We start from the raw sequence: 115343 nt of genomic DNA on the forward strand, positions 1-115343 counted from the left end.
GCGATATGAAGAGCTTTATTTTTTGACTCCTTTTTATAAAGCAAGTGAAATGAAAAGACTCGGCTGATTCATTTGGCCAAGCCCTGTTCGCCTGTCGATGGCGAGCAGGGCTTTTAATTTGGTTATCTGTTGAAATTTCCCTTACCATAAGAAAGAGAAGGTGTAAAAAGGAGGCGGGATGATGGAATACGCAATTGGTGTAGATATTGGCGGAACGAAAATAGCGGTTGCAGTGGTTGGCCAGTCTGGTGAAATTGCGAGTAAAATAGCTTTTCCAATGGACCATGCGAAATCGCCTGATCAAGTGATTGACGAAATTATCCAAGCCATTAAGCATGTTGTCGAAGGACAAATTAGGAAGGAACAAAATATTTTAGGGATTGGTGTAGGTGCGCCTGGACCTCTTGATGCGTGGACGGGTGTTATCCACCGCCCTCCGAATTTGCCGTCTTGGATCGATGTACCGATTAAGGGGAAGTTAGCGGCGGCTTTTGCTGTTCCGGTCTTGATCGAAAACGATGCGAATGCAGCTGCTCTTGCTGAAAAATGGATCGGAGCTGGAAAAGGAAGTGAGAATTTCACTTATTTGACGATAAGCACTGGAATAGGGGCCGGCATCATTGCCAACGGCCAATTACTTAGCGGAAGCCGCGGCAATGCCGGTGAAATCGGCCATACGGTGATCGACCCCGGCTACGGACGCTGTTCTTGCGGTCAGATTGGCTGTTTGGATTTGATTGCCTCCGGCCGTGCGATTGCAAAAAACGGCTCGGAAATCATGGGAGAAGAGCTGTCGACAAAAGCAGTATTCGATTTATACGGCAAAGGACATAAAGGATTGGATGAATACATAGATCATGTCTTTTGGGCATTAGGGGCCAGCAGTGTTTCCTTAGTGAATATTCTCGATACAGAAAAGATCATTGTCGGAGGAGGCGTTTCCCAAATTGGGGAGCCTTTGTTTCAACGGATGGAAGCTTATATAAGAATTCATGCGCTGAATCCGGCTGGGAGAAGCACAAAAGTAGTGCCTGCAGAGCTAAATGAACATGCAGGTGTTATCGGAGCAGCAGCGCTCTGCTTTTCTTCTCTTGTATTGGAAACGAATAAGTAAGCGGGATTTGCCAGTTTTGTTTTAGAAGAAAAAGAATAGGCAATAGAAAAATAGAAGCTTAAGTTAATGGAAAGGAGGCCTGCGATATGGAGATCCGCATTGAATGGAGCTATAAAACGGCAAAAGGCACAGAAGCTTTCTTTCGATCTGAAGAATTCCCAGCTGCCCATGCGCTGTTAATTGCGGAAGATATCCAAAAGACCGGACGGGTAAAAAGTTTGGAATTTGTGGATCGGTTTGACTCCAGTTGGACATTAAAAGAATTGAAAGCCTATTTAAAAGGAATCGAAACAGAACCCCATAATGTCAATGTGTATTTTGATGGCGGATTCGATAAAGAAACCGGGCGAGCAGGGCTTGGCTGTGTAATTTACTATGAACAGAGTGGCAAAGCCTATCGTCTCCGGAAAAATGTCGAAGTGGCAGAGCTTTCTTCCAATAACGAAGCGGAATATGCAGCTCTCCACATGAGTGTACAGGAACTTGAACGGTTAGAGGTCCATCACCTACCCGTTGTTTTCCGGGGAGATTCCAATGTAGTGGCCAATCAGATGAGCGGAGAATGGCCGGTGTATGAAAATGATTTATCCCGTTGGGCAGACCGGATTGAACAGAGCTTGAATAGATTAGGTATCCAAGCACAATACGAACTGATCCCTAGAAAAGCGAATGCAGAAGCGGACCGCTTAGCTGCGCAAGCTTTAAGAGGAATCGAAATCAGTGGGACGATGGAATTGGAAAAATCATAATAACAGAACCGTAGAGGAGCGATTGGATGAAGTTTTCAGTATTGCAAAAAACGGATATGCAAATTTCTGCACTGGGATTAGGAACAAATGCGGTAGGAGGACACAATCTTTATAAGAATTTAAATGAAGAAACAGGTAAAGATTTTGTCCGTGCGGCATTGGATAATGGCATCACCTTCATTGACACTGCTGATGTCTACGGCAAAGGGCGTTCTGAAGAATTGGTGGGGGAAGTATTGAAAGAATACGACCGCAGCCGCTTTATCATCGCTACGAAAGGCGGCAGCGACTGGCGGAATGGCACAAAGAACAATGCACCTGCTTATTTGCGCCGTGCATTGGAAGAAAGTTTAGAACGGCTTCAGCTCGATTACGTGGATCTTTACTATATCCACTGGCCGGACGGTGAAACGCCAATAAGCGAAGCGGTCGCTGAGTTGTCCCAATTGAAAAAAGAAGGCAAGATAAAAGCGATCGGGGTATCGAATGTTTCCTTGGAGCAGTTGAAGGAAGCCAATTCAACAGATGAAATCTCTGCTGTCCAATTGGCTTATAATATGCTCAACCGCGAAATTGAACAAGAGATATTGCCTTATTGCGTAGAAAATAAGATTTCGGTCGTTGCTTATGGTCCGCTTGCTTTCGGGATTCTAGGGGGTACGTATACAGAAGACTTTGTGCTGGAAGACGGCGATTGGCGCAATAGTGTGCCGCTTTTCCAGGAAGGGAACTTCGAAAAAAACATCAGGATTGTAGAACAGCTTAAAAGAGTGGCGGATACAAAAGGCACGGATGTATCAAATCTGGCTTTAGCGTGGCTTCTTGAACAGCCCGGAGTCGATGCGGTGATTCCAGGCGGCAAAAAGCCGGAACAAGTTCTTTCCAATATCGCAGCTTCGGACATCCGTCTGGAGGCGGAAGTTTTGAATGAAATCGATCAGATTCTCAAAGGGCAATAAAATAGTGAAAACCGGTCCAATGCAGATAACGTGCAATGGACCGGTTTTATTTATTTCTTCGCTAATTCAAGCGCGATATCCGCTTTTTTCAGATCGTGCTCGACTTGTTCCTCAATGTCATATGCATGATACATTTCTTTTTTTATCATGTATTGGGCGATTTTATCGTGCGTATCGATAGCGATATCCAACTCCCGGCGCAATAGCTTTTTCACTTCCGGAGTGGCCGTTTCAGTAATTGCAACAGCCAGGTTCCGGACAGCAGCTTTAGCCGTTACAAGAAAATCGGTAGCAATTGCCAAGTCGTCGAGCATGGAAGCAGGGAGTGCCAAAGCATCTTTGCTGATAGCTCCGCTTTCCTGCGTTTCTGTGATCGCTGCTGTTTCGGTTTTAGCGATTTTCTTTTTATCGTCTTTCTTAGCCGTCTTTTTCACATCTTTTTTAGTGGTGTTTTTTTCATCTTTTTTTGCCATAGCCAAATTCCTCCTTTAGTCCGTATAGGGATTATTTGCTTGAATCTGCTAACACTTTGCGTAGATCTTTGATCGCTTTCGTCGATAATTTAATGTCTTCTTCTAATAATTGCCTCAATTCATCGTCTTTGACAAGACCGCTGAATACCTTGCTTTTAGCGACACAGCTAGTCTTGAAAATTAATACTTCATGGACTTCCAGCTTTTCATGCATTGCCAATTTTTTTGCCATTACGAATCCCTCCAATGAAATAAATAATCAATCTTAACACTAGTTAGGGTTTACCCAGAGTACTGCTTTTTAATCCTGGTTCTCTCTTTTAAAAGGATATAATAGTGGTTCAAGAAAATTAAAGAATTTTCAAATTTCCAGTAGCTGCTATTAGACTTCTCAGGAAAAAACGTGTTTTATTTAAAGAGACATTGATGAAAAGGGGCTGCACTCATGAAAATTACTGAAACGGCTTTTCCGATAACTGAAGTGCGGGCAATTTCCAGCGCTGAAAAGAACATATAAAGATCGGCCGGTTGCATACTTTGACGGACCGGGCGGATCGCAAGTGGTGAAATCCGCAATCGAAGCCATTACTGAATACATGGAAAAAGGCGGGGCCAACCTCCATGGAACGTTTCCTAGCAGTTGGGAAACAGAAGAGGTGATTGCAGGTGCGAGGGGTGCAATTGCTGATTTTCTGAATGTAAAAGCGAGTGAAGTAGCATTCGGCGCGAATATGACCACATTGACGTTTGCCATTGCGGCAGCACTGGGCAAACAATTCCAAGCGGGCGATGAAATCGTCGTAACCGAAATGGACCACCGGGCAAATGTCGACCCTTGGATTATGATGGCCAAAGACCACGGACTGACCGTGAAATGGATTCCGGTCGATACGAACACGATGGAACTTGATTTAAGCAATTTAACAGAAATCATTAATGAAAAGACAAAGCTTGTAGCTGTCGGCCTGGCATCCAATGCGATTGGCACCATTGTCGATATTGCGCCGATCGTGGAACGGACAAAAGAAGTCGGGGCATTATTTGCAGCGGATGCGGTCCATGCGGCTCCGCATATCGTGATTGACCGTGACCGCTACGGCATCGATATCCTCTTGTGCTCAGCTTATAAATTCTTTGGGCCGCATATCGGCATCGCTGCCATTAAAGAATCCGTTTTTGAAAGCCTTGAGTTGTATAAATTGACTACATCTCCAAGCTATTATCCGGATAAATTGGAGACCGGTACGCAAAACCATGAAGGGATTGCCGGAATCAAGCCTGCTATCGAATTTTTTGAGCAGTTTGGTGAAGGCGAATCGAGACGGGAGCGGCTCGTTTCGGGAATGGAAAAACTGGAGCATTATGAAAATCATCTTGCGGGTCGATTGCGCCAAGGGCTGGCCAAAATAGAGAAAGTCCGCCTATGGCAAGCGTCGGAAGATGTTCCGAAAACCCCGACAATCGCTTTCCAAGTGGAGGGCATTGAACCGTTGGAAGTCTGTAAATTATTAGCTGAGCAGCACAGCATCTTTACCGCATCCGGACATTTTTATGCCTCTACCTTAGGCGACCGTTTGGACGTCAATGGAAGCGGCGGTTGGATTCGTGCAGGTCTTGCTCCATATAATACAGAAGAGGAAGTAGACAGGCTGGTTGAGGCAGTTGCTTCTCTCTAAGAAATTTGCTAAAAAAAGGTAAATGTGTTATGATTAGCATCAATTCAATTTATGGATTCTATCAGACTTTATTTAGTCAATTTCCATCAGGAAATGGGGAATTCTTAATGACGTACGATGCGATTCAAGATTTATTGAAAACAGTCAGTTTTTACAACACGGTAAATATCACTCAAACTTTTGCAAGAGACGGGGAACCGTATATCACGGTGAAAGCGGGCAAGGATAAAAATATATTTGAGCTGACTTTTTTGGAAAGTGGAGAAATTGTCCATTACCAAGACATCCCAACAGCAGCAAAAGCGATTGAAGAAATGTTGAATGCCGATCCAGTTCTGTAAGCTCCCGTAACGGGGAGCTTTTTCTTTTTGGGCCGGATGATGGTACAATACAGAAACAAGCCTATCATAGGCATACTTTCGTTTTCCGTACAGGAAAATGATCAAAGGAGAATGAATTTTTTGAGTCAAGAAAAAAACACGAATAACTTGCCGCCAAATTACGACGAATTGAAGAAAGCTGCGAACCGGACAGCGAATTGGAAAGAACGGTTAGCTGCGGTTGAAGAACTGGGCAAATGGAAAAACAACCAGACAATTGATATTTTAACTCACCGGATGAACCATGATCCCGTTTATAAAGTGCAGCAGGCTGCGTACAATCAACTTGTGGATTTGGGTGAAGATGTAGAAATGCCTGAACAAAAGCAAACTGATTTGATCAAAGACACGAGCAAAGTATTGGTTCGCATCAAGAAAAGTTTGCCGAAAGACCATAGCTATGAAGACTTCAAAGTGAAGTTGCAGAAAATGCGCGTCGACATCTACGATACGTATAAAGGCGAAAAAGGCGAAGAGTTTGACCAGTGGTTGGAAAGCCAATGGAAATCCATGCCGACAAGAAGATAGAACAAAAAAGCGATGCCCGTATAGAAATGCGGGCATCGCTTTTTTTGCATTCAAGTGGGCAATTGCAATTGCCCGGTTCCGACATTTGCTACATTTCCACTGATTTTAATGGAAGAAATGGCCCCTTTGGATTTGTCGACAATGATATCGATAAAGCTGGGGCGTTCCATTTCAAAACCTTGTTCACTGCGGATATAGTAGAACTGGTTTTTGGATGGAGCAATAACTCCATTTTCGACAAGATAAGCACCGAGCGGCCCGGAAGCTGCACCTGTCGCCGGGTCTTCCGGAATTCCCATAAGCGGGTGCGAACATCCGACTATGGACAGTGGATGATTTTTGGACAGTTTCAAAAGTGAAGACGAATATATGCTGGGTATGCGGATTTGTACTGAAATGCTTTTCCCAAATATCCGAACGGAATTTGATTTTCTTCATTGCCGACAAGGTACGGACGGGAACATATAAGAAAGGGACGCCAGAAGAAACGGATTGAAGCGGCAAGCGCTGGTCAAAATCCTTTACTGACAGGGACAGCAAATCGGCAACAAGGCCCGGTTTACTATAGACGCTGCCGAAAGCAGGCAACGGCTGGGTCATTTCGACTTTCTCGATTTGTCCGTCTTTTTCATATACGCTGATTGGAATTTCACCGACATGCTCTTCGAACACCCAATCGTTTTTGCCAGCTGTCACTGGGATTTTCTTTGCAGCTGCCAGAACATAAGCAGCGCCAATTGTGGGATGTCCAGCCATCGGCAACTCGACTTTCGGTGTGAAAATACGCAAGCTTTTTTGATTGTTGGAATCCGCAGGGGGCTGGATGAAGACCGTTTCTGACAAATTAAGTTCACGTGCGATTTTTTGCATGGTTTCCGATGGCAAAGGCCGTTCGTCATGAAAAACAGCCAATTGGTTGCCGCCGAAAGCCGTAGAAGTGAATACGTCGACTAAGGAATAATTTAAGTTGGTCATAGCGTCCCTCCATTAGTTGTCTTCTGTCATTCGATTTATGTATTCAGTATATATAATTTATCTTCAGATTGTTAATTAATTGTTCGAGTTTTCTGGAAATAAAGGAATTTAGAGGGAACGGAGCGAATTAGGCTGGGGAGAAGATCTTATCAAGCTTAAAAAGTTTCGGAGGAGGCGCATATGAAGTATCGGAATCTCGGAAAAACAGGTTTGCGGGTATCGAATTTAAGCCTTGGCACTATGGCTTTTGGAAGATGGATAGATGAAAAGGCTTCTGCTGAAATTTTAGCCCAATCTTTTGACGCAGGCATCAATTTAATCGATACCGCTAATTTTTATGGAAAAGGACAAGATGAATCCTTCAAGTATGGAACAGGTGAAGCGGAAGAAATCATTGGCAAGCATTTAAAAGGCAAGCGGGACAAAGTGGTGCTGGCGACTAAAGTCGGGCTTCCGATGGGGCAGTATGTCAATGACGCAGGGTTGTCAAAATTCCATATCATGCGGGAAGTGGAAGGGTCTCTGGAACGGCTTCAAACGGATTACATCGATTTGTATCAAGTCCACCGTTTCGATAAACGCACTCCTTTGGAAGAAACCTTGTCGGCTTTGACGGATTTGGTGAGGCAAGGAAAAGTACGTTATATCGGCTGTTCAAATTTTGCAGCATGGCAGATGGCGAAAGCAAATGGCCTCAGTGCATTCTATAATTTAGAGCATTTTGTCAGCTCACAATCCCAATACAATCTCTTATCCAGGGAACTCGAAAATGAAGTTATTCCTTTTTGCCAATCTGAAAAAATGGGATTGTTGGTGTACAGCCCGATGGCCCGGGGGATGTTATCCGGAAAATATGCATCGAAAGAAAGCGTGCCGGAAGACAGCCGGGCAGCTAAAGGAGAGGAATTGATCCAGCCCTATTTTACAGAAGAGAATTTCAAGCGGATCGATCACTACAAAGATATTGCAAAAGAACAGGAAGTGAGTTTGTCGCAGCTTTCGCTTGCTTGGCTATTGAATCAACCTGCAGTTACTTCCGCCATATTGGGTGCGAGTAAACCAGAACATGTGTTAGAAGCTGTCCGGATCAGTGATTGGAAATGGCGGGAAGAGTTAAAAGAACAACTGTCGCTCGTTCCGTAATGACTCCTCAGCATTGGAGGCTAAATTGATGAAGCAAAAATGGTGGAAAGAAGCAGTCGTCTATCAAGTTTATCCAAGAAGCTTCAAAGACTCGAATGGAGACGGCGTCGGTGATTTGAATGGCATGATTGAGAAGCTGGATTATTTGCAAGAACTCGGAATTGATGTGATCTGGATTTGTCCAATGTATAAATCTCCGAACATCGACAATGGATACGACATCAGTGATTATCATGAAATCATGGAAGAGATGGGCACGATGGAGGATTTCGATCGCTTGCTTGAAAACATACACGAACGGGGCATGAAGATGGTGTTGGATCTGGTCCTTAACCATACAAGCGATGAGCATCCATGGTTTATTGAATCACGCTCGTCAAAAGACAATCCTAAGAGGGATTGGTATGTTTGGCGAGATGAACCGACCAACTGGGAAAGTATTTTTAGCGGTCCCGCTTGGACATTTGATGAAAAAAACCCGCCAATACTATCTTCATCTATACGCAGAAAAACAGCCGGATCTGGAATGGGAAAACCCCGAAGTCCGGAAAGAACTGTACCGGATGGTTAACTGGTGGCTAGAAAAAGGAATTGACGGTTTTCGCTTGGATGCCATCAGCCATATCAAAAAAGACTACTCCGATATGCCGAATCCTGATCATGCACCGTATGTACCGGCTTGGGAGAAAATGACCGACGTCGAGGGAATCCAAGATTTCTTAGCTGAATTATACAAGGAAACCTTCTCCAACTACGACATCATGACAGTCGGTGAAGCCAATGGAGTGACTGTTGAAGAAATCGATGAATGGATCAGTGAAGAAAACGGCAAAATGGATATGGTCTTTCAGTTTGAGACTTGGTATTTAAGGAAACCGAATGAAGATTGCGGTGTGAATTTGACCTCACTCAAACAAATTTTAACGAATTGGCAGAAAGGAGCCGAAGGCATTGGATGGAATGCCCTCTACGTAGAAAATCATGATCGGTCGCGCATCGTTTCGACATGGGGAGACGACCGGAACTATTGGCGTGAAAGCGCAACTTCCATTGCCTGCATGTATTTTCTGATGCAAGGCACGCCTTTTATCTATCAAGGGCAAGAACTCGGTATGACCAATGCGCCGTTTGATGGAATCGATCTATATGACGATGTGAAAACATTGAATTTTTATCGCTACAAGCGGGCAGAAGGAATGCCGCCTGAAGAAATCATGAAAACCATTAAAATGAGCAGCCGGGATCATGCCCGTACTCCGATGCAATGGACTAGTGGATGCTATAGCGGGTTTTCAACAAATGAGCCATGGATTCAAGTCAATCCGAATTATCGGTGGCTGAATGCAGAAGCCCAACAGAAAGATCCGCTGTCTGTGTATCATTTTTATAAGAAGATGATTTCACTGAGAAAAAAGTCAGCCGTTTTGATTTATGGAATCTATAATTTATTTGAAACCGGCAACCCTTGTATCTATGCTTACACACGTGAAAACGAAGACGAAAAAATGTTGATCCTGGCCAACTTAAAAGGCCAGTCTTGCCGCTGGAAAGTGCCGGAAGGAGCAGAATTGCTTCTTGGGAATTACAGCATGGAAGACCAGGAAAAAGTCCATCCATTTGAAGCGAGAGTCTATCGCTTAGCCGAATGAAACCATGCTTTTGTGCATGGTTTTTTTTTTGAACAAATAATTACATGAAAAAGAAAAATATATAAAGTAAAATATTTCCAAAGAATACAAAGACCTAATACTAATGTCGTGTATTCCTAATTTTATACAGATACGCCTGATTTTTTTCCCAATTACGCTTTCCTAAGAGTTCTGTTAACTTTAAGTTGTGGCAGGCAAGCAGCCTAAGCGGGACGCCGTAAAAGCTCAAATGCCCAACAAATTGAATGGTAAAGGGGATTGGACGATGAAGAAATCAGGTAAGTTATTGACGAGTATCATGTTATCAGCAACATTGCTTGTACCCGCAATGGGCGTAAGCGCGAACGGAGATGCAGTGGATCAAAAAGGCAATGATACATTCCGTGTCTTAATTGATTCGCAAAACAACAAGGACCTTCAAAATGCAAAATCGAAATACGGTGTTAAGTGGGATTTTGCAAGTGAAGGATTCACCGTCGACATGAACCAAAAACAATATGAAGCGCTGCAAAAGAACAAAAACATAGAAATTGAAAAGGTGCCGGAATTTACGATTGAGAAAAGCTCCTCTAAACCAGAAGCGGTTTATCAAGCAATGGCTGCTTCGCAATCAACGCCTTGGGGCATAAAAGCCATCTATAATGACAGTTCATTGACCCGTTCTTCGGGCGGTGCCGGGATTAATGTAGCGGTCTTGGATACAGGCGTAAACGTTAATCACCCGGACCTGAAAAACAACGTGGAGCAATGCAAAGACTTTACGACAAGCGCAAGCATTGTCAATGGTTCATGCACCGATCGCCAAGGTCATGGTACACATGTAGCAGGTTCAGCACTTGCTGATGGCGGTACTGGTTCAGGCGTATACGGAGTTGCACCGGATGCGGACCTGTGGGCTTATAAAGTATTAGGCGATAACGGTTCTGGCTCGTCTGATGACATTGCAGCAGCTATCCGCCACGCAGCTGACCAAGCATCTTCATTGAAAACGAAAGTGGTCATCAATATGTCACTGGGATCTTCAGGTGAAAGCAGCCTGATCACAAATGCAGTGAACTATGCATACAGTAAAGGTGTATTGATCATAGCAGCTGCAGGAAATTCTGGTCCGTCTCAAGGTTCAATCGGCTACCCAGGTGCATTGCCAAATGCGGTAGCAGTAGCAGCGTTAGAAAATGTCATCCAAAACGGTTCTTACCGGGTAGCTGATTTTTCTTCTAGAGGCTACAGCTCGACTGATGGCGACTACGTCATCCAAAAAGGCGATGTTGAAGTATCAGCTCCCGGAGCTTCGATTTACTCGACTTGGTATAACGGCGGCTACTCAACTATTTCTGGAACGTCAATGGCTTCACCGCATGTAGCAGGACTGGCAGCGAAAATTTGGGCAAGCAATCCTTCTGCAAGCAATGCAACGATTCGCAAAGATCTTCAGAACCGTGCAAGAAATTATGACATCCTTTCTGGTTCAGGGGCTGGCTACGGAGACGACTATGCATCCGGCTTCGGATTTGCACGCGTTCGCTAAAGGCTAAAAAGAATAACAAGGGGTTCCAGTTTATGCTGGAGCCCCTTTTTTATGTTACTATTTTATTATTCTGACAAAAAAGGGTGGAATTATGAACATTGGATCTGTCATCAAATATTACCGGACAAAATATCAATTAACACAAGCCCAATTGGCTGATGGCATTTGCTCAATTTCGCATTTAAGCAAAATAGAATCAAATACATACGTCCCTCATGAATCGACGATTGAAGCGCTGATGGCAAAGATGGGCGTTCAATGGGAAAAAGAAATGCACCGGCATAAGCGCTTGGAGCGCCAAATTGGGGAATTCATCGATTGTTCCCTATTTTATGATCTGGAGCATATGCGGAAACAGTATAAACAGCTTGAAAAGGAGAATGATTACATTCAGTCTTCTGAACTCGTGAACCAATATGAATTGTATAAATTCCGTTTTTATATTTATGAAAATGACCATGTACAAGCTGAACAGCAAAAAGAATTGATTGACCGCATGAAAGGGTCCTTTACTGCGCCTGAAAAATGGCTGCATCAATTTTTCCTTTCTATCTATTACACCATGCTCAATAAAACAGAGAAAGCGCTCGGGTTTCTTGAACAGCTGGAACAGGGGATCCAGAGCATTCCGCAGAAATTTGAAGGCGAGTACTATTACCAGAAAGCGCGTCTTCTAATTTTGTTCGACCGGTTTGAACTGTCGGCATATTATGCGGAAATGGCGGTCCAATATTATCAGCTTCACCACAACTATATTCGGCTGCTGCATGCACAGCTCTTGCTGGCTATCAATTACACACGCAGAAATTTGCTCGTTCAGGCGAGCGGATTGTACGAAGTGTTAAAACGCAATGCCCATTTAATGGGGCAAAAAGATCTTTATTACCAAACCCTTTATAATTTAGCCGAGTTATTTAAGCAGAAAAAAGACTATGACCAAGCATTTGAATTGCTGGCAGAATTGAAAGTGAGTTTGCCGGATGATTCCTATATTTATAAAGCTGTGTTGATCAGCATGATTGAGGCGACAGTAGAGATGAATCAAAAAGACGAAAGCCTTTTAAGGGAATTAAAATTGCTTACGCGTGAAACAGAAGATGAATACTTCCTTATTTACGAAAACTATTTCGAGAAGCGAATGTTTTCCCAACCAGACCTTATTGCCTATTGTGAAGAAAAAATGTTCCCATTTTTCAGAAAAAATGGTTATATAAAAGAAGGTAAAAAAGTAGCAACTGAATTGAAAATTTTCTACGAGCAAAAGAAAGATTGGGAAAAAGCCAATTTCTACCGCTCCTATGAAGAACGAAAGGCTGGTGAAGTTTAATGAAGTTTACAAAAAAACTTATAACGGCAATTGCAGTTGCGGGATTTATCGGTGCCTTGGCCGTGTCGCCTGCATTTGGAGAAGCTCTCACGGCAGCTCCACAAGCCGATGTACAAGTTAATCCGCTTTCGGCGCCGCATATCTTGCCGCCGCTTTAAAAAGAAAAATAAGGCTCCCGCCAATTATGGTGGGAGCCTTATTTTTTTGTAGAAGTTTTAAAAGCCTAATTACCTAATTTAATGGGTATAGCATTAATATCTATAATTTTTAAGGTATAATTATCAAGATTCATAAGAAACATGTAGGAGCTGGGAAATTTTAATGGCATCGTTTAGTCCGTTTTTGATTATATTATCTGTATTTATAGCAATTTTTTCTTCCTATATTTTGCTTGTTTTAATTGGGAAACTGGCCGATGTTGCGAAAGGAAAGCGCCAAATTTTTGTTTCCGCTGCCAGTGTATTTATGGGCCTCGGCATCTTCACCATGCATTTAATCGGGATGTCGGCTTTCCATTTCTACGGAGAAGCGGGCATCTCTTACCATGCGCTGTTATTATTGGCGTCATTAGCAATATCCATTTTGGCGTCGTTCATCGCTTTTCAAGTTTTGTATAACGGCAAGACTACAAAAGTTAATATGATTTTCAGTGGCTTAATGTTAGGGATCGGCATCATTTTAGGCCATTACATCGCAATGGCTGCCGTACAAGGTGACGAAACCAGCCGGTTGAATTTGGGATTTTTCGTCTTATCCGTTGCCGTCGCCTTTCTTTTTTCAACAGCGGCGATTAAAATTTTCATGAATTTCAAGCGGCTGAATAAATCGCTCAGCCGAAAAGTGATGAGCGCGGTTTTACTTGGCTTGGCTATTTCCTTCATGCATTACACAGCGATGAATGCCAATATCGTTGGTGTGCATTTTTCTGCAGCGGGGCCTTTCTGGATTTCAGAAATGGAGATAATGAACTCGATTTTTGCTCTATCCGCTGCGCTGGTTGTGCTGGCGATGCTGTTTGCGTATGCCGATTACCGGAAGATCGTGGTAGAGAACCGTTTGATCGAGGAAAATAAGGAAAGCGAAAACCGGTTCCGGAAACTGGTTGAATTGTCTCCAGAACCTATTATTGTGCATAGCCAAGGGAAATTGATTTTTGTGAATGAAGCTTGCTTGAAGATGGTCGGTGTGGAAAACAAAGAGCTTGTTTTAGGGAAGTCGATTTTAGATTTTGTACCGGCTTCTTTTCAACCGATTGTCAAAGAACGGATCCATCATATGATGCAGGGAGGCAATGCTGCACCCATCGAGCAGCAATTCATTAAGCCTGATGGCTCGTTGATCGATGTCGAAGTGACAGGCGCCCAAATGAAATTCGAAGGTAAGCCGGCCATCCAATTGATTCTCCGAGATATTACGTTGGAAAAGAAAATCCGTTTGGAGCTTGAAGCAAGTGAACAGCGCTATCAATCGTTGTTTGCATACAATCCTGACGGCGTTTTTTCAATGGATCCTGAGGGCCGAATGTTGAATGTCAATAACGCCATAATGGATCTTACCGGCTATACAAAAGAAGAGTTTATCGGCGCTACTTTTCATCCGATTGTAGCTCCGCCTTATCTAGAGGAAACCAAAATGCATTTTGAACAAGCTTTGCTGGGGATACCGCAGAATTACGAATTGCAATGCATCCGGAAAAATGGGGAATGGGTATATCTCCACATTACAAATTTACCTATTAAAATTGACGGCGAAATTATTGGCGTCTACGGCATTGCCAAAAATATCACGAAAGAAAAAGAAGCGCTGCGATTGATGGAGGAGAACGAAGAGAAATACCGCTCTCTATTTGAAAATAATTTAGATGCAGTTTTTGAAATCGCTCTCGACGGTTCGTTTAAAAATGTCAACAAGCGAGGGGAAGAGCTTACCGGTTTTACCCAGAAAGAATTACGGGATATGCCTTTCACCGAGTTGATCGTCGAAAAGACTGCACGTGTAAAAGAAGTTTTTGAATTAGCCAAACAAGGCAAAGCCCTTCAAGCTGAACAAAAATTGATAGATAAAGAAAAAAATGAACTGCAAGTGGATTTAAATGTTGTGCCGATCCGTAAACAAGGACAGGTGGACGGAATGTTTTCAATTACCCGAAACGTTTCCGAAAAAAAGCAGCTTGAAATGAGAATGAATGACTTGGCTTTTACCGATCAATTAACCGGTTTGCCGAATCGCCATTGGTTTTATGAAAATCTGTCGGCCATCGCTGCAAGAGCCAGACAGTACGATCGTTCTCTGGCGGTTATGCTGATCGACTTTGATGACTTTAAAGGCGTGAATGACCTTTTGGGGCACCAGGGGGGCGATCTTTTCCTGAAAAAAGTGTCTGAGCGGATTAAATCCTGCTTGCGTCCGACTGACCGCTTATCGCGCCACGGCGGGGATGAGTTTATCATCGCTTTTGAAAATGTGACAGAAGCCTACATGATCCGCTTGGCGAAGAAAATCTTTCAAGTCATGGAACAGCCGGTAGAATTGTTAGACCATGAAATGATCGTGACGATCAGTGTTGGCATCAGCATGCAGGACAAATGCACGAACAATGAAGAAACCCTAATCCGTGAAGCGGATTTTGCGTTGTATTCAGCAAAAGAAAAAGGCAAGAACAATTATCAGTTTTTCACGGAAGATCTAAACCAAAAGGTCAGCCGGAAATTCGAGGTGGAAAATGCGCTGCGAAAAGCCATTGAAAAAAATGAATTCCAGCTTTATTATCAGCCGCAAGTCGATTTGCGGACGGAGAAGATGGTGGGGCTTGAGGCCTTGCTGCGCTGGAATCCATCCATTGGTACGGTGTCTCCTGCTGAGTTCATCCCCATTGCGGAAGAAACAGGGCTGATTCTGCCGATTGGGGAGTGGGTTTTAGAAGAGGCCTGCCGTCAAATCTGCGAATGGGAAAAGAGCGGAAAACCAAAAGTGAAAGTGTCTGTGAATGTCTCTGCACGCCAATTCCGGGACTCTCAATTTAATCGGAAAGTGGAAGCGATTTTAGCAGCCTACCAAATCGATCCAGCGTATTTGGAAATTGAAATCACCGAAAGTGTCATGATGAATATCGAAGAATCATCCAAAGTTATTAGAGGGCTGCGGGGATTGGGCATAAAAATCGCAATTGATGATTTTGGCGCCGGCTATTCTTCTTTGACAGTCATCAAAAATATTGAAATCGATACTTTAAAGATCGATAAATCATTGATTGATGATATACTCGTCAATCCAAGAAACCTTTCAATTCTTAAAGCTATTATTGAGGTAGGAAAAGGGCTCCATACGCTTGTGGTTGTGGAAGGAATCGAAAAAGAAGATCAAGTGGAGTTGCTGCGGAATTTTGATGTAATCGGGCAAGGCTACTACTATAGCCGTCCGTGCCCGCCGCTCGCACTAGAAAATATGTGGGAAAACGTGGCCCACTAAAGAAAGTCCCAGCATTTGCTGGGGCTTTTTTTACTGACGAAAGTTTGAATATTCTATGACAAAATATTCATTTAACTGAATAAAAATTTTTAATTCATTGAATTGTTTAAAAATTGATCTATAATGAGTAAAAAGAAAGGATAGATGTTCTATGAAAAAAGATTTGCGCATCAAGAGTAAAGTATTCAGCGAGGGCGCTATGAAAGCGCCAAACCGGGCCATGCTTCGTTCTGTCGGAGTGACCGATGAAGATTTCCAAAAACCGATGATCGGGATTGCAAGTACGTGGAGTGAAGTGACTCCGTGCAATATACATATTCATGATTTAGCAGTGAGTGCGAAAAAAGGGGCGAGAGAAGCAGGCGGTGTTCCGTTTATCTTTAATACCATCACCGTTTCAGATGGCATTTCCATGGGAACAGATGGGATGCGCTATTCATTGCCAAGCCGCGACGTTATCGCGGATTCGATTGAAACAGTGGTTGGAGCAGAAAACTTGGATGGCTTAGTGGCAATCGGCGGATGCGATAAAAACATTCCCGGCTGCTTGATTGCCATTGCCAATTCTGAAGTGCCGGCCGTATTTGTCTACGGAGGCACCATTGCACCAGGCAAACATAACGGTGGAGACATTGATATCGTATCTGTGTTCGAAGGCGTCGGCCAGCATAATAATGGCGACATTTCGGATGATACTTTGCGCGGCATCGAATGTGCGGCGTGCCCAGGCGCTGGTTCATGCGGCGGCATGTATACGGCCAACACGATGGCATCGGCTGCGGAAGCAATGGGGATGAGCTTGCCAGGAAGCTCTTCGAATCCAGCTGAAAATGATTTGAAAGCAGCAGACTGTGAAGCGGCAGGAAAAGCCGTCTACAATTTGCTGGAACTTGGTGTTTATCCGAAAGACATCATGACAAAAGAAGCATTTGAAAATGCGATTACCGTTGTTATGGCCCTTGGGGGATCGACCAATGCCATCCTTCATTTATTGGCGATTGCCCATGCGATTGAAGTGGATCTGACGATTGATGACTTCAACCGATTGCAAAAGCAAGTGCCGCATATTGCAGATTTGAAGCCGAGCGGACGATTTGTCATGGAAGATCTGCATAAAGTCGGCGGGGTCCAAGCGGTTATGAAACTATTGCTGGAAAAAGGTTATTTGCACGGAGATTGTATGACAGTGACTGGAAAGACCTTGGCAGAAAACTTAGCTGAAGCTCCGGGCTTGATCGAGGGGCAGGAAGTCATTGTACCGTTTGAGAAGCCGAAGCGTGCTGACGGTCCATTGGTCGTATTAAAAGGAAATCTTTCCCCAAGAGGCGCAGTTGCTAAACTGTCTGGCGTTAAAGTGAAAGTGCATACCGGTCCTGCTCGCGTTTTTGATACAGAAAAAGAAGCGACGGCTGCCGTAATGGCAAACGAAATCAATGAAGGAGATGTACTCGTTATCCGTTATGTAGGGCCAAAAGGCGGTCCGGGGATGCCGGAAATGTTATCAATATCCGCTATTCTTGTCGGAAAAGGCATGGATGAATCGGTTGCTTTATTGACGGACGGACGCTTTTCTGGAGGAACGCACGGATTGGTCGTTGGGCATATTGCGCCAGAAGCCCAAGTGGGTGGACCGATTGCGTTGTTGAAAGAAGGAGATATCGTGACAGTCGACTCCATCAAGCAGGAGATTACCATGGCTGTGTCAGACGAAGAGCTGGAAGCGCGCCGCAAAGCATGGGTAGCACCGCCGCTCTATAAAAAAGGCGTTCTTGGAAAATATGCGCACAATGTTTCGTGTTCTTCACGAGGCGCAGTGACGGATTATTTAAACCGCCAGGAAGATTCGTATGTACTGGAGTCAGCCGGCAAAAACAAGTAAATGCAAGCATTGGAAAAGGGATGTCCTCGTTAGAGGACATCCCTTTGATTTTTAAAGGTAACATTAACTAATATTTGATTTCAATTTTTCAACCCGATAAACGGGGAATCATTTCCATTGAAAGGATTAACTTTCTGTGCCGCGGTCATTGTTCCACTGGTGGCTTTCTAACTTAAGCAACGTAAACCCTACCTTCTTTTACGTCCTTGCGATCCTTAAATCGCGCCAGTGTGAATAAGTATTATCAAAAACATTACTGTAGAATGCCAGATTATCAAAATTTTTCAGTTACCTCGCTGTTAACTGATTAAGTATCTCATAAGCTATGACTAATGTCAATTAAATCGATTATTTATGTTTTTCTTATTTGAAATGAGTCTATTAGGGTATAATTATAGAAATTAACTTGAAACTAATGACTTGCGGAAGAAGGAGATTCAAATGGAAAGAAAATATTCAGATGACAGTTTAACGCTACATACAGATTTATACCAGATCAATATGTCCGAAGCTTATTGGGCAGATGGCATGCATGAACGGAAAGCGGTATTTGAATTGTTTTTCCGGAAGCTGCCTTTTGGCAATGGCTACGCGATCTTTGCTGGGTTAGAGCGTATTCTTGATTATTTGAAAGAATTCCGTTTTACAGACAGCGACCTTGCCTATTTAAAAGAAGAGGTTGGCTATGGAGACGATTTCTTGGCTTATTTGAAGACAGTCCGGTTTACAGGAGACATCTATTCCGTAGTAGAAGGGGAATTGGTCTTCCAAAACGAACCGCTTCTTCGCATCGAAGCGCCTTTAGTTGAAGCTCAACTGATTGAAACGGCTCTGTTAAATATTGTGAACTATCAAACTTTGATTGCGACAAAAGCGAGCCGCATTAAGCAAATTGTCAAAGATGAGCGGTCATGGAGTTTGGAACAAGACGTGCACAAGAGATGGATGCGGCTGTATGGGGAACACGGGCTGCCTATATCGGCGGCCTTGAAGCCACAAGCAATGTCCGTGCTGGGAAAATGTTCGGCATCCCTGTAGCCGGCACGCATGCGCACTCTCTTGTTCAAGCTTATAAAGATGAATATGAAGCTTTCCATTCTTACGCGAAACGGCACAAAGACTGTGTTTTCCTAGTCGACACATACGATACATTGAAATCGGGTCTTCCGACAGCTATCCGCGTAGCAAAAGAATTGGGCGATAAGATTAATTTCCAAGGAATCCGACTGGACAGTGGAGATATTGCTTTCTTGTCGAAAGAAGCCCGGAAAATGCTGGATGAAGCAGGTTTCACGGATGCCCAAATTGTCGTGTCTAATGACCTGGATGAATACACGATCCTTAACTTAAAAGCGCAAGGCGCGCGTAGATGCATGGGGAATCGGGACCAAGCTGATTACGGCATACGACCAGCCGGCTCTTGGAGCTGTCTACAAATTGGTCGCAATTGAAAACGACCATGGCGAGATGGAAGACACCATTAAAATTTCCGGGAACGCTGAAAAAGTGACAACTCCAGGCCTCAAAAACGTTTACCGCATCATCGATAGGGAAAATGGTAAATCAGAAGGGGATTACATCACGATGCAGGATGAAAATCCGGCTGCTGAAGATCATTTGAAAATGTTCCATCCTGTCCATACGTATGTATCCAAATTTGTCAGCAATTTTGATGCCATCAATATCCATCAACAAGTCATCAAAGACGGAGAACTTATTTACAAAAATCCTCCATTAGAAGAAATCCAGGCGTATGCAATCCGCAATATGGATTTATTATGGGATGAATACAAGCGTTCATTGAATCCGGAAGAATATCCGGTCGATCTCAGCCAGAAGTGTTGGGACAATAAAATACGCAATATCCAAGAAGTAAAAGACTCTATCCAACAAATGACCAGCAAATAAGGGGGATTTCAAATGTCGACATTACAGCAAACGATAATTGAAGAACTTAAAGTTCAGCCAAGCATTGATCCGAAAGAAGAAATTAGCCGGACCATTGCTTTTCTGAAAGAATACTTGGTGAAGCATCCATTTTTGAAGGGATATGTACTCGGTATTTCTGGAGGGCAAGACTCGACGTTAGCCGGCAAATTGGCCCAAATGGCTGTAGATGAATTGAACGCTGAAAGCGGAGAAGAAAAATATGGCTTTTATGCGGTCCGTCTTCCGTACGGCGAACAATTTGATGAACACGATGCAAAAGATGCAATCGATTTTATCAAACCGACAAAAGTATACACAGTGAATATTAAAGCAGCAGTAGATGCCAGTAGAAAAGCGTTGGAGGATGCCGGCATCCTCCTGACGGATTTTGCTAAAGGCAATGAAAAAGCCCGCGAGCGAATGAAAGTGCAATTTTCAGTGGCAGCTATGCAAAATGCGGTTGTTCTTGGAACCGATCATGCAGCAGAAGCGATAACTGGGTTCTATACGAAGTTCGGGGACGGGGCGGCGGACGTGACGCCATTATTCCGTTTGAATAAGCGCCAAGGCCGTGCGTTATTAAAAGAGCTGGATGCTCCTGAGCATTTGTACACGAAAATTCCGACTGCCGATTTGGAAGAAGACAAACCGGCTATACCGGATGAAGTGGCTCTTGGCCTCACTTATGAGATGATTGATGATTATTTGGAAGGCAAAAAGATTCCGGAAGATGCGCGTGAAAAACTGGAAGGCTACTACCTTCGCACGCAACATAAGCGCCATTTGCCGATTACAGTATTCGACGATTTCTGGAAATAAACCGAAATGAACAGAGCCTGTTAAAAGGCTCTGTTTTTATTTGCGGAAAAAGACCTGAGTGAGAGGAAGCAGAGTTGAGAATTTCCTATAAATTCGTTATGCTTATGATAAGTTTTAGATAATTTTAAATTTTATTTATTATACATTGGGGGCAATGAGCATGGATGCTAAGGATCGATTAAATGCAGTGATTGATAACATAGAAAAAGTAATAATCGGTAAACGGAATATTGCCGAACTCAGCATCGTTGCTATGCTTTCACACGGACATGTCCTGTTAGAAGATGTCCCAGGAGTCGGAAAAACCATGTTGGTAAGAGCGCTTGCTAAATCAGTCGGCGCAGATTTTAAACGAATTCAATTTACACCGGACCTTCTGCCGTCAGATGTAATCGGTGTTTCCATTTATAATCCGAAAGATATGGAGTTCCATTTCCGGCCAGGGCCGATTATGGGCAATATTGTTCTTGCGGATGAGATTAACCGAACTTCCCCGAAGACACAATCCTCTTTGCTGGAAGCGATGGAAGAAGCTTCTGTCACAATTGATGGTGTTACGATGACAATTCCCAAACCCTTTTTCGTCATGGCGACTCAAAACCCGATTGAATACGAAGGAACCTATCCGTTGCCGGAAGCTCAGCTTGACCGCTTTTTGCTGAAAGTGAAAATGGGCTACCCAAGTTCGAAAGAAGAAGTGGAAGTGTTGAGCCGCTCGCAATTATCGGTGCCGATAGACGAACTTGAAGCTGTCATTTCATTGGAAGAATTATTGCAACTTCAAGAAGAAGCGAAAAAAATCAAAGTGGAAGATTCGATTAAAAGCTATATTGTGGATCTTTCGCGCCAGACCCGCATTGATCCTTATGTCTATTTAGGGGTAAGCCCGCGAGGGTCGATTGCGTTGATGAAAGCTTCCCAAGCTTATGCCATGCTGAAGGGGAGAAATTACGTGACTCCGGACGATGTGCAATATTTAGCGAAATCTGTTTTTGGCCATCGCATCATGCTCCGCTCTGAAGCACGGTACGACGGCATTACTGCCGAAGAAATTACCGACCGGATATTAGCGAAAACCAGAGTGCCTGTGCAAAGGCTTGTTGGCCAATGAAGCGCTTGCCGAGCTTCGTGAATTTATGGGGAAGACTGCTTTTCATTATTCTGATCCTGATTTTCACTTTTTCGTTTGCGATGTTCCAAGGCGGTTTTGTCAGCTGGTTCATTTTTTATATGACATTGCCGTTCTTATTGTATTCCTTATTGATGAGCTTTTATCCGATCCAGGATATCCAGCTTTCGAGAGAAATCCATACGGCTCAAATCAGGAAAGGCGGAAACTTCTCAGCGACGATCCATGTCCAAAGAAAATTCCGCTTTCCTTTACTCTATATGGTCATGTCTGAGAAGACCGATTCACCTTTATTGAAAGATCGGGCAGATGGAAGCTATCAGAAAATGCTTGTGCCTGGTTTTAGGAAATCGTATTCATGGTCGTATGAAATTTCAGATATGCCGCGTGGTGAACACGTATTGGAAGGCATTCAAGTCGAGATCGCCGATTTTTTTGGCTGGGTCAGGAAAACCCGGCTCCTGCCGTTGCAGCAGAAAGTGCTTGTGTATCCAAATACTGTGGAACTCGCTTACCGGCCAATGGAGGCTAAATACGATCACGGAAGCATGGCAGCTCCTTTTACGCTAGTGAAGGATACGACGATGGCGACCGGGATCAGGGATTATCATCCGGGGGACCGGGTCTCCTGGATTCATTGGAAATCTTTTGCCCGGACGCAGACGATGCGGACGAAAGAGTTTGAAGACCGCCAGTCGCAGGACCTGTTTTTAATGGATGACCGTGCGCCTTCAGATAAATTTGAAATCCAAGTAGAATTGATCGCTTCTATCATCAAATCAATTATTGGAGCCAATTCAAGTTTGGCTTACCTATCTATAGGAGAAACGAAAAACTATTTCCCGGTTATCCAAACCGAAGAGCAGCTGCAGCGGGTGATGTATCATTTGGCAAAAGTTCAGCCGGATCTTGAAATTCCTGTTGAACAAGCGGTGAACCGGGAATTGCAGGAAATCCATGCATCCAGTCTGCTGTACGTAACAAGCCAGTTAACGATGGAAATGGTAAAAACAATTCAGCGCAATGTCAAACAGCTGAATACCTGCATGTTTTTGGTGGTGGCTGTAAAAGGCGAGAAGTTCACATCAGAAGATGAAATGACTTATCAATATGCGAGATCAAAAGGATTTCTCGTCAAACGGTTAAGTCCAGAAAACTTTACTTCCGTATTTACAGGAGGGAGCGAAAAATGAGCGCCATTCGTAAAAACACTTGGTTTATGGCTTGTTTATATGTGCTGGTCTTTTTTCTTCTTGCAGAATGGCTGACTCCGGTAATGACATTGACATCGACGGGACATAAAACGCTGTTTCTGGTGTTTATTGTGTTAGGTCTGTTAATGGCATTGTTTAAAGTGCCGTGGATAATATCCGGGCCTGTTAAATTGCTTTATATTCTTTGGTTTATTGTCCATGTCTACACGGATTCGTTCTTCTTTTCGAAAGATGCAATGGTTTTTGTCTGGGCGGACCTGCAAGTGAATATGGAAGCCTTATTTTCACAGAACTGGGCACAGACTACAGATATCTTTAGGACCGTCCTGTTTTTCGCGTTGCTGTGGATGGCTGTCTATTTGATTCATTATTGGGTCAGCTTCCGTCTAAGCATTTTCTTGTTTTATTTTTTGACGGTTCTGTTCATCGCAGTATTGGATACGTTCAGCCCTTATACAGGGAATACCGCCATTATCCGCATTATGGTGATCGGCTTGCTTCTTGCGGGCTTGCTGCATTTAGCAAGATGGACTGAACGCCATCATATTGAGTTGAGCGGCGATAAGATTGCCGCTTCTGTCATTCCGTTATTTTTAGCGATTGCTGGAACGACAGCTGTTGCCTTGTACTTGCCGAAATCCGGTCCGGTTTGGCCGGATCCCGTTCCGTATATTACGTCATTTTCAAATCAGGCCGGCAGTGGGACTGGCGGTAATTCTGTTGGCCGGATCGGCTATGGAGTAGACGATTCCCAGTTAGGTGGATCATTCATCGGCGACAGCTCACCTGTATTTACAGCAGAGGTGGATGACGGCCAATATTGGAAAGTCGAATCCAAAGACATTTATACGTCGAAAGGATGGGAATTGACTGAAAATGTTGGAGAGGTCGCAGTTTATGAAAATGGGGAATTTATTAAAACGGATTTTATCCCAGGCGAATCGGAAGAAGAGGATAATGCTTTAATATCAATGGACCAAGATTTTCCTTTCGTTTTATATCCATATGGAACTGAATCGATTTTAATGGACGCTGCACCGAATTATCAATACGATGCAGCTGATCAGCGAATCGAAACATTTCAACAGGGCAATGTCTTTGAACCTCAAGTTTATGAAATCAGCTATAGCGAGCCTACCTTCAGTTTAACGGCGCTCCGGGCCACGGCACCAGAGAAACTGGCGGAATTGCCAGCTGCATTTGATCGCTTTTTGCAATTGCCGGATGAATTGCCGCAGCGAGTCCGGGATTTGGCTCTTGAAATCACTTCAACTTCAACGACTGTGTACGATAAAACAAGAGCAGTTGAGCGGTATTTTTCCAATGGAAGCTTTGAATACAGCCAACAGGATATCCCGGTCCCTGAAGATGGCCAGGACTATGTAGACCAATTCCTATTTGAGACACAGAGAGGTTATTGCGATAACTTTTCAACTTCCATGGTAGTGCTTTTACGCTCTCTTGATATTCCTGCAAGATGGGTAAAAGGATTTAACGAAGGTGAATTGCTGGAAACGGAAGGGACGCGAGACATCTATCAAATCACTAATAATAATGCCCATTCCTGGGTGGAAGCTTATATGCCGGGAGTAGGCTGGATGCTCTTTGAACCGACTATCGGATTTACAGGTTCTTCTGAAGTTGAATTCGATGTTGAGGTGGATGCTTCGGATCCAGTTGAACGCGAACAGCCTGAACGTCCAAATCCGATTGAAGAAGAGGATGACAGCACTGCAGGAGCAGGAGAAGAAGCTAATGGTCCGGACTTTTGGGATCGCGCTTCTGATATCTGGGATGAAAATAAGGCGAAAATTTTATGGGCTCTTGGCGGACTTCTAGTTTTAGCGGGTATCCTCTATAAGATTCGCCAAAAATGGCTCCCGAAAGTGTTGATCCCTTATTACCGCAATCGCGGTGAAAGCGCATCAACGTTTGAAAAAGCATATTTGCGTTTGTTGAAACAATTGGAATTATATGGAATTAAGAGAAGGGAAGGCCAGACCTTAAAATCCTATGCTTCCTATATCGATTCATTTTTCGGTACAAGTGATATGACGCGTTTAACGCGTGCTTATGAGCAAGCTGTTTACGGCGGAAATCCAGAATCCGTTGACTGGAACGAGCTAAAAGAAAGTTGGGAAAATTTAATCAATCGCACAAGCGGTTGATTTTGGGGGCGCTAGCTTGTACAATTGAGAAAATTATAATTTACAAGTGCCCTCATATATGTCCGGTGATATGGATCGGATGTCTCTACCAAGTCTCCGGAAATGACTTGACTATGAAGGTGGATGACGCATGCTTTCAGACATGTGCATTCGCCTTTTTGATGTAGAGCAAAAGAACGCGAGGAGTCCATTTTCGCGTTCTTTTGTCATTTTGAGGCCCTGAAAAGAATAGAAGAGGTGAAGAGTGTGCCAGCAAGTCCGATGTTGAAAGAGCAAAAGAAAATAGTGGTTTTGGATTTTGGAAGCCAGTACAACCAATTGATTACACGGCGTATTCGTGAAATTGGCGTTTACAGCGAGTTGCATCCGCATACAATTACAGCTGAAGAAATCAAAGAAATGAATGCTACAGGCATCATTTTCTCAGGTGGACCGAATTCAGTTTACGATAAGAATGCTTTTTCAATTGATGAAGCGATTTTTGAAATGGGTCTTCCGATTTTAGGAATTTGCTATGGTATGCAATTAATGGCATTGAAATTGGACGGAAAAGTCGAGAAAGCGCAAAACCGTGAATATGGCAAAGCCGAACTTAAATTGATCAAGGAAAGCAAAGTCTTCGAAGGTTTGCCGGAAGAGCAAATTGTATGGATGAGCCATGGCGACTTGGTAACTGCTGCGCCTCCAGGGTTTGAAGTTATCGGTACTAGTGCAAGCTGCCCAATCGCTTCGATGGCAGACGAATCACGTAAATTCTACGGCGTACAATTCCACCCGGAAGTTCGCCACTCTGTATATGGCAATGAATTGCTGCGTCAATTCGTCTTCGGTGTTTGCGGATGGCAGCTGACTGGTCGATGGAAAACTACATCGAATTGGAAATCGAAAAAATCCGCGAAGAAGTAGGGGACAAAAAAGTTCTTTGTGCACTGAGCGGCGGCGTCGATTCATCTGTAGTAGCAGTTCTGATCCATAAAGCGATTGGCGATCAGTTGACTTGTATGTTTGTTGACCATGGTTTGCTGCGCAAAGGCGAAGCAGAAAGCGTCATGAAAACTTTCGCAGACGGCTTTAATATGAATGTCATCAAAATCGATGCGCGCGAACGCTTCATGAAAAAGCTCGAAGGCGTTTCAGATCCAGAGAAAAAACGCAAAATCATCGGCAATGAATTCATCTATGTATTCGATGACGAAGCTTCAAAACTTGAAGGCATGGATTTCCTAGCTCAAGGCACACTCTATACCGATATTATCGAAAGCGGCACAACAACTGCCCAGACGATCAAATCCCATCACAATGTGGGCGGTCTGCCAGAAGATATGCAGTTTAAATTGATCGAACCATTGAACACATTGTTCAAAGACGAAGTCCGTGTTCTAGGGACGGAACTTGGCATGCCTGACGAAATCGTATGGCGCCAACCTTTCCCAGGACCTGGTCTTGGAATTCGGATCATGGGAGCAGTCACTGAAGAAAAGCTGGAAATTGTCCGTGAATCTGATTGGATTTTACGCGATGAAATCAGCAAGGCTGGCCTTGACCGCGACGTTTGGCAATACTTTACGGTGCTTCCGGATATCCGCAGCGTAGGCGTTATGGGTGATGCCCGTACGTATGATTACGCAATCGGCATCCGTGCGGTAACATCAATTGACGGCATGACTTCAGACTGGGCACGCATCCCTTGGGATGTACTTGAGAAAATCAGTGTCCGCCTAGTCAACGAAGTTTCGCATATCAACCGCGTTCTCTATGACATTACCTCTAAGCCACCAGCAACTATTGAGTGGGAATAAAAACAAAAACCGGAGTGCCAGTAGGCATTTCGGTTTTTTTACGAACTATACTTATCTATTCTTATTAAATGTTCGTGTTTGGTATTGTTTTGAACGTTCAATCATGATATATTACAAAAGTAATTAAATAACGTTGTCGTATAATGTCGGGGATATGGCCCGAAAGTTTCTACCGAGTTACCGTAAATGACTCGACTACGATTTTGTCCTTTAAATGGTAAGGGACCTTTTTAAGGAAGTTTTACGCTTAAAAAGATAAATCGAACACATACGGCAAGTTGCTGTATGTGTTTTTTTGCATTATCGCGGCGACAAGCGGAGGAAAAATGATGAAGAGTTATTTTCAATTTGATGAACTGGGGACAAATTACCGTAAAGAAATAATTGGCGGATTGACCACTTTCTTGGCAATGGCATATATTTTGGTGGTCAACCCATTAACGCTCACATTAAGTTCGGTACCTGATCTTCCTGAAGAAATGTATATGGATTATGGGTCTGTATTTATGGCGACCGCTCTGGCTGCGGCAGTTGGCTGCTTTATGATGGGAATTTTAGCACGTTACCCAATCGCTCTAGCACCGGGTATGGGCTTAAATGCATTTTTTGCCTATACAGTTATTCTGACTTATGGAATTCCGTGGCAAACAGCTTTAACCGGTGTTTTATTTTCTGGACTCATCTTTATTGTTCTATCCCTTTCCGGTTTGCGTGAAATGATTATCAATGCAATACCTGCTGAATTGAAATATGCAGTGGGCGCAGGAATCGGGCTTTACATTACATTTATCGGGTTTCAAAATGCCGGAATTATTGTCGGCAATCCGGATACTTTGGTCGGATTAGGCGATTTAACACAGCCTTCAACTTTGTTGGCCATCTTCGGTCTAGTAATCACAGTCATCTTCATGGTACGCGGCATTAACGGCGGAATATTTTTCGGAATGTTAATTGCAGCTGTAATCGGGATGATTTTCAGCATCGTGGAATTGCCAAGTGCGATTATTGGAGAAATTCCAAGTATGGCGCCGACGTTCGGAGTCGCATTGGAACCGATTTTCAATGATCCAGGTTCATTGATGACAGTTCAATTCCTGGTAATTGTTCTTACTTTCTTGTTTGTCGACTTTTTCGATACAGCCGGAACGCTAGTGGCAGTTGCCAACCAAGCAGGATTAATGAAAGATAATAAATTGCCTCGTGCAGGTAAAGCTTTAATGGCAGATGCGGTAGCGACAGTAAGCGGCGCTATTTTTGGAACTTCCACGACCACTTCATATATCGAATCGACTTCCGGTGTTGCTGCAGGAGGCCGTTCAGGATTTTCTGCTGTAGTGACAGGGGTATTGTTTTTAATTTCGATTTTATTCTATCCCCTCTTAGAAGTTATTACGAGTGCTGTCACGGCTCCTGCTTTAATTATCGTAGGGGTTTTAATGGTTTCAGCTTTAGGTAAAATCGATTGGACAAGATTTGAAATTGCGGTGCCGGCATTTTTGACGATGATTTCCATGCCTCTCGGCTATAGCATTGCCACAGGAATTGCAATTGGATTTATCTTCTACCCGATCACAATGATTTTTGCAGGAAAAGCCAAACAGATCCATCCGATTATGTATGGGTTGTTCGTTATCTTTATTCTTTACTTCATTTTCCTAGCTTAAACTCAACCCGCCGAATTCAATCGGCGGGTTTTTATTATTATAGAAGGAAGTTGTTCAAGAGAAGTAGAAAAGCAGAATTAGTTATTACTATAGAAGAGATTCATTTCAATAGGAGCCGGGTCAACTACAATTGAACGTCTCTTCGCACTGAAGATTTATAAGATGAAGGCGGGAATGGAAGTGAAGGTACATAAAGAGAATAAAGCGCAGGAAGATAAGCATAAGGATACGTTAAAAGATTCTATGTAAAGGGGAATATCCCATTCATTTTTGTAACAGTTTTGTAATTTTTATTTATAGAATTTTCTGTTATAATAAGAAGTGTAATCGGTTTATTATTTTTTTGTCGGTTACCCAAAGTTTGTTGACAAAGACAATCAGCCTTGGTATATTAATAAGCGTCCTCAAAACAACTTGATTGAAACGGAATTATAAAATTTATAAAACTGTTGACATCGAAATTGAATTGAGCTATACTAATAAAGTTGCTGAGAAAAAGCAGTGACAACATGAACCTTGAAAACTGAACAGCAAAACGTCAACAATATCGGCAACGGACCTTCGGGTCCCGCGCCACAACTTACTGATCAGGCTTAGCCAGATCAAAGCGAATCGCGCGTCTTTTCGGAGACGGCGATGCGCCAGCATTGAGCAATCAATACTACTCTATAATGGAGAGTTTGATCCTGGCTCAGGACGAACGCTGGCGGCGTGCCTAATACATGCAAGTCGAGCGGAACACTTGGAGCTTGCTCCAAGCGTTTAGCGGCGGACGGGTGAGTAACACGTGGGCAACCTGCCCTGCAGATCGGGATAACTCCGGGAAACCGGTGCTAATACCGAATAGTTTGAAGACTCACCTGAGGCTTCACGGAAAGACGGTTTCGGCTGTCACTGCAGGATGGCCGCGGCGCATTAGCTAGTTGGTGGGGTAACGGCCCACCAAGGCCACGATGCGTAGCCGACCTGAGAGGGTGACCGGCCACACTGGGACTGAGACACGGCCCAGACTCCTACGGGAGGCAGCAGTAGGGAATCTTCCGCAATGGACGCAAGTCTGACGGAGCAACGCCGCGTGAGTGACGAAGGTTTTCGGATCGTAAAACTCTGTTGTGAGGGAAGAACACGTACCAACTAACTATTGGTACCTTGACGGTACCTCACCAGAAAGCCACGGCTAACTACGTGCCAGCAGCCGCGGTAATACGTAGGTGGCAAGCGTTGTCCGGAATTATTGGGCGTAAAGCGCGCGCAGGCGGTTCCTTAAGTCTGATGTGAAAGCCCACGGCTCAACCGTGGAGGGTCATTGGAAACTGGGGAACTTGAGTGCAGAAGAGGAAAGTGGAATTCCACGTGTAGCGGTGAAATGCGTAGAGATGTGGAGGAACACCAGTGGCGAAGGCGACTTTCTGGTCTGTAACTGACGCTGAGGCGCGAAAGCGTGGGGAGCAAACAGGATTAGATACCCTGGTAGTCCACGCCGTAAACGATGAGTGCTAAGTGTTAGGGGGTTTCCGCCCCTTAGTGCTGCAGCTAACGCATTAAGCACTCCGCCTGGGGAGTACGGCCGCAAGGCTGAAACTCAAAGGAATTGACGGGGGCCGCACAAGCGGTGGAGCATGTGGTTTAATTCGAAGCAACGCGAAGAACCTTACCAGGTCTTGACATCCCGCTGCCCGCCTTGGAGACAAGGCTTTCCCTTCGGGGACAGCGGTGACAGGTGGTGCATGGTTGTCGTCAGCTCGTGTCGTGAGATGTTGGGTTAAGTCCCGCAACGAGCGCAACCCTTGATCTTAGTTGCCAGCATTCAGTTGGGCACTCTAAGGTGACTGCCGGTGACAAACCGGAGGAAGGTGGGGATGACGTCAAATCATCATGCCCCTTATGACCTGGGCTACACACGTGCTACAATGGACGGTACAAAGGGCAGCCAACCCGCGAGGGGGAGCCAATCCCAGAAAACCGTTCTCAGTTCGGATTGCAGGCTGCAACTCGCCTGCATGAAGCCGGAATCGCTAGTAATCGTGGATCAGCATGCCACGGTGAATACGTTCCCGGGCCTTGTACACACCGCCCGTCACACCACGAGAGTTTGTAACACCCGAAGTCGGTGGGGTAACCCTTACGGGAGCCAGCCGCCGAAGGTGGGACAGATGATTGGGGTGAAGTCGTAACAAGGTAGCCGTATCGGAAGGTGCGGCTGGATCACCTCCTTTCTAAGGATTTATTCGGAAACAAGATCTTAGATCTTGTGTTGACGTTTTGCGTTCAGTTTTGAAGGTTCACCCTTCAGGCGTGAGCCTGTTTTGTGACTTCAAACTTGTTCTTTGAAAACTGGATAAAACGACATTGAAACAAATGAAAACAAGCAATTCATGTAAGCACGATCCCAATTGGGATCCACTTTTTAACAAACCACTTGGTTAAGTTAGAAAGGGCGCACGGTGAATGCCTTGGCACTAGGAGCCGAAGAAGGACGGCACTAACACCGATATGCTTCGGGGAGCTGTAAGTGAGCGATGATCCGGAGATTTCCGAATGGGGGAACCCACCGCCTTTAATGGGGCGGTATCCATGTGTGAATACATAGCACATGAGAAGGCAGACCCAGGGAACTGAAACATCTAAGTACCTGGAGGAAGAGAAAGCAAATGCGATTCCCTGAGTAGCGGCGAGCGAAACGGGAACAGCCCAAACCAAGAGGCTTGCCTCTTGGGGTTGTAGGACACTCATTGCGGAGTTACAAAATCCGAATTTAAGCGAAGCGACCTGGAACGGTCCGCGAGACAAGGTAACAGCCCTGTAGCTGAAAGGTTCGGATCTCCCGAGTGGATCCTGAGTACGGCGGAACACGTGAAATTCCGTCGGAATCCGGGAGGACCATCTCCCAAGGCTAAATACTCCCTAGTGACCGATAGTGAACCAGTACCGTGAGGGAAAGGTGAAAAGCACCCCGGAAGGGGAGTGAAACAGATCCTGAAACCGTGTGCCTACAAGTAGTCAAAGCCCGTTAATGGGTGATGGCGTGCCTTTTGTAGAATGAACCGGCGAGTTACGATTGCATGCAAGGTTAAGCTGAGAAGGCGGAGCCGCAGCGAAAGCGAGTCTGAATAGGGCGAATGAGTATGCAGTTGTAGACCCGAAACCAGGTGATCTACCCATGTCCAGGGTGAAGGTAAGGTAACACTTACTGGAGGCCCGAACCCACGCACGTTGAAAAGTGCGGGGATGAGGTGTGGGTAGCGGAGAAATTCCAATCGAACCTGGAGATAGCTGGTTCTCTCCGAAATAGCTTTAGGGCTAGCCTCAATCGTTTAGAATCCTGGAGGTAGAGCACTGTTTGGACTAGGGGCCCATCCCGGGTTACCGAATTCAGACAAACTCCGAATGCCAGTGATTTATGATTGGGAGTCAGACTGCGAGTGATAAGATCCGTAGTCAAGAGGGAAACAGCCCAGACCACCAGCTAAGGTCCCCAAATATCCGTTAAGTGGAAAAGGATGTGGCGTTGCTTAGACAACCAGGATGTTGGCTTAGAAGCAGCCATCATTTAAAGAGTGCGTAATAGCTCACTGGTCGAGTGACACTGCGCCGAAAATGTACCGGGGCTAAACGGATTACCGAAGCTGTGGATGGACCTCGTCTGAGGTCCGTGGTAGGAGAGCGTTCTAAGGGCGTTGAAGTCAGACCGGAAGGACTGGTGGAGCGCTTAGAAGTGAGAATGCCGGTATGAGTAACGAAAGACGGGTGAGAATCCCGTCCACCGAATGCCTAAGGTTTCCTGAGGAAGGCTCGTCCGCTCAGGGTCAGTCGGGACCTAAGTCGAGGCCGATAGGCGTAGACGATGGACAACAGGTTGATATTCCTGTACCACCTCCCCGCCGTTTGAGCAATGGGGGGACGCAGAAGGATAAGGTGAGCGCGCCGTTGGTTGTGCGCGTCCAAGCAGTGAGGCGTGGAATGAGGCAAATCCCATTCCTGATACGTTAAGCTGTGACGGCAAGAGGATTCATCCTCGAGTCCCTGATTTCACACTGCCAAGAAAAGCCTCTAGCGAGGCGGGGAGGTGCCCGTACCGCAAACCGACACAGGTAGGCGAGAAGAGAATTCTAAGGTGAGCGAGTGAACTCTCGTTAAGGAACTCGGCAAAATGACCCCGTAACTTCGGGAGAAGGGGTGCTCTGGTAGGGTGTTACAGCCCGAGAGAGCCGCAGTGAATAGGCCCAGGCGACTGTTTAGCAAAAACACAGGTCTCTGCAAAACCGTAAGGTGACGTATAGGGGCTGACGCCTGCCCGGTGCTGGAAGGTTAAGGGGAGTGCTTAGCGCAAGCGAAGGTGCGAACTGAAGCCCCAGTAAACGGCGGCCGTAACTATAACGGTCCTAAGGTAGCGAAATTCCTTGTCGGGTAAGTTCCGACCCGCACGAAAGGCGTAACGATCTGGGCACTGTCTCAACGAGAGACTCGGTGAAATTATAGTACCTGTGAAGATGCAGGTTACCCGCGACAGGACGGAAAGACCCCGTGGAGCTTTACTGTAGCCTGATATTGAATTTTGGTGCAACTTGTACAGGATAGGTAGGAGCCTTTGAGCCCGGAGCGCCAGCTTCGGAGGAGGCGTCGGTGGGATACTACCCTGGTTGTATTGAAATTCTAACCCACACCCCTGATCGGGGTGGGAGACAGTGTCAGGCGGGCAGTTTGACTGGGGCGGTCGCCTCCTAAAGAGTAACGGAGGCGCCCAAAGGTTCCCTCAGAATGGTTGGAAATCATTCGCAGAGTGTAAAGGCACAAGGGAGCTTGACTGCGAGACGTACAGGTCGAGCAGGGTCGAAAGACGGGCTTAGTGATCCGGTGGTTCCGCATGGAAGGGCCATCGCTCAACGGATAAAAGCTACCCCGGGGATAACAGGCTTATCTCCCCCAAGAGTCCACATCGACGGGGAGGTTTGGCACCTCGATGTCGGCTCATCGCATCCTGGGGCTGTAGTCGGTCCCAAGGGTTGGGCTGTTCGCCCATTAAAGCGGTACGCGAGCTGGGTTCAGAACGTCGTGAGACAGTTCGGTCCCTATCCGTCGCGGGCGCAGGAAATTTGAGAGGAGCTGTCCTTAGTACGAGAGGACCGGGATGGACACACCGCTGGTGTACCAGTTGTTCTGCCAAGGGCATCGCTGGGTAGCTATGTGTGGCCGGGATAAGTGCTGAAAGCATCTAAGCACGAAGCCCCCCTCAAGATGAGATTTCCCATTGCGCAAGCAAGTAAGATCCCTCAAAGACGATGAGGTAGATAGGTTCGAGGTGGAAGCGTGGCGACACGTGCAGCTGACGAATACTAATCGATCGAGGACTTAACCAAAATGCTTTCTGAAGAGCGCGTTTCCTGTATTCAATGTCGAATATCCAGTTTTGAGTGAACAAGTCACTCTGAAAAAAATAGTCCAGTGATGATGGCAAAGAGGCCACACCCGTTCCCATCCCGAACACGGAAGTTAAGCTCTTTTGCGCCGATGGTAGTTGGGGGTCTCCCCCTGTGAGAGTAGGACGTCGCTGGGCACGTGGAAAGTCGTTACCGTAGCCGGTAACGGCTTTTTTTTGTGATTTTTCTTGTATGTATCTATTTTAAAAATATAGTTGAATTTCAATCGTTGCCTCAGGCGTACATCATTAGATTTATCCAATTTCAAAATGATTCGAGCTAGCTGTTAAATATTCAGTATGCGCAAATTTTCTGCTAAAAGGAACAATCCAATTTCGGGATATTGATTTTCATGAGAATTTTTTGTTCATCATAGTAAATTTATCTAATGTTCCTTGCAATTGCTTACTAACTCTACTAGTATGAAACATGAATCTTTATAGGAAAGAAAGGGTGCAAAAAGTGGATATTAATCCGTGGTTAATGGTCTTGATTATTTTTTCCATCAATATCGTCTATGTTTCGTTCTTTACCATCCGAATGATTATGACGCTAAAGGGGTACCGGTATTTAGCGGCAGCTGTAAGCATGGTGGAGACGGTTATTTATATAGTAGGTTTAGGATTAGTATTGGATAATTTAGATCAAATTCAAAATTTGATAGCCTATGCGATTGGTTATGGTTCGGGTGTCATTGTCGGATCCAAAATTGAAGAGAAAATGGCATTGGGTTATATTACTGTAAATGTTATTACAAGTGATGAAGATCCACTTCTTCCTAAGAAATTGCGGGAGAAAGGCTATGGAGTAACGGATTGGGTAGCAAATGGCATGGAAGGTGGACGCCACTCTATGCAAATCCTGACACCACGGAAAATGGAACTCCAGTTATACGCTACTATTAAAGAATTGGATCCAAAAGCATTTATCATTGCGTATGAGCCTAAAACGATCCATGGCGGATTCTGGGTGAAACAAGTAAAGAGAGGAAAATTATTTAAATGAGTAAGAAAAACAGTCTGGTTTGAAGTGGGCGAAAACGAAACAATGGATGCCTGCTTAGAACGAATGAAGCGAGAAGGCTATGCGGCCGTTGGTCGAAAAGATGAGCCGTTGTTTGAAGAAATTGATGGTAAGCCTGTTCCTATACGCCAAATAGTGAAGTTTAAAGGCATGAAATTAAATGAATAAGTAAATATTTGTTATAAAGACGAACGATTAAGAAGTAAGGTGTTTAATTGTTCGACTTTATCGTTGACTCCTCAGTTGTCTCTTGTTATGATGATTGTGGATACCCCATATATGCAGAAGGATTGGCTTCTGCGTTTCTACCAAGACACCGGAATGTCTGGACTATGCGGGAAAGCAACTTATGGATACTTGGCGAAAATGTGCTTATTTACGGCATTATTTATAAATCGTCTAATGAGAAAGTCCTTAAGTAAACTGCTTTTCACGTTATGTGAGCAGTTTATTTAAGGGCTTTTATTTGTTTTAAAGGAGAGGTATTGTGATGAATCCACGGATTGGCGTCATTATGGGAAGTTCAAGCGATTGGGAAACAATGAAACATACATGTGATATTTTGGATGAACTCAACATAAGCTATGAAAAAAAGTGATTTCGGCTCACCGTACTCCTGATTTAATGTTTAGCTATGCAGAACAGGCAAGAGAAAGAGGGCTGCATGTAATTATCGCTGGAGCTGGCGGAGCGGCTCACTTGCCGGGAATGGTTGCAGCAAAAACGACTTTACCGGTTATTGGCGTTCCTGTTCAATCGAAAGCTTTAAATGGTTTGGATTCTCTTCTATCCATTGTACAAATGCCAGGGGGCGTTCCGGTAGCAACAGTAGCAATCGGAAAAGCAGGAGCTGTAAATGCAGGCTTACTAGCTGCACAAATCCTTGGAACTACTGATACAGCAGCGGCAGAAGCGTTAGAAGATAGAAGAAAACGGACCCATGAAGAAGTCTTAAAAAGCACAGGTGATTTAAAATGACTAAAATTATTCTTCCAGGGCAAACAATCGGCATCATCGGCGGTGGACAGCTTGGACGTATGATGGCCATGGCTGCCAAAGAAGCAGGGTTTAAAATTGCGGTCTTAGATCCGGCCATGGATTCTCCGACTGGGCAAATTGCGGATATTCAAATCGTAGCTCCTTATAATGATTTGCACGCGCTTGAAGAATTAGCCGAAGCAAGTGACGTGATCACCTACGAGTTCGAAAATATAGATGTGGCGGGCTTGGAAAAGTTGAGTGAAATCGCTTATGTTCCCCAAGGATCGGAACTGATCCGGATAACGCAAAATCGCATATTTGAAAAACAAGCGATTTCTGAGGCTGGTGTTCCGATTGCTGATTATATCACTGCCTCCACATACAGCGAATTAGAAGAGAAAAGTGCTGGCCTCACTTTTCCGTTTGTGGTTAAAACGGCGAAGGGCGGATATGACGGCAAAGGGCAGCAAACCATCCATTCAAAAGAGGAATTGCCATTGGCTGAGCCGTTGTTCCAGAACGGGGATTGTGTGGCCGAATCCTTTATCGATTTTACGAAAGAGATTTCCGTGATTATTCAGCGGAATGTCCATGGGGCAATGGAAATTTTGCCAATCGGGGAGAATATCCATAAAGACCATATTCTTCACCAAACGATTGTGCCAGCTCCTGTCGCGGATGCAACGATCGAACAGGCCAAAGATGCTGCGAATAAAATCGCGAGCCATCTGGAGATGATTGGCACTCTCGCGGTTGAAATGTTTGTTTTGGAGAATGGAGACATTCTTGTGAACGAGCTGGCGCCGCGCCCTCATAATTCTGGCCATTACTCCATTGAAGGCACGAATATCTCACAGTTCCATCAGCATATCCGGGCCATTTGTGGTTGGCCGCTCAGAGAACCGAAATTATGGGCAGATACCATTATGGTGAATATTCTTGGCGAGCATGTCGCACCTTTGACTTCTAAGATTTCGCAGTATCCCAACTGGTCAGTACATCTATACGGCAAAGATGAAGCGAAGTATAAGCGCAAAATGGGCCATGTTACAATATTAACGGAAGACCTGAAAGGGACTTTAAAAGAAATCAACGAATCCGGTATTTGGCCGGAATAATTGGAGGAAATTGTTTATGATCGCACGTTACACAAGACCCGAAATGGGCGCAATTTGGACAGACGAAAACCGCTACAACGCTTGGCTGGAAGTGGAGATTTTAGCTTGTGAAGCATGGGCTGAAATTGGTGATATTCCAAAAGAAGATGTTGTGAAAATCCGCCAGAACGCTTCGTTTTCAGTAGACCGGATTTTGGAGATCGAAGAAGAGACGCGCCATGATGTTGTCGCATTTACGCGTGCCGTGTCTGAAACTTTGGGCGAAGAGCGCAAATGGGTGCATTACGGACTGACTTCTACAGATGTAGTTGATACAGCCCTATCTTATTTGATCAAACAGGCAAATACGATCATCCGTAAAGATTTGACAAATTTCATTGAGGTTTTAGCAAATAAAGCCAAAGAACATAAAATGACCGTTATGATGGGCCGTACGCACGGTGTGCATGCAGAACCGACAACTTTCGGTTTGAAACTGGCATTGTGGCATGAGGAAATGAAACGCAATTTAGAACGCTTTGAAGCGGCAGCGAAGACGATCGAAACAGGGAAAATGTCAGGTGCAGTCGGAACTTATGCCAATATTGATCCGTTCGTTGAAGAGTATGTCTGCAAACAATTAGGCTTAGCCGCTTCTCCGATTTCAACACAGACTTTGCAGCGCGACCGCCATGCGCAGTATATGAGCACACTGGCTTTAATTGCAACGTCTATTGAGAAGTTCGCGACAGAAATTCGCGGCCTTCAAAAATCGGAAACGCGTGAAGTGGAAGAATTTTTCGCGAAAGGGCAAAAAGGATCTTCAGCGATGCCGCATAAACGCAATCCGATCGGTTCAGAAAACATGACGGGCCTTGCGCGCTTAATCCGCGGCTATATGGTCACTTCTTACGAAAACGTCTCACTTTGGCATGAACGCGATATTTCCCATTCGTCAGCAGAGCGTGTGATTTTACCGGATGCAACGATTGCGCTGAACTATATGTTGAACCGCTTCTCGAATATCGTGAAGAATTTGACGGTATTCCCTGAGAATATGAAGCGCAATATGGATTCAACGCTTGGCTTAATTTATTCGCAGCGGTGCTGTTGGCGTTGATCGATAAAGGCATGGCTCGCGAAGCGGCTTATGACACGGTTCAGCCTTGTGCGATGGAAGCGTGGGAAAACCAGACGCATTTCCGCAAAATCGTGGAAGCGAATGAAACGATTACATCTCAATTGTCTAAAGAAGAATTGGACGATTGCTTTGACTATAACCATCACTTACAGCAAGTGGACATGATTTTCAACCGGCTTGGATTAAACTAAACGGAGGCTTCTCACATGGAAAAAGGTCAGCTATTGTACGAAGGCAAGGCAAAACGCTTATATGCAACGGACGAACAAGCTATTTTATGGGTGGAATACAAAGATTCAGCAACAGCTTTTAATGGGGAAAAGAAAGCGGAAATTGCCGGTAAAGGCATGTTGAACAATAAAATCACATCATTGATTTTCGAAAGATTGCAGAAGGCGGGCATTGCTTCGCATTTTGTTAAACAATTGTCTGACCATGAGCAGCTCGTGCGGCAAGTGGCGATCATTCCGGTCGAAGTGGTGACACGGAATATCGTTGCCGGCAGCATGGCGAAGCGCTTCGGTTTAGAAGAAGGAACCGTTTTGAAAAAGCCGATCGTCGAATTTTATTACAAAGATGATGAGCTTGGCGATCCGATTATGACAGAAGACCATATTGAAATGCTGGAACTCGCAACAACTGATGAAGTTCAGGAATTGCGGGAAAAAGCGCTAGCGGTCAATGAAATCTTAATCGGCTTCTTTAAAGAAGTCGGTGTGGATTTAGTGGACTTTAAAATCGAATTTGGCCGTGGCCAAGACGGCCGTATTTTATTGGCAGATGAAATTTCACCGGATACATGCCGTTTGTGGGATGCCAAAACGAAACAAAAACTTGATAAAGATGTATTTCGCCGGGATCTGGGCAATTTAACGGAAGCGTATGAACTCATTTTAGCTAAACTGGGAGGACAACATTCATGAAAAAGGTAAAAATCTACGTCACTTTGCGCGAAAGCGTATTGGATCCACAAGGGTCTGCAGTAATGGGATCTCTTCATAAAATGGGCTACGCGGAAGTTGAAGACGTCCGGATCGGCAAATACTTGGAATTGATGATCTCGGATGACGCACAGGATGTTGATGCGTTAGTAAATGAAATGTGCCAGAAGTTATTGACGAATACGGTAATTGAAGATTACCGTTTCGAAATTGAGGAGGCTGTCTCGCAATGAAATTCGCAGTAATCGTATTTCCTGGGTCCAATTGTGATTTGGACATGTACCATGCGGTCAAGGATGAACTGGGTGAAGAAGCAGAGTATGTATGGCATGATTCAACAGATTTAAACGGTTATGACGGGATTTTATTGCCAGGCGGGTTTTCGTATGGCGATTACTTGCGCTGCGGTGCCATTGCACAGTCATCAGCAGTGATGGATGAAGTGAAAAAAGCGGTTGAAGCCGGCAAGCCGGTTCTCGGCATTTGCAACGGATTCCAGATTTTGACGGAGGCGGGCTTGCTTCCAGGCGTTTTGCTCCGCAATAAAAACTTGAAATTCATGTGCAAGACAGTCGGTTTGAAAGTGGAGAATGCCAATACGCTGTTCACGAACGAATACGCAGAAGGCCAGGAAATCCAAATTCCGATCGCTCACGGCGAAGGAAATTATTATTGCGACGATGCAACATACGAGCAGTTGAAAAAGAACAATCAAATCGTCTTTTCCTATGCAGACGATTTTAACGGCAGCCGGAACAACATCGCAGGGATTGTCAATGAACGCGGGAATGTCCTTGGCATGATGCCGCATCCGGAACGTGCTGTATCCGATTTGATCGGCGGCAGCGACGGCTTGGCCCTATTTAAATCAATTGTGAAACAGTGGAGGGAAGCAAATGTCAGTCATGCTTGAGCCAAATACTGAGCAGATCAAAGAACAGAAAATCTATCAGCAAATGGGATTATCCGATTCAGAATTTGCCATGGTGGAGAAGATTTTAGGAAGAACGCCGAATTACACAGAAACCGGTTTGTTTTCGGTCATGTGGTCAGAACATTGTTCGTATAAAAATTCAAAACCGGTTTTGGCAAAATTTCCGACAAAAGCGCCGCGTGTACTTCAAGGGCCGGGCGAAGGCGCCGGGATTGTGGATATCGGAGACGGCCAGGCAGTGGTCTTTAAAATGGAATCCCATAACCACCCTTCAGCAATTGAACCGTATCAAGGAGCGGCAACCGGAGTGGGCGGCATCATCCGTGACGTCTTCTCAATGGGAGCGCGCCCGATTGCAATGTTGAATTCGCTTCGTTTCGGTGAATTGACAACGCCGCGCGTTAAATACCTGTTTGAAGAAGTAGTCGCTGGAATCGCAGGATATGGCAATTGCATCGGCATTCCGACTGTCGGCGGAGAAGTCCAGTTCGATGATTCTTATGACGGCAATCCGCTTGTGAACGCGATGTGTGTAGGCTTGATCAATCATGAAGACATCCAAAAAGGCGTAGCATCAGGCGTCGGAAACCCGGTGATGTATGTGGGAGCAAAAACTGGGCGCGACGGGATCCACGGTGCAACTTTTGCTTCGGAAGAATTGACGGAATCATCGGGCGATAACCGCCCAGCTGTGCAAGTGGGGGATCCATTTATGGAAAAACTCTTGCTTGAAGCATGCCTGGAACTCGTGAAATCCGATGCACTTGTCGGCATTCAAGACATGGGCGCAGCTGGCCTTACTTCTTCGTCGGCTGAAATGGCTTCAAAAGCGGGATCCGGCATTGAAATGGATCTTGACCATGTGCCGCAGCGCGAAACAGGAATGACGGCTTATGAAATGATGCTGTCGGAATCGCAGGAACGCATGCTGATTGTCGTGAAAAAAGGTCGTGAACCTGAGATTGTGGAATTGTTTGAGAAATACGGATTGGATGCAGTTACAGTTGGTACCGTAACGGACGATTCGACTTTGCGTTTAGTGCATAAAGGGGAAGTTGTAGCAGAAGTGCCGGTTGATGCCTTGGCGGAAGATGCGCCCGTTTACCATAAACCATCAAGTGTGCCTACTTACTTTAAAGAGTATCAGCAAATGGACAACGCAGAACCGAAAGTGGAAAACTACAGCGAAACATTGAAGGCGCTATTGCAGCAGCCGACAATCGCTTCAAAAGAATGGGTCTACGATCAATACGATCATCAAGTCCGGACAAGTACAGTCGTCAGCCCAGGATCGGATGCAGCGGTTATCCGTGTTCGCGGGACGAACAAAGGCTTAGCGATGACAACAGATTGCAACTCCGCTATATCTATTTGGATCCGGAAACCGGCGGCAAAATTGCGGTCGCGGAAGCTGCACGGAACGTAGTCGTTTCAGGTGCAAAACCGCTGGCTATCACGGACTGCCTGAACTTCGGGAATCCTGAAAAGCCGGAAATCTTCTGGCAGCTGGAAAAAGCGGCAGATGGCATGTCTGAAGCTTGCACCATTCTTGATGCACCGGTTATTGGCGGGAACGTTTCTTTATACAATGAAACAAACGGCACGGCAATTTATCCGACGCCGACCATCGGTTTGGTCGGTTTAGTGGAAGACCTGTCGCATGTTACGACTCAAGATGCGAAGCGTGCAGGAGACTTCGTTTACTTGATTGGCGAAAGCTTGACGGAATTCGGCGGCAGTGAACTTCAAAAAATGGTAGAAGGCCGGATTTTCGGCAAAGCGCCGGCAATCGATTTGAAGGTTGAAGCACAGCGGCAACAGCAGATTTTAGAAGCTATCAAAGGCGGCTTCGTTGCATCTGCTCATGACGTAGCAGAAGGCGGCGTTGCGGTCGCACTGGCAGAAAAAGCGTTCGGCAAGGGACTTGGAATTGAAGCTTCGCTTTCAGGTTCAGCCACTACGGCTTTATTCAGCGAATCGCAATCGCGCTTTGTTTTGACCGTTTCTCCGGACAAGGCACAAGCGTTCGAACAAGTTGTTGCAGATGCCAAGCGAATCGGAACAGTCACAGATACCGGGACATTGACGATCAAAAGCGAAGACGGCACCATTTGGATCCAAGATTCAGTCGAAGCCCTTCGCACAGCTTGGAAAGGAGCTATCCCATGCTTGCTGAAATCAGAAGCTTAAATGAAGAATGCGGCGTCTTTGGAATATGGGGCCATACGAATGCAGCGCAGCTATCGTATTACGGGCTGCATGCTTTGCAGCATCGCGGCCAAGAAGGCGCAGGGATTGTCTCAACAGATAAAAACTATTTAAAAGCGCTAAAAGGCGAAGGCATGGTCAGTGAAGTGTTTACGCCAGAGAAGATTGAAGGCATTGCCGGGACAGGGGCGATTGCCCATGTCCGCTATGCAACAGCTGGGGGCAGCGGGATTGAAAACGTCCAGCCGCTGCTCTTCAACTCGACTACCGGCAGCTTAGCTATTTCCCATAACGGCAACTTAGTCAATGCGACAGAACTAAAAAGCCATTTGGAACGCCAAGGCAGCATCTTCCAAACCACTTCTGATACCGAAGTGCTGGCGCATCTCATTAAACGCAGCGGCTATGCGACATTTGAAGAGCAAGCTAAAAATGCATTATCTCTATTAAAAGGAGCATTTGCCTGTGTGATTTTAAAGGAAGAGGCGATGTATGTCGCACTTGATCCGAACGGTTTGCGTCCGCTTTCTCTTGGGAAGCTGGGCAACGCTTGGGTAGTGGCTTCTGAAACTTGTGCTTTTGATATCATCGGTGCGGAATTTGTCCGTTCGGTGGAGCCGGGGGAATTTTTGGTCATTACAGATGACGGCTTGCGGGCTGAACGTTTTGCTTATCCCCAGGAACGGTCTATTTGTACGATGGAATATGTTTATTTCTCACGACCGGATTCAGATATCGATGGCATCAATGTGCATGCAGCGAGAAAGCGCCTCGGCAAACAGTTGGCAAAAGAAGTTCAGATCGATGCAGATGTCGTAACCGGTGTTCCGGATTCGAGCATTTCCGCTGCCATCGGATTCTCGGAAGAAAGCGGCATTCCATATGAGCTTGGTTTGATCAAGAACCGCTATGTCGGCCGGACATTTATCCAGCCTTCTCAAGACTTGCGCGAGCAAGGGGTCAAAATGAAGCTGTCGCCAGTGCGCCAAGTCGTAAAAGGCAAACGCGTCATCATGGTGGATGATTCGATCGTGCGCGGAACGACTTCGCGGAGAATTGTGAACTTGCTGAAAGATGCGGGAGCGACGGAAGTGCATGTGGTCATCAGTTCACCGCCGATCAAAAGCCCTTGTTTTTACGGCATCGACATTTCCACTTCGGGTGAGTTGATCGCAGCAAATAATACGATAGAAGAAATGCGGGAAATCATTGGCGCAGACTCACTCACATTCTTGTCAGTGGACGGAATGGTGCAAAATATTGGACGTACCGACCCTGGAGCAAAATGCGGCCATTGCTTAGCGTGCTTTACAGGGGAGTATCCGACAAACATTTTCCCGGATACAGTGCTTCCGCATGAAAAAGAGAAAGTGAAATAAGGGGGAACCGGCATGTCAAAAGCATATGAACAGGCAGGCGTAAATATCGAAGCAGGCTATGAAGCAGTCAATCGAATGAAATCCCATGTGGAGCGTACAGCGCGTAAAGGGATGCTTGGTGCATTCGGCGGTTTTGGCGGCATGTTCGATTTGTCTGAGCTGAATTTGAAAGAACCGGTTCTTGTTTCTGGAACGGATGGAGTCGGCACAAAATTGAAGCTGGCATTCATGGCAGACCGCCACGATACGATCGGCATCGACTGTGTGGCGATGTGTGTCAATGACATCGTTGCACAAGGGGCGGAACCGTTATTTTTCCTCGACTATATTGCCGTTGGAAAAGCGGTTCCTGAAAAGATTGAGCAAATTGTCAAAGGGGTAGCGGATGGCTGTGTACAGGCAGGCGCTGCATTGATTGGCGGCGAAACAGCCGAGATGCCGGGACTTTATGAAGCAGATGAATACGACATCGCCGGATTTGCAGTAGGGGCAGCGGAGAAATCCAAGATCGTTACAGGCGAAAAAATCCAGCAGGGAGATGTGTTGATCGGGTTAGCTTCGAGCGGGATCCATTCAAACGGCTATTCGCTCGTACGCAATATCGTCTTTGATCAGCATCATTATCAGCTGGATCAAATTATCGAGGGTTTTGAAGATTTAGGGCCGCTTGGCAATGAATTGCTGACACCGACAAAAATTTATGCGAAAACGGTCGCAGCCATCGCGAACGATGTTGAAATTCATGGGATGGCGCACGTAACTGGCGGAGGGTTTATTGAAAACTTGCCGCGCATGATGCCTGAAAGCTTAGGTGCTGAGATTGAACTCGGCAGTTGGCCGGTTCTCCGCATTTTCGACATGCTTCAGGAAAAAGGTTCACTGACTGACCGCGATTTGTTCTCTGTTTTCAATGCAGGCATCGGTTTTGTACTGGCTGTTGCAGCAAAAGATGCTGATCAGGTAGTGGCATCAGCCCTAGCAAGCGGTGAACAGGCATATATCATTGGCCAGGTTTCCGGCAAGTCCGGCGTGCAATTTATAGGGGAACAGGATGGAACCCTCGATGAACAATAAACCAAAGATTGCCGTTTTCGCTTCTGGAAACGGCTCTAATTTTCAAGCGATTGCCGATGCGATTCAAAAAGGCGAGCTGCAGGCGGAATTGGCATTGGTTGTGACTGACCGCCCAACTGCTTTTGTCTTAGAACGCGCCGAAAAGCTTGGAGTGGCATCTTTTGCATTTATCCCGTCTCAATACGATTCAAAACAGTTATATGAAGAGATGTTAAAGGAAAAGCTCCAGAGTTTAAGTGTAGAATGGATTGTATTGGCAGGATATATGAGATTGATTGGACCGGTTCTGCTTGCGGCTTATGAAAATCGCATCATCAATATTCATCCTTCAGTGCTGCCCGCTTTTCCCGGGAAAGATGCCATCGGCCAAACGCTTGCATCAGGTGCTGAATTCGCTGGTGTGACTGTCCACTACGTCGATGCGGGAATGGACACCGGCAAAATCATTGCCCAGCAATCGTTTTCTGTTGACGGACGTACACGCGAAGCGATCGAAAAAGAAATCCATGAAATTGAACACCAGTTATATCCTGCAACATTGCAGCAATTATTCAATCAGTAACACCCATCTGCAGTATTTATAGGAGGACGTATCGTGAAAAAAAGAGCTTTGCTAAGTGTATCGGATAAATCAGGAATCCTGGAGTTTGCGCAGGAACTGGAAAAAATGGATTATGAAATCCTGTCAACAGGCGGAACAAAACGCTTTTTAGAAGAAAACGGCGTGGCGATTACAGCAGTTGATGAAATCACTAAATTCCCCGAAATTCTGGGCGGACGCGTCAAAACCTTGCATCCATTAATCCACGGCGGTCTTTTGGCTAAACATGACGATGCCACGCATCAACATGAAATGGCTGAAAACGGCATATCCCCAATTGATATTGTATGCGTTAATTTATACCCATTCCGTGAAACTATTTCAAAGCCAGGCGTAGCGGTTGATGATGCGATTGAAAATATCGATATCGGCGGCCCGACAATGCTCCGTTCTGCAGCGAAAAACCATGCCTATTTGACGGTTATTGTTGATTCCGAAGACTACGCGATTGTGGCTAGCGAGTTGCAAAACGGAAATGAGACAACTTCAGAAACGAGACGGCGCTTAGCTGCTAAAGTTTTCCGCCACACAGCTGCATATGATTCGTATATCTCCAATTATTTAACAGAATTGACAGGTGAGGAATATCCGGATCAGCTGACGCTTACATATGAATTGCAGCAGCCGCTCCGCTATGGAGAAAATCCGCATCAAAAAGCGGCATTTTACCGCAGCCCGCTAGGCTCGGATTTTTCAATTGCCCATGCCGATCAATTGCATGGCAAGGAATTATCTTACAACAATATCCAAGATGCCAATGCGGCACTTCAAATCATCAAGGAATTCACGAAACCCGCTGCCGTAGCAGTCAAACATATGAACCCTTGCGGTGTTGGAACAGGTGAAACGATTTCCGAGGCGTTCAATAAAGCTTATGAAGCCGATTCAACTTCCATTTTTGGTGGCATCGTTGCGTTGAACCAGGAAGTGGATGCGGAAACGGCTCAACAATTAGCCGGAATTTTCCTAGAAATCATCATAGCGCCATCTTTCTCGGAAGAGGCGATTGAATTATTGACGCAGAAGAAAAACATCCGTTTGTTGACGATTCCTTTTAGCCGTACAAAACAAGACAAATGGAATACTGTGACAGTGGAGGGTGGACTTTTGGTCCAGCAACCGGATGCTTTCGGCTATGATGAGGCGGAAATTTCAGTGGCGACGGACCGGGAACCAACTGCTGAAGAATTAGAAGCGCTGAAGCTTGGCTGGAGCGTTGTCAAACATGTAAAATCCAATGCGATTGTCGTCTGCAACTCCGCTATGACTTTAGGCATTGGAGCCGGCCAAATGAACCGGGTAGGCTCTGCGAAAATCGCTTTGGAACAGGCAGGAGAAAAAGCGCAAGGGGCAGTTATGGCTTCGGATGCCTTCTTCCCGATGGCCGATACGGTAGAAGCTGCTGCAAAAGCAGGCATTAAAGCAATTATTCAACCAGGCGGTTCGAAAAAAGACCAGGATTCAATTGATAAAGCGAATGAATATGGCATTGCGATGATCTTTACCGGCGTTCGCCATTTCAAACACTAAGCCAGGGGGTGATCAGATGAACGTTTTAGTCATCGGAAGAGGCGGAAGAGAACACGCCATTGTTCGCCAGTTTTCTCGTTCGGCATCTGTCGAACAAGTTTATGCCGCACCCGGAAATGATGGGATGCGCACGGATGCAGAATTAGTAGGAATTGACGAAATGGACTTCGCAGCATTGGCAGATTTTGCGGCAGCGAAGAACATCGATTTTACGTTTGTCGGACCGGAACAGCCGTTAGCTGCTGGAATCGTCGACTTTTTCAAAGACCGCGGGCTGCGTATTTTCGGACCGTCAAAAGAAGCTGCGAAAATCGAAGGCAGCAAAGCGTTTGCCAAGGAATTAATGAAAAAATACGGCATTCCGACAGCTGCATATGAAACGTTCACGGAAGTTCAGCCTGCAATTGAATTCATTCGAACGACAGGAGCTCCGATTGTCATTAAAGCGGACGGGCTTGCGGCAGGGAAAGGCGTCGTCGTAGCCACTTCTGAAGAAGAAGCCATCGCTGCCGTGAAAGATATGCTCGAAGGCCAAAAGTTCGGCGAATCGGGTTCCGCGTCGTAATCGAAGAGTTTCTTGCTGGCGAAGAGTTTTCGTTCATGTCGTTTGTCCAGGATGGCGAAATCTATCCGATGCCGATTTCCCAAGACCATAAACGTGCTTTTGACGGCGATAGAGGTCCGAATACGGGCGGAATGGGTGCCTACTCACCGGTACCCCAAATTTCTGAAACTGTTATAGAAGAGACATTCGGCACCATTGTCGATCCGGCGATCGGTGCAATGGCAGCAGAAGGAACATCGTTCAACGGCATTTTATATGCTGGCGTCATCTTGACGGAAGAAGGTCCGAAAGTCATCGAATTCAATGCGCGTTTTGGAGATCCTGAAACGCAAGTGGTCCTTCCGAAGATGAAATCCGATTTCGGCGCCTTCATGGATGCAATTTTAGACGGTCGGAAATTTGATCTGGAATGGGACGGCCAGGCCATGCTTGGCGTTGTCATTGCTGCTGACGGATACCCTGGTGAAATCGAAAAAGGCATCTTATTGCCAAGTTTTGAGGAGCTTCAAGGGGTTGAAGTGGTGCATGCCGGGACACGGGAAACCGATAAAGGTTTTGTCGGCAACGGAGGGCGTGTCCTGCTAGTGTCAGCTAAAGGCGAGTCGCTATTAGCTGCACAGGAAAAAGTCTATAAGGAGTTGGACAAGCTCGAATGGCTTGGCTACTTCTACCGGACAGACATCGGATGGCGTGCAATGCAAAATTGAATATGTTAAACTTATAAATGACACAAATTCGTATCGGAGATGTGTCATTTTTTGTTTAATTCCCCGCCCTTGGGGTATTAAAAATTGAGTTGAGGATTTTCAACTGCCCACTTTTACCTCTTAATTACACTCCATAACGACTAGTTAGCAAGACTCCAGAAACAAAATCAGCAGGGCACCCAAATTTGAAAGGAGCACAAACTATGAATTGGTATGAAAAACTAAATCAGTATTTCCCAGTAGAAGAAATGAAATCAAAAGAGCATATGGATACGTTGCTGAAAGAAAAAGGCAGTGTCTATTATAAAGACGAAGGACCATACCATGTCTTGATGTACGCAGAGTTCCCGACTTTCTCGTTTGTCGATTATTTATTCGTTTCTAAAGAATCGCGCGGCATGGGCTTAGGGAAGAAAACTTTGCAAATGCTGAAAGACAAGAACAAGCCGATCATCCTTGAAGTGGAACCTGTAAACTACGAAGACACGGATACTGAAAAACGCTTGCGCTTTTATGCTAGAGAAGGTTTTCAACACGCTGCATCCATCGGCTATTGCCGCCGTTCGCTAGCGACTGGTGAAGAGAATTCGATGGAAATCCTTTACTGGGCGCCGAACAACGAATCGGAAGAAGAAATTTTCGAGGCGATGAAGAAAATGTATGAGGACATCCATACGTATAAAGACGAGCATTTTTACGGCGAATCGTACGAACCGACTTCAAAGGTCCTGTCATTCAAGAAAGATGAAAAAGAGAATGTCTTGGATCCCTTCAATTCAACAACTGCAAAATAAGTGAAATCCACGCTCCCGGCGTGGATTTTTTGTGTCTGATTATGGTCAGAATGTTCTAGTATTATCCAGTCCTCTCTGTATTTTCATGCATTATTATGCTACGATATTATGCATAGAGATAGAGGAAGAAGGTGCCGGATATGGGAAACCCATTATGGAGAAATACTGAAATCAGACAACAACTTAAGATTATCGATAAAGAATTAGCACCGGATCTCTTATTGGTCAATGCTACTTATTTGCATGGCATTTTCAAAAAATGGATGACCGGAAATATATGGATAAAAGGGGATCGCATCGTTTATGCAGGACCGGATATGGCGAAAGTCGATGCATCCACAGAAGTGATTGAGATGGAAGGGAAATATATCGTGCCGGGTTATATTGAACCCCATGTCCACCCTTATCAGCTCTATAACCCCCAAACATTTGCGAATTATGCAGCTCAAGGCGGAACTACCACGTTCCTATCCGACAACTTGACTTTGTTTTTATCATTGGAAAATGAGAAAGCGTTTTCATTATTGGATGAAATGGCAGAGCTGCCTTTTAACTTTTATTGGTGGACGAGATTTGACTCGCAGACGGAGCTGAGCGAAGAAGACCGGTTGTTCACTTCAAAATCAGTCGGAGAGTGGCTGGAGCGGACCGACGTCTGGCTAGGCGGCGAATTGACCGGATGGCCGAAGCTTTTGGCTGGCGACGATCAAATGCTTTACTGGATTCAAAAAGCGAAAATGAGCTTGAAAAAAATTGAAGGGCATTTCCCAGGTGCTTCCGAGAAAACCCTTGCGCGCATGCGTTTGCTAGGGGCAGACGGAGACCATGAAGCGATGACTGTGGAAGAAGTGGAAATGCGCCTCCTCCACGGTTATGGCGTCACGCTTCGCCATTCCTCCATCCGGCCGGATTTGCCGGAATTGTTGAAAGGCATTGTGGAAAAAGAGCTGAATGTCTTTGATAAATTAATGATGACGACGGATGGTTCAACTCCCGGCTTCCACTTGGACGGCGTGATGGACCTTTGCATCAAAATCGCTTTAGAAGCGGGAGTGCCGGCAATTGATGCGTACATGATGGCGTCTTATAATGTAGCCCGGTATTACAATGTGACAAGTTTGCACGGTTTGATTGCGACTGGGCGTTTTGCCAACTTGAACATTTTGGATTCGCTGGAGAACCCTGTGCCATCCGGTGTTATTTCAAAAGGGGTTTGGCTAAAACGGGACGGCAAGAAAGTCTTTGACTTGCCGAAAATCGATTGGTCCGTGATGCCGGACTTGGAACTCGACTTTGACTTAACAGAAGATGACTTCCAATTTTCGATGCCATTCGGGATTGAAATGATCAATGATGTGATTACAAAACCTTATTCAGTGAGTGTCGATACGCATGATGGAACGCTTTCGCAAGATCATGAAGAAAGCTTTCTGATGCTTCTCGATAAACATGGAAAATGGCGCGTAAACACATTGATTAAAGGTTTTGCAGCCGGCGTGAGTGGATTTGCTTCGTCCTATTCCAATACAGGAGATATCATTCTGATCGGCAAGAGCCGAAAAGACATGTGGCGCGCTTTCGATGAACTGAAGCGTTTGAAAGGCGGGATTGTTCTTGTTGAAGAAGGAGAAACCGTTTGTTCGCTTCCGCTACCGATCGGCGGGGTGATGTCAGAGCTGCCGATGGAAGAATTGATTCCGCAGGAAATGGTATTGAAAAAAGCGCTGAAAGACCGCGGCTATACAAAAGGAGATGCCGTCTACACGCTACTATTCCTACAGGCGACCCATTTGCCTTACGTCCGCATCACCCAAAGAGGGATTTACGATGTGATGAATAAAAAAATCTTATTTCCAGCGTTTATGAGGTAAACAGACAATGAAAAAAAGTCATGGCTTATATGGATCATCTTGCTTTGGGCGGCAGCGGCAGCTGCTGTCTTTTGGATGATGAGCGAGAAAAAAGAAGAGCCGGCTGAGCCGGAAGCAATACTAGAACCAGAAATGCCTGACGAAGAACCAGGAGAGACTACCGCTCCGTTTACAGGGATGGAAAGGGAACAGGAATTGAACCAGCGGCCTGTCATGGCAGTTATTAACAACCATCCGCATGCACGGCCACAAACAGGGCTGACACAAGCGGATATGGTTTTTGAATTGTTGGCGGAAGGAAATGTTACGAGATTTCTCGCGCTCTATCAAAGTGACATCCCGAACCAAATCGGGCCGATTCGCAGTGCGCGAGATTATTTTGTTCAGTTAGCAGCAAATTACGATGCTTTTTTCGTAGCGCATGGCTACAGCCCGGATGCGAAAATGCTGTTGGACAGAAGAGTTGTCGAACACATCAATGGCATGGCTTATGACGGCAGCTTGTTTCAGCGTTCAACTGACCGGATAGCTCCGCATAATTCCTATATCAGTTTTGATAATATAAAAACAGGAATGGAGATGGTGGATGCCGAACCTTCTTTTGGCGGGGAGTCAGCATATCATTTCTATGAAAACTCTGAAAGTGCTAAACTGATGGAACAGGCTTCTTTAATAGAAGTCGCGTACGGTTCAGATCCCATGTTTCAAAATGTCTATACATATGATGAAACGACCCACAAATACAGCCGATCTTCTGGCGGGGTTTTGACAGGCGATAAAGAGTCGCTTGAAATCATGGAGATCGCCAATGTTGTATTTTTTGAAACTGCTCATGACGTGATTGACGAAAAGGGACGGTTGGCGATTGATCTGGAAAGCGGTGGAGATGCGCTTGTGTTCCACGGAGGCGGCCGGCTTGAAGCCGAGTGGACCGTTGAAAATGGAATGCTGGTCCCGGTTCAGAATGGCGAACCTGTAAAATTGGCGCCAGGCAAAACATGGATCCATCTCATTCCGGAAAATCCAGGACTGGATGGAATGGTCAGTGCCACGCCATAATACTTTGAAATGAAAGGACGGTGAAACTGTATGCAGGTAGATAAAATCCGAGGCGCACAGACAGACCAATTAATTGAAGCGATTCTTGCGCTGAAAGACAAAGAAGAAGCTTATCGCTTTTTTGATGATTTGTGCACCATCAGTGAAATTCAATCACTTTCGCAGCGCCTAGAAGTTGCTCATATGCTGCGGATGAAAAAGACCTACGAAAAGATCAAAAACGAAACAGGTGCCAGCACTGCTACGATTTCGCGAGTCCGTCGATGCTTGAATTATGGCAATGATGGCTATGATGAAATGCTGGGCAGATTGTATCCAGACGAAAAGCCATTTGAGCTGCCGAAAGGCTGAAAAATGGGAAGGCATAAAGTCGTCTGAATGGGCTCGGTTTAAGCGGAGTTTTCCGCTTGGCCTGCTAGAAGCACTGTTCCTATCGGGCTTTGGCATGAGAAAAAGAAGAGGGTTGTCCAGTGAGTCTGCTATTCGGCTTAATGGACAGCCCTTTTTTTGCTATAATGAAAGAGCGAATAGAGAAGCGAAGTTAGGTGGACGATGATGGACTTTCAAACATGGCGGCATGTATTTAAATTAGACCCGGCAAAGTCAATTTCAGATGGACAGTTGGAACGAATTTGCGAATCTGGGACTGATGCCATCTTGATTGGCGGCAGTGATAATGTCACACTCGACAATGTCTTGGATTTAATGGCGCGAGTCCGCCGGTTTACAGTTCCGGTCGTACTCGAAGTTTCGACAATTGAATCGGTGACTCCGGGATTCGATTATTATTTTATTCCCACAGTGTTGAATAGCGACAATCCGCTTTGGATTAAAGGGCTTCATCATGAAGCAATCCGGGAATACGGAGAAATTATGGATTGGGAAGAACTCATTCCGGAAGCGTATTGCATTTTGAATCCAGCTTGCAAAGCTGCGGAATTGACTGGGGCAAAAACGGATTTATCGGCGGAAGATGTACTCGCTTATGCGAGAATGGCGGAGCATTTTTTCCGGCTGCCGATTTTTTATATGGAATACAGTGGAGCCTACGGCGACCGTGAATTGGTAGGGCAAGTTAAGAACGTCCTTGACCAGACGCGGTTATTTTACGGAGGCGGCATCGATTCGGTGCAGAAAGCGCAGGAAATGGCGCATATTGCGGACACAGTGGTGGTCGGCAACATCCTCTATGAAGACTTGGAACAGGCATTAGCGACTGTCCAGGCAGTTGCGGAACTAGACAACAACTCGCTATAATAGAAAGAACAGATGTTCGAGGTGGTGCGAAATGGAAATCATTACAAAGAATTTACTTAGAGGAATGAACCCGGAACAAGAACAAGCAGTAAAAACGACAGAAGGGCCGCTCTTGATCATGGCAGGTGCCGGATCCGGGAAGACACGCGTGCTCACTCACCGTATCGCTTATTTGGTATTGGAAAAAGAGGTTTATCCTTCCAATATTTTAGCGATCACTTTTACAAACAAGGCAGCGCGTGAAATGCGCAGCCGGATCGATGGACTCCTTGGCCACGGAACAGGGGAGCGGATGTGGGTTTCTACATTCCACTCGATGTGCGTGCGGATTTTACGCCGGAACATCGACCAGCTTGGATTTTCGAAAAAACTTTTCGATCTTGGATACGACAGACCAACTGACGGTTATTAAAAACGTATTGAAGCAGCAAAACCTGGATCCGAAAAAGTATGAGCCGCGGACGATGCTGAATGCCATTTCTTCGGCGAAAAACGAATGCATCGATGCCAGTGAATTTGCAGCGAATATGAATGCGCATAATCCATATGAAAAAACCGTGTCGGAAGTTTATGTGGCTTATGAAAAACGTTTGAAGAAAAACCAATCACTCGATTTCGATGATTTGATCATGACGACATTGAAATTGTTCAATACCGTACCGGACGTATTGGAATTCTACCAGAACAAATTCCAGTACATCCATGTGGATGAATACCAGGATACAAATAATGCCCAATACCAGTTGGTGCAGAAACTGGCAAGCAAATTCAAGAATATCTGCGTAGTAGGGGATTCTGACCAGTCGATATACCGCTGGCCGCGGCGGATATCACGAATATCCTTTCGTTTGAAAAAGATTATCCGAATGCCAAAGTCATCATGCTTGAGCAGAATTACCGTTCGACGAAACGGATTTTACAGGCAGCGAATGATGTCATTAAAAAGAATACAAGCCGCTACCCGAAAGAACTGCGCACAGATAACGATGAAGGCCCTTCAATCATTCTCCATAAAGCGGGAGATGAACGGCAGGAAGCGCAATTTGTCGTACAGACTATCCAGAAATTGATGGAAGAAGAAGGCTATAAAACATCTGACTTTGCCATTCTTTACCGGACGAATGCCCAGTCGCGTGTCATGGAGGAAATGTTCGTCAAATCGAATATGTCCTACAGCATCGTCGGCGGCACCAAGTTCTATGACCGCAAAGAAATCAAGGATTTACTCGCTTATTTAAGGTTGATTGCGAATAACGACGATGATTTATCGCTTGCTCGGATCATCAATGAGCCGAAGCGCGGCATCGGGGCAACGTCTTTTGAACGCATGGCCCGTTTCGCGATCGACCAAGACCGCACCATCATGGATGCCTTGCAAGAAGCTGATTTTATGGGACTGACAGCGAAAACGGCACAGACAGTCCTTGAATTCCGTTCCATGATTGATGGCTTCACCCAAATGCAGGAATTTTTATCTGTAACGGAATTGGTCGAAGAAGTGCTGAAGAAATCAGGCTACCGCCAAATGCTGCAAAACGATAAAACCATTGAAGGCGAAAGCCGCCTGGAAAACTTGGAAGAGTTCTTATCGGTGACAAAAGCATTTGAGAAGCAAAGCGATGATAAATCCTTAGTGGCGTTTTTGACGGACTTGGCGTTGATTTCCGACATCGATTCGTTGGATGACGAGGAAGATGCCGATGGACCGATCATCTTAATGACGATGCACGCGGCAAAAGGGCTTGAATTCCCGGTTGTTTTCATCATCGGCTTAGAAGAAAACGTCTTTCCGCATTCCCGTTCAAATCTGGATGATGATGAATTGGAAGAAGAACGGCGCTTGGCCTATGTCGGAATTACGCGGGCAGAGCATCGCCTTTATTTAACGCATGCGACTTCGCGTACCCTCTTCGGCAAAAGCAATTACAATATGCCTTCCCGGTTTATCAGCGAGATTTCAGAAGAGTTGATTGAACAGACGATGGCGAATTACCGGGCAGGCGCTCCGACGAGCTACAGACAAGCTCCGAAACGCGCCGCAGTGACCCCGCCCGGCTTACCAGCAATCGGGTGGAGATAAACTTGGATGGCAGCCTGGAAACCGCGCCAAACATAAAAAATGGGGTACGGGTACAGTTGTCAGTGTGAAAGGCGAAGGGGAGCAGATGGAGCTCGATATCGCTTTCCCAAGCCCGGTAGGCATCAAACGCCTGCTGGCAAAATTCGCACCAATTGAAAAAGAATAGCCGGGAGGAACCTTTATGGACCGTTTAAAAGCAGAGCAGCGCGTTATTGAATTGAACGAACAGCTTCGTGGGTATGGCCACGCTTATTATGTATTGGATAAGCCGGCAGTCCCGGACTCTGTTTATGATCAATTGCTGCATGAATTGATTGAACTTGAAACGCTTTATCCTGATTTGATCTTCCCGGATTCGCCAACGCAGCGCGTCGGCGGGACACCGATTTCAGGATTCGAAAAAGTGACGCATGACCAGCCGATGCTCAGCCTGTCAAACGTCTTTAACGAGCAGGACATCCGGGATTTCGATAAGCGTGTCAGAAATGGTGCAGGCGAGAACATTCAGTATGTCTGTGAGTTGAAAATTGATGGATTGGCCGTTTCGCTTATTTATGAAAACGGACAATTTCTTAGAGGTGCCACCGCGGAGACGGACGGATTGGAGAAGACATTACTGCCAACCTTCGGACGGTGCGGACGATTCCATTGAAGATCAAAGAATCGGTTTCCCTTGAAGTGCGCGGCGAAGTATTCATGCCGAAGAAATCTTTCCATAATTTAAACGGGGAACGCGGCGAGCGTGGGGAAGAACTTTTTGCCAATCCTCGAAACGCAGCAGCCGGATCGCTTCGTCAGCTTGACCCGAAAATTGCGGCTAGCCGCAATTTGGATGTTTTCATTTATGCACTTGGAGGCGACGGGCAAAACTACGGTTTGAGTGAACACGAAGAAACGCTTCAATACATCGAGGCGCTTGGTTTTAAAACGAATAATGAACGGGAAGTCTGCAATAGCGTAGAAGAGGTGCTGGCTTATATAGAGAAATGGAGTGCGGAGCGTTCAAGCTTGGCGTATGAAATTGATGGGATTGTCATCAAAGTGAACAGCTATCTTCATCAGCAGGAACTTGGATTTACTGCCAAAAGTCCGAAATGGGCAACGGCCTATAAGTTCCCGGCAGAAGAAGTGATGACGACTGTCCGTGATATTGAATTGAGTGTTGGCCGTACCGGCGTTGTGACACCGACCGCCATCCTGGATCCCGTTTCCGTAGCAGGAACAACTGTACAGCGGGCTTCGCTTCACAATGAAGATTTGATTAAAGAAAAAGATATCCGCATCGGTGACCGCGTGATTATCCGCAAAGCGGGCGATATCATTCCTGAAGTGGTGTCTGCTTTGATCGAGCAGCGCACTGGTGAGGAAGAGCCTTTCAGCATGCCTGAAAATTGTCCGGCTTGCGACAGTGAACTGATCCGCATTGAAGGGGAAGTGGCGCTTCGCTGCGTCAATCCGCAATGCCCTGCACAGATCACAGAAGGCATCATCCATTTCGTTTCGCGCAATGCAATGAATATCGATGGCTTAGGCGAAAAAGTGGTGGAGCAATTATACCGCGAAGGCCTGATTGCCGATATTTCCGATTTGTACAAATTGACGAAAGAGCAATTGCTGACGCTTGACCGCATGGGCGAAAAATCGGCCGGCAATTTGATTGCGGCGATCGACGCTTCCCGCAGCAACTCGATGGAAAAGCTATTATTCGGCCTTGGAATCCGCCATGTCGGCGAAAGGGGCGCACGCATCTTATCCGAGCATTACGGTTCAATGGAAAAATTGATGAAAGCTTCGAAAGAAGAATTGATCGAAATACACGAGATCGGCGAAAAAATGGCGGATTCGATTGTTTCCTATTTTGAAACAGAAGAAGTTCAGCAATTGATGGAACGTTTAGCTGCAGCTGACGTCAATTTAACGTATACCGGAACACGTATCCGCGTCGAAGCGGTGCGAACAGCTTCGCCGGCAAGAAAATTGTATTGACGGGGAAATTGGAACAATTGACGCGCGGAGAGGCGCAAGCCCGTATTGAAGCGCTGGGTGGAACCGTTTCAGGCTCTGTCAGCAAGAAGACGGACCTGGTTATCGCTGGAGAAGAGGCCGGTTCAAAACTGGCGAAAGCGATGGAACTCAAAGTCGATGTTTGGGACGAGGAACGTCTTCTGGAAGAATTGAATAAATGAGGAGATTTAACATGAAACGCATTTGGTGGATCCCGGTCAGTTTATTGTTGCTTACGGGATGTGTGCCTTCTGTGTCAGATGATACAGAAGTGCTTAATACAGAGGAAGAAGTGGAAACGGCAATCATTCCGAGCATCCAGCTGGATGCAGCGTATTATCGGACGCTGCTGCCTTATAAAGAAAGTGCCACGCGCGGAAAAATCATTAACCGGATTTATTCACGCTATGATATCAAAGAAGCGGAAAGCGGGCTTCTCCGCATATCGCAGCACCAATTTTCTCCGGATGATTATTATTTCCAAGAAGGCCAGAAAATAACAGAAGAAGACGCGACAAACTGGTTAGGACGCAAGACGGAAGAGAATCCGCTTGGGTTAAATCCGGCTGATGGACGGACAGCGGCACAAAAAGAAGCGGGGGAACATCCTTCTGCGGAAATTTTAGCGCATATCATTGAACAGAATTACTTAGTCAAAACGGACAATGAAACGATTCGGCTCGGCGGTGTGTCGATCGGACTTGCACTGAATTCGGTTTACTATAACACTTCTGACGGTGCTACCTACGAAGAGTCAGTGCCGCAAGCTCAATTGGATAAAGAAGGAAAGCGGATGGCGGATGAAATCGTGAAGCGCCTCCGTGAAAAGGAAGGCATGAAAGACGTGCCGATCATGGTTGGCTTGTTTAAGCAGAATACCCGTGGCGCGATTGCCCCTGGAACTTATTTTTCTTATGGTGTAGCTCCGGGTGGACAAGGCGCAGTCGCAAATTGGAATTCAGTCAATGAAGAATACGTCATTTTCCCTTCTTCGAATACAGAAGAAAAGTACCGGGCCATTGATACGAAATTCCGCAATTTCAAGCAAGATGTGGAAGAGTATTTTTCAAACTTCACAAGTGTAATCGGCACTGGATTTTATCAGGAAGACCAGATCCGCAAAATGCAGATTGACATTCCCATCCAGTTCTACGGATCCGCTGAAGTCATTGGGTTTACCCAATACTTGACCGGATTGGTATTAGAGCATTTTCCGGAGAACATCCAAGTTGAAATCAGTGTAACTTCAACGAATGGGCCAGAAGCGCTGATTCTACGGAAAATCGATCAAACAGAACCAGTTGTTCATATTTATGACTAATCTGTGAGAGAAACAGGGGCAGCCATCCGGCTGTCCCTGTTCATTTTTTCTGGCCGGGCTTCAGCGCCTAGCTATCCGGCCAAAGCCTCTTATGCCTGTCGAATCTACCCGGGCGCTTCCGCTTTTCGGATTGTCCAGACTCCAGCGGCTAGCTCTTCGGGTCATAAGCCAGCCCAGCTATGCGGCAAAGAGCGCCGCTTCGCTGTTCCGTCTTATGCCCGTCAGAGCTGGATAGCCGCTTTCGCTTTTCGGATTGTCCAGACTCCAGCGCCCAGATTCTCGGGGTCATAAGCCACTCCGGCTGTGCGGCTGAAGAACGCCGCTTCGCCAAAGCGTCTTATGCCTGTCGAATCTACCCGGGCGCTTCCGCTTTTCGTAAAAAAATGATATGATAGAGCGTATGTTTACTGAATCCGGAGGTGTAGAGAAATGGCGAAAATGACAAAAGAAGAAGTAATTGAAGTAGCACATTTGGCGCGCTTGGCCATTACTGATGAGGAAGCAGTACATTTTGCGGATCAATTGGAAGCAATTACGAATGCAATGGAATTGCTTAATGAATTGGATACGGAAAATGTAGAGCCGACAACGCATGTATTGCAAATGGTCAATGTATTGCGTGAAGACAAATCCGTCCCTGGATTAGACCGGGAACTGGTTTTGAAAAACGTGAAAGAACACGAAGCGGGACAAGTAAAAGTTCCAACGATTTTAGAATAATTGTGAGGAGGGAAATAAATGAACTTAGTTGATAAGACAGCAGCAGAATTGCAGGACTTGATACATAAAAAAGAAGTCAGCATTGCTGAAATCACGAAACAGGCATTTGACCGTATTGAAAAACTGGATCCAAAAGTGGATGCATTTTTGGCGATGAATAAAGAACAGGCAACAAAGCAGGCAGAAGAAATGGATAAAACGCCTTTAGCTGAACGTGGGCCATTATTCGGGCTGCCAATCGGAGTAAAAGACAATATCGTAACCGAAGGCATTGAAACTACAGCTTCTAGCCGAATCCTTCAAGGATTCAATCCAATCTACAACGCAACTGTTGTAGAAAAACTAAAAGCTGCTGGAATGATCACAGTCGGTAAATTGAATATGGACGAGTTTGCGATGGGTTCTTCCAATGAAAACTCGTACTATAAAAATACGAAAAATCCGTGGAACTTAGAAACGGTTCCGGGCGGATCTTCAGGCGGTTCGGCAGCAGCGGTTGCTGCAGGGGAAGTGCCTTTTACATTAGGTTCTGATACAGGCGGTTCGATCCGCCAGCCGGCAGCATTCTGCGGCGTTGTCGGAATGAAGCCGACATACGGACGGGTTTCCCGTTTCGGTTTGATCGCTTATGCGTCTTCTTTAGACCAAATCGGACCGATTACAAGAACCGTAAAAGACAACGCGTTATTGCTTGAAGCGATTTCCGGGCACGACGAACGCGATTCGACTTCTGCAAATATCGAAGTGCCGAATTTCGCGGCAGCATTGACTGGCGATATTAAAGGGCTGCGCATTGGCGTTCCTACAGAATATTTTGCTGAAGGCGTTGGCGAAGCTGCGAAACAAGCGGTTCGTGAAGCCCTTGCAGTTCTTGAAGAAAAAGGGGCGACGTGGGAAGAGATTTCGTTGCCGCATTCAAAATATGCGCTTGCCACTTATTATTTGCTCGCTTCTTCAGAAGCTTCCTCCAACTTGTCCCGCTTCGACGGAATCCGCTACGGATACCGCACAGAAAAAGCAGGCAATTTGCTGGAGTTCTATATGAATACACGTTCTGAAGGCTTCGGTGATGAAGTAAAACGCCGCATCATGCTTGGAACCTATGCATTAAGTTCAGGCTACTACGACGCTTATTACAAAAAAGCGCAAAAAGTCCGGACTTTGATCAAAAAAGATTTCGACGATGCTTTCGAAAAATTCGATGTCATCATCGGACCAACAACGCCAACACCGGCATTTAAAATCGGTGAAAAGATTGATGATCCATTAACGATGTATGCCAATGATATTTTGACGATTCCAGTCAACTTGGCAGGCGTACCGGCAATTTCGATTCCATGTGGATTTGAAAACGGGTTGCCGCTTGGCTTACAAATCATCGGCAAGTATTTTGATGAGGAAACGATTTATCGTGTTGCGGATGTTTTTGAAAAAGCAACCGATTTCCATAAACAAACTCCTCAGATTTGGGAGGGAGCAGCACAATGAACTTTGAAACGATCATTGGACTTGAAGTCCACGTAGAACTTAAAACAGAATCGAAAATGTTCTCTCCTGCACCGGCCCATTTTGGTGCGGAACCGAACACGAACACAAACGTCATCGATCTTGGCTATCCAGGTGTTTTACCGGTCGTCAACAAAACGGCAGTGGACTGGGCAATGAAAGCGGCGCTAGCATTAAACTGTGAAATTACCCGCCACACGAAATTCGACCGCAAAAACTATTTCTATCCGGATAACCCGAAAGCTTACCAAATCTCTCAATTTGATCAGCCAATCGGCGAACACGGCTGGGTAGAAATTGAAGTCAATGGTGAGAAAAAACGCATCGGCATTACCCGCCTTCATATGGAAGAAGATGCTGGGAAACTGACGCATACAGGCAACGGCCACTCGCTAGTCGACTTTAACCGCCAAGGCACACCGTTGATCGAAATCGTTTCTGAGCCGGACATCCGGACTGCAGACGAAGCGTATGCGTATCTTGAAAAAATCAAAGCCATCATCCAATATACAGGCGTATCGGATGTGCGGATGGAAGAAGGCTCACTTCGCTGTGATGCCAATATTTCGCTTCGTCCATACGGCCAAGAGCAATTTGGTACAAAAACGGAATTGAAGAACTTGAACTCATTCAACTATGTCCGCAAAGGCATTGAACATGAACAAGTTCGCCAAGAACAAGTGCTTTTGTCAGGCGGCATCATCGAGCAGGAAACAAGACGCTACGATGAAACAACAGGCAAAACACTATTGATGCGCGTAAAAGAAGGATCGGATGATTACCGCTACTTCCCAGAGCCGGACCTTGTGGACATTGTCATCGATGACGCTTGGCTTGAACGTGTCCGCGCGGAAATTCCTGAACTTCCGGATGCTCGCAAAGCTCGCTATGTAGCTGAACTTGGCTTGTCTTCCTACGATGCTATGGTATTGACACTTGCAAAGCCAATCTCTGATTTCTTCGAGGCAACAGTTGAAGCTGGCGCTGATGCGAAACTCGCATCGAACTGGTTGATGGGTGAAGTTTCGGCTTATATGAATGCTGAACAAAAAGAATTAAGTGAAACGGCACTGACTCCAGAAGGACTCGCTGGTATGATCAAATTGATTTCCGACGGCACGATTTCTTCGAAAATCGCGAAGAAAGTCTTCAAGGAATTGATTGAAAAAGGCGGCGACGCAAACGACATCGTCAAAGCAAAAGGGCTTGTCCAAATCTCGGATGAAAATACATTGCGTGAATTTGTTACTGCAGCACTCGACAATAACCCGCAATCGATTGAAGACTTTAAAAACGGCAAAGACCGCGCAATCGGTTTCTTAGTCGGCCAAATTATGAAGCAGACGAAAGGGCAGGCAAACCCGCCATTGCTCAATAAAATCTTGCTTGAAGAAATTGCTAAACGTTAATTGAGGTCTATAAAAGGTGGAACGGGAATCGCTCATTGCGATTCCGGTTCCTTTTTTTGTCTTATTTTGCTTCAAGAACCCGCTAAAACGGATAAAACATTTGAAGCTTTATCTTTCAACAAGTAAACTAGGGATGAAGAAGAATAATTTATTTCAGATTTGAGGTCCTAAAAGGATCTACTGCTTGCCAGGAAAAGGAGAAGTGATGACCAAATGACAACGGAGCAACAATACTTTGAGAATGCCATCACCTTAGAAAAATACATGACATTGATGGAGTCGAACCAGGAGAAATCCTATTCGATTTATGAAAAGTTCAATCTTCCGGAAGACACGGAATTTATGGAGCTATTGAAAGAGAAGCAGCCTCACGTTTTAGTAATTACCGAGGATTGGTGCGGCGATGCCATGATGAATAATGCGATCCTGCGTAAGATTGCAGAAGCTTCGGGTATTGAAGTCCACTGTGTCTACCGCGACGAAAATCTGGAATTGATGGATCGCTATTTAACAAACGGCGGACGTTCGATTCCAAAGTATATTTTCTTGTCCAAAGAAGGCGAAGTTTTAGGAGATTGGGGTCCACGTGCACCAAAAGTCCAAGAATTCGTCATGGAGAAAAAATCCCGTTTGCCTGAAAAAGACGATCCGCAATTCGAGTTGCACCAAAAGACTGTGCACGGCGAAATTTCGGACGGCTTTGTATGGAATGAAGAATTTTGGAGTGCGGTCTACCAAGATATCCGCAAAACTTTCTTCGAAATTTTGAAGTAATAAGGGAAAGAAGAAAAAGCCGGCGTGACGTCGGTTTTTTTCTTGGAATTTATCTTCTATCTTAATGGGAACTTCTTTTGTCTGAAACAGGTCTTATTTTATATTGAACGCAGAACGTCGAGAAAGGCTGAATCGTATGAAACGTGCACGAATTATTTATAATCCAACTTCCGGGAGAGAATTATTCCGCAAACATTTGCCTGAAGTGCTGGAGAAAATGGAACAGGCAGGGTATGAAACGTCTTGCCATGCTACAACGGGAGAAGGGGATGCCATCCATGCAGCTTCTTTGGCAGTTGAACGGAATTACGATCTGATTGTCGCAGTAGGCGGTGATGGCACTTTAAACGAAGTGGTTTCCGGCGTCTCTAAATTTGAGGACCGGCCGAAAATCGGCTTGATCCCGATGGGGACGACGAATGATTTTGCCCGTGCCGTCCATATCCCGAGAGATATCAATAAAGCAGTGGATATCATTTTGCAGGGAGACTCGATCCCAGTGGATGTCGGGCTGATGGGAGATCGCCATTTTATCAATATTGCCGGGGGCGGAAGGCTGACCGAATTAACCTACGAAGTTCCAAGTAAATTGAAAACGGTTCTTGGCCAGATGGCGTATTATTTAAAAGGGATTGAAATGCTGCCATCTATCCGTTCATCACGTGTCCGCATCGAATACGATGGCAACGTTTTTGAAGACCAAGCGATGATGTTCTTGATCGGTTTAACCAACTCGGTAGGCGGTTTTGAAAAATTGGCGCCGGATGCCAGCATCAACGACGGCAAGTTCACCTTATTGATTTTAAAAGAAGTCAATATGGCGGAATTCATTCGCTTAGCGACGTTGGCGCTGCGGGGAGAGCATTTATCCGATCCGCATGTCATTTATGCAAAGGCAAGCAAGATTGCTGTCACTTCCGACGAACGGGTGTTGTTGAATCTGGACGGAGAATACGGCGGCTTATTGCCAGCCACTTTTGAAAACCTGGCCCGGCACATTGAAGTCATGGTGCCGATCGATTCAATCAGTGAAAAAGACCGTAAATAAGAAAAGCGGAAACGGCCGTTCAGCTCCGGCAGACTTAAGCTGAGCTTCCGAAGCGGCATGTTTGCCGCACAGGAGGAGCAGCTTAAGACCGAGGAGTTGGCCGTTGAAGTCTGGACAAAGAAAAGCGGAAGCGCCTATCCAGCTCCGACGGGCATAAGAAGGAACAGCGAAGTGGCGTTCCTTGCCACACAGCTGGGTCGGCTTATGACCTGAGGAGCTAGGCGCTGAAGTCTGGACAAAGAAAAGCGGAAACCTGGACAATAAAAAAAGCAAAAGCGCATGGATGAAAATCCATGCGCTTTTTAAAATGATCATCTAAAAAAATAGCTAATGCGTTTACAGCAATTCAATCGCTTTATCTTGTTCTGCAGCCAGTTTCGGCAAATGGTCGACGGGTTCCCAATGGAATTGGAAAGTCCGGCCGTTGTCTTGTCCATCGCTGATAACGACATGTTCCCACGAATCGACGGGTTCTCCTGTATATTCAAAATGGAAGATGTTGCGTTCATACACTTTATCTTTATGGTTTGGGTAATAATTATATTTATGCACTTTCCCGACAAACTCTAAAACGACACGCGGCAAGCCGGTTTCTTCAAGCACTTCCCGGTAAAGGGCATCGATCAACATTTCGTCGTCTTCAATGGTGCCGCCCGGAACTTGAAGTCCTGCTTCTGGCTCACCTTTATGTTCAAATACTAATAATTCCCGATTCTCTTCTGGCCCTCTTGTAATGTAAGCAAATACTTTTCGTCTAGTTTCCATGATGTTTCACCCTTTTTTTTATTCTAATTAGAATACTAAATATTTAGATATTTTACAATCTATATATACCCCCTTTTGTCACAAGTTATTCATAGCTGAGGGAAAAAGTCGAGATTTTGGATGGTTTAAGAAAGAGAAGAGAAGGAGAGATAAGGTACAATAGGGGTATATAAGGGGCACGGGGGTACAGGGTTATTTTGAAAGGAGAAAACGTAAATGGTATTTGAAGATACTGCTTTACTGAGTCGAATCTTAACTTTATTGACGCTTTCTTTCCACATTATTTATGCGACGATCGGGGTCGGCGTTCCACTCATGATCATGATTGCGCAATGGGTCGGCATTAAAAAGAATGACGACCATTATATCTTAATGGCTCGCCGCTGGGCGCGTGGATTTGTCATCACCGTAGCGGTCGGAGTCGTGACAGGTACGGCCATCGGTCTGCAATTATCGCTTCTTTGGCCGAATTTTATGCAAGTGGCAGGGAACGTCATTGCACTGCCGCTGTTCATGGAAGTTTTCGCTTTCTTCTTTGAAGCCATCTTCCTAGGAATCTATCTTTATACATGGGACCGCTTTGAAGACCAGCGCAAACATTTGCTATTGCTGATTCCAGTAGCACTTGGAGCAGCAGCGTCCTCTGTTTTCATCACGATCGTCAATGCGTTCATGAATTCACCGCAAGGTTTTGAAGTGTTGAATGGCGAACTGGTCAATGTCAGTCCGTTCTTAGCTATTTTCAACCCGGCCATGCCGACGAAAGTAGCGCACGTTGTGGCAACAGCTTTCTTAACATGTGCATTCTTGCTTGCATCGATTGCTGCACTGCGCATGATCAGAGGCTCAAACCATATCTATCATAAAAAAGCCTTGCATTTAACGATGAAGCTCGGATTGGTTTTTGCGATTGCAACTGCCATTATCGGAGATTTCTCGGGTAAATATTTGGCTGAATACCAGCCGGAGAAATTAGCGGCTGCAGAGTGGCATTTTGAAACCGAAGAAGGGGCAGATCTCGTCTTATTCGGTGTATTGGATGGAGAAGAACCGAAATATGCGATTCGAATTCCTTATGCGTTGAGCATCTTGGCGCACGGTTTGCCGGATTCAGAAGTTACCGGGCTCAATGAATTTCCGAAAGATGAAGTTCCGCCGCTATGGATCCATTATCTATTTGATACCATGGTTTCCATCGGCATGTGGCTCGCTTTCATCTCTTTTGTGTATTTCGTCGCTTCTTGGCGAGGCTGGAAATTCATCAAGCAGAAATGGTTCCTATGGCTGACCTTGATCAGCGGGCCGCTCGCATTAGTCGCGATTGAAGCGGGCTGGTGGTTTACAGAAGTCGGACGGCAGCCATGGATTTTACGGGGCTATATGACCGTTGAAGAAGCCGCGACGACAAGTGGTCAAGTCGATTTGATGATCATCTTGTTTGCTGGCTTGTACTTTATTCTCGGAATCGGAACAATTGTCGTTCTGCTGCGCATGTACAAACGCAATCCGATCGAAAAAGAATTGGCTGACCGCGAAGCTCAAAGGGACGGTGGAAAAGAATGACTTTAACTTTAGAAATCATCGGGATTTCAGTTCTCTGGCTGTTTCTATTTTTGTACGTCATTGTGGCGTCGATTGATTTCGGCGCCGGTTTCTTCAACGCCTATAGTGCCTTTACAAACAAACAGCATATTTTGACGAATATTATCCAGCGTTATTTATCGCCGGTATGGGAAGTGACGAACGTTTTCTTCGTTTTCTTCTTTGTCGGCATTATCGGGTTCTTCCCGCAAACCGCCTTTTATTATGGAACCACTTTACTGGTGCCGGCGAGCATCGCACTTGTCTTGCTCGCGATCCGCGGCTCGTATTACGCATTTGCGACATACGGTGCGAAGATCAACCATAGAGGCTATATCTACATGTATGGCCTTTCCGGACTTTTGCTGCCGGCAGCGTTATCGCCGGTGCTCGCCATATCAGAAGGCGGCTTCATCAATATGGTTGATGGAAATCCGCAGCTCGATTATTGGGCCCTGTTTACAAGTCCGCTCATGTGGAGCATTGTTGTATTGAGTTTGACGGCTGTGCTCTACATCTCAGCTGTATTCCTGACGTGGTACGCCAATAAAGCCGGTGATGTGAAAGCGACGGATCTCATGCGCAAATACGCGTTGATCTGGGCAGGGCCTGCTATTATTACAGCAACCGGCATCATTTACGAACTGCGCGGCCACAGCCCTGAACATTACGAAAACTTAATCGGTCTTTGGTGGGTATTCGCAATTTCATTCCTGTTATTCGCTGGAACGGTCTACTTGATCTGGAAGAGAAGAAATTACGGCCTGGCCTTTATTCTATTGGTCGGACAGTTCTTCACCGCATTTTTCGCTTACGGATTCTCGCATTTCCCGTATTTGCTGTATCCGTATTTAACGATTTATGACAGCTTCACGAATGAGACCATGGCGATTGCTTTGATCGTGGCGTTTATTGCAGGGCTAGGGCTATTGCTGCCTTCCTTGTATCTCTTGTTCCGCCTATTCCTATTCGATAAAGAATATGTTAAAGGAAAATCGGATTATCATGCATAAAGGAGGAAACTGATATGCAGGATTTCTTAATATTTTATGCACCATTCATCGTACTGATTGCGTCCATCGTCGTAGGTTTCTGGATTTCCCTGAAAGACGGAGCGGTGACGAAAGACGAACAAAAATAAACCTTCTGTTGAAGAAGGCAGAAGAGCTGCTGATGGTTTGGCAGCGTGAAGCGCGCGCAGGTTTTGCCTGCCGCGTTTTTTTATTGTATGATAAAGCAATGTGAAATGGAGTGAACACTTTGAAACCAGTACAAAAAAATGATCGGCTGTCTGTCCATGTCGAAGATTTGACCCATGATGGAGCAGGCGTTGCCAAAGTGGAAGGCTATCCGCTTTTCATCCAAGGCGCGCTGCCCGGAGAAGACGTCCAAGTCCATGTTTTGAAAACTTTAAAATCCTATGGTTTTGCCAAATTGATCCAAATAGAACAAGCTTCACCATTCCGCGTAACGGCGCCTTGCCCGGTATTTGATACGTGCGGCGGCTGCCAAATCCAGCATCTTTCCTATGAAGGGCAGATGACTTTCAAACGAAAATTGGTGCGCGATGCCATTACCCGCATCGGGAAATTGCCGGATGTACCCGTGCATCCAGTCAAAGGCATGGAACATCCGTGGCGCTACCGAAACAAATCACAGATTCCGTTCGGCACCGATAACGGACGGGTAGTAGCTGGTTTTTACCAGACGCGGTCGCATAATATTGCAGATACGGATATCTGCCTGATCCAGACGCCTGAAGCGGACGCCATCATGACAGGCTTGAAAAAAAGCCTGCATGAACTGGGCATTGAACCTTACGAGGAAGCGACGCACCGCGGCATGCTGCGCCACGTCGTGGTCCGTAAAGCGCGGCAACCGGAGAAATCATGGTCGTCCTCGTGACGAAGAAAAAGAAATTCAAGCAAGCGGAGCAGGCAATTGAAAAAATTCGTTCGCTGGTTCCGGAAGTGACATCGATCATCCAAAACGTCAATCCTGAAAAAACAAATGTCATTTTCGGCGATGAAACCTTGACGCTTTGGGGCAAAGATGCGATTGAAGACCGGATTGGCGACGTCCGTTTTGAAATTTCCGCGCGTTCGTTCTATCAGATCAATCCGGAACAAACAGAAGTTCTTTACGGCCAAGCACTTGAATACGCCAATTTAACGGGAAGTGAAACCGTCATCGATGCGTATTGCGGCATCGGGACGATTTCATTGTTCCTCGCTAAACAGGCAAAATTCGTCATGGGTGTAGAAATTGTTCCCCAAGCCATTGAAGACGCCAAGCGAAACGCCGAACTGAACGGCTTTTCCAATACATTATTTGAAGCGGGTCCAGCTGAACAAGTGATCCCCCGCTGGTATAAAGAAGGGCGAACGGCAGATGTTTTAATGGTCGACCCGCCGAGAAAAGGCTGCGACGAGCAATTGCTTCGTACGATTTTGAAGCAACGGCCGAATCGCGTCGTATACGTTTCGTGTAACCCAGCGACACTAGCGCGCGACTTGCGCATACTCGAAGACGGCGGCTATCGCACAAAAGAAGTGCAGCCGGTCGATATGTTCCCGCAATCCACGCACTGTGAAGCTGTTGCGTGGCTCGAACTTGCCGAGTAAGCAAGCTGGAGATAAATGAAAAGCAGACGGTCTAGTCAGGATATCCTGCGCTTTCGATGGCCGTCTGCTTTCCTTCTGAATTAGTAAGAGAATGAAAGGAATGAAATTCAACATGACAACTAATTTTTGGCGCGACTTGCCGCGTCCATTTTTTGTGCTAGCGCCAATGGAAGATGTGACGGATGTCGTATTCCGCCACGTCGTCAGCCATGCCGGCAGACCCGATGTGTTTTTCACGGAATTTACGAACACAGAAAGCTATTGCCATCCGGAAGGGATGAAAAGCGTGCGGGGCCGATTGCTGTTTACGGAAGACGAGCAGCCGATGGTCGCGCATATCTGGGGCGATAAGCCGGAATTCTTCCGCCAGATGAGCATCGGCATGGCAGAAATGGGATTCAAAGGAATTGATATTAACATGGGGTGCCCGGTGCCGAATGTTGCCTCTAGAGGTAAAGGCAGCGGCTTGATCCTTCGCTCGGAAGCGGCTGCAGAAATTATCCAGGCAGCTAAAGCGGGCGGATTGCCAGTCAGCGTGAAAACTCGCCTTGGCTATTCCGAGCTTGAAGAATGGCGCGACTGGCTGACACATGTCTTCGAGCAAGACATTGCCAACTTGTCCATCCATTTGCGGACGCGAAAAGAAATGAGCCAAGCGGATGCGCATTGGGAACTAATTCCGGAAATTAAGAAATTGCGGGATGAAATTGCACCCAATACGTTATTGACCATCAACGGAGACATTCCCGATCGCGAAACCGGCTTGAAACTTGTCGAGCAGTACGGAGTGGACGGCGTCATGATCGGCCGCGGGATTTTCAAAAATCCATTCGCTTTTGAAAAAGAGCCAAGAGAGCATGGCAGTGAAGAATTGCTCGATCTATTAAAACTGCATTTGGACCTTCATGATAAATACCTGGAAGAATTGCCGCGTTCGATGTCAGGACTTCACCGTTTCTTCAAGATTTACGTCAAAGGGTTCCGCGGAGCGGAGAACTGAGAAACCAACTGATGAACACAAAATCGACAGCTGAAGTGCGCGAATTGCTAAAACAAGCGGAGTTGGCTCCGGTTGAGTGATCGCAGTTAAATCATAAGAGAGAAGCTATCCATTTGCCGAGCGGCAAGGATAGCTTTTCTTTTTGAAAATAGGGATAAGGCTGAATAAACATAGATGGCGACATTGTAAAAGTTGTCACAAATTCTCTTGCTTATAGGTTTTAAATCTCTTTTAGGAAGGGTAAAGAAAAGGGAAGACTTAACAAGGAGAGAATGGACAACATGGAACAAATACCTGAATCAAAATTTGAAGATAAACGTTCGAATGTGATTGAAGAGTTGGTGGCTCAAAACGTGTTCAAGATCAACGGCAGACAGCTTTATGAATTATCTCTTTATGAACTGATGAAAACATATACAGAAAAAGACCAAGTCGGTTAATCCCGGCTTTTTTCATTTGCCAAACGGGTGGACAATGCGGGTGAAGATGGGAGGAAATAAGATGCATGATAAAAAATTGGAAGCCTACCGGAACGAGCGGCTGGATGAAATGACGCTCGCTGAAATGCAGAAAGAGCTAAAAGAAGGAAAAGTCACTTCCGAAGAGCTCGTTTTAATGTATAAAGAAAATATTTCAATCCGCGATTCTCAAACCAACGCCATATTGGAAATAAACCCGGATGCCTTGCAGATTGCCCAGGCGCTGGATTTCGAAAGACAGACTAAAGGCGAGCGCTCGCCTTTGCATGGCATTCCGATTCTGATCAAAGACAATATGGATACGGCCGATAAAATGCATACGAGTGCAGGATCGCTGGCCATGAAAAATCATTATGCCCTTGAAGACGCATTCGTCGTTAAAAAATTACGGGAAGCGGGGGGCGGTCATCTTAGGAAAAACGAATATGACCGAATGGGCCAATTTCATGTCGGATAAAATGCCCAATGGCTACAGTTCCGCGGCGGCCAAGTGGAAAATCCATATGGCCCTTTTGATGTGGGGGGATCCAGTTCCGGTTCGGCGGCTGCGGTAGCGCTCAATCTGGCAGCAGCTGCTATCGGCACAGAAACATCTGGATCTATTATCAACCCTGCAGCCCAGAACAGTTTAGTCGGCATTAAACCGAGCATTGGCCTGATTAGCCGGAGCGGTGTTATTCCTCTCTCCCACACACAGGATATCCCGGGCACATTCGGCCGGACAGTAGAGGATGCGGTGTCGGTGTTTGCTGCGTTAATAGGCAAAGACGCAGAAGATTCCATTACAGCATTTGCTGAAAAGTTTGCTGGCTATGACTGGTCGGCTCATTATAAAGAAGATGGATTAAAAGGAGTGAAACTGGCCGTGCCGCGAGCGCTTTTCGAAGAAGCGATTCCGGATGGCCAAACAAAGCTTTTTGAAAAAGCGATGGACGCGCTGCGAACGTGCGGAGCGGAAATCATCGACCCGATTGATTTGGGCGCTGACCAGGACGATCTTGGGTTTGCAGTTCTTCTGCATGAATTTAAAGCGGATTTAAATGCCTATTTGGCAAAATCCAATCCAGAGAATCCGATTCGTTCGATGGATGATGTAATTGCTTATAACAATAAGCATGCTGAAACGATGCTGAAATTCGGGCAGAACCTGCTGGAACAGGCGAATGGCATGAGCGGAGAACTGACTGAGCGCGAGTACGTGGAAGCGTTGGAGCGAAATCGGTATTTAGCGGCTGAAAACGGAATCAGTGCCACTTTGAAAAGAGCTGGTGCTGATGCCCTCCTATTGCCGCAAGATTTCGGCTGTAATGTAGGGGCGGCTGCAGGTGCGCCTTCTATAACGGTTCCTTTCATTTTCACGGAAGACAACGAACCTTTCGGGATCACCTTTACAGGAAATGCGTTTTCCGAACCGGCATTGATCGAGTATGCCTATGCGTTCGAAAAAGCCGTAAATGGAAGGAAGAAACCATAAAAAAGAGGCAAAGCTGCTATCGCTTTGCCTCTTTTTTATGTTCTTGAAGAATAGTCCATATTTTTTCAAGGGCCACCACCAAGTCATGTTCATAAGAATGGCTGTTGGAAAGTGTAGCTAGTACGCTTTCCATTAAGGCATGTCTCGGCTCGTCTGCTACGAGTTCATCGGCAAGGAAAAGGACCAGCTCTTTTGCATCCGGCTCGTCTTCTTGCTGAATGAGAGTTTTTAAATTCTCGCTCAGTTCAGGGATCGTCATTTCTGGCACCGGGGTAGAAAGCGGCAAGCTCGTTTGTTGGATAAAGCGATCATTTTCTTTCACTTGATCGGCAATGGAGGTCTTCAATCTTCTCAAAACAAAAGAAGACAGTTCCTGGGTCGGCAATTCATCCCCCGAGGTGATTTTCCAAAGATTGATCAGCTGCTGAATGGAACCGTGAACCGCTGCCGCATTATCCAAGGCATAAGGCTTAGCCTCCTCGCCGAAGACATCGATGATCCGTGTGGCAATCCAATTCAATTCGGTGATATAAACTTCACGCGCAAATTTCTTTAACTCCTCGTCTTGTGAGTAGAAAATGCTTTCATATAAAGCGAAAAGATTTTTTTCGCGGTTCATTTGGATGCGGATATACAATTGCTCAGCGAGAACATTCAAGTCGTCAAGCGGCCTTCCAACCGATGCCGCTATCCGTTTCTGGCGAATTTCACTGCCGACAGATTCCATGATGGCAATCAGGCATTCCGTTTTGGAAGTAAAGTAATTATAGAAAGTGCCTTTCGAAACGCCCGCTTCGTCCAAAATATCCTGGATCGAAGAGGAATTATAGCCTTGATTGATGAAAAGCTTGTAAGCCGCGTTTGTGATTTTCTGTTTTTTTGAATTCATTTTATTCACCTTTATACTCTTAGTCTAGTATCATCATAGCCTGTAAACACTTACAAATCAATGTTTTTGGACTATCGGTATATTTTTCTTGATTATATTGGACGAGCGGTATAGAATGGTGCAATGGAGAAATAAAGAACTATAATCACGCAAGAAATTACGGAGGAATAAAAGAATGAAAGAACAGAAAAAACCGCCTTATGGCATTATTGCCATCCTCTTTACCGGAGCATTTGTGGCAATTTTTAACCAGACTTTATTGAACGTAGCTTTGCCGTCGATCATGGCAGATTTTGAAATCGATGCTTCGACCGCGCAATGGCTCGTGACCGCTTATATGCTGGTCAACGGGATTTTAATCCCTGCCAGTGCTTATTTGATCCAACGCTATTCAAACCGCTCGATTTTCATCGTAGCGATGTCGTTATTTGCAGCAGGTACTTTATTGGCAGCAATAGCACCAGCATTTAGCATCCTTTTAATAGGGCGCATGATCCAAGCGTCAGGTGCAGCCTTGATGATGCCGTTATTGATGAACGTTATGCTTGCAGCGTTTCCAGTTGAAAAGCGCGGACAGGCGATGGGTGTCTTTGGGCTTGTTATGGTCGTAGCTCCGGCTATCGGGCCAACACTTTCCGGATTTATCGTTGAACATTATTCATGGCGCGTATTGTTCTGGATCGTCTTACCTGTGGCAGTCATTCCACTCGCATTAGGTATCTTTAAACTGAAGAACTTGACGTTCCAAGACCGCAATATCTCGCTTGACACCGGATCCTTGATTCTTTCTACATTAGGCTTCGGCGGCATTCTTTACGGATTCAGTTCTGCCGGAACGCTTGGCTGGACCGATCCAGTCGTCATGACGACGATTGCCGTAGGGATTGTATCGTTAGTCATTTTCATATTCCGCCAATTGAAATTGGATGAACCTTTATTGCAAATCCGCATATACAAATATCCGATGTTTGCCTTGTCTTCAGCGATTTCCGTCGTGGTATCGATGTCGATGTTCTCGGCGATGATTTTGATGCCAATCTACATCCAAAGCATCAAAGGGATCTCTCCGATCAATTCCGGCTTGCTGATGTTGCCGGGTGCTTTAGTCATGGGCATCATGTCGCCGGTAACGGGCCGATTATTTGATCGTTTCGGCGCAAAAGTCCTTGCTGTTCCTGGTCTGTTGATTGTCGTTTTGACGACTTATATGTTCAGTCAGCTGAGCATCGACTCCAGCTTTGTGAATATCATGCTCATCTATACGCTGCGGATGTTCGGGATTTCAATGGTCATGATGCCGGTTATGACAAACGGTTTGAATACTTTGCCGATGAAATCGTATCCGCACGGTACAGCAATCAACAATACGCTGCAGCAAGTCGCTGGAGCTGTCGGTTCTGCATTCTTGATCTCCATTATGAATGCGCGCACAGAATCCGCAGCAAAAGATTTAGCTTTAAGCGGGACGCCGCCGGAAGAAATTTTGAATATGGCGATGCTTGAAGGCATCAACTTCTCCTTCTTTGTTTCCACATTCATTGCATTAGTGGCATTGCTGTTGGCCTTGTTTATTAAAAAGCCGACGCGCCCAGCAACGGAAGCGGAAAAAGAAATTGTCTACAAGCAAAAGCAAGTAACCGAATAATCTTTGCCAGCCTGAAAAATGGGCTGGCTTTTTTAATGGCTATGAAACACTCGCGAGCGTTCTTCAAAATGTCCAGCTAGGGCGCCAAATATGGTACACTATTAGCATCGAAAAGAAGGTGGAATAAGAGATGAATTTTATAAACGAACTGGATCCAATTTGGCAAGAAAAATGGAAAAATGCAGGATTTGAACAAGCAATGCCGATACAAGAGCAGATGATTCCTGAAATGCTTGCGGGCAATGACATCGTAGCCGAGTCTCCGACAGGTTCCGGAAAAACTTTGGCTTACGTACTGCCGATTTTACAACGCATCAATCCGGAGAAAAAATCGATCCAGGCGATGATTGTCGCCCCATCCCAAGAGTTGTCGATGCAAATCGTCAACGTATTGCGCGAATGGACTGAAGGGACGGACGTCACCGTCACCCAATTAATCGGCGGTGCGAACATGCAGCGGCAGCTGGAAAAGCTCAAGAAAAAACCGGCAATTGTCGTCGGAACTCCGGGCCGTTTGAGCGAATTGGTGAAAACAAAAAAACTGAAAATGCATGAAATCCGGATATTGGTGCTGGATGAAGGCGACCAGTTGATGGCACGCGAACATCGCAACTTGATGAAGGACTTGATTGAAAAAACACAGCACGACCGCCAACTTGTATTGGTTTCAGCGACGATTACGGAAGAAGTCGAATTAGTGGCCGACCGTTTGATGAACCACCCGACACGCCTTCGCGTTACAGCGGAAGACATGCCGATGCAAGGGAAAGTCACTCATTCATTCATCAAAGTGGACGAACGCGATAAAACGGATCTGCTACGCAGAATTTCGCATATTGAAGGAATGAAAGGCCTAGCTTTCGTCAATAACTTGGATCAATTGCTGATGAAAGAAAATAAATTGAAATTCCGCGATGCTAAAATTGTGACTTTGCATTCTGAAATGAACAAAGACCAACGGAAAAAAGCGCTGGATTCGTTCCGCAAAGGAGAAGTTTCCATTTTGATCGCAACGGAAGTGGCGGCAAGAGGTTTGGATATTGACGCCGTAACGCATGTTATCCATGTCGATGTGCCGCAATCGGTTGAACAATACATGCACCGTTCAGGCCGGACAGGCCGTGCAGGTGCAGATGGTGAAGTCTTGACGCTGCTCGCTTATGCAGATGAACGGCATTACAAGAAATTCACCAAGGAATTGCCGTCAAAACCGGTCCAAAAAATTCTTCATGGCGGTCAATTGGTAGCAGGCAACAGCAAAACAATTTCTGAAAAGGGGAAAAAATAATGACTTTTCAAGAGAAAATGGAACAATACGCAGAACTGACAGTCCATGTCGGTTTAAACGTTCAAAAAGGGCAAATCATTTTGATCAATACAACGACGGATACGGTCGAGTTTACTCGCTTAGTTGTTAAAAAGGCGTATGAAGCTGGAGCTAAACGCGTCCACGTCAATTACGCTGATCCTGTCCACACGCGCGACCATTACGAATTGGCGCCGGACGAAGCGTTTAACGAATATCCGGAATGGTCAGTCGTCCAGCGGGATGAAATCATTAAAACCGGCGGTTCGTTCTTATGGATTGATGCAGAAGATCCGGATTTATTGACCGGGATTCCAACAAAACGGTTGTCGGATTCACAGAAATCAGCAGGCAAGGCGCTTGAGAATTACCGCCAGGCTGTCGGATCGGATAAAATTGCATGGTCAATCATTGCCATTCCTTCAAAGAAATGGGCTGAAAAAGTATTTCCGAATCTTGAAGGCGATCAGCAAATTGAAGCTCTTTGGGATGCCATCTTTAAAACAGTGCGCATTGGCGAAGGCGATGCCGTCCAAAAATGGACAGGCCATGTAGAACATTTAGAAACCCGTGCTGCACAATTGAATGAAAAACGTTTCGCGAAATTGCATTACACAGCACCAGGCACGGATTTGACGATTTCACTTCCAGAAAAGCATTTATGGCTGACAGGTGCAGCGAAAACGCCGCAAGGCAATTCGTTCATCGCCAATATGCCGACTGAAGAAGTCTATACAGTCCCGACTAAATACGGGGTGGAAGGTTTTGTCCGCAATACAAAACCGCTTGTATACCAAGGGAATATCATTGATGATTTCACGCTGACTTTTGAAAAAGGGAAAATTGTAAAAGCAGTAGCTGGTGTCGGCCAAGAACTGTTGGACGAGATGATCCAGTCGGATGAAGGGGCAGCTTATTTAGGGGAAGTGGCATTAGTGCCGCATGAATCACCGATTTCAGACGCCAATATTCTTTTCTATAATACTTTGTTCGATGAAAATGCTTCGAACCATTTGGCAATCGGCGATTCGTATCCGACTTGCTACGAAGGAGCGCGTGATTTGGAACGTACGCAATTGGAATCGATCGGATTAAATACATCGATTGTCCACGAAGACTTCATGATCGGCAGCGGCGAAATGTCGATTGACGGAATTCATGAAGATGGTTCAAGCGAACCGGTTTTCCGGAATGGAAACTGGGCATTTTAAGAGGTGAGCAAATTGAAGAAAATAGGAATTGCGTTGATGCTGATTTTGATGTTTTTCGGTTCTTCGGTGCAAGCACAAGCAGCTATTAAAATACCAGCGGTCTATGTGGCGTTGGGGGATTCCTTGGCTGCCGGGCAAACACCCAATTCCCAAATTGATGCGGGGTATGCCGACATGATTGCCGGGGAGCTCGCTCGCCATCAGCCGGTTGCTTTATTCACAAAAGACCTGGCATTTCCGGGATTTACAACAGAAGATGTTTTGGAAAGAATCAAGTCTCCGGAAGCAAAAGAAGTATTGGCTTCGGCCAATGTCATCACATTATCTGCCGGGGCAAATGACTTACTGCGCTTAGTGCAAGTAAACCCAACAGAGGGGTCGCTGACTTTCCAGCAAATCCAGGCGGACTTTGCATTGAACCAAGCGCGGCAGAACATGGAATCTATTTTAGCCGAATTGAAAACAAGAGCTCCGAAAGCGGATGTCTATGTCATGGGCTATTATTTTGCTTATCCGCATGTCCGGGATTCGCAAAAAGAAGGCACTGGCAAGCAATTGGACCGCTTGAATGCGATTTTAAAACAATCTGCTGCGAAAGCAGGCGCCCAGTTTATTTCGGTTGACGCCGCTTTTGGCGCATCGCCAACCGATAAAGTGCCGAACCCTGCAGATGTTCATCCGAATTTCACAGGTTATCAAGCGATGGCCAATGCTTTTTTAGATCGTTACCAAAAAGGGTGGAAAGTTGAAAAAAACGAACTGCCTGCACCGAATCCGTTAAGCTTTGAACAAATCCTTCAAGCGCAGGAACAAGATGGCGCACAAGAAGCAGAAGAGTCCGCGCTTGAAAATACATCCGCTATGCGTCCGTCTGAAGACATGGATGTGGATTATTTAGCTTTGCGTGAAGCCCTTCCTTATATTTGATCCAAAAGCAAAGCCGCAGCGATTCTAATCGCTGCGGCTTTCTTTTTATCGTTTGGAGTTTGGTGTCTTATAAGGTGTCGTATTTCCAGCTTTTCTGCTGTTCATTACTTTTTTAATAATTGGATAGGCAATAGGTGCAATTTTAATTGCCGTCTTCACGATACGTCCGATTCCCATATTCATCGCTCCCATCATAGATTCGCTAGTAAATGATTTCCCTTATTTCGTGAAACGCAAACCTCTTTCATTTTGTTAAGGCATGGGCTAAGAGAATATCTTTGTATTCATGGACGCTGGAAATTAAAACATATTCGGCATTGCCGTGCCAATCATCGCCGCTCGGACCAAATTCAATCGCGCCTTCACCTCCGGTAACCGCCGCATAGTAGCGGGTATCCGCAGCCCCGTGCTGGCCGAACAGGATCGCTTCCTGATCTGTCACCGTTTTAATCGCCTGCTGTAAAGTTTGGATATAAGGATTTGCTTGAGTGGTCGTTAAAGCTGGTGTAGAGCCGCTTGCTTTATACTCCATATCCACGTTTAACGTATCAGCGAGATCAGCCATCTGCCGGATGATTTCTTCTTTGTCTTGGCCCGGCATAAAGCGGATATCATAAGACATCTGGCAAATTTCCGGAACCACATTATAGCGGTCGCCAGCGTTGATGATCGGCAAGTTGACGGAAGGCTGCTCGTAGTATTCAGTAGATTCTTTTCGGAAAGGCAATTCGCCCATAGCCATATGGTATTTCATCGCAGACTCGATGGCGTTGACACCTTCCCATGGACGGCTGCCGTGCGCCGGCTTTCCTTTAAAGGTCAAATCCATTCGTAAGATGCCTTTAGATTGAAGCCCGACTTTTAAGCCGGTCGGTTCACCGCAAATGACGAAATCGCCATGGTAGCCTTGATCAACCAACCATTTCGATGTGTTGCGGCCGCCAATTTCTTCGTCAGTGACAATATGTAGTTGAACCGTTTTCTCCAAGGATGCAGCATCGAGTTCGACAAATGCCTGCATCATCGCCGCTACGCCTGCTTTCATATCAGCGGCTCCGCGGCCGTATAAACGTCCAAGTTCTTCAAACGGCGTAAATTGTTCATTGTGGCCAGGTACGACATCCACATGGCCATTCCATATCAAAGTCTCATCGCCAGAGCCCTTGATTGCGGTAAGCATCATGAAGCCGTTGTTTTCGTGGACTGTGACGGTTTCCCCTTTTTCTTTCAACCAATTGGCACAAAATACTAATGCTTCATTGGCACCTTCTTGGTCATCGCTTTTGATTTTAATCAAATCCTTTAGTAAATCGATCATGTCCTGAGCAGCAAAATGGATTCTTGCTGCTTTCACCACCCTTCAAAATGATTCATCATTAAAAGTGTACCCTAAGAACAGCGCTTAAAACGAATTGCTTTCACTTTCGACCTTGTGTACAATGAAAGTTGAAAGAATAGTTATTGTATACACCACAAGGGGAGCTTTTGCTGAGAGTGAACACTTTTGTTCTTACCCTTCGAACCTGTAAGTTAACGCTTGCGCAGGGATGTGGATAGAAACCTGCCCTTTATGCGGCGTCAGGATCTGTCCTGGCGCCGCTTTTTATGGTTTTTTTCTGCGGCCCTTCTGGTGATGTGCACAACACAAGGAGGAAGTCATGAGAAATTTACGTGTTTTGTTAATGGTGGAAATTGCGATATTCGGAGCACTCGGGTACGTGCTGGATTTTGTCGCTTTTAAAATGCCGCAAGGCGGATCAGTCAGCTTGGTCATGATCCCTATTGTATTGATGGCGTTTAGAAGAGGCATGGCAGCTGGAATTTTAACAGGGCTGTTAGTCGGGCTGCTGCAAATAGTAACCGGCGTCATTTCTGTTACGCCTTTGTCATTCGGTTTTGTCGTGATGCAAGTGATTTTAGATTACCTGGTGGCTTACGGAGTAGTCGGTTTTGCAGGGCTTCTGCGCGGTAATTATTTGAAAGCCCATCAGCAAGGAAAATCAGGCGGCATGATTGCCGCTGTAGTAATCGGCGTATTGATTGCTTCTCTCTTGCGCTATCTGATGCATGTAGTCACGGGTGTATTATTCTTCGGAATGTTTGCTGAAGGGAATGTGTTTGTTTATTCGGCTGTCTACAATGCCACGTATATGATTCCCGTGTTCTTATTGGCCGCTGCAGTTTGCTCAGCACTTTTCACCGCTGCACCGAAACTGGTGGATGCGGAAGTCCAATGAAATAGTTAAAAGGATAAAAAAGAACAGCCGCTGGAGGCAAAATTTCTCCAGCGGCTGTTTTCGTTGTCGGAGGCCCGCAGGATGCGGTCATGTAAGCGTTGCGACACGATGTCGCGCTTTTAGCTTATCCTCTCGAAATGGGCGTTTGCGCTTTTCGTATTGTTCGGTCTTCAGTGCCCAGTGCCTCGAGGTCGCTTCAACTTTTCCCGCCATGGCCAAGAACGCCATGACCGGAAAAGCTTCCAGCGCTTGTTGGCACTAAACGGGCGCTTGCGCTTTTCGTATGCTATAATTTTCAGTAGACAATTTGAAAGAAGGGTATTAAATGATTGCAACGAATGAAAAAGATATCGAAATGCTGAAGAAAGCGGGGCGCATGGTAGCTGAGATTCGCGAAGCGATGAAAGCAGCGACGAAACCAGGCGTTACGACAAAAGAATTAGATGAATTGGGCGGCAAAATGTTCAAGGAACTTGGCGGCGTGTCCGGCCCGAAAGCGGAATATGATTTCCCGGGCTTTACATGCATCAGCGTAAATGAAGAAGTGGCCCATGGCATGCCAGGCAAACGCGTTATCAATGATGGCGACATCGTGAATATTGATGTTTCGGGTTCTTATGAAGGCTATTTTGCAGATACGGGCATTTCTTTTGTGGTTGGCGAAGGCCATCCGGAAAAAGAAAAATTATGCCAAGTAGCAGAATCTGCATTTGACCGGGCAATGAGCAAAGTCAAAGCAGGCGCAAAGCTGAACCAAATCGGGAAAGCGGTAGAGCGTGAAGCGAAGCAGCAAGGCCTTTTCGTCATCAAGAATTTGACAGGGCATGGCATTGGAAAATCATTGCACGAAGCACCGCAGCATGTCTTGAATTATTATGATGCGTGGGAAACGACGATCTTAAAAGAAGGCATGGTTTTGGCTGTTGAGCCATTCATTTCCCAAAAAGCAGAGCATATTGTGGAATCTGGCGACGGCTGGACATTCATTACACCTGACCAATCGTTGGTCGCACAGATTGAGCATACGGTCCTTGTCACTAAAGGGGAACCGATCTTGCTGACAAAACTAAATTAACGCAAAAAAAAGATCCTGTCTCTCAGGATCTTTTTTTGATGAGCAAAATGCCTGTTAAGATAACGCCGCTTAAAAATAAGGAAGCGGTTGTGACCAGCAGTTCGTTGGTTCCATGTTTCACGGCAATGCCGATAAATGCCCAAACGAAAACGAGCGCGTACGGAATGTCAGAATGATGGAAGCGAATATGAAGTGCTAACGCAGTTGCTACCGTAAGCATGATGACTGTCCATAACTGATCGCTTAATCCCCAGCCGCTCCAGTTGTAAGAAGTTAAAACAAAGCTCGTGTTGGCAATCGCGGCGACGCTGAGCCACCCCATATTAATAGAAATCGGGAGGCGTTCTGTCAGTTTGCGCTCAGAATTGCTGTATTGCAAATACAAGGCGATCAAGGAAACCAAGTAGGCAAAGATCGCTAAAACGGACCAAGCAAAAAACTCATAATGCCATAGGTACAGCCAGGCAATATTAAATACAGCGCTTAAGGTGAAGAATAACGTGATTTTGAGTGACGGGACTTCTCCTTTTTTATAACGGAGCCAAAACCCGACAATCCAGATAGCCAATAATATGTAAATAACGGACCAAATTGAAAATACATAGCCAGCTGGAGTAAAGAGAACCGGAAGACGATTGGAAATCTCACCAGTGGTCTGTCCATTAAGCGGCAAAATATTCGCTAGTGAATTTATTACGATGATGCCGATATATGCGATTGTCATCAGCAGTATCCTAGCCATAAGAGATCCCTCCTCATATTTTAGTATACCTGTCAGGAAGCGCTTCAACAAACATCACTTCCAAGAATATTCATAAAAAGGAAGGTTTGTGAATATCGTGTGAGAGTTTCTTCAAAAAGCCCTCCACTCGAAAGTTCGAGTTGTTCCGACATTTTGCAGGAAATGGTATACTTATAAGTGTTTTTAGAAAATTAAGTTTACCAGGGGGTAAAACAATGACGGTTAAATTTCCGGAAGTATGGGATTTGGATGTGTTGTTCCAGGGGGGCAGCGATTCAAAAGAATTGCGGTTACATATGGACGAGGCAACACCAAAGTTAAATGAATTTGAAAAAACAGCTCAGCGTTTTAAAGCGCCGACATCAAGCGGCGATGCTGAAATGGTGGCAAACCTTTTAGAAGAAGTAAATGCATTGATGCAGCATCTCAGCCAATCGGGTTCATTCATCGGTTGTTTGATGGCACAAAATACGGAAGATAAGAAAGCGGCAATTCTGCAAAGTGAATCTTCTTCGCTGCATGCGCGTTTTGATGCTTCTCTCCAGAAAATCCAACAGGATTTGACGAAAACGGATGATGCGGTATGGAAAGAATTGCTTTCGCACGATTTATTGAAAGAATTCAGTTTCTTCTTGAACGAATGGCGGGAAGAAGCGAAAATGCAGCTTTCCGAAAAAGAGGAGAATTTGATCACAGCCCTCAGTATGGATGGCTATCATGGCTGGAGCCAGCTCTATGATATGTTAGTGGGCGAAATTAAAATCAAAATGACCATTGATGGCGAAGAAAAGACGATGTCTGTCGGACAAGCCAATAACTTGAGCTCCCATAAAGATGCTGAAATTCGGAAAGAATCTTATGAGAAGTTAGAAGAAGCTTGGACAGATAAAGAGGACTTTTTCGCCAAGACCTTAAACTCGATTGCGGGATTCCGTTTGGAAGTGTATAAAAAGCGTGGTTGGGACAATGTCTTGCAAGAGCCTTTGCATATGAACCGGATGAAACAGGAAACATTGGATGCGATGTGGGGCGCAATCAGCAAGAATAAACAGCCATTTGTAGCATATTTAAATCAAAAAGCAGAAATTCTCGGGAAAGATGGCTTGGATTGGTACGATGTGGATGCGCCTGTAACGGAAAGCACGCAGCAATTTACCTACCAAGAAGGCGCTGATTTCATATTGGAGCATTTCGGCAAGTTCGGTCCGGAGCTGCAAAAATTTGCACTTCAAGCATTTGAAAAGGGCTGGATTGAGGCGGAAGACCGTCCGAACAAACGACCGGGCGGTTTCTGCACTGAATTGCCGATGGCAGAAGAATCCCGGATCTTCATGACGTATAAGCGGGTCCATGTCGAACGTGGCCACTTTAGCACATGAATTGGGCCATGCTTTCCATTCGTACGCGATGCACCCAGTCCATGGACTTAACCGTTCCTATGCGATGAACGTAGCAGAAACAGCTTCGACTTTCGCTGAAATGATTGTCGCAGATGCAGCTGTAAAAAATGCCCAATCGAAGGAAGAGAAAATTGCTTTATTAGAAGATAAAGTACAGCGAAGTGTCGCGTTCTTTATGAATATTCATTCACGCTTCTTATTTGAAACCCGTTTTTATGAAGAACGCAAAAATGGAGTCGTGCCAGCAGCCCGTCTGAACGAGTTGATGGAACAGGCGCAAACTGAAGGATTTGCAGGCGGATTGAAATCAACGCACCCGCATTTCTGGGCGTCAAAACTGCATTTCTATATTACGGATGTACCATTTTACAATTTCCCGTACACTTTCGGCTATTTGTTCTCGCTGAGCATCTACGCAAAGGCATTGGAAGAAGGCGCCGATTTCGAAGGCAAGTATATGGCATTGTTGAGAGATACCGCTATTATGACAGCCGAAGATTTGGCGCTTAAGCATCTAGGGGAAGATATCACAAAAGAAGCCTTCTGGGAAAAAGGCATCGTCCTTTGTGTGAAAGATGCAGAAGAGTTTAATGCGCTAACATCTTCTATCGAATGATATGAATCTATTATTCAACGGAAAGACTTGCTACCTTCGGACGCTTACTGTAGATGATGCGGAAGAGATGGTCCAATTATTAGTGCGAAACCGTGATTACTGGGCCATCTATGAACCGCGCCATCAAGACAGTTATTTTACGGCATTGGTGCAGCGTGAAAAAATACGGGAATCGATTTACCAGGCACGTGAAAATCGGGAATACAGTTTTGGAATTTTTGAACACGGAACGGATAAAATGATCGGCCACATCTCCATGTACAGCATCAAACGTTTGCCGTTCCTCAGTGCGTTGGTCGGCTATTCAATCGATGAGGCTTATATCGGCAAAGGCATTGCGACAGAAGCGGTTCGGCTGGTCAATACGTTCGGCTTCGAGCAATTGCGGCTGCACCGGATCGAGGCATATGTGTCGCCGAGGAATATGGGATCAATCCGAGTTCTGCAAAAGACCGGCTTCCTGAATGAAGGCTTATTGCGCGAATTCTTGTACATCAACGGTGTCTGGGAAGACCATTACCAATTTGCTTTGCTTGAAAGCGAATTTTGAAAGGGCAAGGCCGCCTATAAAAGATGGTGGAAAGATGTTGTCCGATGGTTTTCAGAATAACGGCATCAGTGAAAGGAAGAGGAGAGATGGATAGAAAAGATTTGTTTTCTTATCATCAATGGGCGACTTTGGCATGTCTTCGGCATGTCCAGTCAATAGGGGAGGACCTCTATACCAAAATTGGCGATAACTCTTTTGAGTCGATCGAAAAAACCGTAGAGCATGTGATTGGTGTGGAAAAACTATGGCTGTTGCGGATGAATGGCATAGAAAGTCCGGCATTTGAACGTTACGAGGTCTCAACGACGGAAAAAGCGATTGAGGCGTTTATGCTCTTGCATGCTGAAATGGAATTGTATTTCGCATCTCTTGGAGAAGAACAATGGCAGGAAATGCTTTTCTTTAAAAACTTGCGCGGCGATGAATTTCACAATACGAGAGAAGAAATGCTCTTTACGGTCATCAATCATGCTTCCTATCATCGAGGGCAAATCACTTCTTTTCTTCGCCAGTTTGGCAAAGCGGGCATTCCATTGGATTATCTCTATTACAAAAAGCAAAACAAAAACCGCTGAGAAAGTCTCAGCGGTTTTCATTTCCATCAACCACAACATCGAGTTTGCCGGTTGTAGGATCTATTACAAGGCCGTGTACAGGAACCTTGCTATCAAGCAACGGATGGTTTCTCACCATCTGAACACTATGTGTAACGCTTTCTGTTACGTCTTCAAAGCCGCGAAGCCATCCTTCCAAGTCGACCCCGGAATATTGCATCATTTCAATGGTTTTGCGTTCAATTCCTCTTGCTTCCATTTTGGATAGAATGGATTGAGGATCGATTGCTGACATTCCGCAATCATGATGGCCGATAATATAAATTTCGTCTGCTTTCAGTTCATAAACAGCTACGATCAAACTGCGCATTATGCCGCCAAACGGATGATTGATCACCGCACCGGCACTTTTCACAATTTTAACGTCGCCGTTTTTTAAATTCATCGCTTTCGGCAGCATTTCAATAAGGCAGGTATCCATACACGTCAAGATGACTACTTTCTTGTCTGGAAACTTCGTCGTTATGTATTGCTCGTATTTCTTCTCTTTCACAAACTCATCGTTATAAGCTAAGATATCTTCCAACATCGACATAGTGAATCCTCCTTAAAGTTACTTCCTTTATTTTAAAACAAATTTTCCGATAACACGACTGTAAACCTTCAATATTCAAAAAAACAGTTTGGAAGCGCCGGCTTCCAAACTGTTTGTTCAAACAAATTAGCGAGAGATTTTTTCAATTTTGTTCAGCATAACAAGCGAGCGGCCAGTACCGATTGCGACGGATTCAAGCGGTTGGGGAGCAGTATGGACAGGTACGGAAATTTCTTCCGATAGCCATTGCTGCATGCCTTTCAACAAAGCGCCTCCTCCGGAAATCACAACGCCTTGGTCGACGATATCACCGGATAGTTCAGCGGGACAGTTTTCAAGAGTAGCCCGGATGCATTCCAAAATAGAAAGCAAGGATTCTTTTAAGGTTTCCTGAATTTCCGTAGATGTTAACGTGACGGTTTTTGGCAGGCCAGTCATGATATCGCGGCCGCGGATTTCCATTGATTCGGATTTATGCGGAATTAGCGCATAGCCGATTTCTTTTTTGATATTTTCAGCCGTCCGTTCGCCGATCAATACATTATAATGTTTGCGGACATATTGGACAATGTCTTCATCCATACGGTCTCCGGCAACTTTTACCGTATTTGCAGAAACGACCCCACCGAATGAAATAATGCCGACTTCGGTAGTGCCGCCCCCGATATCAACAATTACGCTCGCGATAGGTTCGCTGACAGGCAAGTCAGCACCGATTGCAGCGGCAACAGGTTCTTCGATCAAGTGTACACTTTTAGCTCCACTTTGTTTGACAGCATCATGAATGGCACGGCGTTCAACAGATGTAGCGCCACAAGGGGTGCATACCATGACGTTGGGTTTGCGTAGAGATCCGCCCATTTGCTTGGCTGCTTTTTGCATAACCATTTTCAGCAACTCGGTTGTTACTTCAAAGTCAGCGATGACGCCTTCTTTTAATGGACGTACAACCCGGATCGATCCGGGGTTTTTCCAATCATTGCTTTTGCGTCTTCGCCGATTGCGATGACTTTATTCGTCTTCGTGTCTAATGCAACAACTGAAGGTTCATTTAAAATAATACCTTTTGCTTTTGTGTATACTAAAATATTTGCTGTTCCTAAGTCGATTCCGATATCCGTTGAAGAAAACATGCCTAAACTCCTCCTATTATAAAACAATTACCATTCTGCATTTTACCATGTATAAGAGGGGTTCAAAAGCACGCAAAAATAAAATGATACATAAGAAAGGTCTATTGTTGCGGAAAATTACAAAAAGGCAGGTCTATAGATAGAGAATGTAATGCGTATGTAAAATAAATGATTTAAGAATGTAAAGAGAAAGTCTTACAGAATTGAAAAAAGCCGCTTTCTCCGAGGAGAGCGGCTTTTTCTTAAAATCTCTTTTTAGGCATCGGGTCTACTTTTTCTGCATCATGAGAGTGAAGTTCTTTCCCAAGGAAATGCAAAAGGGTGAAGAAAAACAAGAAAATAACGACCATAAAACCAAGTGTGATTGTTACACCTTCTAACATAATGATAACTCCTCTCTGAACTGTAATCATCATTACTCAGTATACATGATATAACGGAAAAAATTAAGTGTCCAATTATTGATGATTAAAAGGCCCAGTTGCCGTTGCGGAAAACGGGTTCGCGAGTGCCATCTTCCAAGATGCCATCGATATCCATTTCTTCTGAACCGACCATGAAGTCAACATGGGTAATGCTTTGGTTCAATCCATGAGTCAGCAATTCTTCTTGGGACATGGTTTTGCCGCCTTCTAAGCAGAATGCATAAGCACTGCCGATCGCGAAGTGATTTGAAGCATTTTCATCGAATAGCGTGTTGTAGAACAAAATATTCGAATTTGAAATTGGCGAGTGATGCGGCACGAGTGCAACTTCTCCTAAGAAATGCGATCCTTCATCCGTAGCGATCAAATTCTTTAATACATCTTCGCCTTGTGCTGCAGATGCATCAACAATTTTACCGCTTTCAAAAGTGATTTTAAAATCATCGATGATATTGCCGCCGTAGCTTAATGGTTTTGTGCTGGAGACAAAACCGTTGACGCCTGTTTTATCCGGCACCGTGAAGACTTCTTCAGTCGGCATATTCGCCATGAAAGTTTTTCCTTTTTCATTGACTGATCCAGCTCCACACCATAAATGGCCTTTTGGAAGTGCTACTTCCAAATCGGTTTTTGGTGAAGTGTAATGAAGCTTCGCATATTTTTTGTTATTCAAATAATCCACTTTTGTGTGAAGGGTGTCATTATGCTTTTCCCATTCTTCAATCGGTTCAGGCAAATCGGCCCGGACTGCTTTGAAAATGGCATCCCATAATGCATCCACTTGCTGGTCTTCCGGCAAGTCTGCAAATACTTTTGCCGCCCAAGCTTTTGAAGGCGCTGCCAAAACAGTCCAACTGATTTTATCGGACTGGACGTATTGGCGGTATTTCTTCAATCCGGTTCCCACTGCCTTTTGATTGGCTGCAATCTTCTTCGGATCAATGCCGTTTAATAGATCAGGGCTTTGCGAAATGATGCTGATAAATGCAGCACCTTGTTCTGCAAGCTGTTCGCGTTCTTGAATTTTCCACTCTGGGTATTCAGAGAATGAATCTTCAGGAGCCAGTTCATAACGAAGGCGAGAGATTTCATCGTCGTTCCAATCTACATGGACTTGCTTAGCGCCAGCCTCATAAGCTTGTTTTGTGATAAGTCGGACTAGCGGTGCGGCATCAAGGGAGGCAGCGATATACAATTGTTGTCCAGATTGAATATTTACCCCCACTTTTACAGCCAATTCTGCGTACTTTACTAATTTTTCATTAAAAGATGTCACGTAAATCTCTCCTTTCATCATTATTATATTAGCAATCTTCAGTCATACACTGCAAGGTTTAACGTCACTTTGCCTTTTTAAGCTTGCAATTTTAAAAACAAAAGTTTATGATATAAACAAATGTTTAAAAAGGAGGCGAGGAATTGAATCAAAAAGAAGCAGAACTCTTAGCTTTGATTCGCCGGGATCCTTATTTATCACAGCAGGAAATGGCTGATGCGATGAAACTTTCCAGGCCGTCCATCGCGAATTTAATATCGGGATTGATCCGGGAAGGGAAGATTCTAGGACGAGCCTATGTACTGCCTGAAGAAGGAACGGTCATTTGCATCGGTGGAGCAAATGTCGACCGTAAATTCAAGATGAAGAAAAAGGCGCTCATGGGGACTTCGAATCCGGCTTCAGCTACGGGAAGTGTCGGAGGTGTGGCCCGCAATATTGCTGAAAACCTGGGCAGGCTTGGCCACGAGGTGAAATTATTATCGATTGCTGGAAATGATTCCGAGTGGAAATTGATCGAAGAAGTCTCATCGCCCTTCATGTCAACGGATTTGACCAAGTCTTTTGATGAATTTTCGACAGGCACGTATACAGCTGTTTTAGAGCCGGACGGGGAAATGCTGCTAGCCATGGCGAATATGGACATATATGAAAAAATGACGCCAGCTTATGTTGCGCGCAATGAAAATGCTTTGCTTGCAGCTTCATGCATCATCATCGATTTGAACTGTCCAAAAGAGACGATCGAGTATGTTCGCAAGCTCGCAAAATCACGAGATATCCCACTTGCAGTCATTCCGGTTTCCGGACCGAAAATGGATCGCCTTTCCGAAGATTTGACGGGAATCACCTGGCTTGTTTTGAACCGAGATGAAGCGGAACAATACTTGGGGAAATCGATTGAGACGTCAGCAGATTGGCAAGACAGCGCAAAGAAACTGCGTGAATTGGGAGCAGAAAATGTCTTGATTACCGGAGGCAAGAGAGGCGTCATTGCCGCAAACCATTCGTCAGTCCAGCATTTTGATGCCTTTCAGGCAGAAACGCTGCAAGATGTAACCGGTGCGGGCGATGCATTTTCAAGTGGCGTTATCCACAGTTTCCTGAATGGCAGGGAATTTGATGCGACGATCCGTTCCGGCTTAATGAATGCGACAAAAACTTTGCAAAGTGAAACAACTGTTAGAACAGAACTTACTGCTGAGCAGTTAAAAAAAGAATTGGAGGAATTACAATGACAACAATGATTTCATATTCAAAAGAAGTACAAGAAGCAATGGAACAAAAAAACCGGTGGTAGCACTTGAGTCGACGATTATTTCACATGGTATGCCTTATCCGCAAAATGTGGAAACTGCGCGCATCGTTGAACAGATTATCCGCGACAACGGAGCAGTTCCGGCTACAATCGCTATCATGGACGGCCAGATTAAAATCGGTTTGTCTGATGAAGAACTTGAACTTCTAGGAAATAGCCCGGATGTTGCAAAAGTTTCGCGCCGCGATCTTGGCCAATTGATTGCAACGAAAAAGATTGGCGCAACAACGGTTGCTGCTACAATGATTTGTGCGGAATTGGCAGGCATCCGCGTCTTCGCTACTGGCGGCATCGGCGGTGTGCACCGCGGAGCTGAAACGACGATGGATATTTCGGCAGACTTGGAAGAATTGGCGACAACTGGAGTAGCGGTCGTTTGTGCCGGTGCGAAATCGATTCTTGATATCGGCCTGACGTTGGAGTACCTAGAAACTAAGGGCGTACCGGTCATCGGCTATCAAACAGATGAAATGCCTGCTTTCTATACACGTTCAAGCGGCTTCGGCTTGACGTTCAGTGCAGAAAACCCGGAAATCTTGGCACAAGTCTTGAAAGCGAAATGGGATCTTGGCTTGAAAGGCGGCGCAGTTGTTGCGAATCCGATTCCTGCAGAGCACGCGCTCGAAGATGAATTCATCAATGGCATTATCGACCGCGCAATGGTTGAAGCTGAAGAGAACGGCATCAAAGGAAAAGACACGACGCCATTCTTGCTTGGCAAAGTAAAAGAATTGACTGAAGGAACAAGCCTTGTTGCCAATATTGAATTGGTAAAACACAATGCAGAAGTTGGCGCTAAACTGGCTGTTGCATACAACCAACTATAAGAAAAAAGAAACGTTCAATGACGAAAGCCCGGGAGGAAAAGCAATGCTTTTCCTCCCGGGCTTTTTTATTTTGGAGATGTTTTCAAGTGACGAGGAAAAGGGTAGTTAAAAATAAGGAGCTGAAGAAGATGAAAACGGATGTATTCATTAGCGGAGGCGGCATCGGCGGATTGACATTAGCCTTGAAGTTGGTACAGCGCGGAGTCGATGTTGTGCTGGCTGAAAGGCTTTCGAAAAAACCTCCTACCTATAAAGGGGAATTGCTGCAGCCTAAAAGCATGCAAATATTCGATAGTATCGGAATTTATGAGGAAATTTGCGATCGATCTAATGAAATAAAAGTACTGGATATGCTTGAATTGTCCAGTGCCTTAAAAGTCCAGGACCAATCGTTCATGGATTATAGTGTACTGCCTGGGAAATACGATGCCGCTTATATGGTCCACCATGAAGAACTGAAATCCATCATCTTAGAAGCGGCTTTAATGTTTTCAAACTTCCATTACTTTAATGGGACAACCTGTAAAAGCTTAACCGAAAATACAGCCCTTCTGCAAAAGGGCAAAGAAACATTTGAAGTGGAAGCCCGCTTTTTCTTTGGAGCGGAAGGACGGGCATCTGTTACTCGGAAGTCAATGGGAATCGAAGTAAAGCAAACGACTTATAACCATCATTTCCTGACTGTAACTTTTCCAAGGGCCGAAAATTTCAAAGACGGAAAAATCATCTCTACATACAATCGATTCCTTGGGCTATTCCCATTGCCGGATAATATGGTGAGAAGTGTTTATTTGATTCCGGAAGGGGACTATAAAGAGCTGAAAGAAAAACCGATCAGTCATTTCCATAAATTGTATACAGATTTGGCGCCAGTAGTAGACGGATATGTGCAGCAACTGACCGATTGGAAGAAAATACAGTTGATGATTCCCATCATGTATCACGTCTCTTCTTATGTTAAAGACAATAAAGCGATTATTGGAGATGCTGCCCATGCCGTTCATCCGATGGCCGGGGAAGGAATGAACATGGCCATTCAAGATGCTGACATTCTAGGTGAATTGGTAGCGGATATGAAAGAGACCGGTAAATTAGATCCTTCCAATCTGAGTTGGTATGAAAAGGTCCGCTATAAGCGGGCAGACCATGTAATCCAATTGAGCCATTTGGCGGCCTTAGCTTACTCATTTCCTTTTAAACCCGTCAGTTATTTACGGAAAAGAACGTTTGAGCGCATGGAAGAAGACCCCATCCTTCACTTTAAGCAAATGTTGAACGTTTCTGGCCTTGGCATGTGGAAAGAAAATGTCCGTGACCGTTTTATCCAAGGCGGCATCATGCCGATCCGCATAAGAGACTTGCCGCCAAGCACAAAAGAATTAAAGTATTTCACCCGAGAAGACGATTACCCATGGAAAGTGGAGGGACTCCTATGATAGACGTAATGAACATGTTCAAAGCAAGAATGTATATGAAGCGGAATGAGCCATTTCTCTATAGCTGGCATGCGTATGTCGGCTACGAATTGGATTTATTTAAAGCCTTCGAACGGCCAATGTCAAAATTCGATGTCGCGGACGCCTATCAATTAGATGAAAACTTATTGGACCAATGGGTCAGCGTAGGCTTATCGATCGGCCATCTGAAAGAGGCAGGCAGAGGACGCTATAAGATCAGCAATGTTTGGAAGCTGCCAAAGCCGAAAGGGAATTATTCTTCGGGCGTTTTGTTGAAAGAAATGATGGAACTTCATATTCCCACTCTTTTAAGCTATCCCGAAATGATGCGCAAGCAAAGCCGCAACCATTTTGACGAAGAAAAGCATGCACCGACAGTTGCAGAAACAAGCCGTCTCCTTGAAGTGTTAGCCTTGCCTAAAATGTCCAAGAAAATCAGGGAGAATGATTGCAAGACGGTATTGGATATCGGATGCGGAGAAGCAGGCTATATCCAAAAGCTCGCGGAACGCTTTCCGAATACCGAATTTACCGGAATCGAAATCAGCCCGGCAGTAACTGAAAAAGCTCAAGAAAACACGAAAGAAAATGAAAACATCACCATTGAAAATGCGGATTTATGGAATTACCATCCAAAAAAGCAGCAGGATATGGTCATGATGAACAATGTCATCCACTATATCGATTTGGAAAAACGGCAAGAGCTCTTTGCCGAACTCGCTCGCTGGCTAAATGACGGCGGCATCCTTTCAGTCGTGACACCGATTGCTGGAAGTGTAGAAGATCCCCCTTTCGCAAATGTCTTCAATAGTTTCTTTTCCTCCTTCGACAATCTCTACCGTTTGCCGACAAGAGAAGAACTGGCAGAATGGGGAGAACAAGCTGGCCTTCAGATGCTCGGCATCAAAACCGTCATCAAAGAAGGCAGCTGGTATATTGCACAATACAAAAAGCGGAGCTGAGAGACCTGTTAGATTCGCTAAGGAACAGCGCCATAATAAAAACAAACCCCCGAACCTTGGCAGATGCCTAGTTCGGGGGTTTTGAAATTATTTGCGCAAAGAGCCAAGTTCTTTAGCGATGGCTTGCATTTCATTTGGGGTAATATTGTCGCGGCTTTTGACCATTTCATATAAATCGAGCAGATCTTCGTACTGGGAATCATTGAAATGCTCAGATTTCATCGCATCCACATTGACCATGCGCAATTTAGTTTTGATCTCTTCGATCATAAAAGTAATATTTTCATTTGAAGGTTTTGATAGATCCATGATGGGTTCCTGCCTTTCGAAGGGTATAACCCATCATTTCACTGTTCAAAAAAAAGTCAATTGCCAGCCCGGGCTTCTGCTTTTTCTTCTTTTACTTTTTTGACAATGCGTCTTGTTTCGAAAGCGATGACTCCGGATAATCCAAGCAATCCGATCAAGTTCGGGATCGCCATAAGTCCGTTCATGATATCCGAGAACATCCAGATCAAATCAAGTGAAACCGTAGCTCCTACAAATACCATTGCAATGAAAGCAATGCGGTAGACAATAAGAAGAGCAGGGTTCTTGAATAAATATTGGAAACATTTCTCGCCGTAATACGACCATCCAATGATGGTAGAAGAAGCAAAGAAAATTAATCCGATGGCCACAACAATCGGTCCAATCGGTCCTAAGAATTGTTCGAAAGCAGCAGTTGTCAATGCCGAACCTTCCAGGGATTTATCCGTGTACATCCCTGACATAACAATCGTAATACCTGTGATTGAACAGATGATCAATGTATCGATAAATACTTGTGTCATGGAAACGAGTGCCTGGCGTCCAGGCATATCCGTTTTGGCAGCAGCAGCTGCGATAGGCGCAGATCCGAGACCTGCTTCGTTCGAGAATACTCCGCGAGCAACACCGTAGCGGATCGCTGCACCGATCGCACCGCCGACAGCCGCTTCGCCCGTAAAGGCAGAACTGAAGATAGTCGTGATGGCTGGCCAAATGAGCTCAAGATTCGTAAGCATGATGGCAGCTCCTGCAATGATATAGAACAATGCCATGACTGGAACAAAATAAGATGTAACTTTCCCGATCATCTTAACGCCGCCCAAAATAACTGCTCCAGCAAATAATGTTAGAATAATGCCTGTGACCCAAGTCGGCACGCTGAACGTGTCGCGTACGATGGCAGCTACTGAGTTTGATTGGGTGCCGTTTCCGATGCCGAAAGCTGCAATCGCTCCGAAAATCGCGAATAACACACCAAGCCATTTTTGTTTCAACCCATGTTCAAGATAATACATCGGTCCGCCGGCCATTTGCCCGTTAGCATCTGTGATCCGATACTTAACGGCCAAAACCGCTTCACCGTATTTCGTCGCCATACCGAAGAATGCAGAGAACCACATCCAAAATACAGCCCCTGGTCCACCTAGTACAACAGCTGTTGCCACTCCGACAATATTACCGGTACCAACAGTGGCTGCAAGAGCAGTGGATAAAGCTTGAAAGTGGCTGATATCCCCTTCAGAAGTCTTATCCTGATTTTTAGTGAAGACCAGCTTTAATGCATATGGCAGCATCCGAAGCTGAAGGAGGCCTAAGCGGACTGTCAAGTAAATACCTGTCCCGACAATCAGGACCAGTAAAGCTGGGCCCCATATAAATCCACTTATCTCGCCCAAAATATTTTCCAATTGCGTCATGCTCTCATCCCCTTTAGGTATCTAATCTAATTTGGCAGTTAAAATATTACCTCCTAAGATTTAATATTCCGAAAAATTAAACCGAGAGTCAAGACTTTTTTTAAAAAATAAAAACGGATGAAAGTTTAAAATTATGAAATAGAGGGAATTTCCATAAGAGATGTAAGTATCATATTCGATTGGGAGGAATTTAGGATGAGCCAAAACAAATTATTAACAGGATTATTAGTAGGGGCAGCAATGGGGATTATTGTATCCCTCTTCGACAAAAATACACGAAACGATGTAATGGACAAATCTAAGAAATTATCAAGCAATGCAAAATACTATGCATCAAACAGAGATGAACTAGTGTCAGCTGTCCAACAGCAGACGGAAAGAGTTCAAAATCTATATGCCCGCATTTCCGATGACGCCTCTTATGTGGGAGAAAAAGTTAACGAACTTAAAGAATTGACACCGCATGTGAAAGATATGGCTTTAGAAACAAAAGAAGCATTTGTTGATACGAAAGATGCAGTTCTTGATTCAAAAGATGATGTCTTAACTGCTTTGAAAGAAGATAACCCTTCTGCTTCTTCGTCATTAACAGATGACAGCAGTTCATCCTCTAACTCAAGCTCTGCAAAAAACGGGTAATTCCAATTAATAAGGAATCCCGGCAATCCGAAGAGCGTTCGAACAATTTGCAAGTAAGCCATGACGTAACTACGGTCAAAGGCTTCTTGAAAGAACTTGGCAAACGGATTAAAGTTATAGATGTTCAAGGACTGGGAGCGCAATTAGCGTTCTTTTTCCTGTTGTCTATTTTTCCTTTGCTTATTTTCTTAGTTACATTACTGCCGTATCTAAATCTTTCGTCAGACCAAATCTATGGCTTTTTGCAGGAAGTAGCTCCAGCTGAAGTCTACGCCATCATTGAAGAAACATTGCAGGATATTATGACCAATCAAAATGGCGGCCTGTTGTCATTTGGAATCATCGCAACGATCTGGTCAGCCAGTTTAGGGATGGATGCACTCATCAAATCTTTGAACTATTCTTACGGAGTAGAAGAGAACCGGCCATTTGTTATTGCTCGCGCTATGTCGATCCTTTCGACGATCCTCATGATTTTTATCATGATTGTGGCACTTGTCTTGCCGATTTTCGGCCAGCAAACCGGGCTCTTCCTTTCCTCGTTTTTAGGTTTGGAAGATAGTTTTCTGGAAGTATGGAGCCAATTGCGCTTCACGATACCGCCTTTGATCATCTTTGCAGTGTGTTCGGTCATCTATTGGGTAGCGCCGAATATCCGGCTGGATGTGCGAAGCGTGATGGTGGGAGCTGCTTTTACATCCATTGGGTGGATCACAGTTTCCTATATTTTTTCCCTTTACATCAATAATTTTGCTACTTTCTCTGCCACTTACGGCAGTATCGGGGGCATTATCATGCTGATGATCTGGCTTTACTTATCGGCGATGCTGTTGCTGGTCGGCGGCCAGATCAATGCCGTGATGCAGGGCAGGCGAAACAGCCTGGATCAGAAGCAAAAAGAAAAGCATTCATAAAAACGGTACCGATTAAAAAAGCTTCTCCGCCATCAAGATGTGATGGCGGAGAAGCTTTTTTACGGGATGTTCTTATTTTTCATCTTCTGGACGTGATTTAAATTGCTGCATTTTCTCATCAAGATCATCAACCATAGCAATTAAGCGATCGATATCTTCGAGTTCAGTGTTTTCTGGTTCAATGGCATCAAGGACTTCTAAAAACATATTCAATCGCTGTTTCATATAAGATACTTGCTGCTCTTTATTCGTAATGGATTTCCCCATTGGATACACCTCGTTTCGCTTGTTAATAGTAGCTGAAAAAGAGCGGAATTTCAACAATATATAGGCAAAATTAATTATTTATCAATTTTATCTATTTAGAATATTTACTTAATTTATTTTTTGTGTTAAGCTCATGTTAATTAAATGAGAGGGGAGGCCGAAGTGAATCGTCGAAACCAATCATTGTAGAGGGCAAAGGAGGGGGTTCGAACATTTCACCGGCAGCTTAGCCGAAGAAATTAATTATGGGTATAACAAAATTGGATATTATGAAAACATAAAGGTTCAGCCGCATTCTGTCATGCAGATACGGACTGAACCTTTTGTGGTTTAATATTCAAGTGGAGGGAACCAATTCATACGTTTCAATGATTTCGATTGAATCTTTTACACTTTGAACCATCGAGCAATTCTTCCGGGTCAATTCCATGACTCGCTCCATCTTGTTTTCATCGATATTTCCTTTTAAGGTAAAGTGAATATGCACTTTTGAAACCCGATCGGCTTCTTCCTCGACGCGTACCACTTCTTTCACTTCAATTTGAATATCTTCTGCCGGCATCCGCATTTTCTCCAACACTTTCCGCATCACCCCACCGCTGCACACAGCGAGCGACGAAACCAGCAATTGATATGGGCGGAAGCCATATTGTTCGTTGCCGGATATCGCCATTTCTCCAAAAGGCAATTTTCCAGTAAATCCATTTTCGTTCATTGAATAATTCATTTAGTTAACGCCTCCTTATGGTAAAATTGTAACTGAATTCTTACCGAAGTTAAACGAACCCGCTTTATCAAGGAGGCATCCATGAAAACATTTGTAAAAAGCGACCGCGCCAGGTTCTGGATATTGGTCGCCATTGTATCGATTTCAGGTTTTTCCCAGGGCATGCTCTTGCCGCTGATTGCGGTTATTTTTGAGCAGGACGGCATATCGTCAACCCTGAATGGCCTCAGTGCTACAGGCTTGTACATAGGAACATTGATCATCGCGCCTTTCATGGAACCGCAATTGCGGCGCTTCGGCTATAAGCCGTTGATTCTCCTTGGCGGAGGCCTGGTTATTGCCTCGCTGCTCTTATTTCCTTTATGGAAAAGCGTATTGTTCTGGTTTATTTTGCGTGTATTGATTGGAATTGGAGACCAAGCTTTGCATTTCTCTACACAAACGTGGATTACGAGTTTTTCGCCTCAGCACCGTTTGGGAAGAAATATTGCCATTTACGGCATGTCCTTTAGCGTAGGGTTTGGAGCAGGGCCATTGTTTGTTCCTTTAGTGAATATTTTTGAAGCGCTGCCCTTTATCATTTCAGGCATCCTTTGTCTGGTTGCCTGGTCATTAGTGTTCTTTTTAAGAAATGATTTTCCGGAAGTTTCAGGCGGCAGCATGGCAAGTACTGGAACTTTAGGCCGTTTTAAAGCGGCAATCATTATCGCTTGGGTCGCATTTTTGCCGCCGCTCGGATACGGTTTTTTGGAAGCATCTTTAAATTCCATCTACCCCGTGTATGCGTTGAGGCAGTCGATTGATGTTGGAATGGTTTCGATTATGCTTGCTGCGTTTTCATTGGGGGCTATTGCCACTCAATTGCCGCTCGGAAATTTAAGCGACCGGTATGGCAGAAGAAACGTTTTGATTGTCGCTTTATCCGGTGGAGCAATCGTATTTGGAATCGGCAGCTTTTTTGAAGAATATGCCTGGATCACTGTCGGATTTTTCGCCTTGGCAGGAATGTTTGTCGGCTCCACTTTTTCGTTGGGCATTTCTTTCATGGCCGATCTGATGCCAAAAGACTTGCTTCCGACAGGAAATTTGCTTTGCGGCATCGCTTTCAGCATCGGCAGCTTGACCGGGCCGTTTTTAGGCGGACTTTTCGTCCAACATTCGGGTGGGCTCAGTTTCTTATTGCTGATCGCAGCCATGCTGCTCGTCATTTTCTTGGTTATCTTCCTTTTCGGCGGAAAGAAAAAGAAGCGGCAGCGGAATACAGTTAAATGGAAAAAGGCACGGAAGCTTGGATGGCTTCCGTGCCTTTTCTTATTGTTTAGACTCCGGCAGCCAGATTCTTGGGTCATAAGCCGCCTCGCCTGTGCGGCAAATAGCGCCGCTTCGGCAATTCGTCTAATGTCCGGCGAATCTACACGGCTGCCTCCGCTTTTCTTATTTCAATACCAGTTTTGTCACCGATTCCACTTGCGCGGTTTGCGGGAACATGTCGACCGGTTGAATGTATTCAATCTTGTAGATCTTCGTCAATTGCTGCAAATCCTTCGCTAATGTAGAAGGGTTGCAGGAGGTGTAGACGAAACGCTTCGGCTTCACTTTCAAGATAGTCTGGATCAACGAGTCACCAAGGCCGGTACGCGGTGGATCTACCGTCAATACGTCAGGCGTGTAGCCATCCGTACGCCAGATTTCCAGCCATTTTTCGGCACTGCCGGTAACGTATTTCGCCGTATAGCCCAACTTTTTCGCATTGGCTTTCGCATCCACAACACTTTCATGGATCAAGTCCATGCCGCGTATTTCCTTCGCACGATCAGCGAGCCACATACCGATAGTCCCTACACCGCAATAAGCGTCAACGACGGATTCTGTACCTGTCAAATCTGCTGCACGTTTAATTTCATTGTAGAGGGTCACGGTCTGTGTCGGATTCAACTGGAAGAAAGCCCGGGCAGATAAATCGAAAGACAGTTCGCCAAGTTTTTCGTGAATCGTATCTTTCCCGTAAAGGGTGAAAGTCTCTTCGCCAAAAATTAAAGATGTTTTTTCTTTATTGACATTTTGGACGATGGACACGATTTTCGGATCCAAGTTTTTTAGAAGTTCCACCAGGAATTCTTTTTGTGGAATTTTAGCGCGCGTCGTAATCAGGACAATTTGGATTTCTCCTGTTTCCACTCCCGTACGGACAACAATTGTGCGGATGATGCCTTTCATCGTTTTGCCGTCGTAGATCGGAATCTTTAAATCTTCCAATACGCGTTTTACGTCATTCGTAATGCGGGTCGTGTTCGGATGTTGGACGATGCATTGTTCAATGTCCAATAATTGATGGGATCCTTCTGCAAACAGCCCGGCAATTACGCGATTTCCTTTCAAGCGTGTTTGGAACTGGCTTTTGTTGCGGTAATACCACGGGTCTTCCATGCCAATCGTTTTTTCGACTTGGACATTGACCCCTTTCAAATAGCGCTCCAACGCTTGAACAACCAAATCTCTTTTTTCAACCAATTGCTGGCCATACGTCATATGCTGCAACTGGCAGCCGCCGCATGAATCATAGATCGGACAAGGCGGCGTCTGGCGGTGTGGAGAAGGTTTGCGCAATTTTAAAATGCGGGCTTCGGCAAAATTCCGTTTGATGTTCGTGACTTGGGCAGTGATTTCTTCGCCAGGCAATGCGCCTTGAACAAAAATGACATTGCGTTTAAAGAAACCGATGCCTTCACCGTTGATTCCTAGCCGTTTAATCGTTAAAGGGAACTTTTGGCCTTCCTCGATTATGGGTTTATCGTTCATTTTTTCACGTCCTTTTTGTAATCATCCCTCCATTATAGTCTTATTTATAGATATCAGCCAGTGCCGATTGCAGACTGGGATAGTCGAATTGAAATCCGTGCCGCTCGAGTGCTTTCGGAAGAACACGCTGGCCTTCAAGGACGAGCCTGCTCTTATCCCCGAGTACCGCCTTTAGTGCAAATCCCGGAACTGGAATCCAATGGGGTTTATTCAGCGTTTTGCCAATCTGCTTGCCGAAATCTTTCATCGTTTTCGGGTTCGGGGCGGCGACATTAAAGGGACCGGAAAGCCCGGGAGTTTCGATAGCGAATTGGATGGCCCTTGCCGCGTCTTTGACATGGACCCATGACAGCCACTGCCTGCCGCTGCCCACAGTGCCGCCAACAAATAATTTATAAGGCAAAGCCATTAAAGGGAGGGCCCCATCTTTTTCACCAAGAATGATGCCAAACCTTGCAAATGCTACTCTTACGCCATAAACGGAAGCGTGGTCCGCGAGTTTTTCCCAATCGATTACGGTTTTTGCCAAGAAATCATTTCCTCTGTCGCCTGAAGCTTCTGTGTAGGTGACAGTCGTGGAAGCAGGGTAAATTCCAATCGCGCTTGCATTGATCAATACTTGCGGCTTTTTCTTCAGCTGATCGATGATGCGGATTAGCTCATGCGTCGATTCAATGCGGCTGCTGTAAATCTCTTTTTTCTGTTCGTCGCTCCACCGGCCGTCATTGATCGAACTGCCGGCAAGGTTAATGATGGCATCGATTCCTTCAAGTTCCCGTTCAGGCGCACTTCCGGCTTTTAGCCATTCCACATACTTCGTATTTGGTGTAGAAGGTTTCGGGTTTCGGGTCAAAATGTAGACGATGTGTCCGCCCACATGGAAAAGCCTTGTCAATTCTTTGCCGACAAAGCCCGAACCGCCTGTAATTGCTATCTTCATCATCATCCCTCCTGTTTCTACTATAGTACCCACAATCCATGCAATTAAGCTCTCAAAAGGGTATAATAATGGAGGAAGAGAGGTGCCGGTAAATGCCGATTATTTCGAAAATCACACAAGGCAAAAAGAATCCTGAAAGGTACAATATTTTCTTTGAGGATAAGTTTGCATTCAGTGTCGATGAAGCGGTACTTGTTAGGTATCAGCTCACCAAAGGAAAAGAACTGGACCAATGGACAATTGAAGAAATGGCTTTCGAAGACCAAATTCGCAAAGCCTACAATAAAGCCCTTCATTACCTTGGCTTTCGGATGCGAAGCGAAGGGGAAGTGCGGACGAAACTGAAAGAAAAAGAGTTTGGGGAAGCTGTCATCGATGAAGCCATCAAAAAGCTCTATGAGCACAAGTTTCTCGACGATCGGGCTTTTTCAGAAGCATTGATGCGGACCCAAATGAATTCAGGCAAAAAGGGACCGCGAGCCATCCAGCAGGATATGCAAAAGAAGGGGATTGATAAACAGATGCAAAAAGAAGTTTTAGATTCCTATACCGAAGAAGAGCAGCTGGAGATTGCCAGAGGACTCGCCGAAAAGATTGCCGCTAAAGAAAAAATGAAAACCCCGAGCCAGGTAAAACAGAAAATCAGTGATTTCCTGATGAGAAAAGGGTATTCCTATACTTTAATCAGCCAAGCTATCGAGGGGTTGGAACTTGAAAAAGACGAAGACCAGTGGACCGATATTGTCACTGAACAAGGCGATAAATTGTGGCGGAAGCACAGCCATAAATTGACGGGCTACGATTTGAAATCAAAAGTTAAGCAAGGCCTTTATCAAAAAGGCTTTCCTGCAGAAGTGATCAATGACTACTTGGATAAAAAGGAGCAAGAAAATGACGGATGACAAACGCTATAGCCAAATGGATGAAAATGAATTGCGCAATGAAATTGCCAGACTGAAAGAAAAAGCAAGAAAAGCGGAGCAATTGGGCATCATTAATGAATTTGCCGTACTTGAGCGAAAAGCTGTAATGGCTGCTGCTTATTTGATGGATCCGAAAGACTTCAAAAAAGGCGAAGTCTATCGCATCGAAGGAGATCCGAATGTCTATTTCCAAATCGACTATTTAAAAGGCCGATTTGCATGGGGATACCGGATGGGTGGAGAAAAGCATACAGAAGCGCTGCCAATTTCCATGCTGCGGCCGTTAAAGGAAGGGAAGTAAACCGATGAATGAAACGATTGATCAGCTAGTAACGGAATTGCTTGAAAAAAACGCGAATCTCTCAGAAGAAAAGGCACGGACTTGGATTGAACTGCTCGTCTCAGATTTTGAAGCCTCTTATGCCAAAGCAGGCTACGATTACCAAGGCACAGCTGTTGTAGAAAAAGTCATTCGCCAATGGATTTCAAGCTACGGCGATAAAATCCATGAATTTGCCGGGACCAATCCCAAATACGCACATCTTCTAGAAGAGTAAAAAAACGCACACAATGCTGTGTGCGTTTTTCTATGGTTCACTAGTTGTGGCTAAAGTCGAGTTTTTTTCTTAACTTATCTTCGCTGAAGATCCAGCCCGTATAGGAATTGAGGACTTTGCATTTTTCATCTAGATGGGCAACTGCCACAAATGGATAGTAATCGTTGCTCCGGTAGCGAAGGTCGATCAGGCGCACTTCATAGATGGCATCGTATTTTGTGATTTCCCAGCGGTAGAGCGGAGAAAAAGAGACGAAAGCCGCCAGATTCTTGTCTTTCATCGCTGCCTGGAATAAATTCGAATCAGGCAGCGGCTTTTTCATGAACTTGTCGTAAATATTGATCGAACGTCCGTAAGCACGGCCGACGTAATGGTGGGTGGCCGTATCAGCAGCGATGCGCCATTGGAAAAAGCGCATCGTCGGTGCGACAATGATATTTGTCGTACCCGGAATGGTATGCTGTACCGCTTTTTTAACCGCATGTTGGACCGCAAATCGGGCTACATAATAGAAAAACAGGATGATGTATAAAATCGCCATGGTCCATACAGGATTTGCACCAAAGGCCCAACACATCAAAGCGAGTAAATGCGCACCGAATATGATGGGATCAAAAGTATTGATTACGCCTAAAGCAACCCATTTATTGGAAATCGGCCGCAATGCCTGCGTTCCATATGAATTGAAAATGTCGACAAATACATGCAAAAATACCGCTAAAAATGTCCAAAGCCATAAATGGAGAAGATTGGCTTCCGGGAAAATCAGCCATAAAGCGCCCGAAATTAAAATCGGCCACAGCAAAACGGCCGGTATGGAATGAGTCACTCCACGGTGATGGCGGATATAGACCGCGTTGTCTCTAAGTTTAAGAACCGTATCGATGTCCGGCGCCTGTGAACCGATGATGGTTCCAGCAATGACTGCTGTTGTGGTAATTGTGCTTCCGGCGACTGCCGAGTCTGCCATGGCAAGGCCGCCAAGGGCTATTCCCATGACGATATGCGTTCCAGTGTCCATAGGCGCGCCCCCTCTCTAATCATATAAAAGCGTCGTCTTAATTTTGTTTCTGACTTACACTCGTTAACGCACTTTATTACAATATATACCCGCTATGAAAGGCGGATAATCAAAACGAACGGAGGCAATCCCCATAGAATTCAATAAAAGTTTATTTCAACAGGATTTAATTCAATGGTTTTCAGCAGAGAAGCGAGATTTGCCATGGCGTCGAACAGCCGATCCCTACCAAATTTGGATTTCTGAAATTATGCTGCAGCAAACACGGGTCGATACCGTCATCCCATACTATAAACGCTTTGTCGAAAAATTTCCCACGTTATATGATTTGGCAGCAGCAGATGAAGAAATTCTGCTGAAACAATGGGAAGGGCTCGGCTATTATTCACGCGCCCGGAATCTCCAGGCTGGAGTAAAAGAAGTGGCGGAGAAATATGGCGGAATTGTTCCGTCAAACCGGCAGGACATTTCTGCCTTAAAAGGTGTCGGCCCTTATACGGCTGGAGCCGTTCTGAGCATTGCTTACGGTATCCCGGAGCATGCAGTGGACGGGAACGTGATGCGTGTCTTGTCAAGGATCCTCTTGATCGAAGAAGATATCGCTAAACCGAAAACCCGGAAAATTTTCGAAGAGTCGGTAACTGACATCATCAGCCATGAAGACCCTTCTTCTTTTAACCAGGGGCTAATGGAATTGGGTGCGCTGATTTGTACACCGACTACCCCGAAATGTTTGCTTTGCCCGGTGCGGGAACATTGCGCAGCTTTTCATGAAGGAAAACAGCAAGAGCTGCCGATCAAGACAAAAGCGAAAAAGACGAAAGCGTATCAATTCGCTATGCTCGCCATCGAAAAAGACGATAAAGTTTTAATGGAGAAACGCCCATCAACAGGATTGCTTGCAAATATGTGGCAATTCCCGATGTTGGAAGTGACTGCAGAAACACTTCCGCTTGAAATTGAAGAGCAGCTTTCTGAAAGTTTCGCGGGTGAAATACAGTCGGCAGAAAAATTTACTTCTTTTAAACATGTGTTTTCTCATTTAACATGGAATGTGGATGCTTACACAGCAAAAGCAGGGGATTTAACATTGCCTGCCCATATGAGATGGGTGACAGCTGAAGAATTGGAATTGCTGCCGATTGCAGGCCCAGCCCAGAAAATGAAAACAGCTTTATTACAAAAAGGAGATGTTTGAACATGGCAGAACAAAAAGTGGCATTAGTAACAGGGAGCAGCCGAGGTCTAGGAAAAGCTTTGGCGATTGCACTCGCTGAACAAGGCTATGATATTGTGGTCAACTACGCGCGAAGCAAAAGTGCAGCGCTTGATACGGTGAAAGAAATTGAAGCAAGAGGACAAAAAGCATTATTAGTCCGTGCGAATGTCGGAGATGTCGATAAATTGCGTGCCATGTTCGAAACCATCAAAGAAGAATTTGGCCGCTTGGATGTATTCGTATCGAATGCAGCATCCGGCGTTTTGCGCCCAATTATGGAACTCGAAGAAACTCATTGGGACTGGACGATGAACATTAATGCAAAAGCAATGCTATTCGGTGCGCAGGAAGCAGCGAAATTAATGGACAAAGGCGGAAAAATCGTTGGTGTCAGTTCTCTTGGGTCGATCCGCTATTTGGAAAATTATACGACAATCGGCGTGTCAAAAGCTGCCGTGGAATCGATTACGCGTTATTTGGCCGTAGAACTTGCACCAAAAGGAATTTCGGTCAATACAGTTTCTGGCGGCGCATTGGATACGGAAGCATTAAAACATTTTCCGAACCGCGAAGAATTGTTGAATGATGCGCGCGTCAACACGCCTGCTGGCCGCATGGTGGAAATTGATGACATGGTGAAAACCGCTTTATTCTTGATTTCGGACCAGGCCGATATGATCCGCGGACAGACGATTATTGTCGATGGCGGACGCTCAGTCATGTTGTAAGCCTTTAGCTTAGCCGGCTTTTTACTGTATGTTTTCAGAATTGATTGATATAATGATGAAATAGCAGAAAATATATAAACGGCTTAGACGAAAAGGTGTGATAGACATGGCGGTTCCCACTGAGGGAGAAACGATACAGATCCACAGCTACAAACACAACGGCCGAATCCACCGTGTCTGGCAAGAAACAACGGTATTGAAAGGAACGAACAACATCGTAATTGGTGCAAATGAGCGGACGATGGTAACCGAATCCGATGGAAGAACATGGATTACGCGGGAACCTTCCATCTGCTATTTCCATGCGGAGCATTGGTTCAATATCATTTGCATGCTTCGTGACGACGGCGTTTATTATTATTGCAATGTCAGTTCTCCATTTGTTTATAATAACGGATCATTGAAGTATATCGACTATGATTTGGATGTTAAAGTGTTTCCTGATATGTCGTACACCTTGCTGGACGAAGATGAATATGAAGATCATAAAAGGCAGATGGGCTATCCAGAAGTGATCGACCAAATCCTCCACCGGAACGTGGAGAAATTGATCGGCTGGATTAAACAGCGAAGAGGCCCCTTTGCCCCTGACTTCATTGAAGTTTGGACGAGCCGCTATGAATTCCATAGGCAGTACCGGCTCACTGAGTGAAATGAAAACCTGTTGCCAGCCAACAGGTTTTTCATTTTGAAGAGATTGGAGTGAACAGATTGAGCCCGACAAAACGCTATATGCAATTTGTAAAACCGTATTATTGGCAAATTGCATTAACCATCGTGATTGGGATTTTTAAATTCGCGATTCCCTTATTCATTCCGCTGCTGATCAAAATCGTGATTGACGACATTATTGGGGCAGAAGGATTATCAAGTGATGAAAAACTGACCCAGCTGTATTTATGGCTGGGGGGAACGGCGATTTTATTCTTTCTATTGCGTCCGCCGATTGAATATTACCGGCAGTATTATGCCCAATATGTCAGCAATAAAATCCTGTACGACATCCGGCAGCATCTTTACGGACATCTGCAGCGCTTAAGTCTGCGCTACTACGCCAACACACGTGCAGGTGAAATCATCTCACGCGTCATCAATGATGTAGAGCAAACGAAGAACTTTGTGATGATCGGCTTAATGAATTTATGGCTGGACCTTGCTACGATTTTAATCGCAATCGGCATCATGCTGACAATGGATGTGCCGCTGACACTCGTGGCGCTCTTGGCATTCCCGTTCTATGCATTCAGCGTCAAATACTTCTTTGGAAGATTAAGAGATCTTACCCGGGAACGTTCGCAGGCACTTGCCAATGTGCAGAGTTATTTGCATGAACGGGTCCAAGGGATGAGTATCATTAAAAGCTTTGCCTTAGAAAAGCATGAACAAAAGATTTTTGATGAAACGAACGACGGATTTTTAGAAAAAGCGATCGACCATACAAAATGGAACGCGAAAGCATTTGCGGTCGTTAATACGATTACCGATATCGCCCCATTATTGGTCATCGGTTATGCAGGATACCAAGTCATCCAAGGAAACCTGACCCTAGGTACGATGGTTGCCTTTATCGCCTATATCGAACGCCTTTACAATCCGCTTCGCCGTCTCGTCAACTCATCGACGACATTGACGCAATCTTTTGCTTCGATGGACCGCGTCTTTGAACTGGTCGACGAAGAATACGAAGTGACGGATAAGGAAGGGGCGAAGGATTTAGGGATTGTGGATGGAAAGCTTGAGTTCAGAGGGGTTTCCTTCCATTACAATAATGGAGAGACCGAAGTGCTCTCGAATTTGAATTTCACGGTGAAACCTGGTGAAACCGTAGCCTTTGTCGGAATGAGCGGCGGCGGAAAGTCGACGATTGTTTCGCTTATCCCGCTTTTACGATGTGACGGAAGGCGCCATTTTAATGGATGACCATGACTTGAAAGATGTCACCATCCATACGCTGCGCGACCAGATCGGTTTGGTTTTGCAAGATTCCATCCTTTTCAGCGATTCGGTTAAATCCAATATTTTAATGGGGAAACCAGGAGCCAGTGATGAAGAAGTGGTTGCAGCTGCTAGGGCAGCGAATGCGCATGACTTTATCGAAATGCTTCCAAACGGCTACGGTACAAAAGTCGGTGAACGCGGCGTGAAATTATCAGGCGGCCAAAAGCAGCGTATCGCGATTGCACGCGTCTTCCTAAAAAATCCGCCGATTTTAATTTTGGATGAAGCAACTTCTGCCTTGGATTTAGAAAGTGAAGCGCTGATCCAGGATTCCTTGGAGCGCCTAGCCCACGACCGGACGACATTGATTGTCGCCCACCGTTTATCAACGATTACCCATGCAGACCAAATTCTCGTGATTGACCACGGGAAATTAGAAGAGAGAGGCACTCACGATGAACTGATGAAAAAACAGGGAGTGTACTATAATTTATTCCAAGTTCAACATTTTAATTGATAGTTCTTTAGACCCTCGGACATTTCGAGGGTCTTTTTTTGATATGTATCATAAAAAGAGCTTTATATCTAAAAAAGCTATTGCAATAATACTAATCTTACGTATAATAAAAACACATAGAATTTTCTGATTTAATCAGCGATTATAAGGGGTGACACCATGAGAGAACGGAAAACCATACTGGACGTTAAAGGATTGAAGACATCTTTTTTCACAGATGATGGAGAGATTCCAGCTGTAGACAATATTGATTTTCATATACGTGAAGGCGAAGTTCTAGGCATCGTCGGCGAGTCAGGGTGCGGGAAGAGTGTTACATCTTTATCAATTATGGGCCTTGTGCCAAGCCCTCCTGGAAAAATTACAGGGGGAGAAATTTTATTTCAAGATAAAGATTTGACGAAATTGAGCGAGAAAAAAATGCGTGCAATCCGTGGGAATGATATCGCAATGATTTTCCAGGAGCCGATGACATCGCTTAATCCTTTGTTTACCATCGGTGATCAGTTACGCGAAGCGATTAAAATCCACAAACGCGACTGGTCAAAGAAACAGATTCAGGAACGGGCAGTCGAAATGATGAAATTAGTCGGCCTTCCCCGTGCGGAAGACTTGATGAAAGAATATCCTCACCAATTGTCTGGCGGCATGAGGCAGCGTGTCATGATTGCCATGGCTTTGCTGTGTGATCCGAAAGTCTTGATTGCCGATGAACCGACAACTGCACTTGACGTAACCATCCAAGCCCAAATTTTAAAATTGATCAAAAACTTGAACGAAACCTTAAATACGGCCGTGTTGTTGATCACCCATGATTTAGGGGTTGTGGCAGAGACTTGCGAACGGGTCATTGTCATGTACGCAGGAAAAGTAGTGGAAGAAGGGCCAGTACATACCATTTTCAAAGATCCGCAGCATCCATATACAAGAGGGCTGTTAGAGTCTGTTCCGGATATGCGTTTTAAAAAGGAACGCTTGTATTCTATTCCAGGAAATGTGCCGAAGCCGGGATCGATTCGGACCGGCTGCAAGTTTGCTGCCAGATGTGAATTTGCATTTGACCGCTGCATAAACGAAAATCCTGACCTCTATCAGACAGCGGATGACCATCAAACCCGCTGCTTCCTATTTGATCCGAAGGAGGTTCAGGCTCATGACCGAACCGTTGTTAAAAGTTGAAGGCTTAAAAAAATATTTTCCGATTAAATCAGGGATCCTTGGGCAAGTGAAAAATCACGTTAAAGCTGTCGATGATGTTTCCTTCGTGGTCCATGAAGGCGAAACGCTTGGGATCGTTGGAGAATCGGGCTGTGGGAAATCTACTACTGGCCGCATGTTGATGCGTTTGCTTGAGCCGACAGAAGGCAAAGTGTTTTTCGATGGCCAAGAGCTGACGAATCTTTCAAACCATGAAATGCGAAAAGCGCGAAGAGACATCCAAATGGTTTTCCAGGATCCGTACGCGTCATTAAATCCGCGTCATACGATTGAGAAAATCTTGATGGAGCCGTTGAATGTCCACGAAATCGGCGATCCGAAAGAACGCAAAAAGAAAGTCCATGAATTTTTGGAGATTGTTGGTTTGAGCAGTTACCATGCAAAACGCTATCCACACCAATTTAGTGGAGGGCAGCGCCAACGCATCGGAATTGCCCGGGCATTGATGACAAATCCTAAATTGATCATTGCCGATGAGCCGGTTTCAGCTCTGGATGTATCCATTCAAGCGCAAGTTCTCAACTTAATGCAGGATCTGCAAAAAGAGTTGAAACTTACTTATATCTTCATTGCCCACGACCTAGGAGTTGTTCGCCACATTAGTGACCGGGTAGGCGTTATGTATTTAGGGCAGATGGCGGAATTGGCTGATAGCGAATCGCTGTATGAGAAGCCGCTTCATCCTTATACGCAAGCCTTATTGTCTGCAGTTCCGGTGCCAGATCCAGATTTTGTCCGTGAGCAAGTGGTCATCAAAGGAGACGTGCCGAGTCCGGCAAATCCGCCGAGCGGCTGCAGATTCCATACTCGCTGTCCATTCAAGATGGATATTTGTGAATCCACGGTGCCAATTTTTGCGGAAGTTGAGAAAGGTCATTCTGTAGCCTGCCATCTTTATAAAGAGTCCAGGCCGCAATGATAATATATAACACAAAATGGAGGGGTAGATTTGAGAAAGAAAAAGCTCGTATCACTGGCAATTTTGATGCTTCTGTTGATTTCCACGGCATTGTTTGGCTGTAGTTCAAACGATTCTTCTGGCGATAACGGCGGGGATAGTGGAGATAGCGGCGACAGCGGAGATTCTGCTGAAGAAAAAGTATTAATTTTCGGCCGAGGCGGAGATTCCGTATCACTTGATCCGATTGCAGTAACAGACGGTGAATCTTTTAAAGTTACGAAAAACATTTTTGATACATTAGTGAACTTCGGTGAGCAAGATACAGAAATCCATCCTGCCCTAGCGACAGAATGGGAAGCTGCTGAAGACGGTTTGACTTACACGTTCCAATTGGAAGAAGGCGTTAAATTCCATGACGACACTGACTTCAATGCGGAAGCGGTTGTAAAGAACTTTGAGCGTTGGGCTGCGGGAGATGCAGATAAATTCCCTTACTACGCTTCAATGTTCGGCGGTTTTGGAGATGAAGAAGGCCACGTAATCGAATCAGTTACTGCAACTGGAGATTACGAAGTTGAATTCAAATTAAAACGTCCACAGGCACCATTCTTGAAAAACTTGGCAATGAGCCCTTTCGGAATTGCTTCACCTACAGCTTTTGAAGCTGCTGGAGACAAATTCGGAGACCAGCCAGTAGGGACAGGTCCATTCAAATTTGTTGAATGGAAACGCAATGACTCCGTAACAATCGAAAAATTCGATGGTTATTGGGTTGAAGGCGAACCGAAGCTTGACCAAGTCATCTTCCGTTCAATTCCTGATAACTCAGCTCGTTTGAATGCATTATTGTCAGGTGAAATCGATTTGGCAGACGGCATCACGCCATCTGATTCCGAAACAATCGAAAGCGATGAGAACCTGCAATTATTCGAGCGTCCATCTATGAACGTCGGCTACCTTGGGTTGACAGTTACACGCGAACCTTTCGATGATCCTAAAGTTCGTCAAGCAATGAACTATGCAATTGATAAGCAAGCGATTGTTGATGCATTCTTCGAAGGCCGTGCTGATGTAGCGGCTAACCCGATGCCATCAGTAATCAGCGGATACAATGAAGAAATCGATCCATACCCATATGATCCAGAAAAAGCAAAAGAATTACTAGCTGAAGCAGGTCTTCCAGACGGTTTCGAAATGGAACTTTACGCAATGCCGGTTCCACGTCCGTATATGCCGGATGGCCAAAAAGTCGCTGAAGCAATTCAAAAGAATTTGGCTGATATTAACGTAAAAGCTGAAATCGTTTCATTCGAATGGGCTACTTACCTTGAAAAAGCTGCAAATGGAGAAGCGGATGCTTTCCTATTAGGTTGGACTGGGGATAACGGCGATGCCGACAACTTCCTATATGTATTGCTTGACCAAGACAATATCGGTTCAAACAACTACACATACTACGAAAACCAGGAATTGCATGATCTGTTTATCCAAGCACAAACTGAAGTGGATGAAGAAGTACGAAATGACTTGTACAAACAAGCTCAGGAAATCATCCATGAAGACGCTCCATGGGTACCGCTTGCACACTCTACACCGTTGTTAGCTGGCGGCAAGAATGTTGTGAACTTCAAAGCGCATCCAACTGGCTCTGATAAATTGGCTTCTGTAGATTTAGAGTAGGCTTTTTAAGAGGAGAGGTCGTCATGATTTCTCCTCTTTTTTCTTAGTTTAGATACATACTGCAAGAGATGGAGAGGTGAAGAAAGTGCTTCACTATATAGGGAGACGCATTTTACAATTGATTCCTGTACTTTTAGGGATGACTTTTATCGTATTTTTGATCATCCGGGCAATTCCGGGCGATCCGGCTCAAGTCATCTTAGGGCAACAAGCATCTGAAGAAGCGATTAAGGCTCTAAGAACAACATTAGGTTTAGATAATCCATGGTATATTCAATATTTTGATTATCTAAAAGGGTTGGTTACAGGAGATTTAGGTGAATCGCTAAGAACTCGTACTCCAGTAATGGATGAAGTTTGGCCGTATTTAGCTGCCACAATCGAGCTATCCGTTTTCGCCATCATTATTGCAGTTGTCATTGGCATCAATGCTGGCATCATTTCTGCATGGTTCCAGAACTCTTGGTTCGATTATTTAGCCATGATCATTGCATTGGTCGGGGTTTCTATGCCGATTTTCTGGCTTGGCCTGATGAACCAATGGATTTTCTCCATTGAATTAGGGATTCTTCCGACAACTGGCCGGGAAAATGTTCGGGATCCGGTAGAAGTCATTACGAATTTCTACGTTATTGATACGATCCTGACTGGGCAGTTTGATCAATTGTCTACTGTATTGAAGCATTTGGTTTTACCAGGAACAGCTTTAGCGACGATCCCAATGGCGATCATTGCCAGAATGACCCGTTCAAGCATGCTTGAGGTTATGCGTTCAGACTATGTGCGAACAGCTCGCGCAAAAGGCTTGAAAATGTTCTTCGTCGTTTACAAACATGCATTGAAAAATGCGATCATTCCGGTTTTGACCATTATCGGTCTTCAAATGGGCTTGCTACTGGGCGGCGCTATTTTAACAGAAACGATTTTCGGCTGGCCGGGAATCGGACGCTATATTTATGAAGCAATCGGCTTCCGGGACTATCCAGTCATCCAATCCGGGATTTTGATTGTTGCGTTTATCTTTGTCATGATCAACTTATTCGTAGATCTTCTATATAGCTTAGTTGATCCGCGCATCAAATACGATTAAGGAAGGAGGAGTTCTTAATGGCTAATGCTGTAGCAAATAAAAACGACGTACAGATCGAAAAAGTGGCTGGCCCCTGGAAAGAGGCTTGGCGCGGATTCAGAAAAAGCAAAGTAGCGGTAGTCGGGATGGGCATTGTTATTTTCTTCATTTTGCTCGCTATTTTCGGTCCGCTATTTACACCGCAAGGCATCAATGAACAAAATCTAGGCAATCGCCTTTTACCTCCTTCCAGTGATCATTGGATGGGAACGGATGATTTTGGCCGCGATATTTTATCGAGAATCGTTTACGGTGCAAGAATTTCCCTTTGGGTAGGGTTCCTAGCGGTTATCGGCTCTGTCGTGATTGGAAGTATCTTAGGGATCTTGGCAGGATATTACGGAAAATGGGTAGATACCATCATTTCACGCATTTTCGATATCATGTTGGCATTCCCAAGTATCCTTCTTGCGATTGCTGTCGTATCTGTACTTGGACCATCACTCCGCAACGCGCTTATTGCGATTGCGATTATCAACGTACCGAACTTCGGGCGTTTGATCCGTTCGAAAGTGCTGAGCATCAAGGAAGACGAATACATCATGTCGGCTAAAGCGATCGGCATGAAAGACAATCGGATTCTGTTTTCTCATATTTTGCCGAATTCCATGGCACCGGTAATCGTTCAAGGCACATTGGCGATTGCAACAGCTATTATCGAAGCTGCTGCTCTCGGGTTTCTTGGGCTTGGTGCGCAGGCGCCAGATCCGGAATGGGGAAAAATGCTGGCAGATTCCAGATCGTATTTGACGAATGCTCCTTGGACCATGATTTTCCCAGGGGTGGCCATCATGTTAACGGTTCTTGGATTTAACTTAATGGGAGACGGGCTGCGCGATGCACTCGATCCTCGAATGAAATCATAATAAAAAGAGTGGCCACGGGAGATCCCCCCTGGCCACTCTTTTTGATTGCCTTTAGATGACATCTTCTAAATCGCTCTCTATTTCGTCCGCATGGAAATTATGATAGGAAACAATCAACAAGTCCAAATGTTCAAGCTGTTCTTCATAATCCAGAATGGCAGAAAGCACATGCATTAAATGATAAATGGAGAATTCATTATCCTCTTCTTCTAGAGCGAGGTTGATTTCTTTTACAAATATTGACATTACTTCATTTCGTTTAATAGCAGCTTCCGGTCCGAGAGCCAAATTATGTTCCGGCTTCAACTTGCCAACATACTTCATATAAAGCTGTTCGTGATACCCGGCAAGCCTTTCTAACTGCTCCTGGACCATCATATGAAAATGTTCCGGAAGCTCGGTCAGTTTGTTTTCAAAGCGGTGAAGCCTTTTAAGTACTTCCAAACTTTTTTTCGATGTTAGGATCATTTGCCGGTACATCACCAATTTACGGGCTTTAACATATTGCTGTTTTTTGGTATAGCTGCGTTCTTCTTTGTAAAACGTATACCACTGGTCAACTTTCGATAATTTATCTTCTAATTTGTCGATATCGTCTTTTATCGACGTATAGTCTGAAGTATGAAGAATTGAAACCCGAATCCAGCGGATCACTTCTTCGCTCACATCATGAATCGAGGCAAAAAGGCGATTCTCATATTTAGGAGGCAAAAAGATCAGGTTGACCACAAAAGCAGCTAATATTCCAAGCAATATCGTAAGGAAGCGCAGCGTTGCCAGTTCCAAGAAATTTTGGTCATGGGCTTCCATGATGATGATCAGCGTAACCAACGTTAAAGGAACCGGTTTATCCAACTTCAACTTTAACATGATGACAATAGCCAAAACTGCTGCTAATCCAATGGTCAAGTAATTGGTGCCGATCGTCAGAACGAATACAAAAGCAATGACAGCGCCGATCAAGTTTCCGTAAATTTGGTCAAGCACGGTCAAGAATGACCGGTAAATGGAAGGCTGTATAGCGAAAATAGCAGCGATTCCGGCGAAAAGCGGGGGAAGGCAATTGCAAAATATCTGCAAGAAATAAGGCGAATGAAATCGCGATTCCTGTTTTAAATATACGAGCACCCAATTTCATAAAATCACCCACCCCTTTCCTTAATTATTCAGATGCGGTTTAAAGCTGGCGGAAAGCTTCGCGCACCGCTTTAATGGAAGTTTTCACATCTTCTTCAGTGTGTTCAGTCGTTAAGAACCAAGCTTCATATTTTGAAGGCGCCAAGTTAATGCCTTGTGCAAGCATCAGTTTAAAGAAGCGGCCAAAAATCTCGCCGTCACTCGCTTCTGCTTGTTCGTAATTTTCCACTTTTTGATCGGTAAAGTAAATAGTCAAAGCACCTTTTAACCGGTTGATGGTAATCGTAACACCGAATTCTGCTGCGGCTGAAAGGATGCCTTCTTCCAATTGGCGGCCAAGTTCATCCATCTTCTCGTAGACGCCTTCTTCACGAAGAACTTCAAGACATGCAATGCCTGCTTGAATTGACGCCGGGT

General features: G+C 45.2%; 87 protein-coding genes, 3 rRNA genes, 18 pseudogenes and 4 riboswitches (2 of these 112 only partly in view). Of the genes and pseudogenes, 86 read left to right on the forward strand and 22 right to left on the reverse strand.

Annotated features, from left to right (window positions below; genetic code table 11):
- The 4 genes from L0M13_RS04620 to L0M13_RS04635 form a co-directional block, all read left to right on the forward strand.
- Positions 1 to 67, forward strand: the final stretch of a protein-coding gene (locus L0M13_RS04620; RefSeq protein WP_235198544.1) for a hypothetical protein. It extends 269 nt beyond the left edge of the window; 67 of the gene's 336 nt are visible here — the last part of the coding sequence; its start codon lies off the left edge, out of view; it ends in the stop codon at positions 65 to 67.
- Between the two features lie 114 nt (positions 68 to 181).
- Complete coding sequence (locus L0M13_RS04625; RefSeq protein ID WP_235198545.1) at positions 182 to 1114, forward strand: ROK family protein; 933 nt, start codon at positions 182 to 184, stop codon at positions 1112 to 1114.
- 86 nt (positions 1115 to 1200) lie between these two features.
- On the forward strand, positions 1201 to 1863 hold the full coding sequence (locus tag L0M13_RS04630; protein WP_235198546.1) for a ribonuclease H family protein: 663 nt from the start codon (positions 1201 to 1203) through the stop codon (positions 1861 to 1863).
- 26 nt (positions 1864 to 1889) lie between these two features.
- Positions 1890 to 2822 carry an aldo/keto reductase gene (locus tag L0M13_RS04635; RefSeq protein WP_235198547.1) on the forward strand — a complete coding sequence of 311 codons (933 nt, stop codon included), beginning with the start codon at positions 1890 to 1892 and terminating at the stop codon, positions 2820 to 2822.
- 50 nt (positions 2823 to 2872) lie between these two features.
- Here L0M13_RS04635 and L0M13_RS04640 read toward each other — a convergent pair whose 3' ends face one another.
- Together L0M13_RS04640 and L0M13_RS04645 are read right to left on the reverse strand one after the other, a co-directional pair.
- Positions 2873 to 3136: a spore coat protein gene (locus tag L0M13_RS04640; RefSeq protein ID WP_397443535.1), complete on the reverse strand. Its 264-nt coding sequence runs from the start codon at positions 3134 to 3136 to the stop codon at positions 2873 to 2875.
- A gap of 190 nt (positions 3137 to 3326) precedes the next feature.
- Complete coding sequence (locus L0M13_RS04645) at positions 3327 to 3527, reverse strand: spore coat protein (protein ID WP_235198548.1); 201 nt, start codon at positions 3525 to 3527, stop codon at positions 3327 to 3329.
- Between the two features lie 268 nt (positions 3528 to 3795).
- On the opposite strand from L0M13_RS04645, the gene L0M13_RS04650 reads away from it, so the two are divergent.
- From L0M13_RS04650 to L0M13_RS04660, 3 genes are all read left to right on the forward strand, one after another.
- Positions 3796 to 4971 (forward strand): cysteine desulfurase-like protein, encoded by a 1176-nt coding sequence (locus tag L0M13_RS04650; RefSeq protein ID WP_235199264.1) that lies wholly within the window; start codon positions 3796 to 3798, stop codon positions 4969 to 4971.
- Positions 4972 to 5078: 107 nt separating this feature from the next.
- The gene (locus tag L0M13_RS04655) at positions 5079 to 5312 is read left to right on the forward strand and encodes a hypothetical protein (protein ID WP_235198549.1); all 234 of its coding nucleotides are present in this window, start codon (positions 5079 to 5081) and stop codon (positions 5310 to 5312) included.
- Between the two features lie 111 nt (positions 5313 to 5423).
- A complete protein-coding gene (locus tag L0M13_RS04660) occupies positions 5424 to 5879 on the forward strand; it encodes a HEAT repeat domain-containing protein (protein ID WP_397443513.1) in 456 nt (151 codons plus the stop codon).
- Positions 5880 to 5929: 50 nt separating this feature from the next.
- On the opposite strand, the gene L0M13_RS04665 is transcribed toward L0M13_RS04660, so the two are convergent.
- Both L0M13_RS04665 and L0M13_RS04670 read right to left on the reverse strand, forming a co-directional pair.
- Positions 5930 to 6178: a PhzF family phenazine biosynthesis protein gene (locus L0M13_RS04665; protein ID WP_235198551.1), complete on the reverse strand. Its 249-nt coding sequence runs from the start codon at positions 6176 to 6178 to the stop codon at positions 5930 to 5932.
- Complete coding sequence (locus L0M13_RS04670) at positions 6063 to 6854, reverse strand: PhzF family phenazine biosynthesis protein (protein WP_235198552.1); 792 nt, start codon at positions 6852 to 6854, stop codon at positions 6063 to 6065. Before L0M13_RS04670 ends, L0M13_RS04665 begins: the two co-directional genes overlap by 116 nt.
- A gap of 180 nt (positions 6855 to 7034) precedes the next feature.
- Here L0M13_RS04670 and L0M13_RS04675 point away from each other — a divergent pair, with 180 nt between their 5' ends.
- From L0M13_RS04675 to L0M13_RS04890, 44 genes and pseudogenes are all read left to right on the forward strand, one after another.
- Positions 7035 to 7997 (forward strand): aldo/keto reductase, encoded by a 963-nt coding sequence (locus L0M13_RS04675; RefSeq protein WP_235198553.1) that lies wholly within the window; start codon positions 7035 to 7037, stop codon positions 7995 to 7997.
- Positions 7998 to 8025: 28 nt separating this feature from the next.
- Positions 8026 to 9646, forward strand: a pseudogene (locus tag L0M13_RS04680) (alpha-glucosidase).
- 265 nt (positions 9647 to 9911) lie between these two features.
- Positions 9912 to 11174 (forward strand): S8 family peptidase, encoded by a 1263-nt coding sequence (locus L0M13_RS04685; RefSeq protein ID WP_235198554.1) that lies wholly within the window; start codon positions 9912 to 9914, stop codon positions 11172 to 11174.
- Between the two features lie 91 nt (positions 11175 to 11265).
- Positions 11266 to 12501: a helix-turn-helix domain-containing protein gene (locus tag L0M13_RS04690; protein ID WP_235198555.1), complete on the forward strand. Its 1236-nt coding sequence runs from the start codon at positions 11266 to 11268 to the stop codon at positions 12499 to 12501.
- Positions 12501 to 12659 carry a hypothetical protein gene (locus L0M13_RS04695; RefSeq protein ID WP_235198556.1) on the forward strand — a complete coding sequence of 53 codons (159 nt, stop codon included), beginning with the start codon at positions 12501 to 12503 and terminating at the stop codon, positions 12657 to 12659. Before L0M13_RS04690 ends, L0M13_RS04695 begins: the two co-directional genes overlap by 1 nt.
- A gap of 163 nt (positions 12660 to 12822) precedes the next feature.
- On the forward strand, positions 12823 to 15969 hold the full coding sequence (locus L0M13_RS04700; protein ID WP_235198557.1) for an EAL domain-containing protein: 3147 nt from the start codon (positions 12823 to 12825) through the stop codon (positions 15967 to 15969).
- Positions 15970 to 16120: 151 nt separating this feature from the next.
- Entirely contained in the window at positions 16121 to 17848 is a 1728-nt protein-coding gene (gene ilvD / locus L0M13_RS04705) for a dihydroxy-acid dehydratase (protein ID WP_235198558.1), read from the forward strand.
- Between the two features lie 441 nt (positions 17849 to 18289).
- Positions 18290 to 19756 (forward strand): annotated as a pseudogene (locus tag L0M13_RS04710) (nicotinate phosphoribosyltransferase).
- Positions 19757 to 19768: 12 nt separating this feature from the next.
- Positions 19769 to 20596, forward strand: a complete 828-nt coding sequence (gene nadE, locus L0M13_RS04715) for an NAD(+) synthase (protein ID WP_235198559.1) — start codon at positions 19769 to 19771, stop codon at positions 20594 to 20596.
- A gap of 160 nt (positions 20597 to 20756) precedes the next feature.
- Positions 20757 to 21707, forward strand: a complete 951-nt coding sequence (locus L0M13_RS04720; RefSeq protein ID WP_235198560.1) for an AAA family ATPase — start codon at positions 20757 to 20759, stop codon at positions 21705 to 21707.
- Positions 21704 to 22918, forward strand: a complete 1215-nt coding sequence (locus tag L0M13_RS04725) for a DUF58 domain-containing protein (RefSeq protein ID WP_235198561.1) — start codon at positions 21704 to 21706, stop codon at positions 22916 to 22918. Before L0M13_RS04720 ends, L0M13_RS04725 begins: the two co-directional genes overlap by 4 nt.
- Positions 22915 to 25107, forward strand: a complete 2193-nt coding sequence (locus tag L0M13_RS04730) for a DUF4129 domain-containing transglutaminase family protein (protein ID WP_235198562.1) — start codon at positions 22915 to 22917, stop codon at positions 25105 to 25107. The genes L0M13_RS04725 and L0M13_RS04730 overlap by 4 nt, the downstream gene beginning before the upstream one ends.
- 32 nt (positions 25108 to 25139) lie before the next feature.
- Positions 25140 to 25241: riboswitch (purine riboswitch) on the forward strand.
- A gap of 127 nt (positions 25242 to 25368) precedes the next feature.
- A pseudogene (guaA, locus tag L0M13_RS04735) lies at positions 25369 to 26906 on the forward strand (glutamine-hydrolyzing GMP synthase).
- A 116-nt stretch (positions 26907 to 27022) separates the two neighbouring features.
- Positions 27023 to 27124, forward strand: a riboswitch (purine riboswitch).
- 111 nt (positions 27125 to 27235) lie between these two features.
- Positions 27236 to 28570: an NCS2 family permease gene (locus L0M13_RS04740; protein ID WP_235198563.1), complete on the forward strand. Its 1335-nt coding sequence runs from the start codon at positions 27236 to 27238 to the stop codon at positions 28568 to 28570.
- A gap of 668 nt (positions 28571 to 29238) precedes the next feature.
- Positions 29239 to 30786, forward strand: a 16S ribosomal RNA gene (locus L0M13_RS04745).
- Positions 30787 to 30991: 205 nt separating this feature from the next.
- Positions 30992 to 33927: ribosomal RNA gene (locus tag L0M13_RS04750) — 23S ribosomal RNA — on the forward strand.
- A gap of 81 nt (positions 33928 to 34008) precedes the next feature.
- Positions 34009 to 34124, forward strand: a 5S ribosomal RNA gene (gene rrf, locus L0M13_RS04755).
- The 16S, 23S and 5S rRNA genes sit together here, the layout of an rRNA operon.
- Positions 34125 to 34416: 292 nt before the next feature.
- Positions 34417 to 34992, forward strand: a complete 576-nt coding sequence (locus L0M13_RS04760) for a DUF2179 domain-containing protein (protein WP_397443514.1) — start codon at positions 34417 to 34419, stop codon at positions 34990 to 34992.
- A 24-nt stretch (positions 34993 to 35016) separates the two neighbouring features.
- Positions 35017 to 35178, forward strand: a complete 162-nt coding sequence (locus tag L0M13_RS04765; RefSeq protein ID WP_260107730.1) for an NETI motif-containing protein — start codon at positions 35017 to 35019, stop codon at positions 35176 to 35178.
- 85 nt (positions 35179 to 35263) lie between these two features.
- Positions 35264 to 35363, forward strand: a riboswitch (purine riboswitch).
- 137 nt (positions 35364 to 35500) lie between these two features.
- A pseudogene (purE, locus tag L0M13_RS04770) lies at positions 35501 to 35988 on the forward strand (5-(carboxyamino)imidazole ribonucleotide mutase).
- On the forward strand, positions 35985 to 37109 hold the full coding sequence (gene purK, locus L0M13_RS04775) for a 5-(carboxyamino)imidazole ribonucleotide synthase (protein ID WP_235198564.1): 1125 nt from the start codon (positions 35985 to 35987) through the stop codon (positions 37107 to 37109). Before purE ends, purK begins: the two are co-directional and overlap by 4 nt.
- A 16-nt stretch (positions 37110 to 37125) precedes the next feature.
- Positions 37126 to 38420 (forward strand): annotated as a pseudogene (gene purB / locus L0M13_RS04780) (adenylosuccinate lyase).
- Positions 38421 to 38435: 15 nt separating this feature from the next.
- Positions 38436 to 39152, forward strand: coding sequence for a phosphoribosylaminoimidazolesuccinocarboxamide synthase (purC, locus tag L0M13_RS04785; protein WP_235198565.1), 717 nt, complete (start codon positions 38436 to 38438; stop codon positions 39150 to 39152).
- Entirely contained in the window at positions 39149 to 39403 is a 255-nt protein-coding gene (gene purS, locus L0M13_RS04790) for a phosphoribosylformylglycinamidine synthase subunit PurS (protein WP_235198566.1), read from the forward strand. The genes purC and purS overlap by 4 nt, the downstream gene beginning before the upstream one ends.
- Positions 39400 to 40083 carry a phosphoribosylformylglycinamidine synthase subunit PurQ gene (gene purQ, locus L0M13_RS04795; RefSeq protein WP_235198567.1) on the forward strand — a complete coding sequence of 228 codons (684 nt, stop codon included), beginning with the start codon at positions 39400 to 39402 and terminating at the stop codon, positions 40081 to 40083. The genes purS and purQ overlap by 4 nt, the downstream gene beginning before the upstream one ends.
- A pseudogene (gene purL, locus L0M13_RS04800) lies at positions 40067 to 42294 on the forward strand (phosphoribosylformylglycinamidine synthase subunit PurL). Before purQ ends, purL begins: the two are co-directional and overlap by 17 nt.
- Entirely contained in the window at positions 42270 to 43691 is a 1422-nt protein-coding gene (purF, locus tag L0M13_RS04805) for an amidophosphoribosyltransferase (RefSeq protein WP_235198568.1), read from the forward strand. Before purL ends, purF begins: the two are co-directional and overlap by 25 nt.
- Positions 43692 to 43703: 12 nt before the next feature.
- Complete coding sequence (gene purM, locus L0M13_RS04810; RefSeq protein ID WP_235198569.1) at positions 43704 to 44765, forward strand: phosphoribosylformylglycinamidine cyclo-ligase; 1062 nt, start codon at positions 43704 to 43706, stop codon at positions 44763 to 44765.
- Positions 44755 to 45327, forward strand: coding sequence for a phosphoribosylglycinamide formyltransferase (gene purN / locus L0M13_RS04815; protein ID WP_235198570.1), 573 nt, complete (start codon positions 44755 to 44757; stop codon positions 45325 to 45327). Before purM ends, purN begins: the two co-directional genes overlap by 11 nt.
- Before the next feature lie 33 nt (positions 45328 to 45360).
- Entirely contained in the window at positions 45361 to 46896 is a 1536-nt protein-coding gene (gene purH, locus L0M13_RS04820) for a bifunctional phosphoribosylaminoimidazolecarboxamide formyltransferase/IMP cyclohydrolase (RefSeq protein WP_235198571.1), read from the forward strand.
- A 16-nt stretch (positions 46897 to 46912) separates the two neighbouring features.
- Positions 46913 to 48168, forward strand: a pseudogene (gene purD / locus L0M13_RS04825) (phosphoribosylamine--glycine ligase).
- A gap of 203 nt (positions 48169 to 48371) precedes the next feature.
- Complete coding sequence (locus L0M13_RS04830; RefSeq protein ID WP_235198572.1) at positions 48372 to 48962, forward strand: N-acetyltransferase; 591 nt, start codon at positions 48372 to 48374, stop codon at positions 48960 to 48962.
- Between the two features lie 140 nt (positions 48963 to 49102).
- Positions 49103 to 50833 (forward strand): adenine deaminase C-terminal domain-containing protein, encoded by a 1731-nt coding sequence (locus tag L0M13_RS04835; protein WP_235198573.1) that lies wholly within the window; start codon positions 49103 to 49105, stop codon positions 50831 to 50833.
- A gap of 39 nt (positions 50834 to 50872) precedes the next feature.
- Positions 50873 to 51892 (forward strand): DUF3048 domain-containing protein, encoded by a 1020-nt coding sequence (locus L0M13_RS04840; protein WP_235198574.1) that lies wholly within the window; start codon positions 50873 to 50875, stop codon positions 51890 to 51892.
- Between the two features lie 30 nt (positions 51893 to 51922).
- Complete coding sequence (locus L0M13_RS04845) at positions 51923 to 52243, forward strand: YerC/YecD family TrpR-related protein (protein WP_235198575.1); 321 nt, start codon at positions 51923 to 51925, stop codon at positions 52241 to 52243.
- A 204-nt stretch (positions 52244 to 52447) separates the two neighbouring features.
- Positions 52448 to 53149: a heptaprenylglyceryl phosphate synthase gene (locus L0M13_RS04850; protein ID WP_235198576.1), complete on the forward strand. Its 702-nt coding sequence runs from the start codon at positions 52448 to 52450 to the stop codon at positions 53147 to 53149.
- A gap of 31 nt (positions 53150 to 53180) precedes the next feature.
- A pseudogene (pcrA, locus tag L0M13_RS04855) lies at positions 53181 to 55395 on the forward strand (DNA helicase PcrA).
- A gap of 15 nt (positions 55396 to 55410) precedes the next feature.
- Positions 55411 to 57415: pseudogene (gene ligA / locus L0M13_RS04860) on the forward strand (NAD-dependent DNA ligase LigA).
- An 11-nt stretch (positions 57416 to 57426) separates the two neighbouring features.
- Positions 57427 to 58554, forward strand: a complete 1128-nt coding sequence (locus L0M13_RS04865; RefSeq protein WP_235198577.1) for a CamS family sex pheromone protein — start codon at positions 57427 to 57429, stop codon at positions 58552 to 58554.
- A 429-nt stretch (positions 58555 to 58983) separates the two neighbouring features.
- The gene (gene gatC / locus L0M13_RS04870; protein ID WP_052652458.1) at positions 58984 to 59274 is read left to right on the forward strand and encodes an Asp-tRNA(Asn)/Glu-tRNA(Gln) amidotransferase subunit GatC; all 291 of its coding nucleotides are present in this window, start codon (positions 58984 to 58986) and stop codon (positions 59272 to 59274) included.
- Between the two features lie 18 nt (positions 59275 to 59292).
- Positions 59293 to 60762: an Asp-tRNA(Asn)/Glu-tRNA(Gln) amidotransferase subunit GatA gene (gatA, locus tag L0M13_RS04875; protein WP_235198578.1), complete on the forward strand. Its 1470-nt coding sequence runs from the start codon at positions 59293 to 59295 to the stop codon at positions 60760 to 60762.
- Positions 60759 to 62189, forward strand: coding sequence for an Asp-tRNA(Asn)/Glu-tRNA(Gln) amidotransferase subunit GatB (gene gatB, locus L0M13_RS04880; RefSeq protein ID WP_235198579.1), 1431 nt, complete (start codon positions 60759 to 60761; stop codon positions 62187 to 62189). Before gatA ends, gatB begins: the two co-directional genes overlap by 4 nt.
- Before the next feature lie 213 nt (positions 62190 to 62402).
- A complete protein-coding gene (locus tag L0M13_RS04885; RefSeq protein ID WP_235198580.1) occupies positions 62403 to 62963 on the forward strand; it encodes a thioredoxin family protein in 561 nt (186 codons plus the stop codon).
- Between the two features lie 136 nt (positions 62964 to 63099).
- On the forward strand, positions 63100 to 64011 hold the full coding sequence (locus L0M13_RS04890) for a diacylglycerol kinase (RefSeq protein WP_235198581.1): 912 nt from the start codon (positions 63100 to 63102) through the stop codon (positions 64009 to 64011).
- Between the two features lie 336 nt (positions 64012 to 64347).
- Here the strand turns inward: L0M13_RS04890 and L0M13_RS04895 are convergent, their stop codons facing one another.
- Positions 64348 to 64776: an NUDIX hydrolase gene (locus L0M13_RS04895; RefSeq protein WP_235198582.1), complete on the reverse strand. Its 429-nt coding sequence runs from the start codon at positions 64774 to 64776 to the stop codon at positions 64348 to 64350.
- A 216-nt stretch (positions 64777 to 64992) separates the two neighbouring features.
- Here L0M13_RS04895 and L0M13_RS04900 point away from each other — a divergent pair, with 216 nt between their 5' ends.
- From L0M13_RS04900 to L0M13_RS04925, 7 genes and pseudogenes are all read left to right on the forward strand, one after another.
- Positions 64993 to 66339: a cytochrome ubiquinol oxidase subunit I gene (locus L0M13_RS04900; RefSeq protein WP_235198583.1), complete on the forward strand. Its 1347-nt coding sequence runs from the start codon at positions 64993 to 64995 to the stop codon at positions 66337 to 66339.
- Complete coding sequence (locus tag L0M13_RS04905; RefSeq protein WP_235198584.1) at positions 66336 to 67370, forward strand: cytochrome d ubiquinol oxidase subunit II; 1035 nt, start codon at positions 66336 to 66338, stop codon at positions 67368 to 67370. The genes L0M13_RS04900 and L0M13_RS04905 overlap by 4 nt, the downstream gene beginning before the upstream one ends.
- A 14-nt stretch (positions 67371 to 67384) precedes the next feature.
- Entirely contained in the window at positions 67385 to 67498 is a 114-nt protein-coding gene (locus tag L0M13_RS18690; protein ID WP_397443516.1) for a cytochrome bd oxidase small subunit CydS family protein, read from the forward strand.
- A 119-nt stretch (positions 67499 to 67617) separates the two neighbouring features.
- Positions 67618 to 68981, forward strand: a pseudogene (rlmD, locus tag L0M13_RS04910) (23S rRNA (uracil(1939)-C(5))-methyltransferase RlmD).
- A gap of 112 nt (positions 68982 to 69093) precedes the next feature.
- Positions 69094 to 70061: pseudogene (locus L0M13_RS04915) on the forward strand (tRNA dihydrouridine synthase).
- A gap of 201 nt (positions 70062 to 70262) precedes the next feature.
- Positions 70263 to 70421 carry a Fur-regulated basic protein FbpA gene (locus L0M13_RS04920; RefSeq protein ID WP_234398963.1) on the forward strand — a complete coding sequence of 53 codons (159 nt, stop codon included), beginning with the start codon at positions 70263 to 70265 and terminating at the stop codon, positions 70419 to 70421.
- A 175-nt stretch (positions 70422 to 70596) separates the two neighbouring features.
- Positions 70597 to 71934 (forward strand): annotated as a pseudogene (locus L0M13_RS04925) (amidase family protein).
- A gap of 16 nt (positions 71935 to 71950) precedes the next feature.
- On the opposite strand, the gene L0M13_RS04930 reads toward L0M13_RS04925, so the two are convergent.
- A complete protein-coding gene (locus L0M13_RS04930; protein ID WP_235198585.1) occupies positions 71951 to 72823 on the reverse strand; it encodes a TetR/AcrR family transcriptional regulator in 873 nt (290 codons plus the stop codon).
- Positions 72824 to 72998: 175 nt separating this feature from the next.
- On the opposite strand from L0M13_RS04930, the gene L0M13_RS04935 reads away from it, so the two are divergent.
- The 4 genes from L0M13_RS04935 to L0M13_RS04950 all read left to right on the forward strand — a co-directional run bounded on the left by L0M13_RS04935 (position 72999) and on the right by L0M13_RS04950 (position 77912).
- Positions 72999 to 74468: a DHA2 family efflux MFS transporter permease subunit gene (locus tag L0M13_RS04935; protein ID WP_235198586.1), complete on the forward strand. Its 1470-nt coding sequence runs from the start codon at positions 72999 to 73001 to the stop codon at positions 74466 to 74468.
- A gap of 130 nt (positions 74469 to 74598) precedes the next feature.
- Positions 74599 to 75756 (forward strand): DEAD/DEAH box helicase, encoded by a 1158-nt coding sequence (locus L0M13_RS04940; RefSeq protein ID WP_235198587.1) that lies wholly within the window; start codon positions 74599 to 74601, stop codon positions 75754 to 75756.
- Positions 75756 to 76985, forward strand: a complete 1230-nt coding sequence (locus L0M13_RS04945) for an aminopeptidase (RefSeq protein WP_235198588.1) — start codon at positions 75756 to 75758, stop codon at positions 76983 to 76985. The genes L0M13_RS04940 and L0M13_RS04945 overlap by 1 nt, the downstream gene beginning before the upstream one ends.
- Positions 76986 to 76997: 12 nt before the next feature.
- Positions 76998 to 77912 (forward strand): SGNH/GDSL hydrolase family protein, encoded by a 915-nt coding sequence (locus L0M13_RS04950; RefSeq protein ID WP_235198589.1) that lies wholly within the window; start codon positions 76998 to 77000, stop codon positions 77910 to 77912.
- A gap of 45 nt (positions 77913 to 77957) precedes the next feature.
- Here the strand turns inward: L0M13_RS04950 and L0M13_RS18320 are convergent, their stop codons facing one another.
- On the reverse strand, positions 77958 to 78089 hold the full coding sequence (locus tag L0M13_RS18320) for a hypothetical protein (RefSeq protein WP_260107733.1): 132 nt from the start codon (positions 78087 to 78089) through the stop codon (positions 77958 to 77960).
- A gap of 67 nt (positions 78090 to 78156) precedes the next feature.
- Positions 78157 to 79230, reverse strand: coding sequence for a M20 family metallopeptidase (locus L0M13_RS04955; protein ID WP_235199266.1), 1074 nt, complete (start codon positions 79228 to 79230; stop codon positions 78157 to 78159).
- A gap of 147 nt (positions 79231 to 79377) precedes the next feature.
- A riboswitch (TPP riboswitch) is annotated at positions 79378 to 79477 on the forward strand.
- 93 nt (positions 79478 to 79570) lie between these two features.
- Between L0M13_RS04955 and thiT the strand changes: the two genes are divergently transcribed.
- Both thiT and map read left to right on the forward strand, forming a co-directional pair.
- Complete coding sequence (gene thiT / locus L0M13_RS04960) at positions 79571 to 80149, forward strand: energy-coupled thiamine transporter ThiT (RefSeq protein ID WP_235198590.1); 579 nt, start codon at positions 79571 to 79573, stop codon at positions 80147 to 80149.
- A 325-nt stretch (positions 80150 to 80474) separates the two neighbouring features.
- Positions 80475 to 81224 (forward strand): type I methionyl aminopeptidase, encoded by a 750-nt coding sequence (map, locus tag L0M13_RS04965; RefSeq protein ID WP_235198591.1) that lies wholly within the window; start codon positions 80475 to 80477, stop codon positions 81222 to 81224.
- Between the two features lie 22 nt (positions 81225 to 81246).
- Here map and L0M13_RS04970 read toward each other — a convergent pair whose 3' ends face one another.
- Positions 81247 to 81966, reverse strand: coding sequence for a TspO/MBR family protein (locus L0M13_RS04970; RefSeq protein ID WP_235198592.1), 720 nt, complete (start codon positions 81964 to 81966; stop codon positions 81247 to 81249).
- A gap of 215 nt (positions 81967 to 82181) precedes the next feature.
- On the opposite strand from L0M13_RS04970, the pseudogene L0M13_RS04975 reads away from it, so the two are divergent.
- From L0M13_RS04975 to L0M13_RS04985, 3 genes and pseudogenes are all read left to right on the forward strand, one after another.
- A pseudogene (locus tag L0M13_RS04975) lies at positions 82182 to 83982 on the forward strand (M3 family oligoendopeptidase).
- A gap of 1 nt (position 83983) precedes the next feature.
- The gene (locus L0M13_RS04980; RefSeq protein WP_235198593.1) at positions 83984 to 84532 is read left to right on the forward strand and encodes a GNAT family N-acetyltransferase; all 549 of its coding nucleotides are present in this window, start codon (positions 83984 to 83986) and stop codon (positions 84530 to 84532) included.
- 86 nt (positions 84533 to 84618) lie between these two features.
- The gene (locus L0M13_RS04985) at positions 84619 to 85107 is read left to right on the forward strand and encodes a DinB family protein (RefSeq protein WP_235198594.1); all 489 of its coding nucleotides are present in this window, start codon (positions 84619 to 84621) and stop codon (positions 85105 to 85107) included.
- A gap of 7 nt (positions 85108 to 85114) precedes the next feature.
- On the opposite strand, the gene L0M13_RS04990 is transcribed toward L0M13_RS04985, so the two are convergent.
- The 4 genes and pseudogenes from L0M13_RS04990 to L0M13_RS05005 all read right to left on the reverse strand — a co-directional run bounded on the left by L0M13_RS04990 (position 85115) and on the right by L0M13_RS05005 (position 88515).
- Positions 85115 to 85681 carry a beta-class carbonic anhydrase gene (locus tag L0M13_RS04990; protein ID WP_235198595.1) on the reverse strand — a complete coding sequence of 189 codons (567 nt, stop codon included), beginning with the start codon at positions 85679 to 85681 and terminating at the stop codon, positions 85115 to 85117.
- 126 nt (positions 85682 to 85807) lie between these two features.
- A pseudogene (gene mreBH, locus L0M13_RS04995) lies at positions 85808 to 86814 on the reverse strand (rod-share determining protein MreBH).
- 242 nt (positions 86815 to 87056) lie between these two features.
- Entirely contained in the window at positions 87057 to 87197 is a 141-nt protein-coding gene (locus tag L0M13_RS05000; protein WP_235198596.1) for a hypothetical protein, read from the reverse strand.
- Positions 87198 to 87282: 85 nt separating this feature from the next.
- Positions 87283 to 88515, reverse strand: a complete 1233-nt coding sequence (locus L0M13_RS05005) for an aminopeptidase (protein WP_235198597.1) — start codon at positions 88513 to 88515, stop codon at positions 87283 to 87285.
- A gap of 143 nt (positions 88516 to 88658) precedes the next feature.
- On the opposite strand from L0M13_RS05005, the gene L0M13_RS05010 reads away from it, so the two are divergent.
- The 4 genes and pseudogenes from L0M13_RS05010 to L0M13_RS05025 all read left to right on the forward strand — a co-directional run bounded on the left by L0M13_RS05010 (position 88659) and on the right by L0M13_RS05025 (position 93079).
- Complete coding sequence (locus L0M13_RS05010) at positions 88659 to 89753, forward strand: carbohydrate kinase (protein WP_235198598.1); 1095 nt, start codon at positions 88659 to 88661, stop codon at positions 89751 to 89753.
- Positions 89750 to 90660, forward strand: a pseudogene (locus tag L0M13_RS05015) (pseudouridine-5'-phosphate glycosidase). The gene L0M13_RS05010 and the pseudogene L0M13_RS05015 overlap by 4 nt, the downstream one beginning before the upstream one ends.
- A gap of 128 nt (positions 90661 to 90788) precedes the next feature.
- On the forward strand, positions 90789 to 92096 hold the full coding sequence (locus L0M13_RS05020) for an FAD-dependent oxidoreductase (RefSeq protein WP_235198599.1): 1308 nt from the start codon (positions 90789 to 90791) through the stop codon (positions 92094 to 92096).
- A complete protein-coding gene (locus tag L0M13_RS05025; protein ID WP_235198600.1) occupies positions 92093 to 93079 on the forward strand; it encodes a class I SAM-dependent methyltransferase in 987 nt (328 codons plus the stop codon). The genes L0M13_RS05020 and L0M13_RS05025 overlap by 4 nt, the downstream gene beginning before the upstream one ends.
- Before the next feature lie 87 nt (positions 93080 to 93166).
- On the opposite strand, the gene L0M13_RS05030 is transcribed toward L0M13_RS05025, so the two are convergent.
- Both L0M13_RS05030 and L0M13_RS05035 read right to left on the reverse strand, forming a co-directional pair.
- A complete protein-coding gene (locus L0M13_RS05030; RefSeq protein WP_235198601.1) occupies positions 93167 to 93388 on the reverse strand; it encodes a DUF1128 domain-containing protein in 222 nt (73 codons plus the stop codon).
- A 56-nt stretch (positions 93389 to 93444) separates the two neighbouring features.
- Positions 93445 to 94806: an alanine/glycine:cation symporter family protein gene (locus L0M13_RS05035; RefSeq protein WP_235198602.1), complete on the reverse strand. Its 1362-nt coding sequence runs from the start codon at positions 94804 to 94806 to the stop codon at positions 93445 to 93447.
- A gap of 195 nt (positions 94807 to 95001) precedes the next feature.
- On the opposite strand from L0M13_RS05035, the gene L0M13_RS05040 reads away from it, so the two are divergent.
- Both L0M13_RS05040 and L0M13_RS05045 read left to right on the forward strand, forming a co-directional pair.
- On the forward strand, positions 95002 to 95445 hold the full coding sequence (locus L0M13_RS05040; RefSeq protein WP_235198603.1) for a YtxH domain-containing protein: 444 nt from the start codon (positions 95002 to 95004) through the stop codon (positions 95443 to 95445).
- A 47-nt stretch (positions 95446 to 95492) separates the two neighbouring features.
- The gene (locus L0M13_RS05045) at positions 95493 to 96359 is read left to right on the forward strand and encodes a YihY/virulence factor BrkB family protein (RefSeq protein WP_235198604.1); all 867 of its coding nucleotides are present in this window, start codon (positions 95493 to 95495) and stop codon (positions 96357 to 96359) included.
- Positions 96360 to 96431: 72 nt separating this feature from the next.
- Here the strand turns inward: L0M13_RS05045 and L0M13_RS05050 are convergent, their stop codons facing one another.
- Positions 96432 to 96626, reverse strand: a complete 195-nt coding sequence (locus L0M13_RS05050; RefSeq protein ID WP_052652402.1) for an SE1561 family protein — start codon at positions 96624 to 96626, stop codon at positions 96432 to 96434.
- Between the two features lie 337 nt (positions 96627 to 96963).
- A complete protein-coding gene (locus L0M13_RS05055) occupies positions 96964 to 97353 on the reverse strand; it encodes an OsmC family protein (protein WP_235198605.1) in 390 nt (129 codons plus the stop codon).
- Positions 97354 to 97434: 81 nt separating this feature from the next.
- On the opposite strand from L0M13_RS05055, the gene L0M13_RS05060 reads away from it, so the two are divergent.
- A complete protein-coding gene (locus L0M13_RS05060) occupies positions 97435 to 98904 on the forward strand; it encodes an MFS transporter (RefSeq protein ID WP_235198606.1) in 1470 nt (489 codons plus the stop codon).
- Here L0M13_RS05060 and rlmD (L0M13_RS05065) read toward each other — a convergent pair.
- Positions 98788 to 100152, reverse strand: a complete 1365-nt coding sequence (gene rlmD, locus L0M13_RS05065) for a 23S rRNA (uracil(1939)-C(5))-methyltransferase RlmD (protein WP_235198607.1) — start codon at positions 100150 to 100152, stop codon at positions 98788 to 98790. The genes L0M13_RS05060 and rlmD (L0M13_RS05065) overlap by 117 nt on opposite strands.
- A gap of 40 nt (positions 100153 to 100192) precedes the next feature.
- Positions 100193 to 101092, reverse strand: a complete 900-nt coding sequence (locus tag L0M13_RS05070; RefSeq protein ID WP_235198608.1) for a TIGR01777 family oxidoreductase — start codon at positions 101090 to 101092, stop codon at positions 100193 to 100195.
- Between the two features lie 92 nt (positions 101093 to 101184).
- Here L0M13_RS05070 and recX point away from each other — a divergent pair, with 92 nt between their 5' ends.
- From recX to L0M13_RS05085, 3 genes are read left to right on the forward strand one after another with little or no spacing between them, the layout of a single operon-like run.
- Entirely contained in the window at positions 101185 to 101994 is an 810-nt protein-coding gene (recX, locus tag L0M13_RS05075) for a recombination regulator RecX (RefSeq protein WP_235198609.1), read from the forward strand.
- Complete coding sequence (locus tag L0M13_RS05080) at positions 101984 to 102316, forward strand: YfhH family protein (RefSeq protein ID WP_235198610.1); 333 nt, start codon at positions 101984 to 101986, stop codon at positions 102314 to 102316. The genes recX and L0M13_RS05080 overlap by 11 nt, the downstream gene beginning before the upstream one ends.
- A 4-nt stretch (positions 102317 to 102320) precedes the next feature.
- A complete protein-coding gene (locus L0M13_RS05085) occupies positions 102321 to 102572 on the forward strand; it encodes a YfhJ family protein (protein WP_235198611.1) in 252 nt (83 codons plus the stop codon).
- Between the two features lie 40 nt (positions 102573 to 102612).
- Here the strand turns inward: L0M13_RS05085 and L0M13_RS05090 are convergent, their stop codons facing one another.
- On the reverse strand, positions 102613 to 103593 hold the full coding sequence (locus L0M13_RS05090) for a metal-dependent hydrolase (RefSeq protein WP_235198612.1): 981 nt from the start codon (positions 103591 to 103593) through the stop codon (positions 102613 to 102615).
- 199 nt (positions 103594 to 103792) lie between these two features.
- Between L0M13_RS05090 and mutY the strand changes: the two genes are divergently transcribed.
- The 9 genes and pseudogenes from mutY to nikC all read left to right on the forward strand — a co-directional run bounded on the left by mutY (position 103793) and on the right by nikC (position 113789).
- Positions 103793 to 104791 (forward strand): A/G-specific adenine glycosylase, encoded by a 999-nt coding sequence (gene mutY, locus L0M13_RS05095; protein WP_235198613.1) that lies wholly within the window; start codon positions 103793 to 103795, stop codon positions 104789 to 104791.
- Positions 104792 to 104793: 2 nt separating this feature from the next.
- Complete coding sequence (gene fabL / locus L0M13_RS05100) at positions 104794 to 105540, forward strand: enoyl-[acyl-carrier-protein] reductase FabL (protein WP_235198614.1); 747 nt, start codon at positions 104794 to 104796, stop codon at positions 105538 to 105540.
- Between the two features lie 106 nt (positions 105541 to 105646).
- Positions 105647 to 106192 (forward strand): nucleoside tri-diphosphate phosphatase, encoded by a 546-nt coding sequence (locus L0M13_RS05105; protein WP_052652382.1) that lies wholly within the window; start codon positions 105647 to 105649, stop codon positions 106190 to 106192.
- 59 nt (positions 106193 to 106251) lie between these two features.
- Positions 106252 to 107995, forward strand: a pseudogene (locus L0M13_RS05110) (ABC transporter ATP-binding protein).
- A 159-nt stretch (positions 107996 to 108154) separates the two neighbouring features.
- Complete coding sequence (locus L0M13_RS05115) at positions 108155 to 109174, forward strand: ABC transporter ATP-binding protein (RefSeq protein ID WP_235198615.1); 1020 nt, start codon at positions 108155 to 108157, stop codon at positions 109172 to 109174.
- The gene (locus L0M13_RS05120) at positions 109149 to 110132 is read left to right on the forward strand and encodes an ABC transporter ATP-binding protein (RefSeq protein ID WP_235198616.1); all 984 of its coding nucleotides are present in this window, start codon (positions 109149 to 109151) and stop codon (positions 110130 to 110132) included. The genes L0M13_RS05115 and L0M13_RS05120 overlap by 26 nt, the downstream gene beginning before the upstream one ends.
- A 30-nt stretch (positions 110133 to 110162) precedes the next feature.
- Positions 110163 to 111794 (forward strand): ABC transporter substrate-binding protein, encoded by a 1632-nt coding sequence (locus L0M13_RS05125; protein WP_235198617.1) that lies wholly within the window; start codon positions 110163 to 110165, stop codon positions 111792 to 111794.
- Positions 111795 to 111879: 85 nt separating this feature from the next.
- Positions 111880 to 112884 (forward strand): ABC transporter permease, encoded by a 1005-nt coding sequence (locus tag L0M13_RS05130; RefSeq protein WP_235199268.1) that lies wholly within the window; start codon positions 111880 to 111882, stop codon positions 112882 to 112884.
- A gap of 17 nt (positions 112885 to 112901) precedes the next feature.
- On the forward strand, positions 112902 to 113789 hold the full coding sequence (gene nikC / locus L0M13_RS05135) for a nickel transporter permease (protein WP_235198618.1): 888 nt from the start codon (positions 112902 to 112904) through the stop codon (positions 113787 to 113789).
- Between the two features lie 51 nt (positions 113790 to 113840).
- Here the strand turns inward: nikC and L0M13_RS05140 are convergent.
- Positions 113841 to 114927, reverse strand: a pseudogene (locus L0M13_RS05140) (aromatic acid exporter family protein).
- A 39-nt stretch (positions 114928 to 114966) separates the two neighbouring features.
- Positions 114967 to 115343: pseudogene (locus L0M13_RS05145) on the reverse strand (glutamate-1-semialdehyde 2,1-aminomutase); it runs 909 nt beyond the window's last position.

It is taken from the genome of Planococcus sp. 107-1, assembly GCF_021513255.1.
Lineage (GTDB): Bacteria > Bacillota > Bacilli > Bacillales_A > Planococcaceae > Planococcus.

What these genes read in the sequence shown, in the direction of transcription:
- L0M13_RS04625 (WP_235198545.1), top strand. Translation starts at nt 182, where the DNA reads ATGGAATACGCAATTGGTGTAGATATTGGCGGAACGAAAATAGCGGTT.
- L0M13_RS04630 (WP_235198546.1), top strand. Translation starts at nt 1,201, where the DNA reads ATGGAGATCCGCATTGAATGGAGCTATAAAACGGCAAAAGGCACAGAA.
- L0M13_RS04635 (WP_235198547.1), top strand. Translation starts at nt 1,890, where the DNA reads ATGAAGTTTTCAGTATTGCAAAAAACGGATATGCAAATTTCTGCACTG.
- L0M13_RS04640 (WP_397443535.1), bottom strand. Translation starts at nt 3,136, where the DNA reads ATGCTCGACGACTTGGCAATTGCTACCGATTTTCTTGTAACGGCTAAA.
- L0M13_RS04645 (WP_235198548.1), bottom strand. Translation starts at nt 3,527, where the DNA reads ATGGCAAAAAAATTGGCAATGCATGAAAAGCTGGAAGTCCATGAAGTA.
- L0M13_RS04655 (WP_235198549.1), top strand. Translation starts at nt 5,079, where the DNA reads ATGACGTACGATGCGATTCAAGATTTATTGAAAACAGTCAGTTTTTAC.
- L0M13_RS04660 (WP_397443513.1), top strand. Translation starts at nt 5,424, where the DNA reads ATGAATTTTTTGAGTCAAGAAAAAAACACGAATAACTTGCCGCCAAAT.
- L0M13_RS04665 (WP_235198551.1), bottom strand. Translation starts at nt 6,178, where the DNA reads ATGGGAATTCCGGAAGACCCGGCGACAGGTGCAGCTTCCGGGCCGCTC.
- L0M13_RS04670 (WP_235198552.1), bottom strand. Translation starts at nt 6,854, where the DNA reads ATGACCAACTTAAATTATTCCTTAGTCGACGTATTCACTTCTACGGCT.
- L0M13_RS04675 (WP_235198553.1), top strand. Translation starts at nt 7,035, where the DNA reads ATGAAGTATCGGAATCTCGGAAAAACAGGTTTGCGGGTATCGAATTTA.
- L0M13_RS04685 (WP_235198554.1), top strand. Translation starts at nt 9,912, where the DNA reads ATGAAGAAATCAGGTAAGTTATTGACGAGTATCATGTTATCAGCAACA.
- L0M13_RS04690 (WP_235198555.1), top strand. Translation starts at nt 11,266, where the DNA reads ATGAACATTGGATCTGTCATCAAATATTACCGGACAAAATATCAATTA.
- L0M13_RS04695 (WP_235198556.1), top strand. Translation starts at nt 12,501, where the DNA reads ATGAAGTTTACAAAAAAACTTATAACGGCAATTGCAGTTGCGGGATTT.
- L0M13_RS04700 (WP_235198557.1), top strand. Translation starts at nt 12,823, where the DNA reads ATGGCATCGTTTAGTCCGTTTTTGATTATATTATCTGTATTTATAGCA.
- ilvD (WP_235198558.1), top strand. Translation starts at nt 16,121, where the DNA reads ATGAAAAAAGATTTGCGCATCAAGAGTAAAGTATTCAGCGAGGGCGCT.
- nadE (WP_235198559.1), top strand. Translation starts at nt 19,769, where the DNA reads ATGTCGACATTACAGCAAACGATAATTGAAGAACTTAAAGTTCAGCCA.
- L0M13_RS04720 (WP_235198560.1), top strand. Translation starts at nt 20,757, where the DNA reads ATGGATGCTAAGGATCGATTAAATGCAGTGATTGATAACATAGAAAAA.
- L0M13_RS04725 (WP_235198561.1), top strand. Translation starts at nt 21,704, where the DNA reads ATGAAGCGCTTGCCGAGCTTCGTGAATTTATGGGGAAGACTGCTTTTC.
- L0M13_RS04730 (WP_235198562.1), top strand. Translation starts at nt 22,915, where the DNA reads ATGAGCGCCATTCGTAAAAACACTTGGTTTATGGCTTGTTTATATGTG.
- L0M13_RS04740 (WP_235198563.1), top strand. Translation starts at nt 27,236, where the DNA reads ATGAAGAGTTATTTTCAATTTGATGAACTGGGGACAAATTACCGTAAA.
- L0M13_RS04760 (WP_397443514.1), top strand. Translation starts at nt 34,417, where the DNA reads ATGAATCTTTATAGGAAAGAAAGGGTGCAAAAAGTGGATATTAATCCG.
- purK (WP_235198564.1), top strand. Translation starts at nt 35,985, where the DNA reads ATGACTAAAATTATTCTTCCAGGGCAAACAATCGGCATCATCGGCGGT.
- purC (WP_235198565.1), top strand. Translation starts at nt 38,436, where the DNA reads ATGGAAAAAGGTCAGCTATTGTACGAAGGCAAGGCAAAACGCTTATAT.
- purS (WP_235198566.1), top strand. Translation starts at nt 39,149, where the DNA reads ATGAAAAAGGTAAAAATCTACGTCACTTTGCGCGAAAGCGTATTGGAT.
- purQ (WP_235198567.1), top strand. Translation starts at nt 39,400, where the DNA reads ATGAAATTCGCAGTAATCGTATTTCCTGGGTCCAATTGTGATTTGGAC.
- purF (WP_235198568.1), top strand. Translation starts at nt 42,270, where the DNA reads ATGCTTGCTGAAATCAGAAGCTTAAATGAAGAATGCGGCGTCTTTGGA.
- purM (WP_235198569.1), top strand. Translation starts at nt 43,704, where the DNA reads ATGTCAAAAGCATATGAACAGGCAGGCGTAAATATCGAAGCAGGCTAT.
- purN (WP_235198570.1), top strand. Translation starts at nt 44,755, where the DNA reads ATGAACAATAAACCAAAGATTGCCGTTTTCGCTTCTGGAAACGGCTCT.
- L0M13_RS04830 (WP_235198572.1), top strand. Translation starts at nt 48,372, where the DNA reads ATGAATTGGTATGAAAAACTAAATCAGTATTTCCCAGTAGAAGAAATG.
- L0M13_RS04835 (WP_235198573.1), top strand. Translation starts at nt 49,103, where the DNA reads ATGGGAAACCCATTATGGAGAAATACTGAAATCAGACAACAACTTAAG.
- L0M13_RS04845 (WP_235198575.1), top strand. Translation starts at nt 51,923, where the DNA reads ATGCAGGTAGATAAAATCCGAGGCGCACAGACAGACCAATTAATTGAA.
- L0M13_RS04850 (WP_235198576.1), top strand. Translation starts at nt 52,448, where the DNA reads ATGGACTTTCAAACATGGCGGCATGTATTTAAATTAGACCCGGCAAAG.
- L0M13_RS04865 (WP_235198577.1), top strand. Translation starts at nt 57,427, where the DNA reads ATGAAACGCATTTGGTGGATCCCGGTCAGTTTATTGTTGCTTACGGGA.
- gatC (WP_052652458.1), top strand. Translation starts at nt 58,984, where the DNA reads ATGGCGAAAATGACAAAAGAAGAAGTAATTGAAGTAGCACATTTGGCG.
- gatA (WP_235198578.1), top strand. Translation starts at nt 59,293, where the DNA reads ATGAACTTAGTTGATAAGACAGCAGCAGAATTGCAGGACTTGATACAT.
- gatB (WP_235198579.1), top strand. Translation starts at nt 60,759, where the DNA reads ATGAACTTTGAAACGATCATTGGACTTGAAGTCCACGTAGAACTTAAA.
- L0M13_RS04885 (WP_235198580.1), top strand. Translation starts at nt 62,403, where the DNA reads ATGACAACGGAGCAACAATACTTTGAGAATGCCATCACCTTAGAAAAA.
- L0M13_RS04890 (WP_235198581.1), top strand. Translation starts at nt 63,100, where the DNA reads ATGAAACGTGCACGAATTATTTATAATCCAACTTCCGGGAGAGAATTA.
- L0M13_RS04895 (WP_235198582.1), bottom strand. Translation starts at nt 64,776, where the DNA reads ATGGAAACTAGACGAAAAGTATTTGCTTACATTACAAGAGGGCCAGAA.
- L0M13_RS04900 (WP_235198583.1), top strand. Translation starts at nt 64,993, where the DNA reads ATGGTATTTGAAGATACTGCTTTACTGAGTCGAATCTTAACTTTATTG.
- L0M13_RS04905 (WP_235198584.1), top strand. Translation starts at nt 66,336, where the DNA reads ATGACTTTAACTTTAGAAATCATCGGGATTTCAGTTCTCTGGCTGTTT.
- L0M13_RS18690 (WP_397443516.1), top strand. Translation starts at nt 67,385, where the DNA reads ATGCAGGATTTCTTAATATTTTATGCACCATTCATCGTACTGATTGCG.
- L0M13_RS04920 (WP_234398963.1), top strand. Translation starts at nt 70,263, where the DNA reads ATGGAACAAATACCTGAATCAAAATTTGAAGATAAACGTTCGAATGTG.
- L0M13_RS04930 (WP_235198585.1), bottom strand. Translation starts at nt 72,823, where the DNA reads ATGAATTCAAAAAAACAGAAAATCACAAACGCGGCTTACAAGCTTTTC.
- L0M13_RS04935 (WP_235198586.1), top strand. Translation starts at nt 72,999, where the DNA reads ATGAAAGAACAGAAAAAACCGCCTTATGGCATTATTGCCATCCTCTTT.
- L0M13_RS04940 (WP_235198587.1), top strand. Translation starts at nt 74,599, where the DNA reads ATGAATTTTATAAACGAACTGGATCCAATTTGGCAAGAAAAATGGAAA.
- L0M13_RS04945 (WP_235198588.1), top strand. Translation starts at nt 75,756, where the DNA reads ATGACTTTTCAAGAGAAAATGGAACAATACGCAGAACTGACAGTCCAT.
- L0M13_RS18320 (WP_260107733.1), bottom strand. Translation starts at nt 78,089, where the DNA reads ATGGGAATCGGACGTATCGTGAAGACGGCAATTAAAATTGCACCTATT.
- L0M13_RS04955 (WP_235199266.1), bottom strand. Translation starts at nt 79,230, where the DNA reads ATGATCGATTTACTAAAGGATTTGATTAAAATCAAAAGCGATGACCAA.
- thiT (WP_235198590.1), top strand. Translation starts at nt 79,571, where the DNA reads ATGAGAAATTTACGTGTTTTGTTAATGGTGGAAATTGCGATATTCGGA.
- map (WP_235198591.1), top strand. Translation starts at nt 80,475, where the DNA reads ATGATTGCAACGAATGAAAAAGATATCGAAATGCTGAAGAAAGCGGGG.
- L0M13_RS04970 (WP_235198592.1), bottom strand. Translation starts at nt 81,966, where the DNA reads ATGGCTAGGATACTGCTGATGACAATCGCATATATCGGCATCATCGTA.
- L0M13_RS04980 (WP_235198593.1), top strand. Translation starts at nt 83,984, where the DNA reads ATGAATCTATTATTCAACGGAAAGACTTGCTACCTTCGGACGCTTACT.
- L0M13_RS04985 (WP_235198594.1), top strand. Translation starts at nt 84,619, where the DNA reads ATGGATAGAAAAGATTTGTTTTCTTATCATCAATGGGCGACTTTGGCA.
- L0M13_RS04990 (WP_235198595.1), bottom strand. Translation starts at nt 85,681, where the DNA reads ATGTCGATGTTGGAAGATATCTTAGCTTATAACGATGAGTTTGTGAAA.
- L0M13_RS05000 (WP_235198596.1), bottom strand. Translation starts at nt 87,197, where the DNA reads ATGTTAGAAGGTGTAACAATCACACTTGGTTTTATGGTCGTTATTTTC.
- L0M13_RS05020 (WP_235198599.1), top strand. Translation starts at nt 90,789, where the DNA reads ATGAAAACGGATGTATTCATTAGCGGAGGCGGCATCGGCGGATTGACA.
- L0M13_RS05025 (WP_235198600.1), top strand. Translation starts at nt 92,093, where the DNA reads ATGATAGACGTAATGAACATGTTCAAAGCAAGAATGTATATGAAGCGG.
- L0M13_RS05030 (WP_235198601.1), bottom strand. Translation starts at nt 93,388, where the DNA reads ATGGATCTATCAAAACCTTCAAATGAAAATATTACTTTTATGATCGAA.
- L0M13_RS05035 (WP_235198602.1), bottom strand. Translation starts at nt 94,806, where the DNA reads ATGACGCAATTGGAAAATATTTTGGGCGAGATAAGTGGATTTATATGG.
- L0M13_RS05040 (WP_235198603.1), top strand. Translation starts at nt 95,002, where the DNA reads ATGAGCCAAAACAAATTATTAACAGGATTATTAGTAGGGGCAGCAATG.
- L0M13_RS05050 (WP_052652402.1), bottom strand. Translation starts at nt 96,626, where the DNA reads ATGGGGAAATCCATTACGAATAAAGAGCAGCAAGTATCTTATATGAAA.
- L0M13_RS05055 (WP_235198605.1), bottom strand. Translation starts at nt 97,353, where the DNA reads ATGAATTATTCAATGAACGAAAATGGATTTACTGGAAAATTGCCTTTT.
- L0M13_RS05060 (WP_235198606.1), top strand. Translation starts at nt 97,435, where the DNA reads ATGAAAACATTTGTAAAAAGCGACCGCGCCAGGTTCTGGATATTGGTC.
- rlmD (WP_235198607.1), bottom strand. Translation starts at nt 100,152, where the DNA reads ATGAACGATAAACCCATAATCGAGGAAGGCCAAAAGTTCCCTTTAACG.
- L0M13_RS05070 (WP_235198608.1), bottom strand. Translation starts at nt 101,092, where the DNA reads ATGAAGATAGCAATTACAGGCGGTTCGGGCTTTGTCGGCAAAGAATTG.
- recX (WP_235198609.1), top strand. Translation starts at nt 101,185, where the DNA reads ATGCCGATTATTTCGAAAATCACACAAGGCAAAAAGAATCCTGAAAGG.
- L0M13_RS05080 (WP_235198610.1), top strand. Translation starts at nt 101,984, where the DNA reads ATGACGGATGACAAACGCTATAGCCAAATGGATGAAAATGAATTGCGC.
- L0M13_RS05085 (WP_235198611.1), top strand. Translation starts at nt 102,321, where the DNA reads ATGAATGAAACGATTGATCAGCTAGTAACGGAATTGCTTGAAAAAAAC.
- L0M13_RS05090 (WP_235198612.1), bottom strand. Translation starts at nt 103,593, where the DNA reads ATGGACACTGGAACGCATATCGTCATGGGAATAGCCCTTGGCGGCCTT.
- fabL (WP_235198614.1), top strand. Translation starts at nt 104,794, where the DNA reads ATGGCAGAACAAAAAGTGGCATTAGTAACAGGGAGCAGCCGAGGTCTA.
- L0M13_RS05105 (WP_052652382.1), top strand. Translation starts at nt 105,647, where the DNA reads ATGGCGGTTCCCACTGAGGGAGAAACGATACAGATCCACAGCTACAAA.
- L0M13_RS05115 (WP_235198615.1), top strand. Translation starts at nt 108,155, where the DNA reads ATGAGAGAACGGAAAACCATACTGGACGTTAAAGGATTGAAGACATCT.
- L0M13_RS05120 (WP_235198616.1), top strand. Translation starts at nt 109,149, where the DNA reads ATGACCGAACCGTTGTTAAAAGTTGAAGGCTTAAAAAAATATTTTCCG.
- nikC (WP_235198618.1), top strand. Translation starts at nt 112,902, where the DNA reads ATGGCTAATGCTGTAGCAAATAAAAACGACGTACAGATCGAAAAAGTG.